Annotated in this window: 84 protein-coding genes and 1 pseudogene (2 of these 85 running past the window's edge); 39 read left to right on the plus strand and 46 right to left on the minus strand. The window is 41.7% G+C overall.

The window, feature by feature from the left end:
• Nucleotides 1-1,600: the 3' portion of an NAD(P)H-quinone oxidoreductase subunit 5 gene (locus tag RMY64_RS05165; RefSeq protein WP_322699532.1), read on the plus strand. The gene continues 503 nt to the left of window position 1, outside the view; the window shows 1,600 of its 2,103 coding nt (coding positions 504-2,103); its start codon lies beyond the left edge, outside the window; it ends in the stop codon at nucleotides 1,598-1,600.
• Nucleotides 1,601-1,640: 40 nt separating this feature from the next.
• Here the strand turns inward: RMY64_RS05165 and RMY64_RS05170 are convergent, their stop codons facing one another.
• From RMY64_RS05170 to RMY64_RS05180, 3 genes are all read right to left on the minus strand, one after another.
• Complete coding sequence (locus RMY64_RS05170) at nucleotides 1,641-4,265, minus strand: DEAD/DEAH box helicase (protein ID WP_322699478.1); 2,625 nt, start codon at nucleotides 4,263-4,265, stop codon at nucleotides 1,641-1,643.
• 72 nt (nucleotides 4,266-4,337) lie between these two features.
• On the minus strand, nucleotides 4,338-4,664 hold the full coding sequence (locus RMY64_RS05175; RefSeq protein WP_322699479.1) for a type II toxin-antitoxin system RelE/ParE family toxin: 327 nt from the start codon (nucleotides 4,662-4,664) through the stop codon (nucleotides 4,338-4,340).
• Nucleotides 4,665-4,668: 4 nt separating this feature from the next.
• Entirely contained in the window at nucleotides 4,669-4,926 is a 258-nt protein-coding gene (locus tag RMY64_RS05180; protein ID WP_322699480.1) for a hypothetical protein, read from the minus strand.
• Nucleotides 4,927-5,263: 337 nt separating this feature from the next.
• Here RMY64_RS05180 and RMY64_RS05185 point away from each other — a divergent pair, with 337 nt between their 5' ends.
• A complete protein-coding gene (locus RMY64_RS05185) occupies nucleotides 5,264-6,841 on the plus strand; it encodes an NAD(P)H-quinone oxidoreductase subunit 4 (protein ID WP_322670711.1) in 1,578 nt (525 codons plus the stop codon).
• Nucleotides 6,842-7,027: 186 nt separating this feature from the next.
• Here RMY64_RS05185 and RMY64_RS05190 read toward each other — a convergent pair.
• A pseudogene (locus RMY64_RS05190) lies at nucleotides 7,028-7,992 on the minus strand (DUF4351 domain-containing protein).
• 17 nt (nucleotides 7,993-8,009) lie between these two features.
• Nucleotides 8,010-10,610, minus strand: a complete 2,601-nt coding sequence (locus tag RMY64_RS05195; RefSeq protein WP_322699481.1) for an ATP-binding protein — start codon at nucleotides 10,608-10,610, stop codon at nucleotides 8,010-8,012.
• Between the two features lie 413 nt (nucleotides 10,611-11,023).
• Here RMY64_RS05195 and RMY64_RS05200 point away from each other — a divergent pair, with 413 nt between their 5' ends.
• From RMY64_RS05200 to RMY64_RS05210, 3 genes are all read left to right on the plus strand, one after another.
• Nucleotides 11,024-11,746, plus strand: coding sequence for a Uma2 family endonuclease (locus tag RMY64_RS05200; protein WP_322699533.1), 723 nt, complete (start codon nucleotides 11,024-11,026; stop codon nucleotides 11,744-11,746).
• Nucleotides 11,747-11,896: 150 nt separating this feature from the next.
• Nucleotides 11,897-12,619, plus strand: coding sequence for a hypothetical protein (locus RMY64_RS05205; protein WP_322699534.1), 723 nt, complete (start codon nucleotides 11,897-11,899; stop codon nucleotides 12,617-12,619).
• 122 nt (nucleotides 12,620-12,741) lie between these two features.
• The gene (locus RMY64_RS05210; protein ID WP_322687814.1) at nucleotides 12,742-12,939 is read left to right on the plus strand and encodes a DUF433 domain-containing protein; all 198 of its coding nucleotides are present in this window, start codon (nucleotides 12,742-12,744) and stop codon (nucleotides 12,937-12,939) included.
• A gap of 188 nt (nucleotides 12,940-13,127) precedes the next feature.
• On the opposite strand, the gene RMY64_RS05215 is transcribed toward RMY64_RS05210, so the two are convergent.
• The 4 genes from RMY64_RS05215 to RMY64_RS05230 form a co-directional block, all read right to left on the minus strand.
• The gene (locus tag RMY64_RS05215) at nucleotides 13,128-13,574 is read right to left on the minus strand and encodes a DUF29 domain-containing protein (protein ID WP_322699482.1); all 447 of its coding nucleotides are present in this window, start codon (nucleotides 13,572-13,574) and stop codon (nucleotides 13,128-13,130) included.
• Nucleotides 13,575-13,579: 5 nt separating this feature from the next.
• Entirely contained in the window at nucleotides 13,580-13,777 is a 198-nt protein-coding gene (locus RMY64_RS05220; protein ID WP_322670706.1) for a DUF433 domain-containing protein, read from the minus strand.
• Nucleotides 13,778-13,790: 13 nt separating this feature from the next.
• Entirely contained in the window at nucleotides 13,791-14,066 is a 276-nt protein-coding gene (locus RMY64_RS05225; protein WP_322699483.1) for a LapA family protein, read from the minus strand.
• A gap of 131 nt (nucleotides 14,067-14,197) precedes the next feature.
• On the minus strand, nucleotides 14,198-15,622 hold the full coding sequence (locus RMY64_RS05230; protein ID WP_322699484.1) for a phosphoglucomutase/phosphomannomutase family protein: 1,425 nt from the start codon (nucleotides 15,620-15,622) through the stop codon (nucleotides 14,198-14,200).
• 145 nt (nucleotides 15,623-15,767) lie between these two features.
• Here RMY64_RS05230 and RMY64_RS05235 point away from each other — a divergent pair, with 145 nt between their 5' ends.
• From RMY64_RS05235 to RMY64_RS05245, 3 genes are all read left to right on the plus strand, one after another.
• The gene (locus RMY64_RS05235) at nucleotides 15,768-16,631 is read left to right on the plus strand and encodes a PD-(D/E)XK nuclease family protein (RefSeq protein WP_322699485.1); all 864 of its coding nucleotides are present in this window, start codon (nucleotides 15,768-15,770) and stop codon (nucleotides 16,629-16,631) included.
• Nucleotides 16,632-16,724: 93 nt separating this feature from the next.
• A complete protein-coding gene (locus tag RMY64_RS05240) occupies nucleotides 16,725-17,441 on the plus strand; it encodes a hypothetical protein (RefSeq protein ID WP_322699486.1) in 717 nt (238 codons plus the stop codon).
• Nucleotides 17,442-17,505: 64 nt separating this feature from the next.
• On the plus strand, nucleotides 17,506-18,201 hold the full coding sequence (locus RMY64_RS05245; protein WP_322699487.1) for a hypothetical protein: 696 nt from the start codon (nucleotides 17,506-17,508) through the stop codon (nucleotides 18,199-18,201).
• 72 nt (nucleotides 18,202-18,273) lie between these two features.
• Here RMY64_RS05245 and RMY64_RS05250 read toward each other — a convergent pair whose 3' ends face one another.
• Complete coding sequence (locus tag RMY64_RS05250) at nucleotides 18,274-19,944, minus strand: transglutaminase family protein (protein WP_322670700.1); 1,671 nt, start codon at nucleotides 19,942-19,944, stop codon at nucleotides 18,274-18,276.
• A 439-nt stretch (nucleotides 19,945-20,383) separates the two neighbouring features.
• On the opposite strand from RMY64_RS05250, the gene RMY64_RS05255 reads away from it, so the two are divergent.
• Nucleotides 20,384-23,242: a cation-translocating P-type ATPase gene (locus RMY64_RS05255; RefSeq protein WP_322699488.1), complete on the plus strand. Its 2,859-nt coding sequence runs from the start codon at nucleotides 20,384-20,386 to the stop codon at nucleotides 23,240-23,242.
• A gap of 83 nt (nucleotides 23,243-23,325) precedes the next feature.
• On the plus strand, nucleotides 23,326-24,450 hold the full coding sequence (recF, locus tag RMY64_RS05260; RefSeq protein ID WP_322687803.1) for a DNA replication/repair protein RecF: 1,125 nt from the start codon (nucleotides 23,326-23,328) through the stop codon (nucleotides 24,448-24,450).
• A 146-nt stretch (nucleotides 24,451-24,596) separates the two neighbouring features.
• Here the strand turns inward: recF and RMY64_RS05265 are convergent, their stop codons facing one another.
• On the minus strand, nucleotides 24,597-25,058 hold the full coding sequence (locus RMY64_RS05265; RefSeq protein WP_322670697.1) for an MgtC/SapB family protein: 462 nt from the start codon (nucleotides 25,056-25,058) through the stop codon (nucleotides 24,597-24,599).
• A 670-nt stretch (nucleotides 25,059-25,728) separates the two neighbouring features.
• On the opposite strand from RMY64_RS05265, the gene RMY64_RS05270 reads away from it, so the two are divergent.
• Complete coding sequence (locus RMY64_RS05270) at nucleotides 25,729-28,080, plus strand: putative PEP-binding protein (protein ID WP_322699489.1); 2,352 nt, start codon at nucleotides 25,729-25,731, stop codon at nucleotides 28,078-28,080.
• A 40-nt stretch (nucleotides 28,081-28,120) separates the two neighbouring features.
• Here RMY64_RS05270 and RMY64_RS05275 read toward each other — a convergent pair whose 3' ends face one another.
• The 10 genes from RMY64_RS05275 to RMY64_RS05320 form a co-directional block, all read right to left on the minus strand.
• The gene (locus RMY64_RS05275) at nucleotides 28,121-28,960 is read right to left on the minus strand and encodes a hypothetical protein (protein ID WP_322699490.1); all 840 of its coding nucleotides are present in this window, start codon (nucleotides 28,958-28,960) and stop codon (nucleotides 28,121-28,123) included.
• Between the two features lie 29 nt (nucleotides 28,961-28,989).
• A complete protein-coding gene (locus RMY64_RS05280; protein WP_322670694.1) occupies nucleotides 28,990-30,162 on the minus strand; it encodes a hypothetical protein in 1,173 nt (390 codons plus the stop codon).
• Between the two features lie 228 nt (nucleotides 30,163-30,390).
• A complete protein-coding gene (locus RMY64_RS05285) occupies nucleotides 30,391-31,047 on the minus strand; it encodes a DUF1361 domain-containing protein (RefSeq protein WP_322670693.1) in 657 nt (218 codons plus the stop codon).
• 185 nt (nucleotides 31,048-31,232) lie between these two features.
• A complete protein-coding gene (locus tag RMY64_RS05290; protein ID WP_322670692.1) occupies nucleotides 31,233-31,457 on the minus strand; it encodes a hypothetical protein in 225 nt (74 codons plus the stop codon).
• Nucleotides 31,458-31,535: 78 nt separating this feature from the next.
• Entirely contained in the window at nucleotides 31,536-32,738 is a 1,203-nt protein-coding gene (locus RMY64_RS05295; protein WP_322699491.1) for a hypothetical protein, read from the minus strand.
• A 139-nt stretch (nucleotides 32,739-32,877) separates the two neighbouring features.
• On the minus strand, nucleotides 32,878-34,785 hold the full coding sequence (locus RMY64_RS05300; RefSeq protein WP_322670690.1) for an iron uptake porin: 1,908 nt from the start codon (nucleotides 34,783-34,785) through the stop codon (nucleotides 32,878-32,880).
• A gap of 231 nt (nucleotides 34,786-35,016) precedes the next feature.
• On the minus strand, nucleotides 35,017-35,493 hold the full coding sequence (locus RMY64_RS05305) for a hypothetical protein (protein ID WP_322670689.1): 477 nt from the start codon (nucleotides 35,491-35,493) through the stop codon (nucleotides 35,017-35,019).
• A 144-nt stretch (nucleotides 35,494-35,637) separates the two neighbouring features.
• Nucleotides 35,638-36,402: an ABC transporter ATP-binding protein gene (locus RMY64_RS05310; RefSeq protein WP_322685336.1), complete on the minus strand. Its 765-nt coding sequence runs from the start codon at nucleotides 36,400-36,402 to the stop codon at nucleotides 35,638-35,640.
• Nucleotides 36,403-36,494: 92 nt separating this feature from the next.
• Nucleotides 36,495-37,148 (minus strand): energy-coupling factor transporter transmembrane protein EcfT, encoded by a 654-nt coding sequence (locus tag RMY64_RS05315; RefSeq protein WP_322699492.1) that lies wholly within the window; start codon nucleotides 37,146-37,148, stop codon nucleotides 36,495-36,497.
• Nucleotides 37,141-38,064: an energy-coupling factor ABC transporter permease gene (locus RMY64_RS05320; RefSeq protein WP_322685337.1), complete on the minus strand. Its 924-nt coding sequence runs from the start codon at nucleotides 38,062-38,064 to the stop codon at nucleotides 37,141-37,143. The genes RMY64_RS05315 and RMY64_RS05320 overlap by 8 nt, the downstream gene beginning before the upstream one ends.
• 909 nt (nucleotides 38,065-38,973) lie before the next feature.
• Between RMY64_RS05320 and RMY64_RS05325 the strand changes: the two genes are divergently transcribed.
• The 3 genes from RMY64_RS05325 (at nucleotide 38,974) to RMY64_RS05335 (ending at nucleotide 44,936) form a co-directional block, all read left to right on the plus strand.
• Nucleotides 38,974-40,212: a glycosyltransferase family 2 protein gene (locus tag RMY64_RS05325; protein ID WP_322699493.1), complete on the plus strand. Its 1,239-nt coding sequence runs from the start codon at nucleotides 38,974-38,976 to the stop codon at nucleotides 40,210-40,212.
• A 102-nt stretch (nucleotides 40,213-40,314) separates the two neighbouring features.
• On the plus strand, nucleotides 40,315-42,174 hold the full coding sequence (locus RMY64_RS05330) for a glycosyltransferase (protein WP_322699494.1): 1,860 nt from the start codon (nucleotides 40,315-40,317) through the stop codon (nucleotides 42,172-42,174).
• 233 nt (nucleotides 42,175-42,407) lie between these two features.
• A complete protein-coding gene (locus RMY64_RS05335; RefSeq protein WP_322675178.1) occupies nucleotides 42,408-44,936 on the plus strand; it encodes a mannose-1-phosphate guanyltransferase in 2,529 nt (842 codons plus the stop codon).
• Nucleotides 44,937-45,410: 474 nt separating this feature from the next.
• On the opposite strand, the gene RMY64_RS05340 is transcribed toward RMY64_RS05335, so the two are convergent.
• Nucleotides 45,411-46,079, minus strand: coding sequence for an HAD family hydrolase (locus tag RMY64_RS05340; RefSeq protein WP_322675177.1), 669 nt, complete (start codon nucleotides 46,077-46,079; stop codon nucleotides 45,411-45,413).
• Between the two features lie 803 nt (nucleotides 46,080-46,882).
• Here RMY64_RS05340 and fldA point away from each other — a divergent pair.
• From fldA to RMY64_RS05360, 4 genes are all read left to right on the plus strand, one after another.
• Nucleotides 46,883-47,395, plus strand: coding sequence for a flavodoxin FldA (gene fldA, locus RMY64_RS05345; RefSeq protein WP_322699495.1), 513 nt, complete (start codon nucleotides 46,883-46,885; stop codon nucleotides 47,393-47,395).
• 67 nt (nucleotides 47,396-47,462) lie between these two features.
• Entirely contained in the window at nucleotides 47,463-48,212 is a 750-nt protein-coding gene (locus RMY64_RS05350) for an alpha/beta fold hydrolase (protein WP_322699496.1), read from the plus strand.
• A 182-nt stretch (nucleotides 48,213-48,394) separates the two neighbouring features.
• Nucleotides 48,395-48,625, plus strand: coding sequence for a DUF433 domain-containing protein (locus RMY64_RS05355; RefSeq protein WP_322685343.1), 231 nt, complete (start codon nucleotides 48,395-48,397; stop codon nucleotides 48,623-48,625).
• The gene (locus RMY64_RS05360; protein WP_322675172.1) at nucleotides 48,622-48,855 is read left to right on the plus strand and encodes a DUF5615 family PIN-like protein; all 234 of its coding nucleotides are present in this window, start codon (nucleotides 48,622-48,624) and stop codon (nucleotides 48,853-48,855) included. The genes RMY64_RS05355 and RMY64_RS05360 overlap by 4 nt, the downstream gene beginning before the upstream one ends.
• Nucleotides 48,856-48,995: 140 nt before the next feature.
• On the opposite strand, the gene RMY64_RS05365 is transcribed toward RMY64_RS05360, so the two are convergent.
• Nucleotides 48,996-50,339: an ABC transporter ATP-binding protein gene (locus tag RMY64_RS05365; protein WP_322699497.1), complete on the minus strand. Its 1,344-nt coding sequence runs from the start codon at nucleotides 50,337-50,339 to the stop codon at nucleotides 48,996-48,998.
• Nucleotides 50,340-50,641: 302 nt separating this feature from the next.
• On the opposite strand from RMY64_RS05365, the gene RMY64_RS05370 reads away from it, so the two are divergent.
• The 4 genes from RMY64_RS05370 to RMY64_RS05385 all read left to right on the plus strand — a co-directional run bounded on the left by RMY64_RS05370 (nucleotide 50,642) and on the right by RMY64_RS05385 (nucleotide 56,091).
• Nucleotides 50,642-51,898, plus strand: a complete 1,257-nt coding sequence (locus tag RMY64_RS05370) for an FAD-dependent oxidoreductase (protein ID WP_322699498.1) — start codon at nucleotides 50,642-50,644, stop codon at nucleotides 51,896-51,898.
• 417 nt (nucleotides 51,899-52,315) lie between these two features.
• Nucleotides 52,316-52,888 (plus strand): single-stranded DNA-binding protein, encoded by a 573-nt coding sequence (locus RMY64_RS05375; RefSeq protein ID WP_322699499.1) that lies wholly within the window; start codon nucleotides 52,316-52,318, stop codon nucleotides 52,886-52,888.
• A 336-nt stretch (nucleotides 52,889-53,224) separates the two neighbouring features.
• Nucleotides 53,225-53,968 carry a class I SAM-dependent methyltransferase gene (locus RMY64_RS05380; RefSeq protein WP_322675168.1) on the plus strand — a complete coding sequence of 248 codons (744 nt, stop codon included), beginning with the start codon at nucleotides 53,225-53,227 and terminating at the stop codon, nucleotides 53,966-53,968.
• Nucleotides 53,969-54,204: 236 nt separating this feature from the next.
• Nucleotides 54,205-56,091 (plus strand): ABC transporter ATP-binding protein, encoded by a 1,887-nt coding sequence (locus RMY64_RS05385; RefSeq protein ID WP_322699500.1) that lies wholly within the window; start codon nucleotides 54,205-54,207, stop codon nucleotides 56,089-56,091.
• A gap of 11 nt (nucleotides 56,092-56,102) precedes the next feature.
• Here RMY64_RS05385 and RMY64_RS05390 read toward each other — a convergent pair whose 3' ends face one another.
• Nucleotides 56,103-56,252, minus strand: coding sequence for a hypothetical protein (locus tag RMY64_RS05390; protein ID WP_322675166.1), 150 nt, complete (start codon nucleotides 56,250-56,252; stop codon nucleotides 56,103-56,105).
• A gap of 49 nt (nucleotides 56,253-56,301) precedes the next feature.
• Here RMY64_RS05390 and RMY64_RS05395 point away from each other — a divergent pair, with 49 nt between their 5' ends.
• Nucleotides 56,302-56,913: a hypothetical protein gene (locus RMY64_RS05395; RefSeq protein WP_322675165.1), complete on the plus strand. Its 612-nt coding sequence runs from the start codon at nucleotides 56,302-56,304 to the stop codon at nucleotides 56,911-56,913.
• 559 nt (nucleotides 56,914-57,472) lie between these two features.
• On the opposite strand, the gene RMY64_RS05400 is transcribed toward RMY64_RS05395, so the two are convergent.
• From RMY64_RS05400 to RMY64_RS05420, 5 genes are all read right to left on the minus strand, one after another.
• The gene (locus RMY64_RS05400) at nucleotides 57,473-59,383 is read right to left on the minus strand and encodes a hypothetical protein (protein ID WP_322699501.1); all 1,911 of its coding nucleotides are present in this window, start codon (nucleotides 59,381-59,383) and stop codon (nucleotides 57,473-57,475) included.
• A gap of 414 nt (nucleotides 59,384-59,797) precedes the next feature.
• Complete coding sequence (ureG, locus tag RMY64_RS05405; protein WP_322675163.1) at nucleotides 59,798-60,394, minus strand: urease accessory protein UreG; 597 nt, start codon at nucleotides 60,392-60,394, stop codon at nucleotides 59,798-59,800.
• A 42-nt stretch (nucleotides 60,395-60,436) separates the two neighbouring features.
• Nucleotides 60,437-61,129, minus strand: coding sequence for an urease accessory protein UreF (locus tag RMY64_RS05410; protein ID WP_322682128.1), 693 nt, complete (start codon nucleotides 61,127-61,129; stop codon nucleotides 60,437-60,439).
• The gene (ureE, locus tag RMY64_RS05415) at nucleotides 61,104-61,550 is read right to left on the minus strand and encodes an urease accessory protein UreE (protein WP_322699502.1); all 447 of its coding nucleotides are present in this window, start codon (nucleotides 61,548-61,550) and stop codon (nucleotides 61,104-61,106) included. The genes RMY64_RS05410 and ureE overlap by 26 nt, the downstream gene beginning before the upstream one ends.
• Nucleotides 61,551-61,787: 237 nt before the next feature.
• Nucleotides 61,788-63,980, minus strand: a complete 2,193-nt coding sequence (locus RMY64_RS05420; RefSeq protein WP_322699503.1) for a hypothetical protein — start codon at nucleotides 63,978-63,980, stop codon at nucleotides 61,788-61,790.
• A gap of 532 nt (nucleotides 63,981-64,512) precedes the next feature.
• Between RMY64_RS05420 and RMY64_RS05425 the strand changes: the two genes are divergently transcribed.
• Nucleotides 64,513-65,082: a Uma2 family endonuclease gene (locus tag RMY64_RS05425; protein WP_322699504.1), complete on the plus strand. Its 570-nt coding sequence runs from the start codon at nucleotides 64,513-64,515 to the stop codon at nucleotides 65,080-65,082.
• Between the two features lie 38 nt (nucleotides 65,083-65,120).
• Here the strand turns inward: RMY64_RS05425 and RMY64_RS05430 are convergent, their stop codons facing one another.
• Entirely contained in the window at nucleotides 65,121-66,908 is a 1,788-nt protein-coding gene (locus tag RMY64_RS05430; protein WP_322699505.1) for an ATP-binding protein, read from the minus strand.
• A gap of 63 nt (nucleotides 66,909-66,971) precedes the next feature.
• Nucleotides 66,972-69,617 carry a PAS domain S-box protein gene (locus RMY64_RS05435; protein WP_322699506.1) on the minus strand — a complete coding sequence of 882 codons (2,646 nt, stop codon included), beginning with the start codon at nucleotides 69,615-69,617 and terminating at the stop codon, nucleotides 66,972-66,974.
• Nucleotides 69,618-69,928: 311 nt separating this feature from the next.
• On the opposite strand from RMY64_RS05435, the gene ada reads away from it, so the two are divergent.
• From ada to RMY64_RS05450, 3 genes are all read left to right on the plus strand, one after another.
• Nucleotides 69,929-71,008 (plus strand): bifunctional DNA-binding transcriptional regulator/O6-methylguanine-DNA methyltransferase Ada, encoded by a 1,080-nt coding sequence (gene ada, locus RMY64_RS05440; RefSeq protein ID WP_322687781.1) that lies wholly within the window; start codon nucleotides 69,929-69,931, stop codon nucleotides 71,006-71,008.
• Nucleotides 70,992-71,630: a DNA-3-methyladenine glycosylase 2 family protein gene (locus tag RMY64_RS05445; RefSeq protein ID WP_322687780.1), complete on the plus strand. Its 639-nt coding sequence runs from the start codon at nucleotides 70,992-70,994 to the stop codon at nucleotides 71,628-71,630. Before ada ends, RMY64_RS05445 begins: the two co-directional genes overlap by 17 nt.
• A gap of 86 nt (nucleotides 71,631-71,716) precedes the next feature.
• On the plus strand, nucleotides 71,717-72,727 hold the full coding sequence (locus tag RMY64_RS05450) for a DMT family transporter (RefSeq protein ID WP_322699507.1): 1,011 nt from the start codon (nucleotides 71,717-71,719) through the stop codon (nucleotides 72,725-72,727).
• A gap of 187 nt (nucleotides 72,728-72,914) precedes the next feature.
• Here RMY64_RS05450 and dapF read toward each other — a convergent pair whose 3' ends face one another.
• Entirely contained in the window at nucleotides 72,915-73,754 is an 840-nt protein-coding gene (gene dapF / locus RMY64_RS05455; protein WP_322675154.1) for a diaminopimelate epimerase, read from the minus strand.
• 69 nt (nucleotides 73,755-73,823) lie between these two features.
• Here dapF and RMY64_RS05460 point away from each other — a divergent pair, with 69 nt between their 5' ends.
• Nucleotides 73,824-74,042, plus strand: a complete 219-nt coding sequence (locus RMY64_RS05460) for an Hfq-related RNA-binding protein (protein WP_322675153.1) — start codon at nucleotides 73,824-73,826, stop codon at nucleotides 74,040-74,042.
• Between the two features lie 188 nt (nucleotides 74,043-74,230).
• Here the strand turns inward: RMY64_RS05460 and RMY64_RS05465 are convergent, their stop codons facing one another.
• The 5 genes from RMY64_RS05465 to RMY64_RS05485 all read right to left on the minus strand — a co-directional run bounded on the left by RMY64_RS05465 (nucleotide 74,231) and on the right by RMY64_RS05485 (nucleotide 81,553).
• Nucleotides 74,231-76,021, minus strand: a complete 1,791-nt coding sequence (locus tag RMY64_RS05465) for a diguanylate cyclase domain-containing protein (RefSeq protein ID WP_322675152.1) — start codon at nucleotides 76,019-76,021, stop codon at nucleotides 74,231-74,233.
• Between the two features lie 783 nt (nucleotides 76,022-76,804).
• Nucleotides 76,805-79,144, minus strand: coding sequence for a cation:proton antiporter (locus RMY64_RS05470; protein WP_322675151.1), 2,340 nt, complete (start codon nucleotides 79,142-79,144; stop codon nucleotides 76,805-76,807).
• A 93-nt stretch (nucleotides 79,145-79,237) separates the two neighbouring features.
• Nucleotides 79,238-79,582, minus strand: coding sequence for a hypothetical protein (locus RMY64_RS05475; protein WP_322699508.1), 345 nt, complete (start codon nucleotides 79,580-79,582; stop codon nucleotides 79,238-79,240).
• An 87-nt stretch (nucleotides 79,583-79,669) separates the two neighbouring features.
• On the minus strand, nucleotides 79,670-80,647 hold the full coding sequence (locus RMY64_RS05480; protein ID WP_322675545.1) for an SDR family NAD(P)-dependent oxidoreductase: 978 nt from the start codon (nucleotides 80,645-80,647) through the stop codon (nucleotides 79,670-79,672).
• Between the two features lie 12 nt (nucleotides 80,648-80,659).
• On the minus strand, nucleotides 80,660-81,553 hold the full coding sequence (locus RMY64_RS05485) for a hypothetical protein (protein ID WP_322682140.1): 894 nt from the start codon (nucleotides 81,551-81,553) through the stop codon (nucleotides 80,660-80,662).
• A 580-nt stretch (nucleotides 81,554-82,133) separates the two neighbouring features.
• Between RMY64_RS05485 and RMY64_RS05490 the strand changes: the two genes are divergently transcribed.
• Nucleotides 82,134-83,102, plus strand: a complete 969-nt coding sequence (locus RMY64_RS05490) for a hypothetical protein (protein ID WP_322699509.1) — start codon at nucleotides 82,134-82,136, stop codon at nucleotides 83,100-83,102.
• Nucleotides 83,103-83,709: 607 nt separating this feature from the next.
• Nucleotides 83,710-86,295, plus strand: coding sequence for a GAF domain-containing protein (locus tag RMY64_RS05495; protein ID WP_322699510.1), 2,586 nt, complete (start codon nucleotides 83,710-83,712; stop codon nucleotides 86,293-86,295).
• A 131-nt stretch (nucleotides 86,296-86,426) separates the two neighbouring features.
• Here the strand turns inward: RMY64_RS05495 and RMY64_RS05500 are convergent, their stop codons facing one another.
• Both RMY64_RS05500 and RMY64_RS05505 read right to left on the minus strand, forming a co-directional pair.
• Nucleotides 86,427-87,533 (minus strand): response regulator, encoded by a 1,107-nt coding sequence (locus RMY64_RS05500; RefSeq protein ID WP_322675541.1) that lies wholly within the window; start codon nucleotides 87,531-87,533, stop codon nucleotides 86,427-86,429.
• A 1,510-nt stretch (nucleotides 87,534-89,043) separates the two neighbouring features.
• On the minus strand, nucleotides 89,044-89,535 hold the full coding sequence (locus RMY64_RS05505; protein ID WP_322675540.1) for a hypothetical protein: 492 nt from the start codon (nucleotides 89,533-89,535) through the stop codon (nucleotides 89,044-89,046).
• A gap of 2,275 nt (nucleotides 89,536-91,810) precedes the next feature.
• On the opposite strand from RMY64_RS05505, the gene RMY64_RS05510 reads away from it, so the two are divergent.
• The 5 genes from RMY64_RS05510 (at nucleotide 91,811) to RMY64_RS05530 (ending at nucleotide 97,994) form a co-directional block, all read left to right on the plus strand.
• Complete coding sequence (locus RMY64_RS05510; protein WP_322675538.1) at nucleotides 91,811-93,040, plus strand: sedoheptulose 7-phosphate cyclase; 1,230 nt, start codon at nucleotides 91,811-91,813, stop codon at nucleotides 93,038-93,040.
• A 4-nt stretch (nucleotides 93,041-93,044) separates the two neighbouring features.
• Nucleotides 93,045-93,878, plus strand: a complete 834-nt coding sequence (locus RMY64_RS05515) for an O-methyltransferase (RefSeq protein WP_322675537.1) — start codon at nucleotides 93,045-93,047, stop codon at nucleotides 93,876-93,878.
• Nucleotides 93,879-93,937: 59 nt separating this feature from the next.
• Complete coding sequence (locus RMY64_RS05520) at nucleotides 93,938-95,335, plus strand: ATP-grasp domain-containing protein (RefSeq protein WP_322699511.1); 1,398 nt, start codon at nucleotides 93,938-93,940, stop codon at nucleotides 95,333-95,335.
• Between the two features lie 307 nt (nucleotides 95,336-95,642).
• Nucleotides 95,643-96,695, plus strand: coding sequence for a D-alanine--D-alanine ligase (locus RMY64_RS05525; RefSeq protein ID WP_322699512.1), 1,053 nt, complete (start codon nucleotides 95,643-95,645; stop codon nucleotides 96,693-96,695).
• Between the two features lie 387 nt (nucleotides 96,696-97,082).
• A complete protein-coding gene (locus tag RMY64_RS05530; protein WP_322699513.1) occupies nucleotides 97,083-97,994 on the plus strand; it encodes a beta-1,6-N-acetylglucosaminyltransferase in 912 nt (303 codons plus the stop codon).
• A 411-nt stretch (nucleotides 97,995-98,405) separates the two neighbouring features.
• On the opposite strand, the gene RMY64_RS05535 is transcribed toward RMY64_RS05530, so the two are convergent.
• Both RMY64_RS05535 and RMY64_RS05540 read right to left on the minus strand, forming a co-directional pair.
• Nucleotides 98,406-99,209 carry a phytanoyl-CoA dioxygenase family protein gene (locus RMY64_RS05535; protein WP_322699514.1) on the minus strand — a complete coding sequence of 268 codons (804 nt, stop codon included), beginning with the start codon at nucleotides 99,207-99,209 and terminating at the stop codon, nucleotides 98,406-98,408.
• Between the two features lie 200 nt (nucleotides 99,210-99,409).
• The gene (locus RMY64_RS05540) at nucleotides 99,410-100,855 is read right to left on the minus strand and encodes an MFS transporter (RefSeq protein ID WP_322699515.1); all 1,446 of its coding nucleotides are present in this window, start codon (nucleotides 100,853-100,855) and stop codon (nucleotides 99,410-99,412) included.
• A gap of 94 nt (nucleotides 100,856-100,949) precedes the next feature.
• Here RMY64_RS05540 and RMY64_RS05545 point away from each other — a divergent pair, with 94 nt between their 5' ends.
• From RMY64_RS05545 to RMY64_RS05560, 4 genes are all read left to right on the plus strand, one after another.
• The gene (locus RMY64_RS05545) at nucleotides 100,950-101,906 is read left to right on the plus strand and encodes an ABC transporter substrate-binding protein (RefSeq protein WP_322699516.1); all 957 of its coding nucleotides are present in this window, start codon (nucleotides 100,950-100,952) and stop codon (nucleotides 101,904-101,906) included.
• 493 nt (nucleotides 101,907-102,399) lie between these two features.
• Nucleotides 102,400-103,986: a sugar ABC transporter ATP-binding protein gene (locus RMY64_RS05550; RefSeq protein ID WP_322699517.1), complete on the plus strand. Its 1,587-nt coding sequence runs from the start codon at nucleotides 102,400-102,402 to the stop codon at nucleotides 103,984-103,986.
• The gene (locus RMY64_RS05555; protein ID WP_322699518.1) at nucleotides 103,967-104,914 is read left to right on the plus strand and encodes an ABC transporter permease; all 948 of its coding nucleotides are present in this window, start codon (nucleotides 103,967-103,969) and stop codon (nucleotides 104,912-104,914) included. Before RMY64_RS05550 ends, RMY64_RS05555 begins: the two co-directional genes overlap by 20 nt.
• 6 nt (nucleotides 104,915-104,920) lie before the next feature.
• Complete coding sequence (locus RMY64_RS05560) at nucleotides 104,921-105,892, plus strand: ABC transporter permease (protein ID WP_322699519.1); 972 nt, start codon at nucleotides 104,921-104,923, stop codon at nucleotides 105,890-105,892.
• 107 nt (nucleotides 105,893-105,999) lie between these two features.
• On the opposite strand, the gene RMY64_RS05565 is transcribed toward RMY64_RS05560, so the two are convergent.
• The 5 genes from RMY64_RS05565 to RMY64_RS05585 all read right to left on the minus strand — a co-directional run.
• Entirely contained in the window at nucleotides 106,000-109,122 is a 3,123-nt protein-coding gene (locus tag RMY64_RS05565; RefSeq protein ID WP_322699520.1) for an efflux RND transporter permease subunit, read from the minus strand.
• Between the two features lie 210 nt (nucleotides 109,123-109,332).
• Entirely contained in the window at nucleotides 109,333-112,455 is a 3,123-nt protein-coding gene (locus RMY64_RS05570; RefSeq protein WP_322699521.1) for an efflux RND transporter permease subunit, read from the minus strand.
• Nucleotides 112,452-113,975, minus strand: a complete 1,524-nt coding sequence (locus tag RMY64_RS05575; RefSeq protein ID WP_322699522.1) for an efflux RND transporter periplasmic adaptor subunit — start codon at nucleotides 113,973-113,975, stop codon at nucleotides 112,452-112,454. Before RMY64_RS05575 ends, RMY64_RS05570 begins: the two co-directional genes overlap by 4 nt.
• Before the next feature lie 249 nt (nucleotides 113,976-114,224).
• Nucleotides 114,225-115,211, minus strand: a complete 987-nt coding sequence (locus RMY64_RS05580; RefSeq protein ID WP_322699523.1) for an RNA polymerase sigma factor, RpoD/SigA family — start codon at nucleotides 115,209-115,211, stop codon at nucleotides 114,225-114,227.
• A 20-nt stretch (nucleotides 115,212-115,231) separates the two neighbouring features.
• Nucleotides 115,232-115,343: the 3' portion of a hypothetical protein gene (locus RMY64_RS05585; protein ID WP_322699524.1), read on the minus strand. It continues 797 nt past the right edge of the window; 112 of the gene's 909 nt are visible here — the last part of the coding sequence; its start codon lies off the right edge, out of view; the stop codon is at nucleotides 115,232-115,234.

Here is a 115,343-nt window from a genome sequence, read left to right on the forward strand (position 1 = left end):
CAAGTCAGCAGCAGATGCCGCACAAAAAGCGTTTGTAACCAACCGCGTGGGCGACTTTGGTCTATTACTCGGCATTTTGGGGCTGTTCTGGGCAACAGGGAGCTTTGATTTTAATATCATGGGCGATCGCCTCGCCCAACTTGTCGAATCAGGTTCTATCAGCAATTTTCTCGCTGTCCTGTTTGCGATTTTAGTTTTCTTAGGCCCAGTTGCAAAATCAGCCCAATTCCCCCTCCACGTCTGGCTACCAGATGCGATGGAAGGCCCCACCCCCATTTCTGCCTTGATTCACGCGGCAACAATGGTGGCGGCTGGTGTTTTCCTGATTGCCCGGATGTACCCAGTATTTGAAGACGTTCCAGCCGCAATGAATGTCATTGCCTTTACTGGGGCGTTTACGGCGTTTTTGGGGGCAACCATTGCCATTACCCAAAACGACATCAAAAAGGGCTTGGCTTATTCCACCATTTCCCAACTTGGTTACATGGTGATGGCAATGGGAATAGGTTCCTACAGTGCTGGACTATTCCACCTGATGACCCACGCCTATTTCAAAGCGATGCTGTTCTTGGGTTCAGGTTCAGTAATTCACGGTATGGAAGGTGTCGTTGGACACGACCCCGCCTTAGCGCAAGATATGCGCTTGATGGGTGGACTGCGGAAGTATATGCCGATCACGGCAACTACCTTTTTGATTGGTTGCTTGGCAATTTCTGGTATTCCACCCTTTGCTGGTTTCTGGTCAAAAGATGAAATTTTAGGGAAGGCTTTTGAGGCTAACCCACTCCTCTGGTTTATCGGCTGGCTAACTGCCGGGATTACTGCTTTTTACATGTTTAGAATGTATTTCTCGACATTTGAAGGCAAATTCCGGGGTACTGACGAGAAAATCAAGGAAAAACTTAAAAAAGCTGCGTCGACAATTGTCCTGGAATTAGAGTCAGAAGAACCAGTCCCGAATTTTGGGCCTGGGGCAATGAAAAAAGGAGAATTGGCGGCAACTAGTCAGCATCATGATTCCCATGACTCCCACGGGCATCACAGCGACTCTCCCCACGAATCGCCGTGGACAATGACGCTGCCGTTGGCACTGTTGGCTGTGCCTTCGATTTTGATTGGTTTGGTGGGAACTCCCTACGCCAATTATTTTGAAGAGTTTATCTTTCCTCCTAGCGAAACTCTCTCTGAAGTTATAGAAAAGGCTGGCGAGTTCAATCCGACGGAATTCTACATCATGGCGGGTGCCTCAGTCGGAATTTCTTTGATTGCGATTACCCTGGCTTCGCTGATGTATTTGAGCCGTAAAATTGATCCGGCTGCGATCGCTGCTAAAATCCAACCACTTTACGAGTTATCCCTCAACAAGTGGTACTTTGATGACATTTACCATCGGGTTTTTGTCCTCGGCTTGCGTCGCGTAGCCAGACAAGTTATGGAAGTTGACTTCCGCGTTGTAGATGGTGCTGTTAACCTCACAGGCTTTTTCACCCTTGTTAGCGGTGAAGGTCTGAAGTACCTAGAAAACGGTCGCGCTCAATTCTATGCCTTGATTGTGTTTGGGGCGGTTTTGGGCTTAGTGATTGTCTTTGGTGTTACCTAATTTTAATCGGGGTGGGCGATCGTCCACCCCTACTTCTTAACTATCCAATAATTGGGAGATTAGCTAATTTATGATCGCGTAAATTTTTTGCTAAGGATGCTGGGTCAAGACCATTATCTTGATAAGCTTGCATAGCACGTTTTCTCCATTCCAAGTTAGCTTCACCAGGAAAACTACGTTTTAGCTCATGTACTACAGTAATTGCTTTTTCAGCCCAGGTTTGAAAATCCTGCTGATTCCAATAACACAAATCTTGTGTATGAGGCTTTGCACCATTTGTAATACTTTTACAAGGTGTAACCACAACAGGTATGATTTCTGAATCTTGGCGAAGTGATGAAATATTCTGTTTAATCCAGTTAGGGTGTAAAGTTGCTTGTTTAACTTTGTTTGCTCCTAATGAATTTCCATGATTATCGGTTGAATGGTCTTCAAATACAATACAAAAGTCATCATAAGCAATCCACCACGGATCTGGATCAGCATCTCCGTTTGAATTTCGAGCTTCATAACCCAATAAACGCCCTAATCTTTCATGCCCATTTTCAAAGGCTTTGGAGTCTTCCTGAGTATCTTTCACTCTCTGGAGATTCTCAAGAATTGCTTTTACCTCTGCTTCAAACTTTTTCTCGTTGAAATTGCCATATAGTGACAATTGTGATTCTAGTGCTTCAATTACAGAAGTCAGTCTCAATTTATCAGCTTGATTTTCTTGATTTTCTTCTAAATTCAACCTAGAGAGTTGATACAGCCAACTAACTCCTTCAGTAGTAGAAGCAGCACGCTTAAAGAAATTCCGTGCTACTCCTTCCATAGAAGCTACACCACGTTTTGCCGCTATCCAGGCTGCACTTCCAGCAAGGTAGTACCAAAAGGCTCTATATCCTTTAACATCATCTCCACTAAGCGAACTTAATACAGAACTACATTCTTGAACTGCCTGTTCAAAATTGCCACTCCAAAGTGCGTTTTGATATCTAACTTCATGAGCAACAGATGCCTGTAATTTTTCTATACCTGGAAGTTGAGATTGTTCTAATTTCTCTCTCAAATCTATAATATCCTTCTCTGCTCCATTCCATTCTTCTTTATGTGTTATAAAAATTTGCAAATTCTCAATAAATTCTGATGATTTAATATCTTTAGATTGCTCAATTCCATACTCTATCTCAGCTTGAATTTCTGGATGTAAAAACTTTCTTTTATTCTTATCTACTAAAAAACTATTCAATTCTTCTCCAAGCACTACTACTGCGGAATAATCGTTATCTGCTCTTGTACAACGACCAACTGCCTGAACAATTCTAGTTAATACACGATCATTAAAAAGAATATTTGCTGGCATTCGCGTCACAAGAAATTTTTCTTGTAGATTTGTTGCTTTTTGCATTCCTTTTACTATTAATAGACGACATTCATCACCTCCCAAATCAATCCCATCATATCGGTTTGCAACTATAGCTACTGCTTTTGATTCAGATATAAAAGTTTGCTTTGACTTCTCGATTTCCCTAGCATTGAATATTTTATAACTAGTTGCTGTAGATATCTGTGTTGCAAGTTTATTTTCAGTAGGATCATCTGGGACAAGGACGAGTGTTCTTGGTGTTTCTTTGATCATATCTATAGCTAGCTTGAGTGCAGCTTCTTCATTAAGTGATCTTTCTGGAAAAAAGAAAAAGCGACGACCAATGCCCTGTTGATCCCATCCATCTGGAACTGGTAAACGAACTATTTTTTCTGTACCTGCAAGTCTTTCTAATTCTCCTCCTTCTCCTAATGTAGCAGACATATATATGCGTTGTTTAGGAGTAGAAAATGGTTGATGAGTACGAGTAGGTGGTAAAATAGGACGAATTAATATAAAGTTATAGCTGCTGTATATATGGCATGAAAATAAGTGATTTTTGATAACAGACCAAGAATACTTTAAATCCTTTATATCATTGATATGTGTATCTAGTATTGTAGTTATTTCTTCAAGTCTTTCATACATGGACGGAGTAGGTATCTTTTGAACCCATTGGAGATCTCCTAAATCAGGAGAAGAGTTAGACATCAACCTAGAGTAGTTTGGATCGAGAACAATCTTACCCATAACCGCAACTAAAACTTTAAAAAGAGTGCTGTGTTTGGGATTATTGCGCTCAATTGAAAGAGACCAATATTTTGCTATATAATTTTCGGCAGCATGGGCATCATCAAGAATTATTATGTCGGCGTTATTAAAGAAAGGATTTGCGTTAAATAAACCACTATAAGTAGTGACAGCAATAGTTTCTGCATTAGTATACTCAGCTTTGATAGTAGGGGAATATTCAGCCTGTCTACCTGTAAAAGCATTTGCTTTTATCCCAAAAATAGTTGATGATTGCTCAACAACCTGATTCACAAGCTGAACAGTAGGGCATAGATAGACTACTTTTTCATTAAAACGGCAACGCCGCCATTCTGCAATCAAAAGCCCGACTCCTGTCTTACCACTACCTGTTGGAAGTTGTAAAGCAACATCTGGTAGATTAAGAGTTTCTGGCTGACAGTATTTTCTAAGTATGTCAGCTTGGTGAGAAATCAAACCTTGGGATTTTTTATTTTTAATATCTCGGAAAAGTGCTTCAGGTGTTTCGGCAGAGGTGTGAGAATGACTAACTTTTTTGAGTGCCATGTCTTTGAGATGCTAAGTATCTGGTGATCACACTGTTGTAACATAAACGAAATGCTCCCAGAATATGATTTTTTATGTCTTTTTAATTGCATCTTCAATCTCTTCTAAGCTCACATCCGCCTGATCCGATTTTGCATAAATGAGTAGAAGTAAGACGCATTCAGGTGAGACAACTTGATAAATCACCCGATATCCACCACTTTTACCTGTCGGGATATCACTGTTTTTTGCTCGAACTTTAAAAACGGTCAAGTCTATCCCAGAGATTTGATCGCCGATAAAATTTCCAGCCTGTAGCTGATCGATAATGGGTTCAATGTCAACTTGAATTTGCCGATAGCGTTTAGTCAGAGTTTTGAGACGGCGTTTGAAGGGAGATGTAAAGCGAACTTCTGCCATAAATCTAGGCTTCGATATCGTCCCAAAGCTCTGAAACTGGGAAAGTTTGTCCTACAGCTGCTTGTCGCACGGACTCTTGCAAATCGGCTAATATTTGTGCTTTTGGCTCTTGTTCATCAATCCAAGCTAAACCACTGCCGTTATCAGAATTTATGGAACTTATAAGCTGTTGCCAAAGTTCTATAGGGACGAGTACATCTGTTGTTTCTCCATCTACGTTAGTGAGATAACGAATTTGACTTTTAATTTGTGCCATTATCATTATGGTTATTTCTCCTTTGATGCTTTTTTGTACCAAATCGCTTTTTTCAACAACCGCCAAACACCATCGTGTATTTTTAGCGATAGATTGGACTAGGCGATCGCACCTCTAAAATTCTAATTTACCAACTTTTTTAGGGTAAATTTTTGACTTGACAGGGAGTATCACAACACACATCCCGCACCCGCAACTGTCAAAAAAGACTCCCAAGAGAAAAAATAGGGGATTGCCAATTTAATTAAATCAACCTAACGAGGAAGACGAAATCCTCAAAAAGCTGTTACTTAATAACTAGTGACTTTTTGCCAAACATGATTTTGATAGCAGACGAATTGTGATGAATACAGCTAATTTTCCGTGGCTGACGACGATTATTCTGTTGCCGATAGCCGCTTCACTACTGATTCCCATCATCCCGGATAAAGAAGGCAAAACAGTGCGCTGGTACTCCCTCATCGTAGGGCTGATCGATTTTGCATTAATTGTTTATGCTTTTTATACTGGGTATGATTTCTCCAATCCAGATTTGCAGTTGGTCGAGAGTTACGCCTGGGTACCCCAACTAGATTTGAATTGGTCAGTAGGGGCAGATGGCTTATCCATGCCCCTAATTATTTTGACTGGATTCATTACCACGCTGGCGATTTTAGCAGCTTGGCCTGTCACCTTCAAGCCGAAGCTATTTTACTTCTTGATGTTGGCGATGTATGGCGGTCAGATTGCCGTGTTCGCTGTCCAGGATATGCTGTTATTTTTCCTGGTGTGGGAACTGGAACTAGTACCGATATACTTTCTGCTGTCGATTTGGGGAGGCAAAAGACGGCAGTATGCAGCGACTAAATTTATTTTATACACCGCAGGCGGTTCGCTGTTTATTTTGCTATCTGCCCTGACAATGGGATTTTACGGCGATACGGTGACATTTGACATGCGATCGCTCGCCTTAAAAGACTTCGCCCTCAATTTCCAACTTGCCGTCTATGCTGGCTTCCTGATTGCCTACGCCGTCAAGTTGCCGATTATTCCCTTGCACACTTGGCTACCTGATGCCCACGGTGAAGCAACAGCGCCCGTACACATGTTATTGGCAGGTATTCTTTTGAAAATGGGCGGCTACGCCTTAGTTCGGATGAATGCCCAAATGCTCCCCGATGCCCACGCTTATTTTGCACCAGTGTTCGTGGTTTTGGGGGTAGTTAATATCATCTACGCTGCTTTAACATCCTTTGCCCAGCGCAACCTGAAGCGAAAAATTGCCTACTCCTCAATTTCCCACATGGGCTTTGTGATGATTGGTATTGCCTCCTTCACCGATTTGGGATTGAGTGGGGCAGTATTACAAATGGTTTCTCACGGGTTAATTGGGGCGAGTTTGTTCTTCCTGGTTGGCGCAACTTACGATCGCACACACACCCTGATGTTGGATGAAATGGGCGGTGTTGCGAAGAGAATGCCGAAGATTTTCGCCATGTTCACTACCTGTTCGATGGCTTCTTTAGCACTGCCAGGGATGAGCGGTTTCGTGGCAGAATTAATGGTATTTGTAGGCTTTGCTACTAGCGATGCTTATAGCTCTACTTTCAAAGTTATCGTGGTGTTCTTGATGGCAGTGGGAGTAATTTTAACTCCGATTTATCTGCTGTCGATGTTGCGAGAAATTTTCTACGGTAAAGAGAACGAGGAATTAGTTTCTCATCAAGCTTTGATAGATGCCGAACCCCGCGAAGTTTTTATCATTGCTTGTTTGTTAATTCCAATTATTGGTATTGGTTTCTATCCAAAATTGCTGACTCAGATGTATGACGCTACAACTGTACAACTGACGGCAAGATTGCGTGATTCCGTGCCGACATTAGCACAGCAAAAAGACGATGCACTAAAGGTTTCTTTGAGTGCGCCTCAAATTGGTAATTAAGTTGCGATCGCTAGTTTAGTTTAAATATTGATTACTTTTAGGGCGGGTTTTGTACCTGCCCTTTTTGTTACTAACTCGAAATGTTCGATTCGGTAAAATAAAAAATAACCCATCGAACTGAGTTAAAAAAACTTTGTATTGCTAAATAATGAAATGTATTTTTTACAACTCTCATAAAAATAGATTTTAAGCTGATTGATTTGTTTGCAACCAGTTAAGCAAATCTTCCATAGCAGTAAAATCCAACAAAGCTTCGCCAAGGGTTTCTAATTGATTTAAAGAAAGAGATTTGATGCGCTCTTGTAATTGTGGTGATAATTCTCCCACTCGTCTTTGTACTAACCTTAAAATAAGCTGTTGTTCACCTTCTTGTTTTCCGCGCTCGTAGCCGATGCGCTCGCCTGTAGTTACATATCTCATAGTTCGCTCCTGCTCAAATTGTTTAAACTCTTCCCAAAACTGATTTTCCAATGCCTTTGGTAATATCATAACCCAATCGATAAATCGATACAGATTGCGAATATCCTGCTCTCCTAAGCCCAAATCATATAGCCTACGAATTAAACTAAACTTCCATATTTTGCGTTGTTCGGGTGATGAGCGCGTCTGCTGCGTTTTCAAATGCGCCATGACGACAGTTGCAAATGGATTGTCGCTATTTTCTAACTCATGAAAACGGTTTTCGTAATCCAAAAGTTTAATACTACCAAATTCAAAAGTTAAGCGAGTATTGGGATAATTGTAGCTGTAATTGCTTGGTCGCCATTCGCGGTTTGGATCGCAAAGAATAGCAAGGCTTATTGCTGGCCGATCGAAGCGGTCAAATATGCGAAAGTTGTAGGTAAACATCCGCTTGGCAAAGTTATCTTCTTTTTGTCCCTGAATTTCCACATGGATTAATAACCATAGTTCTTCCCCTTGGGTTTGCCAAACTTTGACTAATTGATCGGCATATCTCTTACCCTGTTCAGCTTCACGAGCTATTTGTTGAATTCTTTATCTAAAAATTCATAGGGACGTTCCCAATCAATTAATGCAGAAGTTTCTGGAAAAAAGAAATGCATTGCTTGGGGAAAATAAGCTTCTATAATTTCTTTCCAAGGGCTATCAAAATCACCGCGTAGGCGCAACCCGTCGTAGACATCGCTCATATTAGTCATGTCATTTTTCAAATTATGGATAGACTAGGAGTACTTGCAGTTGCTAGTTTAGAACTGTGCTTAATCGGAATCTCAACCCAAAATTCTGCTCCCTGTCCAGGTTCGGAAATACACCAAATAGCTCCGTTGTGTTTTTCTGTGACTATCTGAGCGCTAATTGCTAATCCTAATCCGGTACCTTTACCTGCGGCTTTTGTAGTAAAGAAAGGGTCAAATAATCGTTGCTTAACTGCTTCGGTCATGCCAGGGCCATTATCTGCAATTTTTACAGCTATCCGATCTAAGTTGCGTAACTGAGTACGAATTACAATTTGGCTGGGTTTAGTTTCTATATCCTCCAGAGTTCGCTTACTGTTATAACTATCCAGGGCATCAATGGCATTACCAATCAGATTCATAAATACCTGATTTAATTGTCCGGCATAGCATTCTACTAAGGGAATATCACCATATTCCTTGACTATTTCAATTCCGGCATTTCCAGACGTTTGTTTGAAGCGATTTTGTAAAATCAGTAGTGTGCTATCAATACCTTCGTGAATGTTGACAGGCTTCATATCTGCTTCGTCAAGTCGAGAAAAATTCCGCAAGGATAGAACTATTTCACGAATGCGATTAGCTCCCATTTTCATTGAAATTAGTATTTTAGGTAGATCCTCAACCATAAAGTCAAGGTCGATCGCTTCGATATGAGCTTGTACTTCAGGTGTTGAATGAGCATTAGACTGTTGATAAAGTTCTACTAGTTCCAACAAACCCAGTGTATATTCACTTACATGGGTCAAATTGCCGTAGATAAAGTTAACTGGGTTATTGATTTCGTGAGCAACTCCAGCCACTAATTGACCTAAACTCGACATTTTTTCGGTCTGAATCAGTTGGGCTTGGGTTTCTTTGAGATTGTGCAAAACTTGGTTGAGTTGTTCTGCCTGAATAGTGGCAGCAGCAGTAGCAGCGCGGCTTTGATTATATAATTGGGCTTGGTCAATAGCGATCGCTAACTGGTCAGCCACGCCTCGAATAATTTCTACCTCATCATCACTCCAGGGGCGAAGCTCTCTACTATGTTCGCAGACAATCACACCCAAGTGACCCGACTGAGTTTGAACTGAAACTGTTAGTAGAGACTTAAAACCCAATGTCACAAGTAAATTCCGACTCTTGAAATCAAGCCATGAATCTGTCGCAATGTCATCAAAGCAAAGCAAATTCCCTTGCATAACAGCCTCACTTATGGCTTCCACATTCTGGATAGGAGAACAGCCTAAAGGTTCTGTTAAATCGGGAGCGCAAGCTTGCTGACTCAGTTCCAAGCTAGTAGATTCATCTTCTTGATGACACCAAAAAAATTGGCATCGATCGATTTGGAGCAGTTCCCGAACTTCAACTACTACTGTACTCAAAATTGTATTTAGATCCAGCGAGTTGCGAATTTGACTAGATAGACGAGTTTTAAGAATTTTCTCCCGTTCAACTAGCTTTCGCAATTCAACTTCAGATTGCCTTAACTCTAGCTGGACAATATTACGATTGACACTAGCTCTTGCTAGTAGCCAAGAACCAATGCCAATTAATCCTACTAACCCAGCATATAGTAGTAGCAATTGATTCAAAAATCGGTTTGATTTGGTTGTCAACGTCTCTGGCGATACCCGCGAGACAATTTTCCAGTGATAGGATTTAGGATCGATTTGATTTTGGCTTGGCGCAAAAGCTTGTCCTGCTCCCGTACTAGACTTTTGCCCTTCGACAAGTGGGTAAACTGTGGTAAAAGTGAACATTCCCTCAGCAGTTTGGAATTGTCCCGATTCTTGTTGAGAAATCTGCTGCCATGCTTGGGGAAAAGCTCTGCCAAAAGTGCAGTTTTTGCAATCGGGAAACATAAATCCCCATTCATCTTCAGGCTTCGCTCCTTTTAACCAGTAGCCATCGGCATTCAGTAGCATTCCCTGGCTAGAGGTGCTAGTGAAAGCTCGATCAAAATTGTCCAGCAGTTTTGCGCCGAAATAATTTAACACCACAATGCCTCGTTTCTGCCCACGGCGATCAAAAACGGGAGTGCCAAAGCGGATCATTGGCTTCAAGGGTTGTTCAACCTGACCTCGTTCGATGTTGAGGTCAAGGGGAGAGACAAATACTTGTCCTTGATTCAGCCGCAAAGTGTCATTAAACCAGTAGCGTTTGGCTTGAACTTGCAATTTTTCTTCGGGGACAATCGCTGGTTCACCCTGGTTAAAGTTGACTCTGACAATTTCTTTACCCGATCGATCCAAAAAGCGAATTTGGTCGTAGAGTTTTTTATATCCAGAAAATAATAAGAATTCTTGAGAAAGTGCCTGTCGTTGCCCATCCACTCCGTCTAAAATTCTTTCTAGCTCGTTTTGTTTAGAGATAACCATCAAATCTGAAACAACCGAGTGAAAGTCTCCACTGATTACTTTAGTTTGTAAATCTACCTTACGGAGTTCATTTGTTTTGAGCAGAACTTGCTCGATTTGTACCTGTTGATAATAGATAGTCCCAATAACAACCCCAACTAAAGCTGACAATGGCAAAAAAACCGTTAGGAAGTTTTTGATTAAAACTCGTGAATGGATCTGTGGTGACATATTTGATACTTGGGTACAACTCAAAAATTGGGCTGAAAATTAGCTAATTTCCAACTACGCCACGTTTTCTGAGTCAAGGTTGAGAGAAGACTTTTTCTCCTGGTAGATATAGGTAATCAGCCCAGCTACCAAATTCACCATGAAATTGCATACTCTGCGACTTCTGGAATGTTCTAGTTGAACAAAGTTTCGCCCTTTTTTGCTATTGTCAGTTAGACACTCTGAGAATCAGTACCGAAAAACCACGAGTTTGATGTAAAGATTTTACACTTATAAGTATTTTGCTACTGAGAAAAGCAACATCAGGTGATGTCTACGCTAAAAATGGTTTTTCTTTATTGTGCTGCGATCGCACATTACACATCAATAGATTACGTACAATCTACCTAGAATCAGATTTGGCAAAACCGCTCATGTTAAACTACAATCCACTGCATTGTTTGCCATCTTCCGAAGAACTACCCGATTCAGATGATACTGCTGTGGATAATGAACTCCAAAATTTAATTCCCGGCTTGCTGAAAACGACACTAGCTTTGGTTTGGTGCGATCGCTGGGATTGGTTTTTTGGTGTTGATATGGGTATTTATTATCACCCAGATAAACCAGCTATTGTCCCTGATGGGTTTCTCAGCTTAGGAGTTAAACGCTTCGTTGATGAAGATTTACGCCTAAGTTATGTGCTGTGGGAAGAAAAGCAACTGCCAATTTTAGCGCTAGAAGTTGTTTCTCAAATATATCGAGAAGAATATAACATCAAGAAAGAATTTTATGCCAAAGATTTAGGAATTTTGTATTACGTTGTGTATAGTCCCCTGCGGCGTAAAAAGTCGCCTTTGGAAGTGTATTGCTTAGTCGATGGGGAATATATCTTAATGTCAGGAAATCCCGTTTGGCTACCAGAAATTGGTTTAGCAATTGGGCGAGAACGGGGAATTTATCAAGGTATAGTACGGGAGTGGTTGTACTGGTATGACGAAGAAGGGCAAAGATTGCTGACACCAGAAGAACGCATTAGGGAAGCGGAAGAACGCACAGCTTTTGAAGAACAGCGACGGGTGGAAGCAGAGCAAAAAGTGAAAATGTTAATTGAAAGGTTGAATGCACTTGGCGTCGATCCAGAAACTTTGTTATAGATTCACCAGATTTTGTAATTTTTGCTGTCTTAATGTTAATTAGCTTCCTGGCTAGGGAATTATATCTATAAAGTAACTCATTGCTTGACGGTACAAATCGTAAAAGCTGATTGCCTCAATAAATATATTTACCAAAACCTACATCAAAATATGGAAGTTAAATTAGGATTTGGAGCAGTCCCAAAACCTCAATATGTCTTTGTCAGCAAAGAATCCGATCACTGTTGGTATATGCTTGCTGAAGATGAAAAACGCATCCCAATTTATGAAAGAGCCTTGACTGGGGTAATTACAGGGATAGAAGTTAATAAAAAGGTTGAAAATACATTTGGAGAAGTTATCAGAACAGATTTAAATGTTTTGGCAGATAAACCTTATATTATCCGCTCAGGAAGTGACACCTATTTTTGTAAAGGTTTATTGCTGTCTTTAGATATTCTTACTTTTGAACAACTGCGTCATCCACTTACTATTACCGTTAGTCCTGGAGATAAAAAAGTAGTATTCTGTAATATTTACGATCCAGTAAATTATCGCTCTATAGGTGTTAGTTGGGATGGACATAAGGAATTAGATTGGCAAGCTTTAGGACAAAGAGTAAGTTTAAAAATTAATAAAATTCACAATTTCAATCAAGATAAAAATCAATCTCAATCACAAGAAAGTGACAATATAAAAACAGTTGAATCCCGTGATGTTTTTATAGCTAAAACTGACACATATTTAGCCCAACTAAATTGGACTCCACAGCAGGGAAGGGATTATTTGCACCAGAAATATGGCAAGCGATCGCGCCTACAACTTACTGATACAGAAATTCTGGACTTCATTGATTACCTGAAGCTACAACTAACCCAAAACTGCTCAACTTAAGTGCTGTTATGTGAACTTGGGATAATTGCGATTGCCCTTTTGCTACACCCAGATGCTAGGCTGGAATAATTGCGATCGCAGAATTAGAGTTAAATAAAAGTACCCAATATTAAAATACTTGCATGAACTCAAGGGTTGATTTGTTGACTCGCATTACTCAAACTCCTGGTCAGTGTGGTGGTCGTCCTTGTATTCGAGGCATGAGGATTCGTGTGAGTGATATTTTAGAAATGCTGGCTGAGAATGTCAGTGTTTCTGAGATTTTAGAGGATTTTCCCGATCTCGATCTCGAAGATATCCAAGCCTGTCTATTGCTTTAATTTTCATCGCCAATCATCTCTACAAGATTGCGAATAATATTTTAGTGTCTGGCTGAGTGCGATCGCTCTGCCACAAGTTTATAAAAAAGCCTGACAACGCAGGCTTTTTTCATATAGTGTGAGGTTTACAGGGCTTATTATTTCATACATAGCGATCGCCACTACCTACACAGTTACAAATAAAGTTATCAAATATTATCGCTTGCTTCCGGTAGCCAGTCTTCATCCAACACTAACTCTAAAGAATATGGGCACTCTTCTGGAAACACGGATACAACTATCCCCGTTTGCTTGGCTGCTTGGCGACGTGCCCTTTGATAACTTTCCTCAAGTTGCTCTGTAGGATAGCTTTTAAGACTAGGACTATCTTCTATCGCTAACTCAATTTGGGTACGAGAATCAGTGATAGAATCGAGCCAACTATCTGAGCGACGCTGGGGTTGATATTGCCACTTCAGCAGATGCAAAAGTAAGCGAGTTAGTTGACTGGCAATACTCCGCCGTTCACTTTTGCCCAAGCCTTCAACCTCTTCAATCAGATGTTCTACATCAACCTCATGCCAGTGATGCGATCGCAATAGTTGGGCTGTCTGTTCAATCCACAAGTTAAAATCTGCTTTATAAGTTGCACTCATAGCCGTTATCGATCGGTTGCATAGCTTAGGCAAGCCAAAATATCCTCTTGTGTCAAATAAGGAAAGTCATCAAGCACTTCCTCGTAGGTCATCCCAGAGGCAAGATAAGATAAAACATCGTATACAGTAATTCGCATTCCTCGAATACAAGGCTTACCACCTCGTTTTCCTGGTTCGATTGTAATAATGTTTTGGTACTGCACTAAGCTTCAAACCTCAAAAATCTTCATCGTCAACAAAAAATTCCGCATCGTCTTCCAATCGAGAATTACCCTGCCTAATACCAGCAAGTCCCCACAAAGGTTGCAGCAGTGCCATACCAATTAACCCGACAACGGCACTAAAAGCTAGCACTAAACCCATTGGTATCTGAATCGATTGGAATGTTAAGAATTTTAACGATACAGGTGTGGCATTTTGGACTGAAATAATTGCGATCGCAATTACCCAAACCGCTACAACTAGAGATGTCAAAAAAGGCGCGATTTTCATACTTTGATCTAAATGAGAAGTTAGGAGTTATATTTTGCTCGAAATTAAAAATGAGGAGTTAAGAATTGTTAATTTACAACTCTTAACTCCTAATTCATAACTCTTAACTTTTAATTCCTAACTCTGACAAATTAAACTGCTACTGCCTCTAGTTTAGCAATGGCACTCTCTAACTCTTGGGCGATTTGGGTGAGTTTTTCGGGAGTGTTGGTTTCTAGGTAGACGCGTACTAGTGGTTCTGTACCGGAAGGACGCAGTAAAACCCAGCTACCTTCTTCTAAATACAGCTTAATACCGTCTTTACGCCCCACTTCCTTGACTTTAATGCCAGCTACTTCTGTAGGTGGATTTTTAGTAAAGGAATCGATGACGGCGATTTTGTGTGCCTCTGTGAGGTGCAAGTCTAGGCGGTTGTTGTAAAGTGGGCCATCGGCTTCAGCGATCGCTTCTTTAACAAGTTGACTGAGCGGTTTGCCTTCATAGGCGATCGCTTCTGCCACCAGCATATCGGCTAATACCCCGTCTTTTTCGGGAATATGCCCAATAACACTCAAACCACCTGATTCCTCTCCACCGATTAACACCGCAGTTTCGCGCATTTTTTCGCCGATATATTTAAAACCAACTGCTGTTTCGTAAATTTGCAGCCCATTTTTAGCAGCGAAATTATCCAGCAAGTGGGTTGTCGCGACAGTACGGACTATAGCGCCCGTTTTACCTTTGTTTTTGATTAAATGACGTGCTAAAAGCAGCAGCACAGTATTCGGAGTAAGGACGTTTCCTTGTTCATCAACGATACCAAAGCGATCGCTATCTCCATCCGTTGCCAAGCCCAAATCAGCTCGATCTCGAACTACTGCTTCCACTAACTCAACTAATTGTTCTCCTTTGGGTTCAGGCATTCCACCGCCAAATAAAACATCTCTCCAATCGTGGAAACTTTCTAATTGAACGCCACTATGTTGCAAAACTTCATCTAAATAGCCGCGAGAGGTAGAATACAAAGCATCGTACTTTACCTTTAAATTAGCGCTTTTGATCTTTTCTACATCAAGTAGAGTGTAGATAAATTGTAGGTAATCAGGTTTCGGATCGAAAATGGAAATTGAACCTGATGGGTTGCTCCCAGGCAACTCATCCGATGCACCTTCTATATTTGCCACAATAGTATCAGTAATCTCTGGAGTGGCAGGCCCAGCATAATCGGGTATATATTTAATTCCACAGTAAGGTGCTGGATTATGGCTAGCAGTAAACATTAACGCCCCAGCGGAATTTAGGTGACGGGCATTGTAGGCAATTACTGGTGTGGGGCAATCCCGATCGGTAATTTTTACAGTCCAACCCAAGTCTGCTAATACTTGAGCCGCTGTTTGGGCAAACTGGTCAGCTAAAAAGCGAGTATCGTAGGCAATAAGTACTGGTCTATCTTTTGTATAGGCTGTTTCTAAGTAAGTGGCGATTGCCCTTGTTACTTTTCTCACATTGGGGAAAGTAAAGTCATCGGCAATAATCCCTCGCCATCCATCGGTACCAAATTTTATCTTGCTAGACATTTTTGCCACTTGCTCCGGTACATTATCAGTACTATAAAAGCTTCCCGCAAAGCGTGTGTAGCAGCAAGTATCCTCCGAAGTTCTTTTCTAAGCAAGCCTTAGCTTAAACTTCTCCCACCGTATTTTCTCTCACTGTTTCTGAGCAATGTCAACCCCCGATCGACCTTTTGCCAGTTATCACCTTTGGTCTCTAGTTGCCCCAGCGACTGGGCAAGAACGCTGGCATTGCCAGATGAGACGGGGGTTTATCAAAGCACGGCAACACGAACCACAAGTCAAGGCGCTTTTAACGCAAGCCACTGCGCCCCAGCGTATTGGCATACTGGCTCAAAAAGGCGTTTATGAGTTTCATCATCACAGGCATCTGTTGAAGCAAGCAGATGGTGTAGAAAGAGTTGCCCAGCTACTTAAATTAGGCAACTCAAGCGTTCAAGTCCAGCAACGCGTACTGCAAATTTTGCAAAAATATCACGATTCGCCGTTGCTTTTGGATAAAGATATTATCCAATTAACACCGGGTGATGAAGGCTTTCCGAAACCGATAGTAGTTGAACAAGAAGATTATTGCTTTCGCTTATACGCGGCTATGGACTGCGTTTTTATTGAATCTGATAGCACTATACATATTTTGGATTTCAAAACTGGTAAGTCCGCTTTTGACAAACGACAGGCATTAGTTTACTTATTAGCTGCTCGTTATCTTTACCCTGGGCAAGAAGCTGTTGCATCATTTTATAATTTAGAAATATGTAAAAAGTCAGAGTTAATTAGTATTAATAGTAGTGAATTAGAATCCTTAAAATTTGAGTTAGCGAATATTGCCCACAAGCACCAGCACGATTTGCAAAAATATCAGGAAGAAACAACTAATTTTAGTAAAATATTCCCTCCTAATCCTGGTTCTCACTGTCGCTTTTGCCCATTTAACTCTATCTGTGAGTTTGCTGATTTTAAGCAGCATCAATCATATCCATTACCTAGTTTAAGAAGTGTAAGAGTTAATAGCTAATTAGTTTATTTACCTTGATTCCATTTGCAAAAAACTTTAATAAATACTCGTATTTTTACTGGACTGATTTTCTTCTCCTATCAGACAACCTAGATGTCAAATACATCGATTTTTATCTTTGGTTGTAAGGAGTTAGGATTAGTGCGATTAACCACAAATAAATCCGTATTTAGATTAGTAGGAATTTTGACATTTCTTTTACTTATCATTTTTAAAGGGATTTTATCTCAACCTGTTTATGCATTGCTGTCGTCTCTAGACGCTTGTGCTGTTCAACCTGAATGTGCTGCTGCTGGCTCAGAATTAGCTCCTACTGCTAAGGCTACAATTAGCACAACAAAAACTCAAAATGAGCAGGTTCCAAATAAAGCTCAGGAGAGATATTGTTCTTTTTATCCACTTAATTTAGTTTGTGGCCCACAAGGTCAATCTTCAGTTCTTTATAATTACAAATTTCATCAAACAGTACATTACAGAAAGTCTGGTTCTCCTGACAAATTTGTAACTCATCACTTTCGGAGTTGGCGACCTGCGCCAGGGGCAATTAGAAGTTTAGCTCAACCTCCAGGTATTGAATTTGGTGGTGGTTATCCTCCATCTGGTGATTATGTAACCTGGATTCATTTAAATGATGGAGATGGTAATAATCAAACTCGCGGAGTTGTTTATGAATACTCAACTGGCGACACCATGACATGGGATGATTATGCAAATTACTCTAACAATAATATTGAGGGAGAATGGATTAGCGATGTGGTTCGTGCTGATATACTACCAGATAATTCATCCCTTCAAAATAGGAAAGATTGACCTTAATAAGAGCACGATGTGGTTATTCAATTACTAAATCTTCATCAAATTAGAGGTTGCTGGCATGAATGAGCTTTCTACACTTCTCCAAAAGATTAAAGAAAATCCAGTTATGTACATAGACAAGCCATCAATTACTTGTCTTGATTCATTCTTAAATGGGTATATAGATAGTCTAATTGAACTAGGATTTACTACAATAGGCTCTTGTGGAATGGAAGGGTTTCAAGAGTGGATACAAGAAAGAGCAAAAACTAATGTGAGTCGGTCTTGGGCTGGGATAATTCTCTCTTGCTGTGGAAGTGAACGAGCGGCTTTTAATAGATTTTTTGAAGAATTTGAGCAGTTCTTAAAGCAGAAAAATAATTCAAAAATTAAAGAAATTGAAGGCATTTCAAGGCTTAGTGAGGATATGAGGTTTCCTCGGTTTGATATTTACAAGGAGATTCCAAGTAATATAAAGAAAAGACCAGGAATGTTTTTAGGCAGAAATTCAATTACTAGACTTGATATGCTTCTGCGAGGATATAGTCTGGCTCGAAGAGAAGTTGGCGTACCTCCAACTGAGCCAGAAAAAGAATTTGAAGGTTTTCAATCATGGATTGAAGAAAAATATGGAATTAACTCAGGTCAGTCATGGTCTAAAATAATTCTTTTCTATTCTGTAGACGAGCATGAGGCACTACAGAAATTTTTTGAATTGTTTGAAGAATACTTGAATAGGAATAAGAGTTTAGAAGTAGACGAAATTTGCGGTTAAACAGAGAGTTTTAAGGTGCGTTAGCCTACGGCATAACACACCCTACTCACTTTCTCGTAGTCTTTCTCGAATTCAAAAGTCCGGTAATTCTTTAAGAATTGTGAACCGGATATGATTAATCGCTAAATCGCCAATGGGGATATCTTCTTTGGTTAGCCGTTCACCTTTGCTTGTCACAGTTTCAAAGGTGATGCCTTTGCCAATTTCAATGTGATACCAGCATAAGCCCATAAAAAATCGCGTTGGATAAGGGCCACCTTCACCGATATCATCAGGATTTGATTCCATTGGCAACCAACCAAAATTGGGGACGTAGAATTCTAGCCAAACATGATTAAAATCAGGTTGTAGCGGTACTCCTACGAAGTCACTATGGGGAGGACATTTATACCTGCCTACGGTGCGGCAGGGAATGCCATTTAAACGGGATAAAGCAAGTAAAACGCCGACATATTCACCACAAGAACCAACACCCCGCTCTAAAACTGTATCTGGCGTGTCAATGTAAGGTTTAATACCGTAGGATAACTCATCATAAACGTAGTTGCGGATGCTGTGCATTTTGCGCAGCACATTGGTTTCAGAACCAATCGCTTCTCTGGCGGCACGGCGAACAATTGTAGTATCCATTGCTAAATCGTCGTCGTCCACTAGGTAGCGTGTTTCTAATTCTGAAGATAATTTAGGTATATTCTCTACATCTCTGGGTGTAATACGATACTTAATGCCGCGAACTTCCAAAAGTGCTTTCCAGCCAAATATATGCCGTTCTCCTGGGGCAAGAGAATCAAATTTAAAGACTGCTACGCGTTGCCCCTGTACTACTTCTTCGGTGAAGGGTATACCAATGGCTTCAACGTGTTTGACCTTTTGACGCTCAGTTTCGGATGGTAAGGCGATGCGCCATTCGACATCGGGTAAATAAACCTCGTCTAAGGGTGCAATTTCCTCAGCATAAGACATTTCAATCAGATAGCCATTAGAGAGGGCGTAACGCTTATCTGGATCGTAATGATAATACAAAGGGTGAATAAAAGTGCGATCGCGGAATGTTAGCTCATGACTCGGATCGGCATTGGGGTTATCCCGGATATAAGGCTCCTCTGAGGCGTAGGCGACGTAAATACTTTCTTTGCCTGTTTCGTCATTTTTATGGAGCGCTATGCCTGTAGGACATTCAAAGGGTGTCAAAACGCTGAATTGCAACTCTCCTGTGGCTCTGTCCATCGCGTAAACTGATTGTTCGGTGCGATCGCAAATCCATAGCATTTCTTGGTTGACTGCCAAATTCTCTATCCCAACTCCAGGGGCATAAAATTTAGTAATCTCTTTTCGGGTTTGGCGGTCAAAAACCAGAATGTAGCCCAGCCTTTGGCAACTTACATAAACTGTTGTTTCCCAAACAGCAACGCCATCAGCTGCATAAGGCAATGTTACAAAATGTTCCAGATCCAAAGCATTCAGCTTGCACAAATAAACACTATTTTCTCGGCTTACCCACAGCGTATCGTCCCACACCGCTAGACCAGTGACATCGGTAAATTCTTCAACTTGATGGGGATTGAGAATTTTGCTGTTGTCAGAGGTGGGATCGATTTCTAGTAGATGCCCTTTAATACTGTCAATGGCAATCAGTCTATCTTTAATGAAAGTAATGCCACACAGGGTAGCAGCAGTAAGCGGCCGAATTGTTCTTTGCCCAAACATCTGGCTAACGGTCAAAGTGGGGAGTGCAAAACTCATAAAACCTTATGGTAAGTGTAAAAAACCCTCACCTTTAGGTAGGGGAGGAAACATGACTCAACGGTTTTAGCGTGGTAACACCAATTGCTTGAGATGGAAAAATCCCAGTCGAGCAATGGTTCCCCCGATTGGGGCGGATGAAGAGTGCTGAGTTAAAAGACTACCCACAATGGGCGTTGCTCGAACCCAAGTACATCAATTAATGGTTCTCGATCGCCACGTTTACAGCGAGGTACTAATAATTATCGGTACAATGTGTTCCGAAAAACTCTTTCGTGAGAAATAATACTATCTGAAAATAGGAGGAATTTACAAATATTAAGAATTACAGATACACTCATACAACTGGGCGATCGCCTTAATGTAACTTTAAAAGATGGAATTCCTGCCATCACTAAATTATGATCGAATTTTGTAACCATTTGCTGTGACCTACACGATGTCTGCTAATTCTCTGCCTGAAGGTGCCGCCGTTTGGCATAGTTTAGAAGTTGATAAAGCGCTAGACCTGCTTGATAGTAATGCAGACAGCGGCTTAACACCCCAAGAAACTCAACAGAGATTGCAAAAATACGGCCCCAACGAACTTGAAGAAACTGCGGGCCGTAGTGCTTGGGAAATTCTGCTGGATCAGTTCAAGAACATTATGTTGTTGATGCTGATTGGCGTGGCTTTGATTTCTGGGTTTTTAGACCTAATGGCTTTGCGATCGGGCAGTTTGAAGCCTGGTGAAGTGCCATTTAAAGATACGATCGCTATCTTAGCAATTGTTATCCTCAATGGCATACTTGGCTACGTCCAAGAAAGCCGCGCTGAAAAAGCCTTGGCAGCCTTGAAAAAAATGACCTCTCCCTTAGTGCGCGTCATCCGTGACACCAGACTGGTGGAGATAGCAGCCAAGGAACTAGTTCCAGGGGATGTCATGCTGCTGGAAGCTGGGATGCAGATAGCCGCAGATGGACGCTTGATCGAACAGTCTAATTTACAAGTGCGTGAGTCGGCATTGACTGGTGAAGCCGAGGCGGTGAATAAACAGGCATCACTAAAATTGCCGGAGGAAACATCATTAGGCGATCGCCTCAATGTCGTGTATCAAGGAACTGAAGTAGTCCAAGGACGTGCCAAGGTTCTGGTGACTAACACCGGCATGACTACAGAACTAGGCAAAATTGCCACCATGTTGCAGGCGGTGGAAAGTGAACCCACGCCTTTACAGCAGCGGATGACTCAACTGGGTAATGTCCTAGTTACAGGTTCTTTAATTCTGGTGGCGATCGTCGTCGTTGGCGGTGTATTCAGGGACGGAGGTTTTAAAAATATTCAAGAACTCTTGGAAGTTTCCTTGAGTATGGCGGTTGCTGTAGTGCCAGAAGGTTTACCAGCTGTAATTACCGTCACCTTGGCACTGGGAACCCAACGAATGGTACGCCAAAATGCCTTGATTCGCAAATTGCCGGCAGTGGAAACGTTGGGTTCTGTAACTACCATCTGTTCTGATAAAACTGGCACCCTGACTCAAAATAAAATGGTGGTGCAATCGATTTCCACCAATAACAAAACTTTTCGCGTCACCGGCGAAGGTTATGCTCCCACAGGGGACTTCCAGTTAAACGGTCAAAAAATTTCCTTAGAGGAATCTCCAGAAATTTCCGCGTTATCAGTCGCCTGTGCTATTTGTAATGACTCCGTATTGCAAAAAGAACAAGGTGAATGGGCAATTTTGGGAGATCCGACAGAGGGGGCATTACTCACCCTGGCGGGAAAAGCGGGAATTGAAAAAGACCAGTGGAACAGTAAGTTACCTCGCGTAGCGGAGTTTCCCTTTTCCTCAGAACGAAAGCGGATGAGCGCGATCGCTCAGGTGGAGAGAGTCGCCACAGGTGAAGCATTTTCGAGAGGTGTTGACCCAGCGATCGCCGGTTTTCTCCAATCAGAACCTTATTTAATGTTTACCAAAGGTTCTCCAGAATTAATCTTGGCACGTTGCACTCAGATTCATTTGGGTAATGACACGGGTACTGTAACCGAAGCACAACGCCAGAAAATTTTGGCAGAAAATGACCTGATGGCGAGCAAAGGTCTCCGAGTGCTAGGTTTTGCCTACAAACCTTTGTTAGAGATTCCACCGTCAGGTTCAGACGAGACATCCGAACAAGGCTTAGTATGGCTGGGATTGGTGGGAATGCTAGATGCGCCACGCCCAGAAGTCAGAGCAGCCGTGCAAGAGTGTCGAGAAGCAGGTATTCGCCCAGTGATGATTACTGGCGACCACCAATTAACAGCAAGAGCGATCGCCACCGATTTAGGAATTGCCCAAGAAGGCGATAGGGTACTTACAGGTCAAGAATTGCAACGGATGACTGACCAGGAATTAGAGCAAAACGTTGACTTGGTAAGTATCTATGCCAGAGTTTCCCCTGAACACAAACTGCGAATTGTCCAAGCACTGCAACGCCGGGGTCGATTTGTAGCGATGACAGGTGATGGTGTCAACGATGCCCCAGCCCTCAAACAAGCCGACATCGGTATTGCAATGGGTATTACTGGCACTGATGTCAGTAAAGAAGCGAGTGACATGGTATTACTTGATGATAACTTCGCTACCATTGTCAGCGCCACCAAGGAAGGTAGAGTTGTTTATACCAACATCCGCCGCTTTATTAAATACATCTTGGGCAGTAACATTGGTGAAGTTCTCACAATTGCAGCCGCCCCCTTAATCGGCTTGGGAGGCGTTCCCCTAACTCCCTTACAAATTTTGTGGATGAACTTGGTGACAGATGGTTTGCCAGCCTTAGCATTAGCTGTGGAACCTCCAGAACCGGATGTGATGCAACGTCCGCCTTTTAGTCCCCGTGAAAGTATTTTCGCTAGGGGATTGGGTTCTTATATGATTCGCATTGGCATCATCTTTGCCATTATCAGCATTGCCTTAATGTGGTGGGCTTATCAACATAGTCATGCCCCAGGCTATCAAGGCGATCGCGATACTTGGAAAACAATGGTATTTACCAGCTTGTGTATTGCCCAAATGGGTCATGCGATCGCCATTCGCTCCAACAACCGACTGACCATTGAGATGAATCCCTTCTCAAATATCTTTGTACTAGCGGCTGTTATCGTCACCACGATTTTGCAGTTGATGCTAGTTTATGTCCCACCCCTGCGAGATTTCTTTGGTACTCATTACCTGAATATGCAAGAATTGGGGGTTTGTATTGGCTTCAGCGCCTTAATGTTCGTGTGGATTGAAGCGGAGAAGATATTCTTGCGGATTATGGGCAAGAAGGCCGTTTGAAAAAGAAATTTTAGATTTTAGATTTTAGATTTTAGATTTATCTTCAATCCAAAATCTAAAATTTAAAATCCAAAATTGAACTTATGTACCTAAAAACTCTAAACCTCCGACAATTTCGCAATTATCAAGACCAAAAGGTTGAGTTTACTGCTGCCAAAACAATTTTGGTAGGTAATAACGCTCAGGGAAAGTCGAATTTGTTGGAGGCGGTGGAGTTGCTGGCGACATTGCGATCGCACCGAATCACCCGCGATCGCGATTTAGTTCAAGAAGGAGAAGCCATAGCCCAAATTAATGCCACCCTTGAGCGACAAACAGGTGTTAGCGACCTGACCTTGACCTTGCGCCGCAATGGTCGCCGTAGCGTTGCTCTCAATGGCGAATCTATCCGCCGTCAAATGGATTTTCTTGGCGTTCTCAATGCAGTCCAATTTTCCAGTTTGGATTTAGACTTAGTACGCGGCGGCCCGGAAGGTCGCCGCAACTGGTTAGATACACTATTAATTCAACTCGAACCAGTTTATGCTCACATTTTGCAGCAGTATAACCATGTGTTACGCCAGCGCAATGCGTTTTTAAAACGCCATGTAGAGACGTTGGATGCAACATCTTTACAATCAGAACTAGCGCTGTGGGATGCACAGTTAGCTACTACAGGAACTAGGGTAATTAGACGACGCGATCGCGCTATCCAAAGATTAGCCCCCATTGCTACCACCTGGCACGGCAGTATCAGCGGCAGTACAGAAGTTCTCCAAATCAAGTACGTGCCGAATATTCCTTTAGAGGATAACCAACCAGAAGAAGTGCAGCAAGCTTTTTTAGCAAAAATTCAGCAGCGATCTGTAGCTGAAATGCACCAAGGCACGACTCTTGTCGGCCCCCATCGAGATGAAATAGAATTAACGATTAACCAGACACCCGCTCGTCAATACGGTTCTCAAGGTCAGCAACGAACGCTGGTTTTAGCTTTAAAATTAGCCGAATTACAATTAATTGAAGAAGTCGTCAAAGAGCCACCATTACTATTACTAGATGATGTTCTTGCCGAACTAGATTTATCCCGCCAAAATCAATTGCTTGATGCCATTCAAGACCGCTTTCAAACCTTGATTACTACTACTCATTTGGGTTCTTTTGATTCCCAATGGTTGAAATCTTCACAAATCCTTCTTGTGAAGGCAGGAGAAATAATGCAACATCAATAATTATAAAAATCATATTTATAGTAATTTGTAATTCGTATGATTATCTGGTATTCCCTTATTCATATTTTCAGATAAAGGTAAATTAGGAAGCTCAATAACTCTATATTTCTTAAGCATATTTTTTATTAAAAATAATAGATAGCTAATTATTGATTTCGTTTTTCAAACCTTTTAAAAACGTTGAGAACTAAAAAAGTCAGCATAGCGCCGATTAATCCTAACTGCCACAAACCACAGCCAGCAGTAATTCCCAATGCAGAAGAAACCCAAATAGCCGCTGCTGAGGTGAGTCCGTGAATTTCAAGTTGCTGTGACTCTTGGGAAGATTGACGCACAATTTCTCCAGCACCGAGAAATCCTACACCAGCTGCAATCCCTTGAATCACACGGCTAAGTGCATCAGGACTAGATTGCAGTCCTCCTGTTTGCATGATTATTAAAGTAAATAAGGCTGAACCTAAACTCACCAGTATATGAGTTCTTAAACCAGCTGGTTTGCGTCTAATTTGACGTTCTAAGCCGATGATTGCTCCAATAAGCAATGCTATACATAGCCGGAAGCTGATATTCAGCCAATCATCAGTTGCAAGGTAGTAAGTGTTTGACAATGTTTAGTCTGATATGGAGAATTTTATATTCTAAGTTAAATTGTAATATTTTTCTAAAAAAGTCCAAAACTATTCTAATGTTTTATTAATGGAGTTTAATCCAATGGGTATAGTGCAATAACCTATCTCATATTTGGATTCTATCAATTCAGTAATGGTTTTGAAACTGAGAATTAATATTTTCCATTATTAGGATTATTTTTCAATAAGATATTGTTCTGGTCAATGAATGGAGATTTGCATTATTAGATTGTGGCAACGATCGTAATTTGGGCAAACTAGATGAATTTTAAGTTTATTAAATAGTTTTTTGGCTATTTAAAATGACTTAGCTAGAGAATTATACCTTAAATTGTTAGATTAACCCATACACTCAACAATTAAATATGATAAGGGTATGTATAAGTAGAGCAAATCAGCTATACAGCGTATTTCAAATTACTGAAGTACACAACGATTCGTCTCAAAGCCAGCTATCAAGCCTGTTTTACTTCTAACTCCTTAATTCTGAATTCTCCTCTATCCTGCTTCAAAACCCGTAACTTTGTAATTTATCCAAAAGAAAACTGCTGTAAGTCCTGAGTACTTTTTATTCAGAAGTCAGTGGATTAACCTGATAACATACCAAAAAGAAATGGCTGTGGCTACAAATAGACAACTAACAAATTGAGTGAATAAACTCTACTGGCTAGATCAAATTAAACTACAAGACCGTGCCAAAGTAGGTGACAAAGCCTTTTACTTGAGCAAAATTATCCAGCGTGGCTATCCGGTGATGCCTGGTTTTGTAGTTTCGGCAGAAATTTTGCGGCAATTTCTCGAAAATCTCAATAGTTCAGAATCATTAATAGCTGACTTACCCTATTCTTCGCTACACCTGGATGTCACTAATTGGCGGCAACTTCAGCAGGTGGCTAGTCGCTTGCGCCAAGAAATTCTAACTGCGACTGTAACCCAGGAGTGGGTGAGTACAATTTTCCAAGCAGCTAGAGAATGGCAAACTAGCTGTTTAATTCTTCGACCTTCTTTGACAGTATCAACTGCTACTCCAGGTATAAACAACAATATATCGGGTTTACTGGAGTCAGTATTTTGCCAGTGCGAACCGGAAGCGATCGCTTTGGCTCTAAAACGAACCTGGAGTCAAATATTTCGGGCCCGGAGTCTATTATATTGGCAGCACTCAGGAATTAATCTGCAACAAATTAATCTCGCAGTTTTGGTGCAACCTGTTGAAAATGCGATCGCCAGTGGCTCGCTCACAACCAATGCCTCTGGATGGGAAATTGAAGCTACTTTGGGATTAGGAATTGCGATCGCTCTTGGCGAAATACAGCCAGATATTTACTACATTCAACCAGAAACTGGGGCTGTACTTGAGCAACAACTGGGCAATAAAATGCTGGCTTATGGTGTTGATGATGCAGCATCTAAAATTTTTTTGCGGCTCGTGCCGAACTCAGGGTTAACACCAGATCGCACCTGTCTGATTACTTATTTAATTCCACAAGCCCAACAAAAACAGTACTCTTTACAAGAAGAATACTTACAACAAATAATTACTCTGGGAACTCAACTGGTAAGTGAACTAGGTAAAACTTTTACCATTAAATGGACTCTCGCTGGGCAAACTACATCTGGTAAGCTCTACATCACACAAGTTAATACTTCGCAATCTATGATTCCCCACTCACACTTGATTCGGGGACTAGCAGCAGCCGGAGGACGGGTTGTAGCCACTGCCCTAGTAATTATTAATTCGCAACAGAAACCCGAACAACTACCGAAGGGAGTAATTTTAGTAGTTCCAACGATTACACCTGATTGGTTGCCATTATTGCAACAAGTTGGTGGTATTATCACTGAACAAGGGGGATTAACCAGTCACGCGGCAATTCTAGCTAGAGAATTAGGTATCACAGCAGTAGTAAACGCAACATCTGCCACAACTTTAATCCAAACTGGCGAACGATTGCTGCTTGATGGCGACAGAGGAGAAATTTATCGCATCAAAGCAGACTCAAAGGAAGAGATGGACAAAGGAAAAGAAGAAAATCTTCTTACCTCCGATCGCCCCAACTCGAAAGCGCCTCATTCTGCTGTTACGTCTCATCTACCTATGATTGCTACCCAATTGCTGGTTAACTTGAGTCAGTCCGCTTTAATAGAACAAGTGCAAAATTTGCCTGTGGATGGAGTGGGATTGTTACGTTCCGAATTGATGGTACTAAATATATTGAACGGGCAACATCCTAATAGTTGGATTTTAAGCGGGCGTCAGGCAGAATTGTTAGAGCTATGGTCTGAGCAGATTATGCAATTTGCTCGTGCCTTTGCCCCAAGACCAGTTTTTTATCGTTCTTTAGATTGGCGAGCGCAGGATTTACCATCATTGAGTGATAGTTTAGAATCTTCGCCACAATCGATGTTAGGTGAACGCGGCACCTTTAGCTATTTACGAAATCCCGCAGTCTTTGACCTAGAATTGAAAGCTTTGGCAAGCGTACAACAAGCTGGTTACACCAATGTAAACCTGCTGTTGCCTTTTGTGCGGACTGTAGAAGAATTTATTTTTTGCCGTCGCAAAGTTGAGCAAGCTTTTTTAACCGAAGTGGCGCAGTTTCAATTGTGGATGATGGCAGAAGTGCCAAGTGTCTTGTTTTTATTACCAGAATATGTAAAAGCAGGTGTGGCCGGAATTTCTATTGGTACAAATGACTTGACCCAATTATTGCTAGGAGTGGATCGAGAACAAGGACAGCTAGCAAAAGTATTTAATGAACGTCATCCAGCAGTTATGAGTGCGATCGCTCAACTGATCCAAATGGCTCAAAGTGCTGGTATCCCTTGTTCAATCTGCGGTCAAGCACCAGCCCTCTATCCAGAAATCATCGATAAGTTAGTGGAATGGGGTATTACTTCCATTTCCGTTGAACCGGAAGCAGTCGAGCGAACATATCAAGCGATCGCTCGTGCTGAACAACGTCTAATTTTAGCAGCAGCACGCCGAAAACTTAATTAATTAGGAGTTAGGAGTTAGGAATTAATTGCTCACTGCTAATTTATTTGATGTAGGCAGTTTCGCGCAAAAACTTTCGTAAATCGGCAAAGAATTTGGTGCGATCGCTTTTTTTATAAGCTTGTTGCACTTGCTTCCAACCATCCTGTCCTTGACCCAGCAGATATTTATCTGCCAGATAAGCTGCTAAAAAGCCCTTGCCATCATCGCCTTGTTGCTGTGCCTGGATATAAGTTTGCCATAGCTCTGAGGCATGATTGAAGATTAATTTGGGATAGCTACGAGTCACATCGACCATTTTACCTTGGCGATAACGCCAAATTTGCAGAGGGTAGGCAGAAGCAGCATAAGCTGTAAAAGCATAGGCAAAGCGATCGTCTCGACTGTCAAACTCTGGTAATCCATCTTTGTCTAAATCTTTGAGTTGATAGCCACCATTGCCCCATTCATGACGAATCTTAATATACTTTTGAGATTTGCTGTCGTAACGATAAATCAATGAATAAGTACAACAGTGCGCTCCACCTGTAAAGAAATCGGCAATTATTTCTGGTTCTTTGTTACCGTCCAAGTCTCGCACTGGTAAGTTGTTTTCTTGTCCAGATATATTCCCCACAGGTCTGTCATATTCATCTTCTTGCGGCAGTTTTTGATCCAAAACAGTTTTACCCGCCCGGATAATTTTCAACCGGATATTTTTATACTGATATTCCTCTGGTTTTTCGTAAGATATTTCTGCCCGCACATTGCCTGATTGCCCAGTTATTGTTTCTGCTATTGCCGTCTGGGTAAATATAGCCGTTGCACTTAAAACAGCTAAACCGATTAGAGATTGACTGATAAAGGAGCGAATAGTAATCATCGTTGGTGTTGTATATAGCACATTCAACTTTATACAACACCATCAAAATGTCAATATCGGTAAATTGCCGCAACGGCTGTGCTATACGGAATCTCTTCAAAGGGAACAGCGTAAACCGTGCCGCCATTTAATAAGGTATGAGCAGCAACAAAATCCAACAAATCCTCATCACCAGCTTCTTTTTCTGGGTGCAAATAAACCGTTTCTGAGGTTGGATCGAATAAACCCCACTGTTGCTGACCAACTGCAACTAGTAATGAATCCACGCGTTGGTAATAAGCCGCTGAGATAACTTCTTGGAGGTTGTTAGATGCTTTACCAGTATCACCACCAAACAGTTCGTGAAATTGCTCCAAAACTGCTTGCTGTGACTTTTGGAAATCAGCCTCGACAATCGGCCAAGCTTGGTCATGTAACTCTTGGGCGCTGAGAATTTCTGGATTCCCGGTGATAGCTTCATCCATCAAATGCTGGTAAGTATTTGCCTGTCTATATACAGGCAAGAGATATTCTACCCCAGCCAGCACCAAAGGCGCTTTTTGCAATTTCAGTTTCTCGTATAATGCGCGATCGACAATTTGAAAGAATTGGAGGATGTCTTCTTGGCGTCTATCCCTGTCAGGGCTTCCCTGTCCGTGAAACGTACCTGGTTGCGAAAAAGTATTGGAGGTTCCCCCTTTTGATGTTGCGATGCGAAACTGACCTTCTTTAGCAGTATCGTCTCTTTGCAGAGCTTCATCTACACTTTTAGGGAGATTTTCTACTTCTACCTCTTTGACACTGTAGCGTGTTCCTTCAAAGAACCTAACATCTTGTTGGCTCAAAGCCAGGATATAGAAGCGACCATTGCCATTTAAAATTGGCAGCAGTGGCTTGATGTGAAAGCGGTCTGTAACTACGACCAACTCTTGAAAATCAATTGGTAGGGGATAATAACGAAAAATATTTTCAGAAATAAAAATCGCCAGCCCTTGCTCTCCCATTTGCTCCCAGAACTCTTGGGTATCAATTTCCTGGGATTTTTCCAACAATGCGATCGCTTCTTCCTGTTCCAAACCCGCATCAATTAAACGAGCCTCTGCTTCCCTGACCAAATTTTTAAAGCGAATTGGGTCTTGTCGCACTTCTGGCCCGGCTGGGTGCGTTGGCATATAAATTGAAACACAATTTCCTTTTGGCTGTTCTATTAATGTCTTGATTTCCTCTTTCGAGATTAATTGCATATTATATCCCTCCTATCAACATGACTAGATACATCAGACCAGACCATCAATATTTAACGATCTGATACGACGTTATTCTCAGGTGATGGCGTTGAAGTTCAACCATTTGTTTCTGAGTTTATTTCACCTCAAGGAGGGTTTTATTGCATCTTTCTTTTGATAGGCAATATTCATCAAGGGAATTACTAATTAAAATCCCAAAATTAAAAGCCAAAATTCCCACATAGATCAAATGTTTGGCGTATTAGAGTTTGTGCGTCCTGAGTTTATCCCTATTCTGCTATTTGATTGGCTAAGACCTAAAGTTACTCGTTTCATAATCCAGTACAAACCTGCAAGTACCACAAAGGTGATAGCAATAATCACCAGGGGTTGTTTTCCCAGAATTTCTTCTACTCCTTTGGTAAGTACAGCATCGGGTTGAGTAATAAAATCCCAACTGTTGAAACGCAAAAATCGCCCCCAATAAACACCAACAGCACAGAGAAAATGTGTAATTGTCTCAACGCGCCAAATCCATTGGCTCTTACCAATACGATGTAAATAGTGACCCCAATTAATTAACGATATTACATAAGCTTCAAATCCACTTAAAATTACTAGCAAATACAGAGGAATAAGTACTAAAGTAATCATCCACACCGATTGAATCGTGCGAATATCATCTATCAAGTGAATTACATCGGTCAACAAATATGGTGCATTTGGTAAGAAAGCATAGAAAACTAAGAATCCTAGCCACCAAAGCCAAGTGCCGCCGCGCCTCATGCGAAATAGCCAGACACTCAAAGCCAAAGGTATAAAAGCCAGAAATAAATTCCAAGTCATCCAACTCATATTAATTCGCAAGACCTGCACAACTCTGGCTATCAATTCTTCTTTCATAGGTGCTTACTCGGAAGATGTTTGATTGATGTAGATTTACTTTGTAGTGTTAGTGTTAACCTTATCGATTAAGTTTTTGTAGCCTCCAAAAAAATTAATTTTCTCCAACATCAGACAATATTTTTGTGTTAGTTAGAGGTAAATGCATACTGATATATGTCCAAAACTTAGAGTTTTTGTGTATTTTATGCTGGAGGATGAAATTTATCAATCAATCGGCTTAAGTCTACTAGTATAGCCAGAAAATCATCAGGGTAAAAGATACCACCGAAAGGTAGTCTGAGCAACAAAAACGCCGCGAATATATGATGGTGGGCTTTTTTAATTGCAATGTATGCCTCTGTGCTAACTATTATATTGATTTCATTTTGCCCTGCTAGAGTTCCAGAAGCATTCAGAATTTTTGTCAAGTTAGCCTTTGGTTAGGGGCGGACGAGACGCCCACCCCACAAGAAGTAGTTGGATATTTTTGATTGAAAAGTCCCTAACTAACGCAGTAGCACTCGACTACGAGGGCCGATCGCTTGTTTTGGTAAAGTGGGCATTGTACAACTCTTGGCAGAATCTTGCGAACAAGCGGCTTGAACAAGGGTTGCAGGGTTGACAACTACTTGATTTACCTCTAAGGAATTACCGTTACTCAATTCCATATTAGGTGTAGTAGAAATTGATGGTGAATTCGACCCAGATGTGTACGTTGTAGGTGTCGAGGAAGCGCCACTATCAACTATTGGTGTAACAGTAAATGTGTTACCGCCATCAACCATTGGCGAAACAGTGAATGTGTTTCCACCATTAACTACAGGTGTAGGGGCGATCGCACTACCACCACTAACTACAGGTGTAGGAGCGATCGCACTTCCATCGATTACTGATGGAGGAATGGGTGTACTACCACTGCTAATTACTGGCGGGGGAGTGGGTGTGCTACCACTGCTAATTACTGGTGGGGGAGTGGGTGTACTACTACCGTTACCAGTAGTTGGTGTAGGAGTTATGAGAGTTGCAGTTGCAGGTACTTTGATTTGTATTCTTGCCAGGGGTGCGTTAGTCATTTCCAAAGATGTCACCTTTGGCGAACCTGGGAGATCGGATTTGAAATCAAAGACTGTGGGGGTGGCGCTACCATTGCGATCGCTATATCGCACTCCATATCCACTCACTTCAAAAGTGCCCTGATACTGGTTTCCAGTGTTTGGATCGGTGACAGTACCAGTGTATAAGGCTTTTGTGAGATTAAATTCATCCTGAACTACTCCTTGAAATGTGGTTCCTGCCAATTGTCCTTGGTATTTATAGGGTGTCAACTCACCGCCAGAGAGAATCGGCGAAGTGAGAACGCCATTAAAGGAGACAATCGGAATGCCTTTAAAGTCAACAAAATAATGCAGACTACCATCAGAGCGTGTTTGTACCTGCACATAGTCTGACTTGTATATAGGAACATAATTAGGATTGTTCTTAGTACCTAAGTTCCGCGAGTAAGTTCCCGTGTCGTCTGTATCAATGCGAGTAGTGCTTTGATTGAAATTGGGATTATTTCTCGGAAGTTGGATAGTACCCGATAATGTACCAGTGCTTTGAATTGTGATTTGAGCCGAAGCATTTGTTCCACTTAAACCGATGAAGACTGCGGCTAAACTGCTGCTAACAAGAAAACAACCCAAATGAACTGATGAATTTAATTTCATGAAAAACTTGCTCCTTTAATCACGTATCAAATAAAACACGCACGAGTTTTCCTTGCTCTCATAAGGTAATGAAAGCATCTAATACTGAATTAATCGGTAGTAGAACAGCGTATTTTATTACATCTACATCAGTACAAACTTAAAACCGGAAACTTGCTCTTAATGTCCCAACGATTAATGCATCGTTAGCGGCATTGTGATCGGGATTGAAAATAACGAATAAGCCTGGAGTCAAGGCGATATTGTCGCTCAGTTGGGCGCGGTAAAAAACTTCTACGTGAATTGATGTGTCACTACGTCCACCTGCTGTCCCCCCATCAGAAAAGTTGGGAAAATTGAAGCCGTCGGGTAAAGTACTGGAAGTAATTTTGGGCGGTTGTCCAACGAGAACGCCCCCTAAATTCCCAGGACGCAACAAATTAGGAAAAGCCGCGAACACCATCCAGTTAGTAGTTTCTACACTTCCAGAAAGGTTAGATGGCTTGGAAGAAGTAAAGCCGCCCCAACCGCCCAAATGTAAGTTAGGGTTAATTCGCCAAGCAACGGTAGCACCAATTGCTTGAGTATCGAAAGCTGTAGGATTTGCAAAAGGTGAAATCAGTTGCGAATCGCCAATACCACCTCCCAATAAGCCATCTGGGGAGTGGGAATAAAGATAATGTACGCCGACATCGATGTTATTTGTGGGTGCTAAACTTAACTGAGCGCCAGCAGTATATCTACCACCAAATAGTCCGCCCTGCTTGGTGTCGCCAGGAAAATTGGGTATTTCGGCACTATAAACGCCTTGCAAACTAATGCGATCGCTAATCTGCCAGTCAAAGCCTATACCACCACTGCCGTTACCAATACTTAAAATCGGGTTCCGCTGACCAAATAGAGAAATTGCACCATCGCTAGAACCTTCTAAAGGGCTAATACCGCGAAAGGTGTTGATTGGATTGACTCCCGCCGTACCGACGACAATTCCCAAGTTATGCGAGGCGAGAAATCGATAAGATAAGTCACTAACAACTAGATTGTTGTCTGTATTTGACTCAAATCCCAACCGCCCCATATTGGTAGATAACAACGATGCATTAGAACCCAAATTACCCGCAGACAACCCTGTTAACAGCAAATCTCGCCCTGTAAATGAAGTTGCTAAGGTTAGTTGGGCGCTACTTGTGAAAGTCAGATTGGTTTTTCCCTGGCGTTCAGGTACTCCATCTCTCGGAAATAAATCGACATCGGGGCTATTGGTTCCCTGGACGCTAAAAATTGCTTGACCAAATAACCTAGTAGTTGTGGAAAACCGATTTCCTTGTAATTCACTAGTCTGCTTTTCCACAACCTCGATACGCTGCTGTAATTGCTGCAACTCTGCTTTGAATTCGCCTTGCAATCTTTGCAGCAAGATTAAATCTTCATTATTAACAGTATTTATTTTATTGTTAGCGTAGGCGTAGCCCGCACTTCGGCTGCGCTCAGTGACCACCGCAGGCATCGCATCGTTAATCTTCTCCAAACAAGCATTTAAACCAGCCGCAAATTCATAACGGCTGATACTGCGATTTCCCAGATAAGTCCCATCCGGGTATCCCGCAATGCAGCCATAGCGTTCTACTAAAGACTGCAAAGCACCAAAAGCCCAGTCGGAGGGTTGCACGTCTTGGAGTTGCGATACTGAGGTAACTTGAGACATTGGGTTGTCTGAGTCTGGAGGATGAGAAGATGGGGAAAATTCTTCTGTACTTACCTGGTTCTGTACAACTTCTGTTACAGGTTGAGTATCTTTTAATTTAGGTAAGTTAGGTGAACTGATAAGTTGAATTTTGTCTCTACTTTTTCTAAGTATATTCTCGTACTTATTTTTTATTGCTGACGAGGTGGTTATATCTGGTTGCACGAATTCAGGTGGTGTAATTTCAGCAGGTGAGACAACTTGAGATAAATTATCCTGTGTTGACTGCTGCACCGGGTTTTCTGGCAGAATTACGGACTTTTCTGGTAAATTTACCGCAGATATTGGCACTGTTGTCAGCACACTCGCCATCAGTAGACTCATATCACTCCTGGTATTTCATTTGACTTGCACCAATACTTCTTTTGACAGATAAAGTTGGTGTATATCAGGAAATTTTTTGGAAAAAAAGTGATAAAAGTTACCCTGTATCGGAGTGTCAAGGGAAAGCAGGGGAGTAGAGGGGCAGAGGAGCAAGAGAGTAGGAGGAAATTCAAAAATGCCCAATGCCCAATGCCCAATGCCCAATGCCCAATGCCCAATGCCCCAGATAGATTATTCTGGCTCGCTACAATACTTATTCATCTGATTCACTAATGTATCTGACTGTTTGCCAAGAGTTGTAGCTGTTGTCAGTGCTGAATCAATTTCGGCTCTAGCCTTTTGGATTTTTTCTCTGCCAGATTCTGAGGCTTGTGCTGTCTTGGTTGCACCAAGCGCTTTACCTGCTTTGGCGATCGCTTGACTAAGATTTTGAAAAATTTTCACAAAACTGCTTTGAAATTCTTTCAGCTTCGGATCTGTTAGCTTCAGTTCTCCAATGGATTTAGTTACAAAGTCTAAATCTTTAGATAGCTGTATGCTAGTTATCACTTGCGTTCCTTTATTTTTATCAATTAGAGAAGTTCCAGCATTCACAACTCGAATTAGTCGCTGACACTGAGAAACTTTATTGTCACTGCAACTAGCAACTAACAAAGCAATACTTAGGCTCACAGGAGCAAGAACAGTATATTTACGTAAAACAGACATTAACACCCCAACAGCAATAAAACCCACAATATAGTATCCAATATTACGGGTAAATGAGAGGATTGGGCAGAGGGGCAAGGAGGAAAAACTTACTGTAATTTCTCGCCTGCTCCCCTGCCCAATGCCCAATGCCCAATGCCCAAATCACCAATCTATCGGCAAACCCAACTGGTCTAAAGTAGCACCATCTTGTAACAGTGCTTGAATATCGCTGTCTATTTGAATACGACCACCAGACAGTACCAAAGCGCGTTGAGTGACTCTGCCTAACCAATTTAGATCGTGGGAAGCAATTAAAATTGCTTGCACAGGTAACTTTAATAATACTTGCCCCAAATGACGACGCCATGCTGGATCGAGACCGTTAGTTGGCTCATCCAAAATTAGAATTGTTGGTTCTAGGGCTAAAATTGAGGCTAGGGCGGCTAGGCGTCTTTGTCCACCAGAAAGTTCGTGGGCGGAACGATTGGCGTAAGCTTCTAGACCAAAATTAGCTAATAACTGCCTAGCGCGATCGCTAGCCTCTGCTGCTTTGATTCCATAGTTACGTGGCCCAAAGGTAATATCTTCTAAGATAGTCGGCATAAATAGTTGGTCGTTGGCATCTTGGAAGCTAAAGCCAATTTGACGACGCACTTGGGGTAAAGTTTGTGGTTCTACGGGAATGCCATTAATGGTAATTTTCCCAGATTGCGGTTGTTTTAAGCCGATTAAGTTCTCCAACAAGGTACTTTTTCCAGAACCTGTTGCTCCCATCAATGCAACGCGATCGCCTTTGTTCAAGGTAAAAGATATTTCCTGTAATACTGGCTCCTGGTGGGAATATGCATACACCAGGTTCTTAACCTCGACTACGGCTGCATGGGGATTATCGGTTGATAATTGAGGATTAGAAGTTAATGATTTCAAAATTTACAAACTCAATATGTAAGGGAGTAGAGACGCGATTAATCGCGTTTTAGTGAGAGACGCGATTAGTCGCGTCTGTACTAACGAGTGGGTTAAATCTTGTAAGAAGTTAGAGTTACACTAGCAGCGATCGCCCAAGCTAGTAATAAGGCAAAACGTTCTTTTGGTCTAAGGGTAGAATCTATGGGTAATTGTCCGTTGTAACCACGAGCTACCATTGCCGCATAGACTCGCTCTGCTCGATCTAGACTGCGGAGATACAAAGCTCCAATCATGGCTGCACTGGCATAGCGCAACCATCCTGTAGTTCCATTCAAACCGCGTAGTTGGGCGCTGCGCCGCATTCGCGTTACTTCTGAGAGCAAAATTTCCATATATTGCCCAGCTAATAACAAGTTTTCCTTTAAAGGTGCTGGTACTGGTAATGTTTTCAGGGCAATGCCGAAACTGTGGGGCGGTAAGGTTAACAAAAAACTATTCATCGTCACCAGACAAACCAGCGAACGAACTAGCAAAAAACTGGCTCGTTCCCATCCCAAGGGCAATGCTAGCAATGACAAAAAAATCAATTCTGTGCCGAGTAATCCTCCCAATTGGCGAATTGGTACGCGCAAGAAGCAAGCCCATAAAAGTGCGATCGCGCCATATACACTTAGTCCATACCAGGCATGATGCTTTAATAAAGCTGCTCCCACCACGATCGCTAGAGACAGTTGTAAGCGTAGCGGTAAGGAAAGTTTAAGCATTATTCGGTTTCACTACCTTGGCAATTCCAAAGGCAACAGCAAAGCAAACCGCAGCTCCCACCAGTCCAGCAATACTAGTGCCAATTGGCCCCAAACCCTCAATTCCATAGTCAGCTAAGGGAGTCGGCACAATTATCCGTACTTTCTCGGCTAAGTTAATGAAGCCAGTGTTTTCGGCAACTTTCTCCAGACCATCGGGCCATGCTGAGGCAAAGAGTGACAGGACTCCCGCAATCAAGAAAATGGTGACAATAGGCACCGACCAGCCACGAAACTCGTGCTGTTCGCCTGGTAACAAATCTGGTCGAGCGGTGGCCAGATAAGTCAGCACACCCCCAGTAATCATTCCTTCGCCAATACCAATCAAAATATGCACACCAGTCATGGCTGGTAAAACTATCGCTACCGGTGCAGTTCCAGAGAGGGCTAATTCAATGGCACAAGCGATCGCAGCTACCACTACACTCACACCAGCGGCGATCCCAGCAGCCAAGGGTAAGCGCCCTTTAGACCCTCCAAACAGCCGTTGCAAGGTTTCGGTTAAAACCCAGCCAACCCAAACCCCAACTACTGCCATGTTAAAAATGTTTGCTCCCAAGGCTGTAATGCCACCATCAGCAAATAACACGGCTTGAATAATTAAAACTGTGGCAAGACACAACGTTCCAGCCCAAGGACTGCCCAAAACGATCGCAGCTAAGGTTCCCCCTAACAAGTGACCACTAGTACCTCCTGCTACTGGAAAATTGATCATCTGGGCAGCAAAAATAAAGGCGGTGGTTAATCCCAGTATCGGGGCACGACGAATACCAAAAGCCTCTTGCGATCGCCCGAAGGCAACAAATAACGCTGCCACACTCGCTAAACCAGTAGCCCCGGCCACTGGAATAGAAACAAATCCATCAGGAATATGCATGATCTACCCTGTATTTTTAGAGGTTCATTTATTCAAAACAAGCAATAAAACTACGCCATCATTTTAATAACAAACAAAATTTTTCTCTTTTTTGCAATGCCCTACCGGGGGATTTTACAATGTTACTTTTGACATATTTTCAATCGAGTCTCTACTAAATACTATACTTATTTAGTAACATATTAATTTTTGTTAAACTGATTTTTTATATTGCTAAACGTTGACAGAATGGGACTGTACTTATCTCGTCTCATTTTGTCGATCAAATTACTCCGAAAAAGAGATCGTAAATAAAATTTAACTACCTCTTACCTTATGGAGTAGTTCGTTTTTTCAAAAATAAAACAGGAATTTATAGCTATTCTTACATTTAAGAAATAGCTATAACTACTTCTCCAAAAGATGTTTTGATTTTTTGGTTTTGTAGTGTTTAATTAATTCCTTATTGCATCAAAAAATAAGTTTTTATGGGTGGAACGAGCTTATGTAATCAACATTCGCACTTTATTTTTACCTTGATGTAAAAACAATAATGTATAAGCACATTAACCAAATTTCCGATACTCCATACTAAATTAATATTTCCTGTAGTCTCATTAAAAAATTATAAAAATATGCTGAATAAACTGTATATTTGCTGACTTAGTTTACTTAAAAGTACATTAGGCTTTGCTAAAAATACGTAATTCTTCGTATAATATCATAAAAATAAGGGGTAAGATGTAAAATTTAGATGAATTTAGGAAAATACTAGAAATCAAAGTGCGGAAATTACTAAACTTTCAGGGCAACTAACTGTAACAAAAGGATTCCTCAACTTTTGAGTAACTAGGTTCAATCAATAAAGTCACCAGATGTTTGATTCTATTTTCCACGGACTTTACACACCCTCGTTTTGCAATTTGGAATATGAAAACAAACTCATCGAACTCGTTGTTAACAGTATCAACCGGCCCGCTAAAGATTTCAGAGTTGCCCCCCAACCCCGTGGATACAGATGATAATTCTATTCATCTTTCTCTAGTAATTCCTACTTATAAAGAGCGTGACAATATTAAGAATGTAGTCAGCATATTGAGTAAATTACTGGATGAATCTATCGCAGGAAAGTATGAACTAATAGTGGTAGATGATGATAGCCCAGACCGAACCTGGGAGATAGCGCAATCTTTAACGACAGAATACCCCCAGTTGCGAGTGATGCGACGCCAACAGGAACGGGGGCTATCCTCAGCAGTGATTCGTGGATGGCAAGCAGCGACAGGCAGTGTGTTGGGAGTGATTGATGGAGATTTGCAGCATCCACCAGAGGTACTAATACAACTGTTGCATAATATTGAACAGGGAGCAGATTTGGCAGTAGCTAGCCGTCATGTAGAAGGAGGCGGTGTTAGTAGCTGGAGTGTTGTTAGGCGTTTCTTGTCTCGTGGCGCTCAGTTGTTAGGCTTGGTAATTTTACCGGGGGTATTGGGCAGAGTTACTGATCCGATGAGTGGTTATTTTATGGTGCGTCGGAGTGCGATCGCAGGTGTAACACTCAATCCAGTTGGATATAAAATTCTCCTAGAAGTAATTGGCCGGGGAAAAGTAGACCAAGTTGCCGAAGTTGGGTATGTATTTTGCGAACGCAAAGAGGGCGAGAGTAAGGTGACATGGAAGCAATATATAGATTACATCCACCATTTAGTGCGATTGCGGCTTTCCACAGGTAAAGTAGGACGATTGCAAAGAAAAGTCAATTTTCCCATCGGTCGATTTGTCCGTTTTGGGTTTGTTGGCTTTAGTGGTGTGTTTGTGGATTTAACGGTGTTTCACTTGCTGCGTACTGTAATTCATTTAGGTTTAACCCGCAGTACGATTCTTTCGGCCGGAGTGGCAATCGTAAATAATTTCCTATGGAATGATATATGGACTTTTAGTGATATTTCTCAGAGGCAACGTGCTTCGCATCAGCGTTTCAAGCGATTCTTGAAGTTCAGTGCGGTCTGTTTGGCAGGAGTTATATTACAAGCTTTAATAATTAACTTTCTCTATAATATCTTGGAAATAAATCAGTATTTAGCTAAGTTGATCGCGATCGCAGTTGCTACCATTTGGAATTTCTGGGTTAATTTGAAACTTAGCTGGCGCGTCACAGACGTGAAATAATCACAACGAGGGATTTGAGCTTTAGATTTTTGTTTTTAGATTTTAGAACGAACTTAAATCTCAAACGTCAAATCTACAAATCCATGACTGTGAGGCCCAGCAATGAGAGTTCTTTTCCAAGGTGCATTTTATTTTTACAAACAAATTATCTCGTTGCTACCTGCATCTGCTATACATTTCCTGCCTTTGGCAGATAAAAACTCTGGCTCACAACGCAAGCATTGGCATGATTGGCATCGCCTTCCTCCTTTCTGGGTTCATCTCTTGGCGATCTTAATATGGTTGATTGTCGGCATCAGCTTGCGCCTAATCAACTTGACTGCAAAGCCTCCTTGGACTGATGAGTTTGCCACCTTGGTGTTTAGCTTGGGGAATACTTTTATATCAGTTCCCCTCGATCGAGCGATCGCACCTGATATCCTATTACAACCACTGCAACTAAACCCAGCTGCAACTATTGGTGATGTCATTCATAACTTAGCGACACAAGATAATCATCCACCACTGTATTTTGTGCTGGCTTACCTGTGGATGAAGTTATTTAACAGCGATGGAGGATTAATATCGCTATTTGGTGCGCGATTGCTACCAGCGATATTCGGTGCTGCCTCCATTCCGTGTGTTTACGTATTAGGTAGAGTAGCGTTTCGTTCGTCATTAGTGGGACACTTGACTGCTGCGATGATGGCAGTATCACCTTATGGCGTATTTTTAGCACAAGAAGCGCGTCATTACACTTTGGCAATCTTATGGGTAATTGGTTCCCTCACCTGCTTAGTAATTGCCACACGTCATATTCAAAACCGCACATCTTTACCTATATGGGTAGCACTTTTCTGGATAGGAATTAATGCTTTAGGTATTGCTACTCATTATTTTTTCAGCATTACCCTTTGCACAGAAGTCGTAGTTTTGATTTTTCTGGCTTGGCTTCAATTGCAAAATAGCAGCAAATTTTCTCTTTTCTTCTCTCCTCCTTGGCGGCGCATCTATGCCGTTGTCATAGGTACTTGTGTAGCGGGTTTAATTTGGATACCAACCTTGTTAGAGAATGAAAATCGTGGTGCTTTGACCGAGTGGATTCGAGGTTCGCGCGTTGGACTAGATTGGTTAAGCCCAATTTTTCAAGCTTTAGGAACATTGATTGCCATGATTTCCCTATTACCAGTTGAATCTTCTCAAGCTTTGATTGTGATTCCTTCTGGAATAGTGATGCTGACTTTCTTTATTTGGGCAGTACCAATTTTGCTGCGTGGGATTAAAATTCAACTACAGCACCCAGAAAGCCGGATGATGATTCAGGTACTTGCTGGAGTCGTTATCAGTGCGATCGCAATATTCTTTATCTTTACGTACTTTTTGGGTATTGACCTCACCAGAGGTGCTAGATATAACTTTGTTTACTTTCCTGCGATCGTGGTTTTACTAGGTGCAAGTCTCGCAGTTTGTTGGCATCCTCCCCAGATGGAAACAGAGCCAGGGAAAAATGGGATAACAAGCATAGGGAAATGGGGAATAAACGGGAAAAAAGCCGTAATATTAATTTGGTTAATGGGATTTTTCAGTGCAGTTACAGTAGTTTGCAATCTCGGCTATCAAAAATATTATCGTCCTGACCTGTTTGTGCAACTAATTCAACAAACATCCCCAAAACCAGTACTGATTGCCACCACCCACAAAACTTATGTACACACTGGGGAAATGATGGGAGTCGCGAGGGAGATTAAACGTGCAAATTCACTCCAAAATCCCCTGTTTCTCCTTGCTCATCAAGATCGAGATCCGAATGCTTCCACCATTGCTCTGGAAAATACTTTAAAAAAATTACCACGACCTTTTGACTTGTGGCTGGTAAACTTTCACGCACCCGTAGCAGAAACCGTGAAAACATGTGTTATATCTGATACTCAATCTTTGCCACCCGTAGACGGCTACGAATATGAACTTTATCATTGCCAATAAGCTGGGGACTGGGGACTGGGGACTGGGGACTGGGGGGATGAGAAAGATAACAGGGAGAAATATTGAACAAGTTTCTCCCCAATGCCCAATCCCCAATCCCCAATCCCCAATCTATATGCATCTTGTGGAAGTTCCTCAAATCTCAATATCCATAGGAGACTAGAGAAAGAAAAACAAAATATATCTGACACGTTTTTCAAATAGCGAAAGCTGTAACTAGTTAAGGAGGATTTATGCGTGCAGTACTGATGGCGGGGGGTTCGGGAACGCGGCTTCGCCCGTTGACTTGCGATCTGCCAAAACCGATGGTGCCGATTCTAAATCGACCAATTGCCGAACATATTATCAATCTCCTCAAACGACATCAAATTACAGAAGTTATTGCAACATTGCATTATTTACCTGATGTCTTGCGAGACTATTTTCAAGATGGCAGCGATTTTGGCGTTCAGATGACTTATGCTGTCGAAGAAGACCAACCTTTGGGTACAGCAGGCTGTGTAAAAAACATTGCCGAACTTCTTGATGAAACCTTTTTAGTGATTAGCGGGGATAGCATAACAGATTTTGACCTGACGGGGGCGATCGCATATCACAAACAAAAACAGTCAAAAGCTACTTTGATTTTAACCAGGGTTCCCAACCCGATTGAATTTGGAGTGGTGATTACTGATGAGGAAGCCCGGATTCGGCGATTTTTAGAAAAACCCTCTAGTAGTGAAATTTTTTCTGATACCGTCAACACTGGTACTTATATTCTCGAACCAGAAGTTTTGGAATATTTGCCAGCAAACGTTGAATGTGACTTTTCTAAAGACTTATTCCCCTTACTGCTAGCAAAAGATGAGCCAATGTATGGTTACATTGCTCAAGGTTACTGGTGTGATGTCGGTCACTTAGATGCCTATCGTGAGGCTCAGTATGACGCGTTAGATCGAAAAGTCCAGTTGGATTTTGCCTATAAAGAAGTTTCTCATGAATTATGGGTAGGTCAAAATACTTACATCGATCGCACGGCTGTGATTGAAACCCCGGCTGTGATTGGTGACAATTGCCGTATTGGGGCAAGAGTACAGATTGAGGCAGGAACCGTAATTGGGGATAATGTCACTATTGGCGCTGATGCTAATCTCAAACGTCCCATCGTGTGGAATGGGGCATTTATTGGCGATGAAGCACATCTTTCTGCCTGTGTAATTTCCCGTGGCACTCGTGTAGACCGCCGCGCCCATGTATTAGAAGCTGCTGTTGTAGGTTCGCTTTCTACGGTAGGAGAAGAAGCCCAAATTAGCCCTGGTGTGCGCGTTTGGCCCAGTAAAAAGATTGAGTCAGGAGCAGTTTTAAACATTAACTTAATTTGGGGGAACACTGCCCAACGAAATTTATTCGGTCAACGTGGTGTTCAAGGATTAGCTAATATCGACATTACTCCAGAATTTGCCGTGAAATTGGGAGCTGCTTACGGTTCTACTTTGAAACCTGGTTCTAAAGTAACGGTTTCCCGCGACCAGCGTAATGTCTCTCGGATGGTGACGCGATCGCTGATTGCAGGTTTAATGTCGGTAGGTGTTGACATTCAAAACCTTGATGCTACAGCTATCCCCATCGCCCGTACAGTTATACCCACAATGTCGGTAGCTGGTGGTATCCACGTCCGGGTACACCCCGATCGCCCTGACTACATTTTGATTGAATTCATGGATGCCAAGGGCATTAATATCACCAAAGCCCTGGAAAAGAAAATTGAAGGGGCTTACTTTAAGGAAGATATGCGGCGGGCGCTAATTCATGAAATTGGCGATGTATCTTACCCCAGCCAAGTCATGGAGCGCTACTGCACTGCTTTTGAGAAACTATTGCATGTTCATACACTCCGCAACAGTCGGGCAAAAGTGGTGATTGACTATGTTTATGCAGTATCAGGGGCAGTTTTACCCCAAATGTTGGATAAATTTGGCGCTGATGCAGTGGTATTGAATGCCAGTGTCAATAAAACGGCAATGTCAATCACCGATCGCGAAGGATTGCTGACTCAGTTAGGCCATGTAGTGGAGGCATTAAAAGCTAACTTTGGTGTGCAAGTATCCGCTAATGGAGAACAGCTAATTTTAGTTGATGAATCCGGCTACCCAATTCGCGGGGAAATGTTAACAGCATTGATGGTAGACATGATATTAACTGCTAACCCCAGAGGAACAGTAGTTGTACCAGTTCATGCTTCTAGTGCTATTGAACAAGTCGCCCGTCGCCATGATGGTAGAGTGATTCGCACTAAAGCCAACCCTACAGCTTTAATGGAGGCTTGCCAGAAAAACCCGAATGTGGTATTGGGAGGTAGTGGAGATACTGGTTTTATTTTCCCGCAACTGCATCCGGGATTTGATTCCATGTTTTGCATTGCCAAGATAATTGAGATGTTGACTATCCAGGAGCGATCGCTTGCTGCGGCGCGGTCAGAATTGCCTCGTGTAATTCACAAAAGTTATACAGTCCGTTGCCCGTGGACAGCTAAGGGTGCTTTAATGCGTTACTTGGTAGAAACTCACCCAGCCCAAAATCTAGAATTAATTGATGGAGTGAAAATTTGTCAACCCTACGATGACAGTTGGCTGTTAGTTTTACCAGATGCCAGCGAACCACTGGTGCATTTGTATGCAAATAGCAACGATCGCGAATGGGTAGATGAGACTGTGAGAAACTACCGCACCCGTGTTCAGACTTTTGTGGAAAGACAACAAGAATATCAACCCGCCGAAGTGTAATTCGTAATACTTCGGCTACGCTCAGTACAAGTTCGTAATTCGTAATTGAATTCTTTAATTACGAACTACGAATTATCTTGACCACCCGCCCATTCGTCACAAATTAAGGCTGTAAGGTAGTTGTCAAAAGATTTTGAGAAGGCGTTCGGAAGAAAAATTGGTCGGAGCCTCGTTGTTTTTCCGTTACAAAATAATGCCTCTAAAGTTGAACTGTCCACTATCCAAATTCGAGAAATTTAGTTAGAGTAAACTGAATACTTTCAGGTATTGGTCGTTTATTTCTACATTTGGGCGTATTGACAAAATACACTTATTTTTAAAATGTGACTCATCAGACTCTAGGCGATTACCTAAGCTAAAAAAGTCGTCAACAATATATCCTAAATTTTCAGAAAATTGGACAGTATAAGAATGAATAAGGTGATTGTCCTGGGTTCAGTAAACCTTAAGTGATATCCCACAAAAACTTTAAAATCACTTCCACAATTTCAATAAAATCGGCAATTGATACATATCCTCAAAAACTAGCTTTGCTCCTGCGGCAATCAAAGCATCGTGATGCGAAGAATTGCCTTGATTACTTCGTGGAGTATAACCAAATACCTGCATTCGGGCGGCAGATGCTGCTTGCACCCCCGTTACCGAGTCCTCGATTACCAAACAATTTTCTGGAGTCTTACCCATTTGGCTAGCCGCATACAGATACACATCAGGAAAGGGCTTAGGGCGTTCAACATGATGAGAGCTATATAGCTTGCCATCAAATTGATGCAACAATCCCGTTAATTGTAAAACGAATTGAATATGCCGAGGACTGCTGTTCGATGCTACACATCTTGGCAATGTAATCTGTTCTAAAACGGCAGCAATTCCCTCAGTTGCTTGGAGTTCTTGTTGCAATGCAGCGATTTCTCGTTCCTTACAGCGTTCAAGCAATTTAGCAGGAACTGGTTTTCCGTAGGTTTTCTTAATAATCTCCAAACAAGTTGCCAATGACTTCCCCATAAATTGTTGGGTGACTTCTTCATAGGTGATTGTCAATCCACCTTCAGTTAATGTTTCGGCAAAAATACGATTCACTATCGGTTCACTATTTACCAACACACCATCGCAATCAAAAATGATCAATTCCAAATTTGTCATAGCTTAACGAACAGTTACTTTTTTCAGTAATTGTAATCTAGACAAGTTCAACAAGTCGTGCGTACACATCTTTTGCACAGGAGTGCTTTGATAGCGTTCCCGAATAAATCCCTCCCATCACCCGCGCAAACACTGACTACACGAATGATTCCCGGTAAAGATGCATCCAAGCTATGAGAAATATATTCCCGAACAATTTGCAGTCGCTGCTGCAATGTTGGTGTTCACTATTGTAGAGATCGTGCCATTCAAACCAGTCTTTTGGCATAAGGGGCAATTTCCGTTTGATTTAAACTATCTTCTTGCAGAGTGCGTTATTCACTCTTAATATAAAAATACGGTAACTTGATTGAGTTACCGTATTTAAAGCAGCCAAAGGACAAGATCGCATAACTTCTGCAAGATCGAGTCTTGTATCGCTTTTAGTCTAAACTCTTTTGTTCAGGCGTTCATCTCAATACTCCTATTCGAGTCAGTGCGAAGTTTTTGACCAATTAAGGTATGAGAATTCTTGCTGCCTCGTCTAGTTTTCGGTTTGTTTCCTGAAATACTTAACAAAAGTTTACCCATCTAAATGAAAAAGACTCTCAATTATTCTGGTAGTATATCTTCAGAGTTATTGAGACTAATACTCATTAAGCGGGTCATGTATTTCAGCTATTTGCAAACTTTCTGAAAAGATAACGCTTTTGACTTGCGTGGCTGTTCAAACACTGGAGTAGATGCCTTGATGGGCAGATTAACCAACCTCTCAGGGCGACTTTTCAGCAGAGCACACAACTATTTATTTTTCAGGTGTCAATATGTCAAAAAAAATTGGTTTGTTTTACGGGACTCAAACTGGTAACACTGAATCTGATGCTGAAAAAATTCGGGATGAGTTTGGTGGTGATGTTGTAACATTACATCCCATTTATGAGGCGGATAGTAGCACTTTTGATGAATATGACTTGCTGATTATTGGCTCTCCTACTTGGGATATTGGTCAACTTCAGAGCGATTGGGAAGGCTTTTTCTCCGATCTAGATGAAATAGATTTTAGTGGAAAGCTAGTTGCCTATTTTGGTGATGGAGACCAATATGGTTATGCCGATAACTTCCAAGATGCAATTGGAATTCTGGAAGAAAAGATTTCCCAACGGGGCGGCAAAACTGTTGGTTACTGGTCAACCGAGGGATATGATTTTGAGAATTCTAGAGCTTTGAGAAATGGCAAGTTTGTCGGATTGGCACTTGATGAAGGTAGTCAATCTGATTTAACAGACGAGCGAATTAAAACTTGGGTTGCTCAGTTAAAGAAAGAATTTGGTTTGTAGAGATTTAGGGCGTACAGCTAGCTGTGCGCCTTTATTGCAATTGATAATTTAGAAGTTATAGGTATTTATGTCTGATTCATTTGATGTTTTATGGTTAAGTGCCAGTCCTGTTTTGCAGCGTTTTGATAAACCATTACTTGAATATTTATCTAGTTATATAAATATTGCTCAGTGGGAATATCAGCAAACTAAAGATGAAGCCAGTTCCATAGATCAAGCTGTAGATTTACTGTATGAATTTTTGGAATGCCGCGGCCCCGTGCATTTAGCAGGACATGCTATGGGTGGTGCGATCGCCTTAACCTTTGCGCGGCGATTTCCGCAAAAAGTGCGATCGCTCACTCTGCTAGCTGTAGCTGCTCAACCTGCAAACAATTGGCAGGCTCACTATTACTTTCAACGACAACTTTTTAGCATCAGCCGTGAACTAATTCTAGCAAGTACCGTTCGCAGTCTATTTGGCAATCAACCACCTCATACCACTAAAAAGTTAGTAGCTGCCTTAGATAAAGATTTAGAACAATCTCCCACGTCACACTCTTTATTTAAGTTGGTTTATTTACCCAAAGGTGGAGTTTCTATGCCAATGATGGTATGTGGTAGCAAGAGCGATCCGGTAGTCAACTCAACTGTATTGCATGACTGGTTAAATTGGTTCAAGCCAGAAGATAAACTCTGGGAATACCCAGAAGGGTATCATTTTTTTCACTATTTTTATCCTCAACAGGTTGGCGAACAAATTTTGAGTTTTTGGCAAAGTCACCATCCGCATTTACTAGAAGCATCTGCACTATCTTTTAGCACTTCTATAAATTAGTAACTTTGAGGTGCGATGTCTGACGAAAAGCCTTACGGCTACACACCGATGAAATTTGGGGTGTAATGGGGTGTGTAGCTTGCCGCCGTAGGCATCGCTACTTTACAGTTGAAAGCACTTTTTTACCAATTCGATCGCACTTGTGAAAGTTAAAATGCTCAATATAATACTCTACAAAAATTATGCAAAATCTCACTAGAATTACTCGCAATCCTGAAGTGATGGGTGGCAAACCCTGTATTCGGGGAATGCGTATTACTGTTGGTACCATCGTCGGGTTAATAGCATCTGGACACAGTAATAGCGACATCCTCAAGGCATATCCCTACCTCGAAGAAGCCGACATCTATGAGGCACTTGCCTACGCTGCATGGCGGGCTGAAGAGATTGAAGTCCCTCTTAGAAGTGCATGAAAATTTCGATTGATATGAACCTTTCTCCTGATTGGGTTGCGGTTTTTGAGAGGTACAATATCTCCGCTGTCCACTGGTCTACAGTTGGCGATCCCCGCGAGAAAGATTCAATAATTATGCAGTGGGCAAGAACTAATGAATATATCGTCTTTACTCACGATTTAGACTTCGGTTCCTTACTAGCTGCCACAGGTGCCGATACTCCCAGTGTTATTCAGGTTCGTACCTAGGATGTTTTGCCGAATAGTATTGAAAATCTAGTTATTTCAGCCGTGAATCAGTTTGAGTCTTCACTAGAAATAGGCGCATTGGTCACTGTTGACCAAGCTCAATCTAGGGTGCGTATTCTACCAATTAGGCGCGGATAGTATTAGGGAAATATTGCTAACTCGGTTTCTGGATCAAAAAAGTGAATTTTCTCTGGGGTTAGCGATAACCAAAGTTGCTCACCAGGTTGTACAAATCGGTCTGGTGGTATTCGCACTTGTAGGTAATTCGCTGTAGTACTAGGTTTAGATCCTGGTTCGGCAATCTTAACAGCGAGAAAGGAATCATTGCCGAGATTCTCTACCAAATCTACTTGCACTGGTAGATTTTTGGTTGCAGGCATACTCAAGTTAAAGTGTTCTGGACGGATGCCTAAAATTAGAGTTTTCCCATCATATTTTTGTAAAGCTTTTCCCCAAACTTCTGGGAGGGTGAAACGAAACTGGGAACGAGTAATCAACTGCGGGGCATGAAATTCTACAGGAATAAAATTCATCGGTGGTGAACCAATGAATTCTGCTACAAAAAGATTGGCTGGGCGGTTGTAAAGTTCTAAGGGAGAAGCAACTTGCTGAATTTTACCCTCAGACATAATCGCAATACGATCGCCCATTGTCATAGCTTCTGTTTGATCGTGGGTAACGTAAATTGTTGTTGTCCCCAATTGGCGCTGCAATTTGACAATTTGAGCGCGGGTTTCTGCCCGTAGTTTGGCATCTAAGTTAGAAAGCGGTTCATCCATTAAGAATACTTGGGGGTCACGTGCGATCGCTCTTCCCAATGCAACCCGTTGTCTTTGTCCCCCAGATAGTTGTTTGGGTAAGCGATTCAACAATGTTTCGATTTGCAACAGTTGAGCAACACTACGCACCTGTTCATCCACCGCCCGTTCTTTGTCAGAAGTGTAGCGCAATCCTTTAGGTAACTTTCTGGTCGCTCCTACAAAAAGATTTTCCGCCCACGTCCGAAAATAAGGAGACGAGGAAGTATCTCCTCTGCTCCCCTGCTCCTCGGTCACTGAGCGTAGCCGAAGTGCTGCTCCCCTGCTTTCCCTGCGGCGTAACCCAAAAGCGATGTTGTCATACACCGTCATGTGAGGATAAAGGGCGTAATTTTGAAACACCATTGCGATGTCGCGTTCTTTGGGTGGTAAGTCATTGATCAAGCGATCGCCTATCCAGATATTACCGCCAGTCATCGTTTCTAACCCGGCTATTAACCGCAGCAAGGTACTTTTACCACATCCAGAAGGCCCTACCAGCACCATAAACTCGCCATCTGCGATCGTCAGGTTAATCCGTCGCAAGACATTGACACTTTCCGCCCGCTCTTGGGCTACATCGATTTTTTCCCCAGGCGTGAGAGGAGATTGGGTTTGTGAGGTAACACTTTCCCCTTTACGCGAGGAAAAACTTTTATAAACGTTTTCTAAAATAACTTGGGACACAACTAATTATTGTCATTGGGGATTGGGCATTGGGCATGGGGGAGCCACTGCGGTCTTGGGGTCTCCCCCTTCGGGTTCGCGAGTTCCTCTTTGTTGAAACAACAAGACCGGACTCGCTCACCAAGTGGAGCAAGTGGCGTCATTGGGCATTGGATTTGGACTAATGACTAATGACTAATGACCAATGACAGTTTAGCGCCCATCATAATACACCTTCAGGGTAAATACGAAAAGTTAAAAAAACAGCTTGCATTATCAAAAGCAAACTATCCTGAATTTTAGGGCTATCAAGAGGTGTTGTGATGACTACCGATGTACCTAAAAATCTTTCTCAAGACCCAAGTATTAATCCTGTCCATGACATTGTAGACGTACAAACTACAGATTGTTGCATTGTGGGTGGAGGGCCAGCAGGAGCAGTATTGGGGCTGTTGTTAGCGCGTCAAGGCATTTCGGTGATGCTGCTGGAAGCACACAAAGACTTCGATCGCGACTTTCGCGGCGATACAATTCATCCATCGGTGATGGAAATTATGGAGGAATTGGGATTAAGCGATCGCTTGTTAGAACTTCCCCATACCAAAATGCGCCAAATTAGTATTCAAACTCCTCAAGATACTCTCACATTCGCAGATTTTAGCCATCTGAAAACCCATTATCCCTACATTACAATGCTTCCCCAGGTAAAATTCTTGGAGTTCATCACCCAAGAAGCACAAAAATATCCTAATTTCCATCTAGTAATGGGTGCGAATGTGCAGGAATTAATTAGTGAAAATGAAGTAATTCAAGGTGTCCGCTATCGAGGAGGCGGTGGTTGGCATGAAATTCGCGCAATACTGACAGTGGGTGCAGACGGTCGCCACTCACGTTTACGCCACTTGGGTGAGTTTGAATCAATCGAAACTTCGCCGCCAATGGATGTCCTCTGGTTTCGCCTACCGCGTCAGCCAGAAGACCCTGAAGGGGGAATGGGGCGCTTTGGTCAAGGTAAGCTAATCGCCATGCTTGACCGTGGTGATGAGTGGCAAGTTGCCGATGTCATCCTCAAGGGAGGCTATCAACAACTAAGGGCTGCGGGTTTGGAGGAATTAAAAAAATCGGTTGTGGAAGTAGTACCAGAATTCCAGCAACGCATTCAAAATTTACATGACTGGTCACAAGTAGCTTTTCTTTCAGTAGAGTCCAGCCGCGTCAAACGCTGGTATCGTCCAGGACTATTACTCATTGGTGATGCAGCTCATATAATGTCCCCTGTGGGTGGAGTTGGGATTAACTACGCGATTCAAGATGCTGTCGTTGCAGCGAATGTACTCAGCAAACCGCTCAAGAACCGACAAGTACAACTTAGCGACCTAGCAAAAGTACAACGTCAACGCGAATTGCCCACACGCATTATTCAGGCGTTTCAAACTTTTATCCAAAAGCGGGTATTGGCCCCGGTTATCACCTCAAATCGCACCTTTGTACCACCTGGGTTTTTGCGCTTACCCATCTTGCGCGACCTTCCAGCCAGGTTGATTGCCTTGGGTGTTTTTCCAGTTCACATCAAGGCTTAATGTTTGCCAAGAATTTTTTCTATTTGATCAATGGGTGGTACAATTATACTACTCCATGCAGAATTCAATGCTCATTTAGTCAAGCGAAGGTGGCGGGCGGCATACACAATGCTGTTCAAAGCGATCGCTTGGCTTTTATGCTAGAAATGACTAAAAAGAATTCAGCACCCAGGTAGTCGTCGAGCGTAGCCGAAATGAGTCATAAGTCAGAATTGATAAGGATTTTAGTATGATTGATATATTCATTCATCAAGTGTTCTTCTGACTCTTGAATTCTATTCTCAAAATAAATGTAGAAAAGTTGTTCAAACATTATTAAAAAATGCAAAAAATTAAACCTATCTAGATATTAATTGGCACTACATAGAAAAACCTCTCTTTTTCAATCAGTACTTTTTGCAGTCAGGAGTAATTTTAATGAACAGCTGCGTTTTGATGGCAGAAATTATTAACGAACCGCAACTCCGCTACACAGCCGATAATCTGGGAGTTACGGAAATGCTGGTGCAGTTTCCCAATTCCCAGAAACCAGAAGATCCGCCAGCCACCCTGAAAGTTGTCGGCTGGGGGAATTTAGCGACAGAAATTCAGCAAAATTACCACCAAGGCGATCGCGTCATCTTGGTAGGACGTTTAACTATGAATACTGTCGATCGTCAAGAAGGTTTTAAAGAAAAACGCGCTGAATTGACAGTACAACAAATTCAATCTGTTGGAGGTAGTTTTAATACCGATCCATTACCCTCAACAAACGTAACTCCATCATTTACTGAAACTGCTCCTCGACAACCATCAGCATCTCGTCCAGCACAGAAAGAGGTTCCCAGTTACGAGTCACCACGTCCAGCACCTACTCCAGCGACAAATCCTGTTGGCGTTGCTCCCCAAACGAAAACTTACGAACCCGTACCCCAATCCACAAATTATGAGCGAACTACTTATCCAGCAGTGAAAGAGGAAGAACCAGATCCAGATGATATTCCGTTCTAAAGTTGGTAGTTGAGCGTGTATTCAATTTACTAACTAACATTAGATTAGATAATTTCTACAAATAGCCATCCTTGAAGATGTGCTATTTTTTTGTCTGCGTTGACGCTTTGGGTTTTGTCGTGAGGCATCGCTGATAATAATTCTGCATTTATCTGGTTCTGCTAACGACACAAAAATTACATGAGAAATTCTGATGGTATTTCCAACAAAATCAACACCCTAGCTAGATCGTACACAAGAGTACTTGGTGTGAAGGCAGGGTTAGGGTTACTGGCAGCTATGTATAATTGAAAACTCTCACAATAAAACACTAGCGCTTTGTTAACCGTAAATTATATGAGTAACTTTATTAGCAGTTCAGTTGAAGCTTTGGATAACCTGGCTGTAACTTGGGAACGCTTGATTCCCAAACGCATGGCTAACGATTCGGCTAGTCGCAAGATCGTGGAGCTACATCTTGGACGCTACGAAACTGCAACTAAGTATGTCTTGGGAAAAAGAGTTCTAGATATAGCATGTGGCAGTGGATATGGTAGCCAAATGCTTCGTGTGGCAGGCGCAAGCAGTGTAGTTGGAGTTGATATATGCTCCCAGATTGTGGAATATGCTAATAAACACTACCAAATACCCGGAATAGAGTTCATTTGCGCTGATGCAGAGCAATTTGAGTGTTCAGAGCCTTTTGACGTTGTTATCTCCTTTGAGACGATAGAACATTTAAAAAATCCGACCTATTTTTTAAGACAACTCAGTAATTATTTAACTAGCAATGGTATATTGATGATGTCTGTACCACTAGGTGAAACGCGTCATTTTGATCCATACCACCTTCATGCTTTCACTCACGAGCAAATATTTACGCTTCTGGAAACAACAGGTTTTTGTGTAGATTATTACCGTTGTGACCAGTGTTTTTTGACTCGTAGTGAGTTGCTTTACTGGAGACAACTATACTCAGAATCCAGCCCATCGTTTTGGGAATTGTTGTTTACTCGAAAGGGATGGCAGATCGTACACGACCTTGTGCTTCAGGGTGGTTTTGATGCTCCTCAACTGTTGGTTATTGCTTATAAAGTATAGATAAAGTCTCGAACTTCGGCAGATAATGGCTAACTGTAAGTTGTACTTGTGAACGATCGCGAGCAGTTCTACATCGCAAATGTATGTATATTGTGGAAGTATGTGATGTCAATTGTGGTTAAAGTTTTAGCAGTGAACACTGCCGAGGAGTATAAAAACCAAATTTACGCACATAATAGATCAAAACTATTGTTAAAATCCAAATAATTTTAAGTTAAGATTCATACCCAACTCCTATGAGAGAAACTGTCCTAGAGGTTCGCAATCTCCAAGTTGAATTTCCCGGTGATGGCAACACTGTCAGAGCTTTGGATGGTATTTCCTTTACGCTGCATCGAGGTGAAACTCTAGGAATAGTAGGAGAATCGGGAAGTGGTAAATCGGTGACAGCCTTAGCTGTGATGGGTTTGTTGCAAACTCCTGGCATAGTGAGTGGCGGTGAAATCTGGTTTCGTCCGCAGGAAAATGGCAACCCCATCGATTTGGTAACATTGCCTCCTGAGCAAATGCAGTTACACCGGGGTGGCGACATCGCCATGATTTTTCAAGAACCGATGAGTTCGCTTAATCCGGTTTATAACATTGGGTTTCAGCTAACAGAAGCGATTATGCGGCATCAAAATGTGTCAGCAGCCCAAGCACGACAAATTGCGATCGCAGGTCTGCAAGAGGTTAAACTTCTACCTAGCGATGAGGAGATCCAGCAGCAGTATATCGAAACTTGGCACCAAACCAACGCCAAATTATCTAAACCAGATGGGCCAAAGTTGGCACAGTTGGTTAAAGAACATAAAGAAGCCATGCTGGAACGCTATCCTCATGAACTTTCTGGAGGTCAGTTGCAACGGGTAATGATTGCAATGGCAATTTCTTGCAACCCATTAATCTTAATTGCCGATGAACCAACCACAGCTTTGGATGTGACGGTGCAAGCGACTATTTTGGAGTTAATGCGAGAATTACAGCAAAGCCGTGATATGGCAATGATTTTCATCACCCACGATTTGGGGCTAATTTCAGAAATTGCTGACCAAGTAGCGGTAATGTATAGAGGTAAAGTTGTCGAATCTGGTACTTCTCGGCAAATTTTCAGTAGTCCCAAGCATCCATATACTAAAGGTTTGATAGCTTGTCGCCCCACACTCAACCGCCGTCCCCAAAAATTACTCACTGTTTCCGACTACATGAGTGCAGAAGAGACGCTAACCGGACAAGTAGTAATTCAGCCGAAAGAACCCGCACAACCCACAGAAGTTACTAAAGAAGAGATTGCTGCAAGATTGGCAAACTTTAATGAATTGGAACCCCTGCTGCAAATCCGCAACCTGAAAGTTAGTTTTCCAGTGCGTGGGGTGTTCGGTAGTATAAAAAGTTATAATATGGCAGTTAATGGCGTTTCTTTTGATGTTAAACCAGGAGAAACACTAGGTTTGGTGGGAGAATCTGGTTGCGGTAAAACGACCCTTGGCAGAACCTTGCTGCGCTTAATTGAACCGATGAGTGGTCAGATTATCTTTGAGAAACAAGATATTACTAGTCTCAAAGGAGAACGGTTGCAAAAACTGCGGCGGGAAATGCAAATAGTCTTCCAAAATCCTTTTAGTTCCCTCGATCCCCGAATGAAGGTTGGGGACGCGGTAATGGAACCTTTGTTAATTCACGCTGTTGGGAAGACAAAACAACAACGACGCCAGCGAGTAGTCGAACTTTTAGAACGAGTAGGGTTGAGTGCAGATGCGATTAACCGCTATCCTCATCAGTTTTCTGGCGGTCAACGCCAACGGATTTGCATAGCTCGTTCTTTGGCGTTAAATCCTAAGTTTATCATCTGCGATGAGTCAGTTTCAGCGCTAGATGTTTCAGTACAAGCGCAGGTATTAAATCTTCTAAAAGAGTTACAGTCAGACTTTCAGCTTACTTATATCTTTATTTCTCACGATTTAAGTGTAGTGAAATTTATGAGCGATCGCATTTTAGTCATGAATCGCGGTCAAATTGTTGAAGAAGGGACAGCCGAAAGCATCTACCAAGAACCTAAAGAGGAATACACGCAAAAATTAATTGCTGCGATTCCTACTGGTAGTGCTGAACGGGTGCGAAATCGTCATCTACGGGCTTTGTAGAGTATATATTACTAAAGCTGGTTGGTGTAGTTATTTACAGACTGGCTACCGTGATTCACTGCATAACGAATCGCACCTACTCCAAGATGTGCTGTTGAAACCCCTACCCTAGACACAAAAGCTTGGGGAGTTACTACCCGGAACTTTTTTTGATAAATCACCTTCCCATCTTAATATAAATATTATTTTTCAACTCATAGAATAAAAACTATGAAATTTTTCAATGTGGATTTTGGTTTAGTCCAGACTCCCCTGATTCTGGCATTTGTAATGTTTGCACTGAACATACCAGTACACGCCCAAAAACAGTATAACTTACCAGAAAAAGAGGATTATAAACACAGCTTAAGTGTCAGAACTCAATGTTTTCAGGATTTACAAAGAGATATCTCTGCGGAGAGAGTTGCACGATTGTGCCGTAACTCAACCCGTTATACAAGCCAGTGCTTTCAGGAATTAAGAAATTCTACCTCTTTGGAACACGCTGAAAAACTATGCCGTATAGCAACACCTTATACCAGTCAATGCTTCCAGGATTTGCGGAATGTGACATCAACGGAACAGGCAACACGGCTCTGTAATTTTGCTCTAGAGGATACAAATCAATGTTTTCGAGTTTTGAACCAACAGATGTCAACAAACAGAGCAGAACAGGAATGTTTACCTCCTCTTACTTCCGTTTTACAGGCTTGTGTAGATTCCCTGACTTTTGATGCTCAAGGACATCCTACTGGTATTTCGGAAACGGTAGCAGCGATTAATTGTCAAGAAACTTTACTATTGAGATTTCCCCGTTCCAACAGTGATTGGAACAGAGACTAGAATATTCGACGACACATCTAGTTCAAAAGGTTTGCAAGGTGCGACCTTTTGAACAATACATTTTAAATACTATTTCGTTTCCCAAAGGTGCGACGATACAAAGCCAGCTTGTAAAGGCAATACGCTTGGGTTAAGAGGTTGTTTGAAAAGTGTTTCGCTGTAATTATGGACACTTTTAGATCCCCCCTAACCCCCCTTAAAAAGGGGGGAACCGGAATTAAAGTCTCCCTTTATAAGGGAGATTTAGAGGGATCTAAAACTTTTGATACCGAAAAGAGGACTTTTCAAACATCCTCTAAGCCAATTTATCTATTAACGGTAGGCTGTTATTGAGCGGTGGAGGCTTCGGGAGCAGGGGGAGAGAAAAAAGTTTAACTGAACTGTATTGCTTGCAAAGGCAAATTATATCAAATCCGGCTGATTGCACATAGTTTCAATCAAGTAACAGAATGGGTTGTAACTTATTTTTAGTGTGGTTGTTCAACTGGATTTGATATGATTAGTTTCTGCAAACTTATCTGAACCTTATTGTGTTAGGTTTATTGGCCGATTGTTGTGGTTACAAACAGCTTTTTGGTAACACTCCATTATTTCTATCTGGATGATCTCGATAGTATTCAACCTGACACTTTAAATTAGGGAAGTCTTTGTAATTTAAAGGTTTGTCCCTGTCTGATGGATAGAGCAAACCCATTCCCATCGCTGTCGGTGTAATGAAGGAGTTAGTCAAGAGCAGACTCTCGTGAAGAACCTTTTTAGGACCTTTTTTCCAACTAAACAAATCGCCCAACACCGGCACATCACCAAAAATTCCCTTCCACACCGTGCCGATAATAGGTACGTAAGCACGTCCCCCATTTAATGTACTTTGGTTAGAGAATGTTGAAAGAGCGAAAAAATCCACGGCTTTGGTGTAAACATTAGTTGTCACCTCTTGTTTACCGATACGTGATAGTGGGTCTTGTGATCTGTTCTGTTCTGTACCACTAACTAATGGATCAACGATAGTTAAATTGATTTTGAGTTCAGCAGAATTCATATTTCGTAACACATTAGGAATTACCGTCAATGAAACCCCAGTTTTCAGCTCACGAAATACAGCGTTTTGCTCTTGGAGGGCAGCAACTAGGCCAATAACCTGCGCCACAGGCAGAGAGCCAACTGATGGCTTTATGGGAGTTGCCGATATTGATGACGGTATTGCTGGAACAAAATTGTCAACCTGCCCTGTGAGATTTTGAGCCTTTGTGAGCAAATCTGAAAGCTTCAACGGTGGAGTCACATCGAAGGCACTAATCGAATCCGAACTCACCACCGTTTCTATCCCACTCAGACTAGATACACTAGTTCTTCCCACCTGTGCATATTCTACGTCCTTATATTCACTCACAATATCTTGGATTTTGTGCAAAGTAGGGATAACAAAAAAATCTTCTATATCTTGGTTTAATGCATCAACAGTATCTTGTAAACGATTATTAAAGACATCGGCTGATTGTTGCAGATCGTAAGGGTTAAACTGATCTGGTTCATTAATAAAATGGGCATACTGTAGCGCAAAATCAAGTATTGTAGCGCGACTTACCTGGGCGTACTCGTCTTCAGAATCTGTTTTCCAGTAGTCTTTAAATTCTGTCTCCCAACAGCCTTTAGGGAAGGAATAGGCATTTTTTGTATCCTTCTGACCTCTGCACATTGGCTTCAGACCACGAAGAGAAAAAACCCTTTCGAGTGGCTGTCTTCCTTGCTCTTTTAAGGCATCTAAATAGTCTTTATAGCGGGGATCATCTTGAACAAACTTCGTAAGTTTATTAGCTATTTTTTTGGTATTATCGCTATTTCTAGTTTGTGCAGCCACCAAGCGTAAAACTATATCCGTCAGAGATAGAGGGCGATTTTTAGTCAAGGCTGATTTATACCCTAGATTATCAATAAGTAGTTTTTTGAACTCAGGATCAAAGTCCTTTTCATATATCTGATCTCTTGCGTATTCCTCAACTCGAGCATACGTTTCTCGCACTAACTGTTGAGTTTGATTAATTTCCTGGCGTACTTTCGACATTACTTTAGCTAATTCCTCGGGATTATTGCTGGAAATCTGGATTCCCCACATCTCCATCGTGATACCGGGACGGGGAAGATCAATTCCAGCAATCAATCGGTACGCAGAGTTTCTTGCTTCTTTTGAACCATAGAGAATGATATCATTATCAGTACTGTCAGTAGATGTATCTATTATGAGATCCCAATTTTCTTTTTCGTTCACTTTATTTAGAAGTTGCCTTAAAGCGTCTGTATTACGAACGTAATATAACTTTATCCTTTGACTTCCTCTACCTTCTGTATTTTCTGCCATTGGCATTGTTTTATTAAGAAAAGTAGTAGGTTTTTGAGCTTGAGCAGACAAATCACCTCCAAGTACAGCAATAGCACCCAGACTCAGCAAAAAAGAAAGTTGGCGGTTATACATATTTACCCTTCTTAGTCAATACTCTCAATAGATACATCTAGCCTTTTCAAGGTGAGCATCTGTACTATCAAAGTTTTTACGGCATTTCAGGCATCATCTGGAATTGAACAAAGAGATTATATATTCAACTCAAAATTTTTGGACTGGAAATTAAGCGATGCCTACGGCGGGCTACGCCTACGCAATGCCAAAATACCAAAAATGGCTTAAAACACCATTTATTTCATAGTACAAAAGTTCACCTTGAAAGGGCTAATAGATACATCTAATTGTACAGTGTGTAAGTCCTAAGTTTTTGACGTTTCCATCTGACGATAAGACGGCGGTATTTACGTTGATACCAAGCAAAACCAGGTATAGAAAAATAGAGAAGCGAAGCATTTTTGCTCAATTATGACTCCTGCTCATTTTTTTTCAACAGATATTTGTGCAAACAAAGTTAATTACATCTGCAAGTCCAGATTGAGTTTTCAAATTAGTAAAAATAAAAGGTTTATCACCGCGCATTTTTTTAGCATCTCGTTCCATCACACTTAAATCTGCACCAACATAGGGTGCAAGGTCAGTTTTGTTAATCACCAACAAATCAGATTTAGTAATACCGGGGCCACCCTTGCGAGGAATTTTATCACCAGCCGCAACATCGATGACGTAAATCGTTAAATCCACCAATTCGGGACTAAAGGTAGCAGCTAAATTATCACCGCCACTTTCCAAAAAGACCAAATCCAAATTGATAAAACGTTCTTCTAACTGTTCAATTGCCGCCAAATTCATCGAAGCATCTTCGCGGATGGCAGTGTGAGGGCAACCACCAGTTTCTACACCCAAAATGCGATCGCTTGCCAACGCCTGAGAACGTACTAAAAACTGAGCATCCTCCTGAGTATAAATATCATTCGTCACCACCGCAATCTGATACTGCTCACGCAAGCCCTTGCACAAAGCATCAACTAATGCCGTCTTCCCCGAACCCACTGGCCCAGCAACCCCCACTCTAAATGCATTCATAACTCCTCACTCCTGTACAGACAAAGATTTTTCGCGTCTCTCCTAACTCCTAAACAACCTTGTATACTGCGTTTCATGCTGCATACTCGCTAGCGACAAACCCCAACTACAACAGGCGAGTTGATCGTCCTCTAATGCGAGAATTTCTAACGCCGCAACGCTAAATAATGGTTGCAAATCTAGTAATAACTGCTGTCCTGCTGTTTGTCCAAGGGGGATAAGTTTCACGCCAGCAGTAATCAAATTACTTGCCCAACTATGCAGATATCCAAGTAATCCGGCTTTGATACTGATTTGCCAATGGGCAATGGCAATGCCAAAAGCGATCGCATAATTGCAAGGATTCCCGACAGCATTAGCAATAGGTATAATCTGCGGTTCTAGTTTACCAAGTAATTGGATCAGCGATCGCCCCATTTGCCAACTAGAGGCGCGTAATTCTTCTGTTTCCCTAGCTGCGGATAACCACAGATTCCAACGGTATAGCGATTCAATATCACCCATTTTTGCAGCTTGCTGCGATCGTACCATCACCGCCGCTTCTAGCCGAATTGCCCCGTAGAGTAACTCTGCTTTTAGCCAATCTTTGAGATGTAACTGGTTAGCGATCGTACCATTTTCCACCAGGATTTCCAAGCCTTCAGAATAGCTATATGCTCCCACAGGTAAAGCGGGGCTAGCCAGCTGCAAAATACTCAAAAGATGACTATCAATGAGCATGATGGTGTTGTCCATAAGCTCCTAATTCTGGCTGAAACGGTAAAATTTCCTCTTTAACTTCTAACCCCAGTTGTTCCAACATCGTGTGTAAAACAGAATCTGAAGACAAGCGTAAATAAGTTGAGGTAATTTCTACAGGTACATGGCGATTTCCCAGATGGTATGCCGCCCGTAGTAATAAAAGTGGTGTTTGGGCAAAAGCAGTCAGCACTAGTTCTGGTTTGGCAGTAATTCTGATTAAACTGCTATCGGTTTCTTCTTGCAGAATGTCGCCATCGTGTAAGACAGTTCCTCTGGGTAGATGTAAAAACACAAGTTTACCATCTTCTGTTTCAAAGCGATGACGACTGCGGGTGCGTTCTTCTGCTGTTAGCGCCAGAGTAAAAGTGACTGCGGTATCGCGATTAGGTGGTTTAAGTTGGTTAAATGTCAGCATAAAAGTTTTGTCTGAACTTCCGCTTTTTATTAGACATCTCCAGAAATTAATTAAATATGCATTATCCAGAACCTTTATAGAGACGTAGCAATGCTACGTCTCTACATTCATTTTTGGAGATGTCTATTATGATTCTAGTGTGAACACCAATTAGCACCTTCCCATTTCCTCTCACCTGTAACCCTTTGAGTGATGCTCGTACTCCTGCTCTTAACTATCCACAGGAGAAGCAAGTTGTTAATCTTCTGGTGTACGGTCTGTGGAATCTGGCTTATTCCATTTGTGCCACAGTTGTTTAATGTTTTGAATGTTCTCTTCTATTTTTATTGCCTCCCAACCTTCTTTAATAGCTTCCTTCTCTTTATCAGTTAACCTCCAGGATAAAGGCGGACGATACTGATCATCTTTATAAAATTTAGATACTGCATTTTCAGATTTTGAGGGGAAGAAAATGGGAAAGTATTGGATATCTACCTTGTTCTTCGAGTTCTCCCATTTTTTGACCAGCAAATCTGCTTCCTTTGCATTTCGAGACGCCAAAACCGGATCGCGTACCTTGAACATTGCCAGTAATGGCCCTAAAGTCGCCATAAACCAGCCTCCATTCCCCTGCACGTTTTTGATTGAAGCAGATTCGGGGGGAAGAGGAAAAGGATTGATTTGCAATATCAGGACTCGTTTTAGCTTTAAATTATTTTTAGGATCTGACCATTCATTAAGGTGTTCATCCAGCCATTCAGCTGCCGTTACAAAGCCAGAGTTATCGAAATAGCCCCCATCAGCAACGTGATAATTCAGCTGATTTGGGATATCTACCCTGTTGCTGCGACAGATAGGAGAGACATAGGGAAAAGTTGCTGATAGTCTTGCAGCCGTTACAACATTCATATCATAGTCTTTAAAAAGAGTATTAAAGTCTATATACTTTTTCTCAGGAGCCTCCCCAAATGTTACTGGAGTCATCAGAAACCGCCAGCCATTTTCGACTAAAGTGGCATTAAATACAGGAATAGGAATTTCGCCATCAAAAATCTGTTTTCGCCAGGTTCCAAAGGTTTTTGTTTTGTTCGTATCCTTCATTTCCCCCTGCCAGTCTATCTCAACTGCTCTACCACGATCGCACTCTGGACTAACAAGAAATGGAAATCCGATGAATCGCCATAAGTCTAAATAAACCAGACCCCAACCAACGGCATCTAAACTATCTTTAGTAGCAGCATAAAAACTATCTGTTACTTTGGTTTTGGTTTTGTTAGATATTTCCGTTTCTTTCTCTTCTAAAAAACCATCTTTATTAAAGTTATCTAGATAGTACATTGTCCCTACTGAACCGCCTGAGACTGCACTAATCAAGCCAATTGCTTTGGTAAATGAGTTTCCTAACAATTCCTGAAGACCACTTAACACTTGCACTGTCCATCCTGCTGCTTGAATTCCGCCACCACTAGCACAAATAATTACTAAAGTTCGTTCTCCCTCTTGATGTTGAAGACGCTTATCTAGGATTTTATGGAAGTTATTTGAATCGCTATCAACTTTTTTATTGTCTTCCTTTTTCTTAAATTCATTGACTTGAAACCAGTGATCTACATCAAATGCAACATAACTAACTACTGAAAAACTAATAAAGATAACTAGTACAGGAATACGGAAGTAATCAAAATAGAATGTTGCACCTCCATAGAAAAGTGTCACCATCGATATGATCAGTAGCACATACAGGAGTGCAGGTGCTTCAGGTCGCTCTCTTTTTGATTTTGGCTTAAAAAGCAAACCAACCGTAATATAGATAACTACTCCAATTATCAAATAAGCGATCGCTGTCAGATGCCCAGTACTCAATTCACCATCAGGATTAATATAGCCTAATGCATCATGTTTGGTTATGAAAGAAAAGATATCAACAAGTGTCTTTTTTAAAAAAGCATTTGAGCTTAACCATTGCCTGATAAAACTAACAAAAAATAGTAGCCCAATGCCCAATCCTGCACCTACAAATGTTCCCCACAGTCTGTCTTCATTCTTCAGCTTCTCTTTGGACAGGTCAATTGCAATAATGCAAATGTATAAACTTAAGGCAATAGCTATTCCATATTGCCAAAATTCAGAAATTTCTATTGTTGGTGGTACATCAAAGCGATCTGGTGCGTTATCCAAAATGATAGCTGCAACTGAAATTACTGACGTTCCTGCTCCAATTGCGCTCATAATTATGACTGCTAGTTGCCACTTGGTGCGAAGTACAAATAGATTCCTCAACATGGCTGGCAGCCAATCCTTGGCAAGTTTAGGAAGAAGCAGAAGGAATAAACCCATCAAAATAGGCAGGCGCAGGAAAAAAAGATATTTCCAGACCCAGACAGCATCGCAACTTAGTAGCCATGTTGCTAGAACTGCCAGCACCGCCAAAAACCAGATAATTTTTTTCATATTTAAACCTCAACTTATTGGACCTCTTGCAAAAGTCAGTTTTTACATGTCGCTGACTACTTATCATGCTTTTGTTTACCATTTATGCAAGAGGTCTATTGTTGTTTTGTAACTAGATTCTAAACTTTGTGATTATTTTTTCAGTGAGAAAATATAAGTTACTTTTTTTAATATTCACAGGTACCTGTTGTTTAACTATATTAATAACCTACTCCTGATTGCCCTGTTGGTGAGAAAAAGTGAGTATTTTCTGAAAATAATTGTAAATTTTGCGTAGTGTTATCATTAAAACTTAAAAGTAATTAATATATTTTTATAATCTACGCAATATGGACAATATCTCAATGATGTGAAATCTGTAGTTTTTTGGGAAAGTTGGTTAGAATACACCTACACAGTAATTGCGAATAAGTTAAGTTCTGAACACGACTACATAAAACAAATTGGTTCCCAGTTGTAAGCCGTCGACATAAACACCTTTCAATTAGATAAAATCAAACAAACAAAGGCAACGAGCCAAACGGGGACAATCATGAATCAAGCCGTTGAGGGAGTACGCTGGACAATTCACGATTTAGAGGTTCTACCCGAAAATGAGTGGACGCGCTATGAAATTATTAATGGAGAACTCTTTGTGACTCGCACTCCTCACCGCCGTCATCAACAAGTTTGTGGCAAAATATTCCGACAACTCGATGTTTGGTCAGATTCGAGTGGTTTAGGGGAAACAATTGTGGCTCCAGGTGTGATTTTTTCGCAAGCAGATAGTGTTATACCGGATGTAGTTTGGGTAAGTCGAGAACGACTGGTGCAAATTGAAGATGAAGCAGGACATTTGACAGGCGCACCAGAGTTAGTAATAGAGGTTTTATCCCCAGGTAAACAAAACGAACTTCGAGACAAGGAAGCAAAACTGAAACTTTATTCAGTTCAAGGCGTGCGTGAGTATTGGATTGTCGATCGCTTCACTAAACAAGTTGAAGTTTATCGGCGAGAAAAAGCACAGTTGGTTTTAGTTGCTACTTTATTAGGCGATGATGAAATAACATCGCCACTTTTACCCGGATTTTGTTGTTCTATTCGTTTCTTTTTTCCTGAATAATAACAAATTTAAAAAAATATTTTTGGTAACAAAAAGGTTTAATTAGCAACTTCATGCTGTGAGCTACTAATTGGTAAGGTAAACCAAAATGTTGCCCCTGCATTCAATGCACTGTTCACACCAATTTCGCCACCGTGAGCATGGATAATTTGCTTACATAAATACAACCCTAATCCCAAACTTACAGAATTGCCGATACTTGTACCCCGAAAGTAAAGGTCAAAAAGCCGATCGCTTTGTTGTTGACTAATTCCCACGCCGTTATCACTAACAGTACAATAAATCATGTCATCCTGACGGGTAGCATTGATTGTCAAAAGCAATTCAGGGGGATTATGTTTCAAAGCATTGACAATTAAGTTAGAAAAAACTCGCCATAGTTGCGTAGGGTCGGCATTTACTAATGGCAAATCTGCGGACACCAAATTTGTCAGCTTGGCTTGATTTTGCTCTAGCAATGGCTCTAAATCTGCGATCGCAGCTTCGACAACTGCCAGTAATTGTACGGCTTGACGTTGTAAAACAATACCTTGCACCTCACTGATGTGAGTTTCCATCAACGAATTAATTAATTTCAGTTGGCGATCGCAACTTTGAATCATTCGCTCTAAAATTGAGCGGGAAATCGTAATATTTTCCTCTGAACGGGCCAGCAAATTCTTCAACACCATTAAAGTACCTAGTACTGGGTTGCGTAAGTCGTGGGAAACTGCATGGAAAAACACTCGTAGTTCTTCTTCAGTTTGCTTGCGCTGGGTAATGTCTTCAATCAAACCTTCGTAATAAAGCAGTTTTCCTTGTTCATCACGGACTGTATAGGCTTTTTCGGAAATCCAGACAATACTCCCGTCTTGACGATAAATTTGGGACTCGAAATCGGAAACGCTGCCATACTTTTCCATCAGGCGCACAAATTCTGCTCGGCGGTTTGGGTCAACGTACAATTGTTCAATATCAGTAAAATTTGCTGTCACGTCGTCTACTAAAGAGTAGCCATAAATCCTCGCTAAAGCAGGATTTGCCGTAATGTAACGTCCATCGGGACTGCTTTGAAAAATCCCTTCAACAGCGTTTTCAAAAATACTGCGATATTTAGCTTCGGCAACTTTGAGTTTTTGGTAGGCAGATTCTAGTTCTTGGCGGGCGAAAAATTCCGAACGTTGCAGGCGATCGTACAGATAAACACCGATATCACATATAGTACAAAACCAGAAGATATATAAAATGAACGTTACATTATATATTTCTGGGTGGTCGGGGATTGGTGTTTTTAGCCCAAGTACTGTATTCACACCGAAATAGTAAATCAGCACACTCACTTGAGTCAGCAAGTGAAGAATCCAGCAAACAGGCATCAACACAGCTTGGCTCAAGAACAACAGCGACCAGCCGATGGTATCGGGTAGTGCGAAACCTCTGATGGTTGCAAACAACTGCGACGCTAAACTAAGTGACCAAGAAGACCCCAAAAATAATAAATCTGGACGATGACGACCTAATTTAGTTTTATGTAAAGCAAAGCAAATAATTATACTTGCAAGCATTGCAACATTAATTACCAGGCGTTGAGTTCTAAGTACTTCTGGCAGCGGCTGCAACTCTGCAAATGGAAAAAACAGGCCGTAAATATCTCGCAAAGTAAAAGACAACAGACAAATCAGCGCCAGCCATAACCATAAACGTAATCTTTGCCACAAAAAACGGTTACGCCAAACTCTGTAAAGAGTAACGATTTCATCAGTTGTTGGTGCAAAAAAGGTTTTTCTCCACCACCTTTGCACTGTTGTCAATGGAGTAGCCAATAGCATCCGAGCAACTTTGCCCATATCTTGAGGGTGTTTCCTTTACTCAACATTGCCATAAATAACACCCTCTCATTTTTTGGTGATTTATGGGCGATTTGTTGCGGATGAAGTTGCTAAAGGTAGTGTAAACCAGAAAGTTAACCCACGCTTGCGGTTATTTATAACTCCGATTTCGCCGCCATGCGCCTTAATAACTTTCCGACAAAGATACATTTTTAAACCAATGCTTGTAGAGCAGCAATCTTGAGGATCGCGGACATGCAGATCGAAGAGGCGATCGCACTCTACTTTACTCATTCCCACACCGTCATCTTGAATCTGAGTGCGAATCATTCCCCCTTCAACGGTGGCGCTCAGGGTAAAATTTAATCCTGGCGGATTATTTTGCAAGCTATGTGCGATCAAATTTACCACAACTTTCTGCAATCGAATCTCATCTGCCATGACTAACGGTAAGTCTGCCCGAACCAAGTTCTTCAGAGTCGCTTGATTTTGTGTCAGCATGGGTTCCAACTGAGCAAATGTACTTCCCAGTAAGGTGCTAAATTGCACTGGTTCGAGTTTGATCTCAATCCCCTGTTTTTCACAGGAATTAATTTCTAGCAATGAGTTAATCATTGTTAGTTGGCGATCGTTGCCCTGAATCATTCGCTCGATGATTGAGCGAGATATTGGGATTGGGGATTGGGAATTGGGCATTGGGCATTGGGCAAGGTTATTTTCATTGTCCCCTTGTCCTCCTTGTCCCTTTGTCCCCTTGTCTCCCTGCCCCCTGCTCCCCTGCTCCCCTGCTCCCCTGCTCCCCTGCCCTTGATTTAACAAATTCTTTAACACCATCAAGTTACCCATCACGGAAGTTCGTAAATCGTGGGCAACTGTGTGCAAAACTACATCTTTGACACGATGCAAATTTTCAACTTCTTGCATTTTCTGCTGCAACTGTGCTGTCCGTTCTTGGACTTGGTATTCTAAATTAGTGTTGAGTTCTGCTAGCTTTTGGCATATCTGACTTTGTTGAATCGCGATCGCTAGCTGTTCTGACATCTGCTGTAACAAATCAATTTCTATGGGCTGCCAATGACGCGGCCCTGAGCATTGATTGGCAATTAACGCCCCAAATAATTCATTGCCTAGCATAATTGGTACAGCCAAGCTAGCCTTCGTTTGGAATTTTTGACAGTGTGCTTTTACTTTGGGAGATGCTGATATTTGCGTTACGTCTTCAACCACACGCACACGATTATCTTTTAATAAGTTTCTTAATTCTTGTAGATAAGCTTCATCTTTAGTAGACCAACCTGAAACTGATGGATATTTAGGATCTACTGATTCAGCAAGAGTTTTGACTCCTAAATTAGCATTATTTAAACCAATGAAAACTCGATCTGCTTGCAGAAATTGCCTGACTTCCGTCACGGTGGTTTGAAGAATTTCCTCTAATTTCAGCGAAGATCGAATTCGCACTAGGGTTTCTGCCAACAAGCGATCGCGTTGGGCACAAAAGCGTAATTGTGCTTCTACTTGTTTGCGTTCTGTAATGTCATGATGCACTGCTAAAATGGCAGGAATACCATTCAAATCAATGACTTCGGCTGACAGCAGCGTTGTAATTATCTCGCCAGATTTTTTCCGAAAATCAATTTCTAAGTTACGAGCAACTCCCGTGCTTTGCAACTCTTGCACTAAGTTTAGGCGATCGCGATCGTGTACCCAAAGATTTAATTCAAAAGAAGTTTTACCAATTGCCTCATCTCGCCCATAACCGGAAAGATTCACAAAACTGTCGTTAACTTCGATAAAGCGTCCTTCTTGCAGCGTGCTAATGGTAATTGAATCGGGGCTGCAACTAAAAGCTTTCGCAAATTTTTGGGCAAGATTTTGTAAAGCGACTTCCCCTTGTTTGCGATCTGTGATGTCTCGGACAATTGCTAGTACTTCATCTGTACCACTAACTACCAACCGCGCCTCATAATCTCTGTTTCCCAAAGATGTTGGTAGTTGATATTCACAAGTTTGCAAAATTCCCGAATCTAAAGTTTTAGCGATCGCTACTTGGCTAATAGCTGCAACATCACTCGGCAATAACTCTTGCAGATTTTTTCCAACTATTTCTTCTCTCGAAAGAGTGATATTTGCACCCTCACTTTTTAAATCTAGATACTCGCCATCGCGGCTGATGCGAAACATCAAATCGGGGATAGCATCCAAAACTGCTTTATATCGTGCCTCACTCTCAAGCAATTTTTCTTGGGCTTGTTTTCGATCTGTAATATCCATAACCAAGCCATGCCAAAGAAAATCACCTGTTGCTTGTAATTCTGGTTGTAAAGTACCTTGAATCCATTTAAGTTTGCCACTAGGCGTAATAATCCGACTTTCCCAATGCCAAGGTGTAAGAGTAGTACGACAAACAGCAATAGATTCTGTAAAAGCTTTTATATCTTGTGGATAAATCAGTTTGCATAACACCTGAAAGTCTGGCTGTATAGCCTCTGGTTCTAATTCATACAAATATTTACAACCAGAACTAATATAAGGAATAAATACAGAACCATCCTGCCGTTGCAGAATTTGGAAAATCATTCCCGGTAAATTGGCAGCAATTGTTTCCAGCAGGGGGATCTTCTCTGGTAGAAAATCTGGTTTCTGCGATGATTTTACAATTTCATCCACTCTTAGACCCTTTGATATATAAGCAATTGGCATAATATTCAAGGTAATCATAGCCATTGTAAAAGTTTTTTAGCTGTCAGCACGTAGGCGTAGCCCGTCGTAGACATCGCTAAGAGCAAAAAAGTGGCTATACTTTCAGCGTAGTTCTGGATGCTGCGATCGCATTCACCCAATCGGGTGAACCATTTGTCAAAAAGCGAATGACTTTAGGAGTGCTGACAGAATACCCTGAGATAATCAACTTCGATCGCAACAATCAGATAGAAAGTAGTTGAACGATACATTTAATCTAGTTTTACCTAAAGGCAAAAACTAATCATGGGCAATCCAAAGTCGGGGTACTTTGCAATAGATTTGAGGAGCGATGAATGCAATTACAACAGACACAACTTTTAGAAGAAACACTATGGGAAGCAGTTCTCAATCGAGACTCCGCTTTTGAAGGTAAGTTTTTTTACGGTGTTCGCTCTACAGGCATTTATTGCCGACCTATTTGCCCTAGTCGCAGACCGAATCGGAATCAAGTTTGTTTTTTTCAGTCGGTACAAGATGCTGAAATTGCAGGTTTTCGACCTTGTAAGCGCTGTCAACCACAATCTGAAATAGTTCCAAATACAGCCAAAATCTTAGCAGTATGTCGATATATTGAAGCACAAGTCGATCGCATACCAACCCTATCGGAATTATCCTCTCAGGTAGAAATGAGTCCTAGTTACCTACAAAGAATATTCAAGCAGATAATTGGTGTATCGCCTTTTCAATATGCAGATGCGCTGCGTAGCCAGCGATTGAAACAGCGTCTTCAGTCGGGGGAAGAAATTGCTGATGCAGTTTACGATACTGGGTATGGTTCAAGTAGTCAACTGTATGAGAAAGCACCTAAACAATTAGGAATGACACCAAAAATTTACCAACAAGCTGGAAAAACAATCAACATTGTTTATGCGATCGCTCCATGTTCGCTAGGATATTTGCTGGTGGCAACAACAGAGAAGGGTATCTGTGCCGTTAAACTAGGTGATGAAGCAGACAAGCTTGAACACATTTTGAACCAGGAATTTTACCAAGCGCAGATCGTGCGTGACGATCGCACACACAAGGAATGGATACAAGCAATCCTCGACTTCATTGCAGGAGGTGAAACAAATCTTGATTTACCACTTGATGTTCGTGGGACAGCATTTCAGAAACAGGTTTGGCAAGCATTACAAAAAATTCCCTATGGCGAAACCCGCACTTACACTGATATCGCCCGTAATCTTGCCAAGCCCCAAGCAGTCCGCGCTGTAGGTAATGCTTGTGGGGCTAATCCGATCGCGCTAATTGTACCGTGTCATCGGGTGCTGCGGAGTGATGGCAGTCTTGGGGGTTATCACTGGGGAATTGAGCGCAAACAAAAACTGCTTACACAAGAATCGAAATTTCTCAAAGATGACTCAAACACCTGAACTAGAATCGTTGACAGAAGAAAGTCTTACCCGTGGTTTAATGGTGCTTGCCAAACTCGATCGCGATTTGGCTCGGATTTTAGAAACACTGGGGCCTCCACCGATGTGGAAAAGAGAAGCGGGTTTTACAACACTTCTGTGCATCATTCTGGAACAACAAGTTTCTGTAGCGGCTGCAAAGGCTATATTTACCAGATTATGTGGGGTTGTTGTCACTCTGACACCAGAAAATTTTCTGATATTGGATGATGTTCAATTAAGAGCGATTGGATTCAGTCGGCAAAAAATTTTATACTGTCGTGGGTTGGCGAATGCTATTGCAACTGGTCAGCTTGACCTCAGCAAGCTCGAAAGAATGGACGAAAATACGATCAGAACTGAGTTAAAGCGTCTCAAAGGTATCGGAGACTGGACAGTTGATATTTATTTGCTCATGGCGCTGCAACGTCCTGATGTCTTTCCTAAAGGCGATTTAGCGATCGCAATTGCTCTACAAAAACTCAAAAACTTGGCGACGCGTCCAACACCAGTGCAACTAGAAGCAATGACACAGCACTGGCGACCGTGGCGAGCAGTTGCGGCAAGACTTCTATGGCATTATTACCTGAATAATCCCAAATAATTGCTCACTTCTCTAACCAGACGCTGCGCGAACCCAGAAGCGTCTCGTAGAGATAGATGGCAGTTCGTATAATAAATATAAACTAAATGGCAGAAAATCAATTAAGCCTAACACCAGAAAATGATAAAACTTCAAAAATCCTGCCGATAATCATAGTAATAATTGCATTATTAGCTTTATCTTCAACAGCAATATTTATTAAAGTCGCTGTTAGAGAAATGAGCGCTGTTGCTACATTATTTAATCGCTTATGGATAGCGACTATTATCTTTGGATTATGGAGTGGAATTAACCAAGTACGAACTCAAATTACAGATGATAAACCTGTATTACCACAGCCTTATCCAACCAAAGAGATAGCGCTTTTAATCGCAGTGGGTCTAGTTCATGTATTAGGTCGATTATCTTGGACTTGGGCGTTAACTCAGACTGGTGCTGCGAATGCTAATGCGTTAGGTAGCCTCAATCCGCTATTTACTACTTTAGGAGGATGGCTATTTTTTAATCAAATTTTTGGGCGCAAATTTATCATCGGTCTAATCTTAGCTATAATCGGTGCGATCGCAGTCGGATTTGAAGATTTATTGCGTTCTAATAATAATATTACAGGTGATGCTGTTGCCCTCATATCATCGATATTTTATGCAGCAAACTTTTTACTTATCGAGCAGATCGGCAATAAGTTTTCAACTATCACCATCCTAGTGTGGCGCTGTGCGATCGCAACTTCATTGATGATACCAGTAGTGCTAATCTTGGAAAAACAAGTTTTCCCAGTTACTTTGTCGGGGTGGTTAGTAGTATTTGCACTAGCTGCTATTTGCGAAGCCTTGGGTCATGGGCTAATTGTATACAGCCTCAAAAATTTTTCATCAGGATTTATTTCTTTACTTTTACTACTCAATCCAGTGATTGTTGCGATTCTTGCTTGGATACTTTTCTCGGAAAACTTGAGTATTTTTAACTTGTTAGGATTGGCTCTAATTTTAGGGGGTATATATCTTGCAATTTCTAATAAAGAAGCTGTGCAATCTAAAATTAATCCCCAGATCCAATCTCCAGCAGAAATAGATTCATCCGCCAGTTCCCCAAAATAATACCAATTTGAAAAAATAATGCGACAAATAGACTATATTGTAGAGACGCGATGAATCGCGTCTTTACCCAAGGATGTGTTGCAATCATTAATTGAATTGCGATAAGAAACGATGGCACAGCCCGCCACAGACATCGCTGCAAGGCTTCTATGGCACTACTACTTGAGTAATGCCAATAGTAAGTCGGTTATAGTTTACCAGTGAATACCTTCTCAGCCGGGCCTGTCATGTAAACTCGTTGGTCGATTTCTGACCATTCAATTTGCAAGGGGCCACCTGGTAATTCTACAGTGGCGGCGCGATCGCATTTCCCAGTTAACACTCCAGCTACTAAAGAAGCACAAGCACCAGTCCCGCAAGCTAAGGTAATCCCAGCACCCCGTTCCCACACCCGCATTTTCAAATAGTCACGGCGTACCACTTGAATAAATTCCGTATTTATGCGTTGGGGAAAAACTGGGTGATGCTCAAATTTTGGGCCGATGGTTTCTAACTCAATTGCTGCAACATCTTCCACAAAGGTAATGCAGTGCGGATTTCCCATATTTACACAGGTGACATCCCAAGTTTGCCCCGCCACCTCTAAGGGCACAGAAATAACTTTTTGTTGGGCGGGTGCGAGAGTGGTAGGAATTTCGCTAGCGAGTAACCTGGGTAAACCCATATCTACTTTAACTTGACCATCAGATAAAAGTTGGGGAGTCATTACACCACCCAAAGTATGAATGCGATATGAGTCTTGATTTCGGGATTCGCCTTCTAAATCTGCCAAAAAGCCAGCTAAACAGCGAATGCCATTACCACACATTTCTGGTTCAGAACCATCAGAATTAAAAATCCGCATGGTGTAGTCAGTGCCGTTTTCTCCAGGTAGGGCAAAAATTACACCATCAGCACCGATACCAAAGTGGCGATCGCACAACTCGATGGCTTGCTCTGGAGTCACTACAGGCACTGATGACGAGCGATTGTCAATCAAAATAAAGTCGTTGCCTAGACCATGATACTTAGTAAATTCGATTGCCATTTCTTCAAGGATGAATTATCAAGGATTAGTTACTCTTTATTTTGCCTTGTAGGTTCATCTTTACTAAAAATGCTTACCGAATTTGACACCACTTTACCCAGTATTAGACAAGTCCAAAACCTGATTAAACAAACAACGCCAGTAGAGTTAAAGCTGCTGACTGGTGATGTACTCACAGGAAAAGTTTTATGGCAAGATCCACAGTGTATCTCTCTTGCTGATGAAAACAGCCAGCAAACCACCGTTTGGAAACAAGCGATCGCCTACATCAAGCCGAAAGTGAGTTAGGAGTGAGGCAAAAACACCACAACCTATCGCTTTATCATTTGCTTCACTCGGATTAAAAATTCAAGCCCACGGCTTAAGCCGTGGGCTTGGAATAAAGATGCCTTGCACCTCGCATCTCGAAGCAATTCTTTATTTATTGTGGGCTTGTATTCCATAATTAAAGTTGTGTATTTTTAATTATTTCATCACTAGACCCAGGTTTTTGCAGCACAAACCCACCGATTGCGTCCTTGTTCTTTAGCTTTGTATAAAGCTTTGTCGGCGGCATTAATTAAATCTTGAGATGAAGTTTTATCTGTTGGTTTCTGAATTGCAACACCTAAACTGACGGTCACAAAATATTGAAAATTATTCTTCTTTTTATGGGGAATTTTTAATTCTTGAATAGATTTTTGAATCAACTTAGTTACTTTAATCGCACCTGATTCGTTCGTATTTGGCAAAATTACAACAAATTCTTCACCACCATAACGAGCTAGTAGATCGGTAGGACGCTTTAATACAGATTGTGCTGCACGAGCAACTTGTATTAAGCATTCATCCCCAGCTAGATGTCCATAAGAATCGTTATAATCCTTAAAATAGTCAATATCAAATATAATTAAAGATAAATAATTTTCATTTAGTATTAGTCGATCCCATTCTCGATCTAAAAACTGATCGAAACAATGACGATTGGCGATTTGGGTTAGAGCATCTAGTTTACTAAGTTTTTCTAGCTGAGAATTTGCTATTTCTAAAGCATTGTTTGCTTGAGCAAGTTGATTAGCTTGAGAGCGGAATTGCTCTAATAATTCAGAATGTTCTAAAGCTACATTAAACTGAGCAGCTAACTGGTGGATAAATTGAATTTCCGACTTTTTCCATTCGCGCGGAAAATGGCACTGATGAACGCATAGTAATCCCCATAAAGTTTTTCCTTTCATTAAAGGTGCAACAATTTGTGCCTTGATTTGAAATTGTTCTAACAGTTGAATGTGGCAATCTTTTAGCCCAGCTTGATAAATATCTGATACTACCTGTATACGCCCTTGGTGATAAGCAACTGCATATTTTTCACCAAAACAATTATCCTTTACCTTGATGGCGATCGTAGAATCGTAGTCAGGCAATACATTCTCGGAGACAAATTCACCAGAGGTATAGTTCGATCCCAGATCAAATCGAAAGATACTGACGCGATCGCTACGGAGAGCCTTACGAATTTCTCGTACAGTAGTCTTAAATAAAATGTCTATATTCAGAGATTCACGAATTTCAGCAACTAAATTAAACAGAATATCCTGCTGCTGATTTGCTTTATACAGTTCTGCTGCTTTTTGTTCTGCTTGAGCTAAAAATTCTGCTTGTTTAACTGCAAATCCTAACTGCGTCGCAATCTGAGACAAAAACTGAATTTCTAATTGTTTCCATTCATGTGGCTGTGAGTGCTGATAAGCAGCAAGCACTCCCCACAGTTTTTTTCCCACAAAAATTGATGCAGTTGCATAAGCTCGAATATGGAACTGTTGTAAAATTTCTAAATGGCATTGAGATAAGCCTGCTGCGTAAACATCTGAAACAACTAAAGTTTCGTTATTACGATACCGTCCACCTTGATTTTCTTGTAGATAAGAGTCATTCCAAACTGTATTTTTTCCTAATGTATCTACATCATCCCATCCAGTCTCTGCAAACTCAAAGTCGCTAACAAATTCTCCACCCCAGTTTTCATAGAAACGATAAACGGCAATCCGTTCGACTCGGAGTAACTTGCAAGTTTCCTTTGTGGTTGTACGAAAAATTGTTTCTAACTCAAGAGAAGCTCGAATTTTACTAATAACTCGGTAAAGCGCCCTTTCTTGCTCTTCTAGCTGCTGAATTTGAACTTGTTTATCATGGAGTTGAGTTTCTAAATTACTAACACTAGGCTGTCCTAAAAGCTTACAGAGTAAATTAGCAGATGCTCTAGTAATAATACGTAAACTTGTGTACAACATTATAAGTATAATTTCAGGAATTTTTTTAAAATGAAAAGATACAGCTACAACGATGTAAAAACGTAGTTTTTCTTAGTTTATAACCATTATCGCGTAATAAAGTTTTGCGATCGCTTCTCTTCATCTGACTTTTGTCATTAAGTCTTAAAAAGCTTTATCACAAATAATTTGGGATAAAGTACTGTAAATACAGTACAGTAAATATCATTATCGCCAAAGTATCTGATAACTGAAAATATGAGATAAAAAAGTATTGTAAAGACAGAATAAATTTGTAAAAAATAAAACTCAGTTCTTAGATAGATTCAGTTAAGGACTTCCAAATAAAAAAATACTCACTCAAAAAACTGGCGAAAAAACTCTCTCCTCCTTATTCCTCTGTGTTCTCTGTGTCTGGAGTGGTTCGTTTATTTGAATAATTTATTTCTTGGAAGTTCCTTCTCAAACAAGGTAATCAAATTCAATAGACCAAAAACTTCTGCGATTGACAAAAATCAAGCAGATGACCCCATTAAATACTTTTCTGCAAAAGAGAATCAAAATTTAACGTGAGTTCGACAAGCCCTTTTTTGACCTCTCCCCCAACTCCTCTTGGACACCCAGAAAAGAGCCAAAACCCTAATTTATCGTTGCTCCCTTTCCCTGTGGGAGGGAGAGGTTCATCGAACTCACGTAAATTTAGAGCAGTCAATCAATTTTGGATTTTGGATTTTGGATTTTGGATTGACCCGAACCACGAGGGTGTGGGGCAAGCCGAATTTTAAATTTGCGGAGTCTTAAAGTTCAATCAGTCACTCTATCGGCAGGTAAAAAGTCTTTGAGCGCTTCTGCTTCACCAGCTTTCACCACTGGGATAGACAGGGGTACTGAATTTGCGATCGCAAATAACTGTTGTAGTTGACTCAAACCTGTCAAGCCGCCACATAACAATACTTGGTCACCGACTTGCAAATCCATGCCGCCATCAGGATAGCGGATAAACTTACCATCTCGCCGGATCGCTTGTACTTGGACTCCATATTGCTTGCCGATATCTAAATCTGCAAGGGTTTTACCTAGTGTTGGCGCGTCTGCATTGACTGTAACCCACTGACAAGCACTATTTTCTCCGGGAACAGCCACTTGTCCCTTAGCGAATTCTGCCAAAGCTGCCAGTTCTTCATCAGCTCCCACCACCAATAAGCGATCGCCTTCTGCCAATTTGGTTTGATTTTTGGGATAATCGATTTCTTCGCCGTTAGCGCGGCGAATCGCCATCAAACTCACTCCTGTTAAATAGCGCATATCTGCTTCTTCTATGCTCATGCCAATTAAGGGCGAATTCGATGGCAGAGGATACCAGCGCTGATTTAAATCGCGGGTGGCTTGGCGCAAATCACGAGCAACTTCAGTTGCAGAGCGCTCTGGGCGCAAATCTAAATAATGATCGTTGCGGATTTGCTGCATTTCTCGTTGGACTACAGGCGGCGACAACAAGCCTAAGCCAGTCAATAAATAGGTTGCCATTTCTAAGCTGGCTTCAAACTCTGGTTGCACAACTTCCCTGGCTCCCAATTGATACAGCACCTCAATATTTTTATCCTGGGTAGCACGGACAACCAAATCTAATTCTGGGCGCAATTCTAAAGCGCGTTTCAAGCAAAGACGAGTACTTATGGGATCTGGGAGTGCGATCGCCATTCCTTTGGCATGATTCACCCCGGCAGTTTCCAAAACGTGTAAACTAACGCAATTACCATAGACATAAGACACCCCAGCCTCGCGCAACTGCTGAATTCTCCTCTCCGATTGGTCGATTACTAGCACAGGTAGGTCGTGTTGCTGCAACAACTTCACCAAATTCTTGCCGACTCGCCCATAACCACAGACTACTACATGGTCTTTGAGAGGCAAATCTTCCGACACATCCTGCACCTCATCTTCTTCTAAGTACGGTTTTAACCAAGGCATTGATTCGGCAAAGTTAAATAAAAATGGCACTAGCCGCAGTACAAAAGGAGTCAGCATCAGAGTGACTGCGGTAGTTCCCAAAATTAATAAGTATATTTGTCGAGACACCAGCCCCAAAGACTGCCCTTCACTAGCGAGAACAAAAGAAAATTCCCCAATTTGCGCCAATCCCAAACCGGCGATTATGGCTGTTTTCAAAGGATAGCGGAACAGTTTCACTAAGGGCGTAATAATCAAAAATTTACCGACGAAAACTATTGCCACTAATACCAAAATTAATTCCAGGTTGTTCCACAAAAACACTGGGTCAATTAACATCCCAATGGCGGCAAAAAACAAACTGGCAAAGATATCTCGCAGTGGTTCGACATAAGTCAGGGTTTGGTCGGCGTACTCTACCTCAGAAATCATCAAACCCGCGACAAATGCCCCCATTTCAATGGATAGTCCCAAATGCTCTGTCAACAGGGCAATGCCTAAACACAGGGCTACAACCCCTAATAAAAATAGTTCTTTACTTTCGGTACGGGCTAGCAGTTGCAACAAAGGCGGTATCAGCCAAATCCCCACAGCTACAGCCCCAGCAGCAAATAAAGCAATCGAACCTAACGCTGTTAGGACAGCAATGCCAATAGTTTCTGCTGGTTGGTTGAGGGCTGGTAAGACTGCTAACATTAGTCCTAGTGCCAAGTCCTGAACAACTAAAATTCCCAGCATCACTTGCCCGTGGGGCGTTTCTGTTTCGTTACGCTCCATCAAGCACTTAAGGACAACGGCTGTGGAAGACAGGGACAGAATACACCCCAAAAACATCCCCTTCGCAGGTAAGGCTCCCCAGGCTCCACTTAACCCGCAGACTAAAACTGTCACCAAAATCGTCAAAGCAATCTGGAGTCCACCTCCACCAAGAGCGATCGCTTTTACCTTCTTGAGTTCCGCAAAGGAAAATTCCACACCCAAGGCGAATAACAAAAAGGCGACCCCGAACTGTGCCAAAGTCTCTACTTGAATCAGTTCTTTAATCAATCCCAGTCCCGTTGGCCCAATGACTATCCCCCCAATGAGATACCCCAGCAGCACGGGTTGTCGTAAAAGTGCCGCTAATAGTCCGCCACAGGCTGCAACGCCTAGAACTAAAACTAAATCAACAATTAACCGAAAATCTTCTTGCACCAGTTTTAAAAGAACTATTAAGACCTATTAATTCAGAATACAAAGTTTTACGATCTCAAACAGCTTGTTTGCTGAAGGGGTGGCAAAATTTGCTTATCTTAAAAGGGGCAGACAGTAGGTGAGCAGAAAGGATACATCAAGGTTTTTGCAGGTATTTTGATTCACGAGTATCAAAGGTGGATTCATCCAGTTCAAATACTCGTTAACGGAGATAAAAGGTGGATTCATCCAGTTCAAATACTCGTTAACGGAGATAAAAGGTGGATTCATCCAGTTCAAATACTCGTCAACGGAGATAAAAGGTGGATTCATCCGGTTCAAATACTCGTCAACGGAGATAAAAGGTGGATTCATCCAGTTCAAATACTCGTTAACGGAGTTCAAAGGTGGATTCATCCAGTTCAAATACTCGTTAACGGAGTAAAAAGGTGGATTCATCCAGTTCAAATACTCATGCACGAGTATCAAAGACTTATTGTTGCATTATTTAAGACGCATCTCTTCTGGCTCCATGCCCAATGCTCCTTAAATTTTAGGCGAACCGAGGGCATTCAATAATAGTAGCGACCACGGCACTTTAATATCGGGTATGAGCCATAAGTACTTTCTCAGTACAGGCAATGCAACAGGCAGTACAAAACGCAGAGAGCGTAATGATGCGGGCTGATGCCCATTTTCATCTACAAGATTATATTTCTTAGCCAGTTCGGCAACAATCTGCACGCGTCCTGTACGGCGGATAACATTTGGCTCACCAGCAAGTGCAGCGATCGCTCGTCCAGTAAATAAGGGAGTTTCCCAGTTGTAGCGATCGCTTAAAAATGAGGTTTTCAGGTCAGTAGCATTTGTTTGATTCATTTGGGAAGCAAAACTAGAAAAAAGCTCAGTACCAACAATACCCGGCCAAATAGAAACAGAAGTGACGTTATGGGGTTCTAACTCAACAGCCATATTAGCAGCTAGGCGATCGCAAGCTGCTTTGCCAACACCATAAACTGTATTAAACAGATAAAACATACTACCCCACGAGGAAATAGTACAAATTAATCCAGAGTTACGCTTAGTCATCATCCGAGCGGCAAAAACACTTGCAACATAGTGGCTGCGAAGACCAACATTGTTGCTAGCATCCCAAAGACTTGGTTCAGAATCCCAAAAAGGCTGTCCTTGAGCGTCTTTTAATGCCTGAACTCCTGAGTAAGCATTATTTACCAGTAAATCGAGTTGTCCATTCTGCTCATCTTGAATGCGATCGAAAAGCAAACGCACCTGCTCATCCTCGCTGTGGTCTACTTGGACGGGAATGCATACACCACCGACTTCCTCAATGGCTGATTTCGTTTCACTAAGACTTCCTGAAACCCCCTCACTGGAAGAGTTGTTGAGGCTGCGACCCGTGACGTATACAGTTGCACCTGCTTCACCAAGACCAATGGCAATTCCTCTACCAATTCCCCGCGTCGCACCTGTTACCAAAGCCACTTTACCTTCAAGGTGTTTCATGAGCGCTCATTTCTAATTTTTTAGCGTTAAATATTGATTATTACAATATTCTTTCGTCGCTGTGACTGAAACAACTTCTACTTCTATCGGTTTTTCTTTAGTTCCGTCGATCAGAAATTCACTAGCTCCTTCACGAGGTTTTTTCGGATTTCCCCAATCATAGGTGTAACCTAAACCCGTCCAAGGATAATGTTCTTGACTAGCAACGGCATAAGAAGTTGTGTATATCTCTTGCAAAATCGGATAACTAGCAGAAATCGGGATTTTAAAAACATTACAACTAGAATCATTAATTTCTGGATCGACACATGGTCTACTTAAATCTTCAGCTTTCACCCACATTTCGACAAAATGCGTCTTATTGGAATTTCTATTTAAAATTAAGCCTAAATACTGCTGTAACCTTAGAGAAAGCATAATATTACCGGGAATATTTATACCGATCCCCTTACAATTTTGACAAAATTCCTTAACTTGAGGAACGGCTGTTAACCAAGTCCTTGCTTCTATACTTTTTTTTGTACCTACTTTCCAATCCTCTATTGGGTTTTTGACATATTTCCAACTCGCCATCAAATATTCAATTTTGCCGTTATTTTCTCTCCACTTTACTTGAGGATTAGTTTTTGACAATGACCAAAGATTTTTTATGACTTTATCTTCACTCGGTCTTTTTGCATCCTCAATCGCTGCATCTAACTGCCTTTTCAGCGCGTTATAACTTTCTGGTTTATTTTTCTCCAAATACTCATTGACATTTGGATTAGTTTCTAATTGCGCTACTAAATTCTTTCTGAGGTTTGATGTACTCTGTATGGGAATTTCTCTAGCTAGCAAACTGGAAGATCCGACTGCCAAAAATGCACCTGTCAAGCCTAAAAATACTTGAGTCTTTAATTTTTTCATTAAAATAATCCTGTGGATTGATAACAATAGTGTGAATGTTCCATCCCATGTAAATATGGGTCAACTCAAAGATTGAATCTGATTTTATATTTATGTTTGGCTGAGATAATATTGTGCTTAATATTTTTAATTAACTCTAGTTGTAGAAAAATGAATATTTATGAGCTAGTAGTACTCTGTCAAGAGTAAATTGATGGATAAGCAAGTTGCTAGTAGGGAATAAAGTCTTTAGAGGCTATTTATAAAGTAAATCTAAAGGTGGTGACTTAAGGGTAATGGCAAAAATAGGATACTTTGAACACAGTGTATATACTTAGTATGCATTGGCTTGAAAAGCTTATTCTATCGACCTTAGGGCCTCTCATTCTTAACTATTCCCTAAGATAGATTTTTTCCTCGTAAAGCGTAATAAACAATTTAGGATTTGTATTAAAGCAGATAGGGATTTTAACCAAATGGGTCGTCATTAGACTCAATGTATTTGCATGAACATCACTTTTGATAACTGGAGTAAACTTTTTCTTGTTCTCAATGTTTTCAATTAAATGAAAAAATATCTAAATAATTAAAAATTAACGTTATGTCCAATACACCTAAGAAACCAGATCCGAATTCTTCTAATACACCAGATCCAAATTCTTCTAATACACCAGACCCAAATTCTTCTAATACACCAAACCCAAACTCTTCTAATACACCAGATCCAAATTCTTCGGAGCAAAATAATATTATTTATCACTTATTTAATAGTATATTTCCTAATTCTCCTTATTTTAAGTTTATAAATAATACATTTTTTGCACATTTTTTAAGTAATCACCCTTTTATTGCCAATTCATTAATATTTTTGATTATATTTTTAACGGGTGGAAATTTATATCAAAAACTTATAATTAATAAAATTTCCGATTCTACTTACCAAAATAAAATATGTCAAGAGACGATAAAACTGATAGAAGAAGAATTAGAAACCAATAACAAATCAGGTACTGTAACTGTTTCTTATAAAGCATTCGAGGATAATAAGAATGTGAGCTTGTTACCATTTATTTGTGAATACTCAATAGAAGATGAAAAGAAAAATATATCTAAAAGGGACATTTATTTGAGATATACGCCTGTGTTTAGTGAATACATTAATGAAGAGTATATTAAGAAAAGTGCTGGCAAAAAAATGGAAATGAACGAAGTATGTAAGCACAGTACTATAGTAGTACAGATGCAAAAATATGCTAAAGATAACTCTCTTTTTGACAAGAGTAAAGGAGATACTATAAAACCAGGAAGGGCTGAGATTTTAACAAATAAACCACATGCTTATCCAGTACATCGATGGGTTTGTCATTTTTCGGTTTCAAAAAAAACCAAAGAAGTTAAACCTTCTCTAGGAGGTGGTAACGATTATATGATAGACCTCAACTTAGAACCATATTGCCGAATCAAAGCTTCTGAAGATAATAATAAGTTTACAGTACCTCACTATCGTGATTATGATAATCCTTATTCTTTCTATTGTACAAATCCTTTTTCGAGTACTGATTCTGAATGATTTTATGTAAACAAGGGAGCGACTAGACCAAAAAAAACGATGCAAAAATGTGCTTTTATATGTTTAGTTTTTATTAGGAAATAAGATGCGTTTCCTCTGGTAGTCGGACACAGGCATCACAACAGACAAATAAAGTGGTTTATTAGCGCCGACCTGTACTAGTATTTTTTACTCAACACTTCTTTTCCCAGCTGATATATCTGCGACAAGAAGCGATCGCACTCGATCTGAAAAATTTTGCGTATAATTACTTAAAAATTGCAGCAATTTTCAGATAAATCGACTATATCTTACGGATACAGCAATGCTCATTAGTCTGTTTCTGGAAAATATTATGAGGCTACACTAACAATCTCTCGCCTGTGGAAAATATTGTTTTCTCGTTTATATGAGGGGTCTAACCCCCTATTGATCGCGGTGGGAAGGGGTTTTGGTCAAGCCATGCTTGTTGGTAATCAACTTGAGCGTTTATTCACAGGATGACGCTGGCTAAACAAGCGATTAAACTATGGATAATGTCAAGCAATTGTTGCTTTTAACACCACTTACATAAATTTAATCTCATTGTTAAATCTAAAACCTCATTCTGTTAGATAAAATACCAGTTATGTCAGCGTATCAAAGAAGTTATGGGGAAACCACCGATTTGATTATTGGTGGTAACAACCAAGAAAACCTCGAATTAACAGCAAATTCTGCTCCTGTGGGTGCTCTTGCCACAAGACAAGGAACTTTTTCTACGTTTCTTGCTCCCCTGACTCAAGATACTTTTAAACAGGTCGTTAAGGATGTCGAGCAAAAATTACAGATTGTCCATCAAACCCTATCAATGCTGGATTCGCATGGGTTTGAAACCATTTTGCAAGAAATGTTGCATTCGATTACCTTGAAAACCGGAGAATTACTGGGGGCAGACCGAACGACAATATTTTTATTGGATGAAGAAAAACAAGAACTTTGGTCAATTCTAGCTGAGGGCGAGGGCGGTCGCTCTTTAGAAATTCGCATTCCCGCAAATAAAGGCATTGGTGGTGAAGTCGCCACTTTTAAAGAAGTTATCAATATTCCCTTTGATTTTTATAACGATCCGCGATCGCATTTTGCCCAAGAACAAGAAAAGAGAACTGGCTATCGCACCTACACCATGCTAGCTTTGCCACTCTTAAATGAACATGGGCAATTAGTTGCAGTAGTGCAATTACTGAATAAATTAAAATCTAAGAATCATTATGATGCTCCACTTGCAGAGCGCATTGATACCAAAGGTTTTACCCGTGCTGACGAACAATTATTTCAAGAATTTGCTCCTTCGATTTGTCTGATTTTAGAGTCCTCGCGCTCTTTTTATGTAGCTACTCAAAAACAAAGAGCAGTAGCGGCGCTAATGAAGGCAATCAAGTCCCTCTCTCAAAGCAGTCTTGACTTAGAAGACACCCTAAAGCGGGTGATGGATGAAGCCAAGGAACTGATGAATGCCGATCGCAGTACACTATGGTTAATAGACCGCGATCGTGATGAATTGTGGACGAAAATCACTCAGGATGATGGTTCAACCAAAGAGTTACGAGTCCCTGTAGGTAAAGGCTTTGCTGGGATAGTCGCGGCTTCTGGCAAAAAGTTAAATATTGGCTTTGATTTGTACTACGATCCTGACTCAGAGACAGCCCAAAAACTAGACCAGCAAAATGGCTATCGCACCTGTAGCTTGCTTTGTATGCCAGTATTTAATGCCGATCAACAACTGATTGGTGTTACCCAACTCGTAAATAAAAAGAAATCCGGGGATTTTCCCCCTTATAATCCAGCTGATTGGCCCAAAGCTCCCGACTGCTTCCAAGCTAGCTTTGACCGCAACGATGAAGAGTTCATGGAAGCTTTTAATATTCAAGCGGGAGTCGCGCTGCAAAATGCTCAGTTATTTGCCACAGTCAAGCAACAAGAACAAATGCAACGAGATATTCTGCGTAGTCTTTCCAATGGCGTGGTTTCCACTGATAAAACTGGGTTAATTATCGCCGCCAATGAAAGCGCCCAACGTTTGCTAGGACTGGGAGTAGATGACCGTTTAGAAGGTAAATTAGTTACTGACGCGATCGGCATCAAAGAAGGCGACTTTAGCAAGTGGTATCAGGATGCTTTACATGCAGTTGACTTAAAAGGCCGTCAGCAATATTACCCCGATCGCACACTTATCGGCACTGGTACAGAACAACATAGTATCAATTTATCGATTAACACAATAGCCGATGCTAGCGACCAAGAGCAAGTCCGGGGGGCGCTGGTGGTGATGGAAGACATCAGTGATGAAAAGCGGCTCAAAAGTACAATGTACCGCTACATGACCCAGGAATTAGCCGAAGAATTGCTGAAATTAGATGACGCTAAACTAGGAGGCGATCGCAAAGAAGTTTCGATTTTATTTTCCGATATTCGCGGCTACACCACATTAACAGAAAACTTGGAAGCAGAAGAAGTGGTGAGTATGCTCAATGAATATTTTGAATCAATGGTGGAGGCAGTTTTTAAACATAAAGGCACTCTTGACAAATATATTGGCGATGCCATCATGGCTGTATTTGGTTCTCCTCTACCATTAGAAGAACACGCTTGGATGGCAGTACAAACATCCTTAGAAATGCGCGATCGCCTACACGAATTTAATCAACGTCGCCATATAGATAATAAGCCTAGAATTAAAATCGGTATTGGCATCAACTCAGATACCGTGATTAGTGGGAATATTGGCTCTAGTAAACGGATGGAATTTACCGCCATTGGTGATGGCGTTAATCTTGGCTCACGATTAGAAAGTGTTAGTAAACAGTATGGTTGCGATATTATTATTAGCCATAACACTTTTAAACCTTGCCAAGATAATATTTGGGCTAGGGAACTAGATTACATTCGTGTTAAGGGTAGAAACGAACCAGTAGCCATATACGAATTACTGGGTTTGCGTTCCAATCCAATTGAAAGCGAAAAATTGCAAGTGATTGAGCATTATCACAAAGGACGCGAATATTACCTCAAACGCGATTTTAACCGTGCTAGAGCTGAATTTGCCCTAGTTTTGGCAGCAGACAGCCAGGACAAAGCTGCTATGTTGCATCTGTTGCGTTGTCAGCATTGGTTACAATCACCCCCAACAGAATCAGATTGGGATGAAGGAGTCTGGACATTTCAGGAAAAATAACTCCACCGACTTTTCGATTAGGGCTTGTAACTAATACCAATTTTAAAGAAGATATAGATTAACTGATTATTTGTCTTAAATATCTAAAATAATAGGCATGTTTAAATGGAGTGAGTTGCTATATTAGTAAATTAAACAATATGTTGAAAAATAACTTTTAGTAAATCTCCTTGTTTAAAAGGCTTAGTTAAATAGCCTGATGCTCTCACCATTTTAGCTTTAGCTCTATCTAGAAATCCTACTTTTTCTGACACCATAATCACAGGTGTATTTTTAAAATATGAGTGTTTACGCAGCAAAGAGCAGAGTTCATATCCATCGAGATTAGGCATGGATATATCCAACAAAATTATGTCGGGTTTTATACGGATAATCTGCATTAGAGCCTTTAAAGAATCAGTGACTCCGATAACAGAAAAGGTTTGCTCATCTAAATAACTTTTAATAGCATTCAATACCGTAGGACTGTCATCAATACACAAGATTGTGTAAATTTTTCTGTCAGCAGGCGGTTGGATAATTTGCTGACCTCTGTATTCATTAGTATTAATCGAGTAGGCTGCTGGTTTAAAGCTGTGTATTTTAGGCAATTTTGGCGTAGTTTTGGCTTTAGATTGTAGTTCATTTATTTGGAAAAATTGTGAGGTATGTGATTGATAACTTGATGATGTTTGACGATAAACCGCTTCTCTTTCAGAGACGCTAACGCGAACATTTTGGGGCGTTAAACATCGTTCAACTAATAAACGAACATTTAAATGACAAAACTTTGGCATATCATCCAGAAAACTCTCAGGAATAAATTCATAACTTCCCTCCTCTAAATTCAGAAATGACTCTAGAACTTCTAGCGCTAATTGCTCTATCAACATTGCTGCTTGAGAAGAACTGATATATTTCTGATTGACTAACCAACAAATAGCCAGATAATCTGGGTTCGGTATTGCCTGATTTTCAATACCAGTTTCAAATATCGCCCGCAACTGATCTTTGATTCCGTCAGGGAGAGTAGAAATTTGCTGACTCAAACGTTGCAAATTTCTGTAAAGCGGCTCAAACATTTTCTCTGAGTAGCTGGCATAAATTAGTTTCCCCTCATCTACATATATTGACCAAGAGCCTGATGTGCTAAACACCTGTAAACAACCAGTAACCGACTTACCAGTGATTTTTTTCAACAAAGTTAGGGGCTGGAGCTTTTGGAAAAATCTGTATCTACTAATCGGAAGTGTCTTCATTGCGATCGCTCTGAAATAAAATTAACATTTGCAGGCAAAATTAGTGAATTACCTTTTCGGAATTCAGCGTGACTTTGTTGAAAGCACTATTCAGATAAATATAGCGGTCATATTTGAGTTAGTACAGAGATTCCACACCCCCCAACTCTTAATTCACCAATCTCTGTTAAGCTATAATCCACAACTTACAACTAAACCAATTAATGCTACTGACCAATAGCAAAATTGCCCGACTAGTTGCCAGGATATAGTATTTCAAAAATTAGATTGGTTTTCTGTATCTTTAGCTAATCTAGCCAATCTAACAGTAACTCAAGTGCCACACAAAGACCATTGGCTCTCGCCCATCAGTCACAAAAGTATCATTGTTATCCGTATTTTGTAGCCTAAAATTATAGATACTTGAATTCTCTTGCAAAAGTGTTTTGTCCCTAATCCTAAAGTCTGGAGCGACCAAAATTTACTGTGATGTAAAGGTAAATGTTTCTCTATCAAGACTTATAAGCATTAATTCCGCGCTGACGAAGTATGTTTTTATATCCGTGACGAAAGTCGTTGGGTACTTTTCAAGAAGTTTATTCTTGAGGGCAACTTCACAATCAAAAAAGTATTATTCAAAACTAAGCATTCCAAAAGCTCAATATCTTACTTAAGTTTGTGATTGTAGAGCAATTAGTCTTGGGATTTGGCAAAATTATCGCTTGCACAACAATAATGGTAAACCTCCGCCCAAGAATGATGCTGATAATTGCCGCCATGATGGTGTGTGGTGAGATGCGCAGGCGACTAAATCAGCAGAAGGGAATCTCTTCATAAGTACTGGAAACGGGTTTTAATGTTGTGTGAACCTAAATACTCACCCTGCACAAATTGGAGTGATAAATTCAAGAACTTACAGGGAAATTCTTGATTAGTAGTAGATACCTTGCAAAATAGCTGTTTTCAGCTAGATGGTAGATAACAAGTAACATACTCACTAAAACTTAGATTACTATAATTTCCAAAAAAAATTAGCAGAAATATATAAACTTCATGATAATCAGTAAAGTAAACATGAAAACTAATTGATATCATTTTCCAGAAAATTGTTATAAATATTTATTTGTTAAAATGTCCGGGAAAGCTGAAAATGTATAGTAAAAGATAATTATATGTTTGCTTATTGAATCACACTTATAAAAAACTGAATTATTTTATATAGGATTCATGTTTTATTTTTGAAAAAAACTCAGTACAGCTTTATTCCTTCTTCCCAGTCCCCAGTCCCTAGTCCCTACGATTAATTCAGAAATCCAATCAGATTGCTATAGCAGCAATTTACCCGAAAAATCCTAAGTTTGAAAAATCACAAATATAAATACAAAATTGTACGCTTAGGCATAGTCTGTCGTAAACATCACATTCATCAACCCATAAGATATATGTAGCGAAAAGACGCAAAGGAATTCTTTGCGTCTTTAGCGTGAGATTTATAAGTGGACATTCTCACCGTTATACTTTCTCCATCTACTTAAAATTGCTCCCGCCAGCACCAGCTTAAAAGTGTACCACCAGCTATCAACTTCACTACTTCTAGCAGCCAATAACTACCGTGTAGTAAATTCATTGTCGATGGAATAGCAGCAGCAGCTTCAAATAGGTTGAGTTGAACTCCTATAGCGCACATCTGCGGAGTTAAGAAATAGGTGTCAAGCACAGCGATAGTCAACAGCAGCACAGATAAAACAATACTGCCAATACTCCAGTGATATCGGGTTTTGCTCAAAGCTAGTGCCCCAGTCAGGACTACAGCAGCTGATAATAATTCCATCCGATTGAAGTTCCAAAAAATCGCATAGCCTGCTGTCGTAAAACCAGCTTGACTCATCATCCCAGAAAGATAAAGGCTAGGCATAATTACCCAGTCCAAAACTAAACTAGCACTGAGCCAAAAGCCCAAGGTCAATACGATCGCGGTTTGCCAAATTGGTCGTTTGAATTCAATGTTAGAAATAGCAGTCATAAAATAATTGCGTGTGTTGTATTTCTTTAGTTTCTAACTTCACAAGCAATTTGACAACTAATATCAACTAACCTTTACAAAGCGATCGCTCTTAACATTCTGAAGTTAATACCAAGATTTTTTAACCTAAGTTAATAAATCTTAAGATTTTATAAAAAGCAATTTAAATAGATTTTTTCTGCGAGAAATACTCAAGCATAACCCTTGAGCAACTCTTTAGAATCCATAACTCAATACGCTTGGGTTAAGAGTTATTTATGTATAGGTTGCCCTTTAATTATGAACTCAATCCCAATATTTATAAATACTTAACTTTTTATTGTAAAGTAACTAAGCGATCGCACTCACTCATTCCCTCCTTTGACAGCGATCTAAGACAACAGTAACATTGTCATTTTTGAACGCAGATATGATATAAAAACAGCCTGTGTTCCACAATATCTTAGAGGGTGTTTATAAATAAAAAATAAAGAGCACCGCAGTCATTCCCCAGAACACTTATTTTGTTCATATGCTTAAGAATTATTTTGTAAACACCCTCTTAGACTACGCCACTTGCGATCGCATATCGTGGCAATATTTTACTATCTATGTGAATTAGTGTACTGTTGAGTTCATTCGGGAAATCGCGAGCTTTTACCCGTGAATCTGCCTGCAAATGTGAAACATTAGACCTATGAGCAAAAGTTTTTTTGCACTCTTGCGGGAAAAATGACTCATCTTTATTGGGGAAAGTGAAAATAACAAATCTTTCCCCCTTTCCCCCGCCCCTTTTCCCGACAATGCCAAGAAGTTTATTGTATGTACGTGCATCTATAATCGGCAAAAGCGACGGATTTCGAGCAACATCACCCATAATTACAGCAGTTTTTATGTATTTGAACCACACCTGTCGTAAGGGTGCAAGGACTTACGCCCTTACCGCGTGGTCTATTTACCTGAAAATAGCTGTAAATTCACCAGATGTCTATTATATCAAGTCCGGTTAATTACTTATGATTACCGCATCTGTGCAAAAATCCCAAAAGCCTCTTTCCCCCAGCAAGAACTGCGATCTAAATGATAAGTCTTTAGTCGGACACGATATTAGATATAGATTTTGATAATATATTCTTGTATAAAGTATCTATCTTGAGACATATTTTTTGTAGATATTTGGTTATCCAGTACACTTCGCATGGTGGATTGACTTAAATATATTTACAGATGTTATGATTTGTATTAATGTAATGTAATGATTTGTGTTGTACTTTTCAGTTACCAATTAGTAAATTAATTGTTGGTTTAAGCTGAAAAGGCTTAATTTAGGGCTAAGAAGGCAATTTCAGCAAACTTAGAAACCTTTAATACACACAAGTATTCCTTAAAAAAGTTAAGCTTTTGTTACAAGGAACTCAGATACATTTAAATTCAGAATTTTCGGGAGTTGCTAAAGAAAGTATGCTGATTATTGAGTATTAATTTTACCCATCAAAGAGGTATTGTGCTGACATTTTGAATAGAATGCAGTAAGTCATCTTTGTTTTTAGCCATTTTATGGTTTGAGACTTGCAAAAAAACAGCGAGATGAGGTTTAATCATTTCTGTCATATCAAATGTCAGCCTAGAGATAGACAATGATAAACAATATGAGTAGTTTACTAAGATATGAGTTTTGCAAGGTCTAGCGATCGCAAGGTTGTTAGAGACAAATATAGTGGAGTTAATAAAAATTCAGGTAAACTTACTAAAAGTCCACTGTTATTATGAAGCAAATAGAATGTAGCGAGTTTAGTAATATAAGGTTTGAGACTAATGCTAATAAATAGCGAACTAACGATTAATCAGGGTTCTAATCTCAAATTGAAGCTTGGAAATCGACGATACAATCAGTTGTCTAGACTAGAATTTTTGCGGAATGGTACAGTTGGAAAGCCACTATATTTACATGTAGTGGAATAAATCTGAATTCAGATGAATTTCCCAAATTTCAAGTCAACAATCCACAGCAGAAGCAGGCAAGTATTGTGCGAATATACCGCTAGTAGGGCTAGTTGACTTGTTTGAGGTTATGCCGAATTAAAGGTTAACCCATCTACAGAATTTACTCAAATGAATGATGTTGTTTAAAAACATTGCCAGTCAGTAATAAACGTTAGCTTTTTATTAAAAGCTAATTTTTTCCTGTCTTTTATCTGAAAGGGTAAAAAGCATACTTGTTTGCTGGCATACATTAGGGTAAATCGCAACTATTACCGAAATCTCACAACTTTTTAATTGGAATAAGGGCAACACAATGAATAAGGTACAAGCATCATTTGAAGCTACCGAAACTGCGTTTCACGTGCAAGGTTACGAAAAAATCGATTTTAGTCTTGTCTATGTGAACGGTGCATTTGATATTGAAAACCGAGAAATTGCAGATAGCTACGCCAAATTTGGTCGCTGTCTGATTGTAATTGATGCCAATGTTCATGAACTTTATGGCGATCAAATCAAGTCATATTTTAGACACTATGACATTGAACTGACAGTATTTCCGATCATCATTACAGAACCGGCTAAAACCCTGGCAACCTTTGAAAAAATTATTGACGCTTTTTCGGACTTTGGCTTAGTTCGTAAAGAACCAGTCTTAGTCGTTGGTGGTGGTCTAATTACTGATGTGGCTGGGTATGCTTGCGCTTCTTACCGTCGCAAGAGCAACTATATTCGCATTCCTACCACATTGATTGGTTTAATCGATGCAGGTGTAGCAATTAAGGTAGCAGTTAATCATCGTAAAGAAAAAAATCGCTTGGGAGCATATCATGCACCTTTGAAAGTGATTCTGGATTTCTCATTCTTAAAAACCTTGCCAACTGCTCAAGTTCGCAATGGGATGGCAGAGTTGGTGAAAATTGCGGTAGTTTCTAACTTGGAAGTCTTTGAACTGCTATACGAATATGGCGAAGAACTGCTTTCCACTCACTTTGGACATGTGAATGCAACACCTGAAATTAAAGAGATTGCCCATAAAGTCAACTATGAAGCAATCAAAACTATGTTGGAGTTAGAGACTCCTAACTTGCATGAAATAGACCTCGATCGCGTCATTGCCTACGGTCACACTTGGAGTCCTACCCTAGAATTAGCACCTCAGATACCTCTATATCATGGTCATGCGGTCAATATAGATATGGCTTTGTCTGCAACCATTGCAGCACAACGCGGCTATATCTCCACAGAAGAGCGCGATCGCATCCTAGACTTGATGAGTCGTATCGGTTTATCACTCGATCATCCTCTTTTAGATGGGGATTTGCTCTGGTATGCAACTCAGTCTATAAGCTTGACACGAGATGGCAAACAACGCGCAGCCATGCCTCGTCCGATTGGTGAGTGCTTCTTTGCCAACGATCTAACTCGTGAAGAACTTGATGCTGCCCTAGCTGAACACAAACGTCTTTGTGCTAAATACCCTCGTGGCGGAGAAGGGGTTGACGCATACATTGAAAGTCAAAAAGGCAAGCTAGTAGGGGTGTGAAGATATGACGAGTGTTTTAGGGCGAGAAACAGCTAGACCGATAACGCCACACAGTATCTTAGTAGCCCAGCTACAGCAAACCCTCAAATTAGCAGAAGAGAAGAACATTCCTGTAGAGATATTAGATTCTTTGCGGCAGGGAGTTCAATTAGCGACGGGTTTAGATCCCTACTTGGATGATTACACCACCCCGGAATCGAGCGCATTAACAGCATTAGCGCAAAAAACAAGCATTGAAGACTGGAGCAAACGCTTCAGTGATGGTGAAACAGTGCGTCAACTAGAGCAAGAAATGCTCTCAGGACATCTGGAAGGACAGACATTGAAAATGTTTGTTCATATTACCAAAGCAAAGCGCATTCTAGAAGTAGGAATGTTCACAGGGTATTCAGCTTTAGCAATGGCAGAAGCATTACCAAGTGATGGGCAACTTATCGGTTGCGAAGTAGATGCTTATGTTGCTGAATTTGCTCAAGCTTGCTTTAGTGAGTCTCCCCACGGCGACAAAATTGTTGTAGAAGTAGCACCTGCTCTAGAAACACTCCACAAGCTGGCTGCTAGAAAAGAAGTATTCGATCTGATCTTCATTGATGCAGATAAAAAAGAGTATGTAGATTACTTCCAGATCATTTTGGATAGTAACTTACTGACTCTCGACGGTTTAATCTGTGTGGATAACACTTTGTTGCAGGGACAAGTTTACCTACCACCCGAACAACGCACCGCCAACGGTGAAGCGATCGCTCAGTTCAACCGCGTTGTCGCCGCCGATCCTCGTGTAGAACAAGTTCTATTACCCATCCGAGATGGTATAACGCTAATTAGACGCGTGGTGTAACAAAGTTTGTAGAGACGTTGCATTGCAACGTCTCTACAATAAACACAAAGGAAAGACTTATGGCACAATCAATTTCTTTATCTCTGCCTGAATCTCCAACATCATCAACAGGTGTTAGGGTAAAGGTAGTAGCTCTATTCAAAACTCTTGGTACTCTGACATTATTACTAATAGCCTTGCCGTTCAATGCGTTGATAGTATTGATATCTTTGCTGTGGGGCATTGTGCAATCGCCATTTACGAAAAAAGCGATCGTAGCTGCTCATCCTCAGACTATCTTGGTAAGTGGAGCCAAGATGACTAAAGCATTGCAACTTGCCCGTTCTTTCCATGCCGCAGGACACAGAGTTATTTTGATTGAAGGTCACAAATACTGGTTGTCTGGTCATAGATTCTCAAAAGCGGTAAGTCGTTTTTATACAGTTCCGGCTCCGCAATCAGACCCAGAAGGCTATATCCAGGCGCTAGTAGAAATCGTCAAGCAAGAAAAGGTTGACGTTTATGTACCTGTATGCAGTCCTGTCGCTAGCTATTACGACTCTTTAGCAAAACCTGTATTATCAGAATACTGCGAAGTTTTCCACTTCGATCCAGATATAACCAAAATGTTGGATGATAAATTTGCCTTTACCGATCGGGCGCGATCGCTTGGCTTATCTGTCCCCAAATCGTTTAAAATTACAGATCCTCAACAAGTTATTAATTTCGATTTTAGTCAAGAAACCCGCAAATATATTCTAAAAAGTATTGATTACGACTCCGTTCGCCGCTTAAATTTAACCAAACTTCCCTGCGACACTCCAGAAGAGACAGCAGCCTTTGTCAACAGTTTACCCATCAGTCCAGAAAAACCTTGGATTATGCAAGAGTTTATTCCGGGTATTGAGCTATGCACACATAGTACAGTGCGGGATGGGGAATTAAGATTGCATTGCTGTTCAAACTCTTCTGCTTTTCAAATCAACTATGAAAACGTCGAAAATCCCCAAATTCGTCAATGGGTGCAACACTTCGTCAAGAGTTTGGCACTGACTGGACAAGTTTCTTTCGACTTTATCCAAGCTGAAGACGGTACAGTTTACGCCATTGAATGCAATCCTCGTACCCATTCGGCAATTACAATGTTCTACAATCACCCCGGTGTTGCAGACGCCTATCTTGGTAAAACTCCCCTAGCTGCACCTCTGGAACCTTTAGCAAGTAGCAAGCCGACTTACTTCTTATATCACGAAATCTGGCGACTAACTGGTATTCGTTCTTGGAAACAACTGCAAACATCGGTTAATACTTTAGTGCGGGGCACTGATGCTATTTACAGTCTTGATGACCCTATACCATTTTTGACTTTGCATCATTGGCAGATTCCCTTACTTTTACTGAAGAATCTGCAACAACTCAAAGGCTGGGTAAAAATAGATTTTAACATTGGCAAACTGGTGGAATTAGGTGGCGATTAAATAATTTGTAAATTAAAGAAGAATTCAGTACATCATAGCCCCCTCCTCGCTTGCCTACAGTGTACACACAAGTTTGAAATAGCTGATTAACCAGGGTTTTACCCCACCCTAACCCTCCCCTTGGAAAGGGGAGGGAACTAGATTTCTTTTTTCCCCCCTTTCCAAGGGGGGATTAAGGGGGGTAAATCCAGGGTTTGGGCTTCATTACCAAGATGTGTCTACAACCGTAGCGAGGGGGTGGGGTTCTTATAGCCCACTCAACTAAGAACCGCTATATAAATTCTAACAATACATAGGAAGATGAATCATGCCAGTACTTCGTATCCTTCATTTAGTTGGGTCTGCATACAATAATTTTTACTGTGATTTGTCACGCCTTTATGCCCAAGACTGTCTCGCAGCAATGGCAGAGCGATCGCAATATGATTTTCAAATTGCATACATCACACCCGATCGCCAATGGCGATTTCCTCCTTCCCTCAGCTCTAAAGATATTGCTGACACCAAACCGATGACTCTGGCTGATGCTATACAGTTTCTAACAGCACAAAACATTGACCTCGTGTTACCACAAATGTTTTGTATCCCTGGAATGACTGAATACCGCGCTTTATTCGACTTGCTGGAGATTCCTTACATTGGCAATACTCCAGATATCATGGCAATAACAGCGCACAAAGGCAGAACTAAAGCAATTGTTGAAGCCGCAGGGGTAAGAGTGCCTCGTGGAGAACTGCTTCGCCAAGGAGACACGCCGACAATTACACCTCCTGCGATCGTTAAACCCGTAAGTTCCGATAACTCTTTAGGGATGGATTTAGTCAAAGAAGCTACCGACTATGATGCTGCCCTGAAAAAAGCATTTGAATATTCAGATGAGGTGATCGTAGAAGAATTTATTGAACTCGGTCGAGAAGTCAGATGTGGCATTATTGTCAGAGATGGGGAACTAGTAAATTTACCCCTTGAAGAGTATCTGTTAGACCCCCATTCCAAACCCATCCGCAACCATGCTGAAAAACTCAAACAAACGGACGATGGCAACTTGGGTTTTGCTGCTAAAGATAATAAAAAGTCTTGGATTGTAGACCCTAACGATCCAATTACCCAAAAGGTTCAACAAGTAGCTAAGAAGTGTCATCAGGCTTTGGGTTGTCGCCACTACAGTTTATTTGACTTCCGCATCGACCCAGAGGGAGAACCTTGGTTCTTAGAAGCCGGGTTGTATTGTTCTTTTGCCCCTAAAAGTGTGATTTCCTCTATGGCGAAAGCAGCCGGAATTCCTTTAGATGAGTTATTAATCGCAGCTATCAATGAAACCTTGGGCAGTAATCAAAAAGTGTTGCAGAATTGCTCGTGATTTCTTGCTATAGGTTTTCCTGCTTGTAGTGGGTTGGAGAGCGATCGCAGCATTAATCAGCGATCGCTCTCCTATCGCTATTTGAATGCAGCTAGACTAAACCCTTATTCAACTACTAACAAATGTTTATAGCATTTCCTAATCACATGAGGTACATCAGAGCAAGCTCCTCGCTTGTTGGGAGGGGTTACTAAGCTGTTAAGCATATAAGAAAGCACATTCAGATCGCAGGGGGGCAGGGAGCAAGGGAGAAGATTTGCAGCTTTTATTACCATGAAAATGGTGCAATTTAAATGACGATTAGCTTATACCTCACTCAACCGAGAAACTATTATTCACAGAAACATACATATTTTAAAATATTTTCAATATACACAACTTAAGCAAATGTCTAATTCTCCCAGCAATCCTATAGGTTTTATTTTACTAACTCATACAAAACCTCTACAAATTTACAGACTAATAAATAAGTTAAATAGTATGTTTAACTATCCTCTAATTGTGTGTCACCATGATTTTTCCAAATGTGATTTATCTGTAGATACCCTGTCAAAAAATGTTTTATTAGTACGCCCTCATCTACAAACAAAGTGGGCAGATTTTACTTTAGTAGAAGCCACAATACAAGCACTTCAATTAATGTATGAAGTTCCAAATCCACCGGATTGGTTTGTATTACTCAGTGGCGCAGACTATCCCATTAAAACTGCAAAGCAAATATTGGACGAACTAGCCTCAAGTCAATATGATGCCTATATTCAATACGAGCAAATCACATATAAAACTTATAAATCTGATCTAAAACCGAATATGTTGTGGCTGAAAAATTCTTATCAACGATACTGTACAAAATCATTTTCTTTTCATTACTCAAAAACATATCTGGCACATCTGAATCTAGAAATATGCTTTGAACATCCACTATTGACAAAACCATTCCTTCCTTTTTCAAAACAACTTGCTTGTTTCAGTGGAAGTCAATGGTTTTGTGCCAATAGTAAAGCTGCTAAATACATTATCGATTTTCACAGTAAGAAAAATGCCTTAACCTTGTACTACAGTAAGCTTAAGTATACAGATGAGTCGTATTTTCAAACTGTACTTGCTAATGCATCTCATCTGAAGCTGCAAAACGACCGACGACGCTACATTGATTGGTCAGATGGAGGTTGTCATCCCAAGACATTGCTTATGGAAGACTTGCCAAATTTACTTGCATCATCTGCTCACTTTGCTCGGAAATTTGACATTGATATAGATAGTAACATTCTTGATGAACTTGATAAGATTACATCCTAGCGATTACATATTTTGAGGGTTTGTAGTAAGCATTTTCGTGTTGAAAAAATAAGGACTATAGTCCTTATCCCTCTTTTGTCACTCTGGGGAAATAAAAATTGGAGCTAAATGATGAAACCTAGATTTAGTGGGAAGATTAGCGATCGCAAGCTAATAGAAATTTTCAAACAAGCTCTACAATTAAAATCCTATCTGGGCAAGGGTTACAAATTATTCTCTGCCGAAAGTGACAAAAGAGGGATTACCCTTCGAGTTCGTTAATCGCTCGTAGGGAAACTCCCTGGTTTAGGAGACGCTTTGGGTTAGCGTCTCTGAAAGAGAAGCCTCTCCCTTTGGGAGAAGATCGCGCGAACTTACTACGAACTTGCTTCTCGATCAATTTAAACTTGACACAGTAGTAGCAATTTCCAACTAGCGATGCAGTTCAACTCTAGGAAATATATCGCAGTCTATCGGCTCACCAGGTTTTTTGGTTTTGAATGAATTCAATTCTGGTAAATCAATTTCTTCAACAGGTCTGAAAGGCCATGCTTTCGGGCGGTGATAGTAAGTAACATCATCGCCAGTCCAATTGGTAACTACTGCACGTCGTTGTGTAGAAGATATGTTGGTTACTGAATGATGAATTGTCAGAAAATGATGAACCAAGCAATCTCCAGGCTCCATATCCCAAGACAAAATTTCGCGAGGTTCTGGCTCTACAAACCAGGAGGGGTTTGATCCTTCACGTAACTCTTTGCCCCATTGATGAGAGGCTTTGATATACTCTAATCGACCATTTTCTTGGTTGGCACTATCTAAAGCCAGCCAAATTTTACAACACTGCCAGCCTTGTATAGGCCAGTAAGGTAGGTCGTTATGCCACCCAACACGGCTGTTTGTTTTCGGCTTTTTAACAAAGAAACCGTCGGTCAAAAAGTTCAGTTTTTCTGATTTCAAGACTTGAGCGGCGAGGGATGCTAGCGGAGATTCAAAAGCCAAAGCACGGAAATCAGCATCGGTGAGCCATAAGCTACTGGTATGTTCCACATGACCTTCTGGTCTGGGAATACCCTTAACTTCTAAAGGGCCGGGGATTAATACATTCTTATCAACGGCTGTTCGCATCCGTTCTACCCAGATGTCATCCAAAACATTTTTGACGCAGATAACGCCGTCTCGCTCGAAAGCTTCAACTTGTTGGGTGGTGATTTTTGATCTGTCTACCTTAAGCATTACGAAAAAACGAATAAAGTCAGATTTATGTAATAACAGATTTCTAGAATCTGCTTTACTGACATTAACTTAGTCACTAAGTTATAAATCTTTATCACTGTAAAGTAAAGATAGAAGTTAGCAGTTCTTCCTATAGGCGGATAAATCTCCAAGTTGAGTACAACTTTTTGTGTTCATATCCGCAACAAAGAGATTTCATCCTAACTACCTAAGTCTTTTTTAACAATGAGTGGCACAAGTGAAGCTAATCGTAATACACCAGATACAATAAATACTTCTGCTATGCCAAAAGACCCAGCAAATTGAGCGATGAAGCCACCGATAGTTGCTCCTAAAGCACCACTTGCCCCAGCAACAGCTGCTGCGATCGCAAAATATATAGACTGATTTTTCACTGGTGCAATCTCTATCTGAAGATTGTTGTTACACAAGTCAACTCCTCCCCAATTAGCTCCAATAAAAATGTGTAACAGCGGCAACCATAGCCAAAGATCGAGAGGACTAGAACCCATCTTCAGCCACAGCCAAGGTATAACTGCAATGAGAATTCCATTAGAAATTAGAATCGGACGATTGCCTATTTTATCTGCTAATCTACCCCAGACGATCAGCATTAGCATGTGTGCTCCTGCTCGCAGACTGTTGTAGAAAGTTACCCAACTCACATCCAAGTTCAGTGTGTCTAGCAAGTAGAGGTTAAAAAACGGGGCACTTAGATTAACAGCAAATGTCCATGAGCCGAAATAAAGTAGAAACACCAAAAAATTAGAGTTTTTCCAAATGCTGCTATCTATCTGATTTTGAGGAGTTGACATTTGCGGCAGAGAGATTGGTTCAGATATCTCAGCAGGTTCATTTGGTGCTAAGTCCGACTGAATCTCACTGGTTTGAGATGAGTTAGCATAATAAGTATTTTGTAGTTGAGGGTTTATATCAACCTGAAAATACTGACACCCCAAGCTCACAATTCCAAAGATAATGCCTAAAAACAAAACCACCCCATAACCTTGAATAGCTCCCCCGTACCAATGTGATACGGCTAGACCAGCTATTGGCAAACCGACCAACTCGGTTAAGTTAGCAAGGCTATTGCGTAGCCCGAAATATCTACCTCGTAATTGCCGTGGGACTAACATTGCCATCCAACTCAACCAAGATGCGGCTCCTAATCCTCCTAAAAAATTGCTGCATACGAGAATCAAAAGCGACAATATCACTAATTGGTTGGAATTAAGCCCTCCCCAACTAAAGCTAACAATGCCAATTACTAAAATCAGCCATAGTAGCCGACCAATCCCATGAGTGCGAAGCGAATACTGAAAACGGCTAGTGCTGCGTTCAGACAAATAAGCACCCATCGGCTGAAAGAGATTTACCAACATGGGGATAGAACTCACCATGCCAAATACCACTGGACTGGCATCTAACTCCACCAAGAAATTACCTAGCAAAATTGCGCCAGTACCAATAGAGAAAAGTGCTGCGAAAACACCATCGATAGTAGAAGCACTCAAACTGGTGCGAACAGCATCTTTAGGAATACGAGGGCTGAGTGTTGAGCTAGGAGAGAGTGTTGGGGATGGTGAAGCAATCTGAGCAATTTCTATAGAAAGAGGCGCACCTGTTTCAATTTGAGAAGAATCCATAAATCTAGTATTTAAGAAAATAATTAGGATTTACGCATCATACACATGTACTATACTAAGTTTAGGCTTTTGAGCTGTAGATATCGGAGCTTATATGCCAAAGTTATTGGTATTTAGCGCCTACGTTGTGATTATTGTTTCGGCTTTCTCGCTGTCTGGCTGTATACGCGAAAAAACAAAAAAAATTGTCGGATTTTCGCAAACGGAAAACATTGGGCCGTGGCGCATTGCCGAAACCAACAGCATTAAGGAGGAGGCCGCCAAGCGTCAGAAAACTTATGATTTTCTGATGACAGATGCTCAGGGACAGACATCGAAGCAATTTGCCGACATTGAGGATCTAATCGCACGACAAGTTGATGTGATATTTCTTGCTCCACGCGAGTATGAAGGTCTTACGCCCGCCCTCGAAGCAGCGAGAGCAGCAAAAATACCGGTTTTTCTCATCGACCGTGAAGCGGCAGGAAGACCAGGCGAACATTTCGTCAGCTTTCTTGGGTCGGATTTTATCGCCCAAGGTCGCCGCGTTGGTGAATGGTTAGCCCAGGCGACTAACGGTAAGGCATCCATCGTGGAACTCACAGGAACAGCGGGTTCATCGGTTGCAATCGATCGGGCTAAGGGATTTCGTAATGCGATCGCTAGTTATCCCAACATGAAAATCATCGCCACGCAGACGGCGGATTTTTCGCGAGCTGCGGCAGTGCGGGTCATGGAAAACATCATCCAGGCCAAAGGTTCCGACATTACCGCAGTGTATGCTCACAACGACGAAATGGCATTGGGTGCCATCCAGGCTCTCAAATCCGCAGGTATGAAGCCTGGTAAGGATGTAATGGTCGGTTCAATCGATGGTCAAAAAACTGCACTTGAGGCGATAATTCGTGGTGAGCTTGGTGTTAGTGTCGAGTCGAACCCGCGTTTTGGCCCGCTTGTTTTCGCCACGATGGAAAAGTATTTTGCTGGCAAGAAAATTCCTCCTCGGATTATTCTCAAAGACAGACTCTTCGACGTGACCAACGCCAAGGATTTCGTCGATGAAGCATACTAATAGCAATTCTCCTTGCAGGAGAGAGGCTTTAAATTCTCCCCCTTCCTTGGTAAGGAAGCAGGGTGGTTTCATACGAAAAAAGAAAAATACATAAGTCTTGATTTATCGTTTTGTGGCGTGGTTTTTACCCCTCTCCAAACCTCCCTCCGCTTCGGGGAGAGGCTTTGAAACCCTGTTTTAGGGATTACCAAGAAATAAATTATCCAATCTTGTGAGGTGGGCGTCTCGCCCGCCCAAGGCTTGGGGCGGACAAGATGTCCACCCCACAAAAAAAATTGTATGTTTTTTTATTTGGAAGTACCTCAACACGACTTTCAAGAACCTCAAAACGACTTTGAAGTACTTTAACCGAGCAGTATTGGTTCTGACCCTAAAATAGAAAAAAGATAACCTGGAATTTTCCTGAGCCTCCACAATGGACAAAAAATATTACTATAGTGCGAAGTGAAGGATCTCCACTATCGGCAATTAAGACAAAAACTAGGTAAAGCCGATGAATCAGGCGACTAGAAATGTCCTGTGCATGACGGGTATAAAAAAAAGTTTTTCCGGCGTGCCAGCGCTCTGGGGTGTGGATTTTGAACTGAAGGCAGACGAGATTCATGCACTGGTTGGAGAGAATGGCGCTGGCAAATCGACGCTGATCAAGATTATGACGGGGGCTTACCGACGGGATTCGGGTGTTATAGAGTACGACCAGAAACCCGTGGCATTTCAGAACCCGACCGAAGCGCAGGCGGCAGGCATTGTAGCTGTCTACCAAGAGATCCAACTCGTGGATTTGAGAACTGTTGCTGAGAATATTTTTCTGGGCAGGGAGCCGCATCGCTTCGGCATCATTGATAGACGGGTGATGAATATTAAGGCTGCCGATATCCTGGAGCGCCTGGGGTTGTATATCGACCCGCACTCAGTGGTTGGTTCGCTGAATATTGCCCATCGCCAGATGGTAGCGATCGCCCGCGCTATATCCTTTGGGGCGCGGGTGCTGATCCTTGATGAACCCACGAGTTCACTGACGGAAACTGAAGTTTCTGTGCTTTTTGATGTCATGCGGCGGCTAAAGTCGCAAGGGACATCTATCGTCTACGTCAGCCACCGTTTTGAAGAACTTTATGCCGTGTGCGATCGCGTGACGGTACTGCGTGATGGGCGCAATATCGTGACGCGATCGCTCTCTTCGCTGACTCGTCTGGAACTCGTTTGTTTTATGCTAGGTCGTAAACCCGAAGAGGTGAGCAAAGGAGTCACGGCGTTTGCAGGACACTCGCAAAACACGCTAAATCGGCCAGTGCTACTCCAAGCGGAAGCTCTCAAATATAAAAAACGGCTCAATGGTGTTTCCATTAAAATGCGGCATGGCGAAATCGTCGGGATTGCAGGTTTGCTCGGCTCTGGTCGTAGTGAAACAGTGCGTGCCCTATTCGGGGCTGAACCTTTTGAAAGTGGAACTGTAAAACTCGAAGGTAGTCTTTTATCTCTGCGCGATCCTCATGATGCGATCGCTGCTGGAATCGCTTTCCTTTCCGAGGATCGCAAGGCAGACGGGATCATCCCTGAGCTTTCGGTGCGCGAAAACCTCACGCTTGCTGCCCTGCCGAACCTGACGCGATGGGGCATCGTTTCCAGAAAACAACAGAACAAGCTTGTAGAGCGTTTCATGCAGCGTCTTGATATCAAAGCCGCCAGCGCCGAGCAGAAGATCCACGAACTATCGGGCGGTAATCAACAGAAGGTGCTTCTGGCACGATGGCTGTGCAAGAATACAAAACTTCTTCTCCTCGATGAGCCAACTCGTGGTATTGATGTTGGTGCAAAGCGCGAGATCCAGCAGCTAATCGCCGAACTAGCACAGCAAGGGCTGGGAGTTCTGATGATTTCCTCGGAAGTGGAAGAATTAGTTGAAGGTTCGCAACGTGTCGTCGTCCTGCGTGACGGGCAGTCAATCGCGGAACTGGGCGGCGAGCAGAAGAATATCAAGGCAATTCTGCACGCAATGGCGGAAGGCGCAGATTGTCAGGAAGTCGTCGGTGGACAATCCCAAACAGAGCAAAACCCAAATGAAGAGCAAGAAGCCTGATCTGGGTTGGGGAACCCTGTGGAACCCAAACTTAGGTGCATTTGCGGCACTTTTAATTCTCTATGTTGCAAACGCCATCTTCACTCCGCGTTTTGCAACAATTAGCAACACATTAAATATGTTGCTCCAAGTATCGACGACAATGTTGGTTGCCGTTGGTATGACCTTTGTCATTGCCTCCCGTGGCATCGACTTGACGGTTGGCTCTACTATGGCATTGGTTTCAGTCATTGTCGCATTGCTGATTAAGTATGGGATGACTGTTGCCATCTTGTTCGCTTTCAGCGCTGCTCTATTGGTTGGTTCGATCAATGGCTTTCTGATCTCACGTCTGAAACTTGATGCCTTGATCGTCACGTTGGCGGCTCTGATCTTATGGCGTGGAATTGCTCAGGTTATCGGGGACGGTAAGCTCGTTCCTTTCGTCAATCCGACATTTGAAGCGCTGGGAAAGGGCTATCTCGGTTCTATACCAATTCAAGTTGTCATTGCGGCAGTAGCGATCGCGGCAGCTTTCTTCTGTATCCGCTCTACACTTTTCGGCCGTCATATCGTCGCAGTTGGCGGCAACGAGGAGGCTGCACGGCTTGCGGGTATCCGTGCGGAGCGCGTGAAATATATAGTCTATATAATTAGCGCCCTGCTTGCTGGGGTTGCCGGACTTGTGGAGACAGCGAGGCTGGGCATGGGCGATCCGAGCAAAGTCGGTGTCAACGCGGAATTTGATGCGATCGCCGCCGTTGTTGTTGGCGGTACGCCCTTCTCCGGTGGACGGGCAAATATCCTCGGCACTGTTGTCGGAGCATTGCTCATGCAGGTGATTTCCACAAGTTTCAATATGCTGCTGATTCCCTTTACCTGGTCATTGGTTTTGAAATCCGTAATCATTCTTTTCGCCATTTTTTTGCAGCGTCCGAGGGAGGTTTAAGGCGTTATGGCTGCTACAAGGTCTTTTGCGCTTACAAGTTTGCGGCGTTTTGCCAAGCTCCTCACCTCCCAGGGCGTGCTACTCATACTCCTTAGTTTGGCTGTTTTCGCATCTTTTCGTTATGAAACCTTCCTGACACCTGTTAATCTCATGAACATCATGCGACAGAATAGTATGCTGGCGATCGTGGCGCTAGGTATGACTGTCGTCATCTTGAGTGGAGGAATCGATCTGTCTGTGGGTTCCCTGGTTGCTTTAGGCGGTGTTGTTACAGCAATGCTTGCCGAACAAGGAAGCTTCGTGGCGATCGCCGCTGGCATTGCTAGCACCACCTTGCTCGGTGTAGTCAATGGTCTTCTTGTATCGCGTGCGCGGCTTCAGCCGTTCGTTGTTACCTTATTCACTGCTAGCGCTGCACGCGGTCTGGCGTTGAGCATCACCGAGGAAAAGTCCATTGCCGTATCATCGACAGCATCGGGATTTATTTGGCTGGGTAGGGGATTCATTGGTTGGGTTCCTGTACCTGTGCTGATAGTTGCACTCTTATATTTTGCAGCTTGGTTTATGCTGCACAGAAGCCGATTAGGTTTGCACATATTTGCTATTGGCAACAACGAGGAGGCTTCTCGGCTCATGGGCGTGAACCCAAACCAAGTAAAGCTGGCAGTTTACACATTTAGCGGGTTGCTTTCAGGGCTTGCTGGTATTATTCTCGCAGGCCGTCTAGGGGCGGGTCAGCCTGTCGCTGCCTTTGGCTGGGAGACGGATGCGATCGCCGCCACCGTTATGGGAGGAACGTTTCTCGCAGGGGGTCAAGGAAGCGTGTTTCCGACGCTAGTCGGTGTACTTTTACTAGGAATGATGTACAATCTTTTAAATCTTGAGGGAACCATTACTCCTTGGTGGCAACTCGTACTTCGTGGGGCCTTCTTACTTTTGGTCGTGCTTTTTCAGCAGCGTATTGTGCAGAGAAGCTGAGTTTATTGAAACGGAAGTTGTAGTTGTTCAGAGTTTCTGACTTTGTTCAATGGTTATTGACTCTAAGCGATCGCTTTACTCATGCTTGATTTTACTAAAAACTATCATTAACTTTTAACTGCTGGCAGATGTTTTTTTTCAGTTTTCCTACTCTGCATACTCAGCTTTTTCCGCCATGTCTCCATATAAATGTAAAACACTGGAGTCAGATAGAGAGTTAATATCTGAGAAAACACCAATCCACCAACGATCGCAATCCCTAAAGGACGACGCGCTTCTGAACCTACTCCTGTGCCCAAAGCAATGGGAAGTGTGCCAATTAAAGCTGCCATTGTCGTCATCATAATCGGACGGAAGCGAATCAAACAAGCGGCATAGATGGCATCAAAGGAATTTTTACCTTCCTTTCGCTGGGATTCAATGGCAAAATCCACCAGCATAATCCCGTTTTTCTTGACGATGCCCACTAACAGGATAATGCCGATGAAAGAGTAAAGATTTAAATCAACCTGGAAAATTAGCAGCGTCAATAATGCGCCAAAACCCGCCGAAGGCAGACCGGAAAGAATGGTGATTGGGTGAATGAAATCCTCATAGAGGATACCGAGAATCAGATAGATGACTACAATAGACACCAACAACAGCACGCCTAAATCGTTGAAGGACTGTTGAAAAGTCTGGGCTGAACCCTGAAAGCTGGGGGTAATTGTTGAGGGTAATAGCTCACTGGCTGCTTGCTTGATAGCATCTGTAGCCTGACTTAGAGACGTTCCTGGGAGCGTGTCAAAAGAGATAGTTGCAGAGGGGAGTTGAGCAACGTGAGTAACCGTGAGCGGCCCGACACTCTGGGTAATATTAGCGATCGCACTTAAGGGAACAAGTTTCCCAGTACTCGATTGCACATAGAGCATCGATAGGGCGCTAGGATCTCGTTGAAATTCCGGTTTTACTTCCAAGATTACATAGAATTGGTCATTTGGGGTATAAATAGTTGACACCTGGCTAGAACCATAAGCGGCGCTGAGAGTTTGTTCAACTTGTTGAGCGGTAATGCCAAGGGTTGCAGCTTTGTTGTGGTCAAATTTAACTTGGATTTGGGGAGTACTGAGTTGTAAATCGCTGTCAACGTTCTGGAGTCCTGGTAGGGTTTTGACCTTATCTACAAGTTTAGGAACGTATTGGCGCAGGTCTTGTAAATTCAAACTCTGCAATGTGAACTGATAAGTAGAATTGGTTTGTTGTCCGCCGATGGGAATAGCTGGCGGAGAACGGAGGAATGTCTTAACCCCAACTACACGTCTCAACTTAGGGGTTAACTCTTGAATGATTTGGTCAGCACTCAGTTTACGTTGAGAACGTGGCTTAAGCCGAATCGTAATTCGCCCGGAGTTCACCGAGGCATTCGGCCCACTTGCACCCACAATTGAGTCAACGGCTTCAATGTTAGGGTCTTGACGAATGATATCAACAACCTTTTGTTGGTGACGGCGCATATCATCAAAAGAAATATCTTGCGCTCCTTTGGTGTTGGCCGTCAGTTGTCCGGTGTCTTCTGTAGGAATAAATCCTTTGGGAACGATGACGAACAGATAGACGGTCATTACCAGCAGAATGCCAGAACCAATCAGTGTCATCAAGCGGTATTTTAAGACAGGCTTAAGAGTCCAATCATATCCCCGCAGCAGTAAATCAAATGCCCGTTCTGAAACTCGATACAGCCGATTTGGTCTTTGCTGATGTGAACCTAGAAAGCGACTGCATAACATTGGGGTGAGACTGAGGGAAACAAAACCCGAAACCAAAATTGCCACTGCGATCGTCACGGCAAATTCATGAAATAATTTCCCGATTATTCCACTCATGAACATAATGGGGATGAACACCGCCACTAGGGAAAGGGTCATTGACAAAATTGTGAAGCTGATTTCCCTCGATCCCTTCAATGCCGCGTTTAGGGGAGATTCGCCCATTTCTCGATAACGGACGATATTTTCCAACACCACGATCGCATCATCCACGACAAAGCCCACAGAGAGGGTCAACGCCATTAATGAGAGGTTGTCTAGGGAAAAGCCCGACAGATACATTACAGCAAAAGTGCCAATGATCGCTACAGGTAACGCCAAACTGGGAATTAGGGTAGCTGTTATGTCACGTAAAAATAAGAAAATTACCAATACAACTAGACAAACCGAGAGAACCAAGGTAAATTTCACATCATTGACAGAGGCTCGAATGGTTTGAGAGCGATCGTACATAATCCCCATTTCAATGGATTTGGGAACTTGTTCGCGGAGTGTAGGTAAAAGTTCTTGGATGGCATCAACAATTTTTACAGTATTAGCTCCCGGTTGCGGCTGTACGGCGAGAACAACAGAATGGCGATTTGTTACTTTGCGATCGCTATACAAATTCGAGACTTTGACGTTTTGTTCGCTGTCAATTACCTCTCCCAAATCTTGGAGCCGCACGGGCGCACCATTTTTGTAAGTTACAATTAGCTGGCGATAGCTGGCAGCATCGGTGAGTTGACCGTTCGCCTGAATCGTATAACTTTTGTAAGTATTAGAAAGACTACCAGTTGGCAAGTTGACATTTCCCTGTTGAATTGCAGTTTTTACCTGATTTAGACCAATTCCCCGCGATGCCAACTCTCGCGGGTCAAGCTGGACGCGGACTGCATATTGCTGTTGACCAAAAACTTGTACCTGAGCAACACCATCAATCATCGAAATTGGTTGACCAACTGTTACCTCTGCGTATTCATCAACTGTCGAGATTGGCTGTGTCTCGGAATACATATAGAGGAAGAGAATTGGCGAGACAGATGGGTTAACTTTGCGGTATGTAGGGGGGTGAGGCATTCCGGCGGGTAGCTGTCCGGCTGCGGCTGAGATGGCTGCTTGTACATCTTTGGCGGCATCTTCCACTCTGCGGCTAAAGTCAAATTGTAGGGAAATGTTGGTGCTGCCTGTGGAACTGGTGGAATTGAATGAATTGAGTCCGGCAATTTCGGTAAACTGTCTTTCGAGGGGTGCGGCGACCGAAGATGCCATTGTTTCCGGGGTAGCACCAGGGAGACTAGCGGAGACAGATATAAAAGGATATTCAACGTTGGGTAGGGCGCTGATGGGTAACAGTAGATAACTCATGAGACCGAAAATGAGGATACCCATCATTACCAAGGTGGTCATGACTGGACGACGAATGAAGAGTTCTGAAAGGTTCATGAGTTTTGTTCTCCCAGAAATGTGGTGGCGATGCGATCGCTTAGTACAGCTTTGCGTAAAATTATGGCGAATTGAGGGTTGAAATTTAAACGCAAAGGGGCGCAGAGGTAAGCGCAGAGGCACGCAGAGATTTCGCTATGAATTAATGAGATGTTGTACTTAGTCTGTGTTGTCTTTAATTTTGAGTTTTGAATTTTGAATTGTTAAATATCACGATCGCTCCCCTGTAAATGAGAACACCCGCCGAAACTTAACTTGATTGAGTTTCTTCCGCCACGATTCCATATATATATAGAACACGGGCGTTAAATACAAAGTCAATATCTGAGAAAACACCAGTCCACCCACAACTGCAATCCCTAAAGGACGGCGGGATTCTGAACCAGCCCCAAATCCGATCGCTATGGGTAAGGTTCCCATTAATGCTGCCATCGTCGTCATCATAATTGGACGGAAGCGCACTAAACAGGCTTGATAAATTGCCTCAGACGGTTTTTTCAATTCTTCTCGCTGGGCAACAATAGCAAAGTCCACCATCATGATGCCGTTTTTCTTGACGATGCCCACTAAGAGAATTATGCCAATGAAGGAGTAAACATTGAGTTCAACATGGAATAATATCAGCGTTAACAATGCCCCAAAACCGGCTGATGGCAAACCGGAAAGAATTGTAATTGGGTGAATGAAATCTTCATAGAGAATACCCAAAATCAGATAAATTACTAAGATAGCGATCGCTAACAGTAAACCCAAACTCGGCAGTGAACTTTGAAACACCTGGCTTGCGCCCTGAAAGCTGGTACTAATGCTCTTAGGAATCACTCGATCGATCAGTTCTGCAATTTTTTGGTTGGCATTTCCCAAGGACGCACCGGGAGCGAGGTTAAAGGAAATGGTGGCGGCGTTCATCCGACCGTTATGATTGACCATTAACGGGCTGACTCCCTGAGATAGTTTGGCGAATGTTTTCAGAGGAACTGCTACTCCTGTGCTGGAGTTAATGTATAAGGTCAACAGAGCATTGATATCTTGCTGATATTGGGGTGCTAATTCCAAAATCACCTGATACTCATTGGTTGCTGCATAGATGGTTGACACTTGGTAGGAACCGTAAGCACTTCTGAGGGTATTTTCGATTTGCTCGGCGGTGATCCCATAAGTTGAAGCTTTATCGCGGTCAATGTCAATTTGAATCTGGGAAGCAAACTGTAAATCGCTGTTGACATCCTGGAGTTCTGGCAAGTTCTTCATCTTCAGAACAAGTTGGGGAACATATTCCTGTAAGGGTTTGACATCAGAACTCTGAAGTGCAACCTGATAAAGTCCTGTGCTTTGTTGAGCGCCAATAGGTATCGCTGGCGGATTTTGCAAGAATACTTGGATGCCTGGAACAGTGGCGAGTTTGGTTCGTAAATTTTGCACGATTTCGTCGGCCCCTAGTTGGCGCTGCGATCGCGGTTTTAACCGAATAAACAAACTACCAGAATTGGCTGCAACTGCTGCTCCACTGCCATTAGCACTGGCTCCCGCCCCAATATTGGAGTTGACTGCATCTACATTTGGATCTTGGCGAATCAGGTTAGCAACTGTCTGTTGATGCTGGACAAGATTATCAAAGGATGCGTCCTCGGCTGCTTGGGTAATGCCTGTAATTTGTCCGGTATCTTCACTAGGAATAAAGCCCTTGGGAACTACCAGCAACAACCCAACTGTCACCGCCAAGAGAACGACAGATAAAATCATCGTGGTGCGGTGATATTTTAAAACTTTTTTCAGACTCCAATCGTACAAACCGAGGAAGCGATCGAAGACATATTCGGAAGCTTGGTATAACCGACTTTGATTAGCATGATCTACAGGACGCAGAAAACGGCTGCACAACATCGGAGTCAAAGTCAAAGACACAAAACCAGATACAAGAATTGCCACTGCGATCGTCACAGCAAATTCATGAAATAATCGCCCCAGTACTTCACTCATGAACAACATGGGGATGAAGACTGCAACTAAGGAAAGGGTCATCGATAGGATGGTAAAACCAATTTCTCTCGACCCATTCAACGCTGCTTCTAAAGGACGTTCCCCCATTTCCATGTGACGGACGATATTTTCTAGCATAACGATCGCATCATCCACTACGAAACCCACTGAAAGGGTTAACGCCATCAGCGATAGGTTATCTAGTGAGTAGTGCAGCAAATACATCACCGCAAAGGTTCCAATCAGCGAAACGGGTAATGCCAAACTGGGAATCACCGTCGCCGAGAGGTTCCGTAAAAAGATGAAAATTACTAAGATAACTAGAGCGATCGTCAAAATCAAAGTAAATCTGACATCATCTACTGAATCTCGAATTGATTGAGATGCATCATAGAGAATACCAATTTCTACTGATGCCGGAATCTGCGCTCGCAAATCCGGGAGCAATTTCTTAATCGTGTCTACGACCTGCACCGTATTGGTTCCGGGCTGTCTTTGAATGGTGAGAATAATGGCACGAGTATTATTGTACCAGCTTGCTACCTTGTCATTTTCTACACTGTCAACAATCCGACCCAGTTGATTGAGATAGATGGGCATTCCATCTTTATAAGAGACAATCAGTTGGCGATAAGCAGCCGCATCCTCAAGTTGACCGTTAGTTTGGACTGTAAAATTCTTGTGATTTCCCGAAAGACTGCCGGTAGGCAAATTGACGTTACCTTGTTGAATCGCCGTCGCCACCTGATCTAGCCCAATTTGCCGCGCTGCCAATTGTTGCGGATCGAGTTGAATTCGAGCTGCATACTTTTGGGAACCATAGACGGCTACCTGTGCTACCCCATTGATTGTAGATAGCTTTTGCGCCAGATAAGTCTCGGCATAATTATCTACCTGGGAAAGTGGCAGAGTAGGAGAGTCTAAGTAAAGGTAGAGAATCGGTTGGTCTGCGGGGTTAACTTTGCTATAGGTAGGAGGATTGGGTAAATCGTCAGCAATTTGCCCCGATGCTCCCGATATCGCCGCTTGCACATCCTGCGCCGCATCATCAATATTCCGACTCAGGTTAAATTGCAGGGTAATTTGAGTCTGTCCCAGAGTGCTAGTTGAGTTGAGCGAATCGAGTCCAGCAATACTGGAAAATTGCTTCTCTAAAGGACGGGCAACCGATGCTGCCATCGTTTCCGGGCTGGCTCCCGGTCGGGAAGCACTTACCTGAATTGTGGGATAATCCACACTTGGTAAATCGCTGATGGGCAGCAGGCGATAACTCATGAAACCGAAAATCAAAATCGCCGCCATCACCAGAGTTGTCATGATCGGGCGGCGGATAAATGGTTCTGAGAGGTTCATGATTCACCTCCGCCTGAGCTACGGGAATGATGTCTTCTTGGCTGATTTGAGTCATCACCGCCTTGGGAATTGCCGGCTGTTTTAACGCGAACTTTGCTCCCGGAAACGAGATTCGCTTGACCATCGGTGACAATTTTATCGCCTGGTTGCGGCCCTTTCTGAATCACATCTAGCCCCTGAATGCTGCTGCTAACTGTAACTGGAACATTTTCTACCGTCATGTCTGGCTTAACTATAAAGACAAACTGTCCATCGGGCCCATTCTGCACGGCTTGGGAAGGAACAACCGTTGCATTTGGTTGTTCAGTTAGCGTTAGGGTTGCGTTGACAAATTGACCGGGAAATAAGTGTCCCTGAGTGTTATCAAAGTCGCCAATTAGTTGAATTGTCCCCGTGGTATTATCAACTGTGTTATTGACAAACGTCAAAGTACCTGGTATTGAATGAGATGGATTATCGGGGAACGTTACATCTACCTTCAGCTTGCCATTCTGCATATACTTTTGTACCTGGGGCAGATTTGTTTCAGGAATGGAAAAAGCAACTTGAATCGGGCGAATTTGGGTGATGGTAACAAGTGGAGTGGTGCTGTTGGCTTGTACCACATTCCCCTGAGTCAGGAGAATATTGCCAGCGCGACCATCAATCGGCGCATAAATTTTGGCGTAAGATAATTGCACTTTGGTATTTTCTAATGCTCCTTGGTCGGAAGTGACAACAGCTTGAGCATTAGCGATCGCAGCTCGATCGCCTTGGACAACTGCACCAGCATTAGTCAGCGCCACGCGATCGCTTTTCAAAACTGCCTCAGCATTAGCGATCGCTTCTCGATCTGCTTGTAGGGTTGCTGTAGCCGATTTGCTATTGGAAACGTATTGCTGTGCTTGATCTAAACTAATCGCGCCCTTTTTATACAATGCACTATAGCGATCGCTCTGTCCCTGAGCAAATTCTGCTTGCGCTCGATCCTTGGCTAAATTCGCCTGGGCTTGTCGCACTAAGGCTTGGTCTTTGACTAAAGTGGCTCTGGCTTGGTCTATCTGACCCAAATCTCTAGTTAACGCATCTCTGGCTTGTTGTACCGAGGCTTGGTCTTTTGCTACAACACCTTGAGCTTGCTGAATTGCAGCAGCTTGCGATCGGTCATCTAGGGTAAACAAAAGTTGTCCCTTTTTTACATCTTGACCTTTCTTGAAATAAACTCCAATAATCCGTCCGCCGGCTTGGGGCGTAATCGATACTGTAGACCCCGCTTGCACATTACCGATCGCCTGCAATTGTATCGGAACCGTTTTTTGTGTCACCATTGCCACAGTTACAGGTGTAACTTGTTGCTTATTACGCCCAGATTTTTCACTTTTGTCTGACTTGGCTGCATCTGCATAGATGCTAAAAAAACCTAGTCCAGCCAGTAATAGTACGCCCAAAATTATCAAAGTAATCTTTTTCTTTTTTGGCGATCGCGGTAGCTCTGGTTGTATACTGTTTTCAGTCAAATCGTTAGAAATTTCATGGTTCATCAGAACCTCCAATGCATTTTAATTAATATTAAAAACCGTGAAATCCTTTACTACCTCAACTGCCGCCGATCCCAATTTCATTTGAGGCGGCACATCTAAATAATTCGTTTTTTCCGGTTTGCTCGATGTGCCTTGTCAAATCATGATGATTTTGTTTATTATAAATCAAACAAATCTATTTTTAAATACGTCTTAAGTAATCATATTTAAAATATTTCATTATTTTAAGGGATAATTTTTCACTTGCGTTTACTTATTATTTCTTAGCTGCCGATATAGAAGGTGGAGAGCTTGTTTTTCTATTTGTCTGACTCGTTCCCGACTAATACCCATGCGCTGACCAATCTGTTCTAGAGAAAGTTCATTTCCATCTATTAAACCAAAGTGTAAGTTTAATATTTCTTGTTGTTGTCTAGATAAACTTGACAATAAGTCTTCAAGTTCCTGATTGAGAGATTGCTCAGTAGTATAACCATTTTGAGAATATCTATAATCTTCGATTAAATCTTCTAACTTAACATCTTTTTCTGAACCAACTTGAAGATCGAGAGAGATAGTTTGACGAGCCAAAGTTAGATATTGTCGAATCTGATTAGGCTCCAAAGCAAGTGCATGAGCAATTTCCGTAGTGGTAGGAACGCGACCAAGTTTTTGAGATAACTCTCGCTGAACGCGCTTAATTTTGTTTAACTTATCATTAATGTGAATCGGTAATCTAATTGCGCGTCCTTGTTGAGCGATCGCTCTGGTAATTCCTTGACGAATCCACCAGTAAACGTAGGTTGAAAATCTGTATCCTAAAGCCGGATTGAATTTTTCAATCCCTCTTTCCAAACCCAAAGTACCTTCTTGAATTAAGTCCATCAGTTCTAAGTTCCGTCTCTGATATTGCTTGGCAATTGACACCACGAGCCGGAGATTAGACGCCATCATTTTCTGCTTGGCTTTTTTCCCTTGATTTAGCTTTTGAAGTAGTTCCTGTTCGCTTAACTGCATCCGAGCAGCCCATTCTGACAGTGTGGGGGTACGATTTAATTCAACAGTCAGTTTTTCGGATTCAGCAAGTATTTTTATCATTTGCTGAACTTGTTGGGCAAAAAAAACTTCTTGCTCTTGGGTTAACAGAGGTATCCGTCCAATTTCTTGAAGATAAACACGTACCGTATCAGTTGTAAATTGAGATGCTTTGCTTGTGTTAGTAGCTTTAGTATCTGGGAATGATGTTAAGTTACTCATTTTAAGTTAGCCTCTGCCGATTAATTGGGGTATTTTTTATTGGGGAAAAAGTGTAAATAATGACTTGATGAACCATAGAGGTTTTTATAAAAGAACCAGGTATCAAGTACTAGTTCCAAAAGAGCAATCAAT

The organism is Nostoc sp. DedQUE08 (genome assembly GCF_034530895.1).
Lineage (GTDB): Bacteria > Cyanobacteriota > Cyanobacteriia > Cyanobacteriales > Nostocaceae > Nostoc.

Excerpts from the sequence above, each read along its gene's own strand:
- RMY64_RS05170 (WP_322699478.1), bottom strand. The coding sequence starts at position 4,265 with ATGGCACTCAAAAAAGTTAGTCATTCTCACACCTCTGCCGAAACACCT.
- RMY64_RS05175 (WP_322699479.1), bottom strand. The coding sequence starts at position 4,664 with ATGGCAGAAGTTCGCTTTACATCTCCCTTCAAACGCCGTCTCAAAACT.
- RMY64_RS05180 (WP_322699480.1), bottom strand. The coding sequence starts at position 4,926 with ATGATAATGGCACAAATTAAAAGTCAAATTCGTTATCTCACTAACGTA.
- RMY64_RS05185 (WP_322670711.1), top strand. The coding sequence starts at position 5,264 with ATGAATACAGCTAATTTTCCGTGGCTGACGACGATTATTCTGTTGCCG.
- RMY64_RS05195 (WP_322699481.1), bottom strand. The coding sequence starts at position 10,610 with ATGTCACCACAGATCCATTCACGAGTTTTAATCAAAAACTTCCTAACG.
- RMY64_RS05200 (WP_322699533.1), top strand. The coding sequence starts at position 11,024 with ATGTTAAACTACAATCCACTGCATTGTTTGCCATCTTCCGAAGAACTA.
- RMY64_RS05205 (WP_322699534.1), top strand. The coding sequence starts at position 11,897 with ATGGAAGTTAAATTAGGATTTGGAGCAGTCCCAAAACCTCAATATGTC.
- RMY64_RS05210 (WP_322687814.1), top strand. The coding sequence starts at position 12,742 with ATGAACTCAAGGGTTGATTTGTTGACTCGCATTACTCAAACTCCTGGT.
- RMY64_RS05215 (WP_322699482.1), bottom strand. The coding sequence starts at position 13,574 with ATGAGTGCAACTTATAAAGCAGATTTTAACTTGTGGATTGAACAGACA.
- RMY64_RS05225 (WP_322699483.1), bottom strand. The coding sequence starts at position 14,066 with ATGAAAATCGCGCCTTTTTTGACATCTCTAGTTGTAGCGGTTTGGGTA.
- RMY64_RS05230 (WP_322699484.1), bottom strand. The coding sequence starts at position 15,622 with ATGTCTAGCAAGATAAAATTTGGTACCGATGGATGGCGAGGGATTATT.
- RMY64_RS05235 (WP_322699485.1), top strand. The coding sequence starts at position 15,768 with ATGTCAACCCCCGATCGACCTTTTGCCAGTTATCACCTTTGGTCTCTA.
- RMY64_RS05240 (WP_322699486.1), top strand. The coding sequence starts at position 16,725 with ATGTCAAATACATCGATTTTTATCTTTGGTTGTAAGGAGTTAGGATTA.
- RMY64_RS05245 (WP_322699487.1), top strand. The coding sequence starts at position 17,506 with ATGAATGAGCTTTCTACACTTCTCCAAAAGATTAAAGAAAATCCAGTT.
- RMY64_RS05250 (WP_322670700.1), bottom strand. The coding sequence starts at position 19,944 with ATGAGTTTTGCACTCCCCACTTTGACCGTTAGCCAGATGTTTGGGCAA.
- RMY64_RS05255 (WP_322699488.1), top strand. The coding sequence starts at position 20,384 with ATGTCTGCTAATTCTCTGCCTGAAGGTGCCGCCGTTTGGCATAGTTTA.
- recF (WP_322687803.1), top strand. The coding sequence starts at position 23,326 with ATGTACCTAAAAACTCTAAACCTCCGACAATTTCGCAATTATCAAGAC.
- RMY64_RS05280 (WP_322670694.1), bottom strand. The coding sequence starts at position 30,162 with ATGCAATTAATCTCGAAAGAGGAAATCAAGACATTAATAGAACAGCCA.
- RMY64_RS05285 (WP_322670693.1), bottom strand. The coding sequence starts at position 31,047 with ATGAAAGAAGAATTGATAGCCAGAGTTGTGCAGGTCTTGCGAATTAAT.
- RMY64_RS05295 (WP_322699491.1), bottom strand. The coding sequence starts at position 32,738 with ATGAAATTAAATTCATCAGTTCATTTGGGTTGTTTTCTTGTTAGCAGC.
- RMY64_RS05300 (WP_322670690.1), bottom strand. The coding sequence starts at position 34,785 with ATGAGTCTACTGATGGCGAGTGTGCTGACAACAGTGCCAATATCTGCG.
- RMY64_RS05305 (WP_322670689.1), bottom strand. The coding sequence starts at position 35,493 with ATGTCTGTTTTACGTAAATATACTGTTCTTGCTCCTGTGAGCCTAAGT.
- RMY64_RS05315 (WP_322699492.1), bottom strand. The coding sequence starts at position 37,148 with ATGCTTAAACTTTCCTTACCGCTACGCTTACAACTGTCTCTAGCGATC.
- RMY64_RS05320 (WP_322685337.1), bottom strand. The coding sequence starts at position 38,064 with ATGCATATTCCTGATGGATTTGTTTCTATTCCAGTGGCCGGGGCTACT.
- RMY64_RS05325 (WP_322699493.1), top strand. The coding sequence starts at position 38,974 with ATGAAAACAAACTCATCGAACTCGTTGTTAACAGTATCAACCGGCCCG.
- RMY64_RS05330 (WP_322699494.1), top strand. The coding sequence starts at position 40,315 with ATGAGAGTTCTTTTCCAAGGTGCATTTTATTTTTACAAACAAATTATC.
- RMY64_RS05335 (WP_322675178.1), top strand. The coding sequence starts at position 42,408 with ATGCGTGCAGTACTGATGGCGGGGGGTTCGGGAACGCGGCTTCGCCCG.
- RMY64_RS05340 (WP_322675177.1), bottom strand. The coding sequence starts at position 46,079 with ATGACAAATTTGGAATTGATCATTTTTGATTGCGATGGTGTGTTGGTA.
- fldA (WP_322699495.1), top strand. The coding sequence starts at position 46,883 with ATGTCAAAAAAAATTGGTTTGTTTTACGGGACTCAAACTGGTAACACT.
- RMY64_RS05350 (WP_322699496.1), top strand. The coding sequence starts at position 47,463 with ATGTCTGATTCATTTGATGTTTTATGGTTAAGTGCCAGTCCTGTTTTG.
- RMY64_RS05355 (WP_322685343.1), top strand. The coding sequence starts at position 48,395 with ATGCAAAATCTCACTAGAATTACTCGCAATCCTGAAGTGATGGGTGGC.
- RMY64_RS05360 (WP_322675172.1), top strand. The coding sequence starts at position 48,622 with ATGAAAATTTCGATTGATATGAACCTTTCTCCTGATTGGGTTGCGGTT.
- RMY64_RS05370 (WP_322699498.1), top strand. The coding sequence starts at position 50,642 with ATGACTACCGATGTACCTAAAAATCTTTCTCAAGACCCAAGTATTAAT.
- RMY64_RS05375 (WP_322699499.1), top strand. The coding sequence starts at position 52,316 with ATGAACAGCTGCGTTTTGATGGCAGAAATTATTAACGAACCGCAACTC.
- RMY64_RS05380 (WP_322675168.1), top strand. The coding sequence starts at position 53,225 with ATGAGTAACTTTATTAGCAGTTCAGTTGAAGCTTTGGATAACCTGGCT.
- RMY64_RS05385 (WP_322699500.1), top strand. The coding sequence starts at position 54,205 with ATGAGAGAAACTGTCCTAGAGGTTCGCAATCTCCAAGTTGAATTTCCC.
- RMY64_RS05395 (WP_322675165.1), top strand. The coding sequence starts at position 56,302 with ATGAAATTTTTCAATGTGGATTTTGGTTTAGTCCAGACTCCCCTGATT.
- RMY64_RS05400 (WP_322699501.1), bottom strand. The coding sequence starts at position 59,383 with ATGTATAACCGCCAACTTTCTTTTTTGCTGAGTCTGGGTGCTATTGCT.
- ureG (WP_322675163.1), bottom strand. The coding sequence starts at position 60,394 with ATGAATGCATTTAGAGTGGGGGTTGCTGGGCCAGTGGGTTCGGGGAAG.
- RMY64_RS05410 (WP_322682128.1), bottom strand. The coding sequence starts at position 61,129 with ATGGACAACACCATCATGCTCATTGATAGTCATCTTTTGAGTATTTTG.
- ureE (WP_322699502.1), bottom strand. The coding sequence starts at position 61,550 with ATGCTGACATTTAACCAACTTAAACCACCTAATCGCGATACCGCAGTC.
- RMY64_RS05420 (WP_322699503.1), bottom strand. The coding sequence starts at position 63,980 with ATGAAAAAAATTATCTGGTTTTTGGCGGTGCTGGCAGTTCTAGCAACA.
- RMY64_RS05425 (WP_322699504.1), top strand. The coding sequence starts at position 64,513 with ATGAATCAAGCCGTTGAGGGAGTACGCTGGACAATTCACGATTTAGAG.
- RMY64_RS05430 (WP_322699505.1), bottom strand. The coding sequence starts at position 66,908 with ATGGGCAAAGTTGCTCGGATGCTATTGGCTACTCCATTGACAACAGTG.
- RMY64_RS05435 (WP_322699506.1), bottom strand. The coding sequence starts at position 69,617 with ATGGCTATGATTACCTTGAATATTATGCCAATTGCTTATATATCAAAG.
- ada (WP_322687781.1), top strand. The coding sequence starts at position 69,929 with ATGCAATTACAACAGACACAACTTTTAGAAGAAACACTATGGGAAGCA.
- RMY64_RS05445 (WP_322687780.1), top strand. The coding sequence starts at position 70,992 with ATGACTCAAACACCTGAACTAGAATCGTTGACAGAAGAAAGTCTTACC.
- RMY64_RS05450 (WP_322699507.1), top strand. The coding sequence starts at position 71,717 with ATGGCAGAAAATCAATTAAGCCTAACACCAGAAAATGATAAAACTTCA.
- dapF (WP_322675154.1), bottom strand. The coding sequence starts at position 73,754 with ATGGCAATCGAATTTACTAAGTATCATGGTCTAGGCAACGACTTTATT.
- RMY64_RS05460 (WP_322675153.1), top strand. The coding sequence starts at position 73,824 with ATGCTTACCGAATTTGACACCACTTTACCCAGTATTAGACAAGTCCAA.
- RMY64_RS05465 (WP_322675152.1), bottom strand. The coding sequence starts at position 76,021 with ATGTTGTACACAAGTTTACGTATTATTACTAGAGCATCTGCTAATTTA.
- RMY64_RS05475 (WP_322699508.1), bottom strand. The coding sequence starts at position 79,582 with ATGAATCCACCTTTTTACTCCGTTAACGAGTATTTGAACTGGATGAAT.
- RMY64_RS05480 (WP_322675545.1), bottom strand. The coding sequence starts at position 80,647 with ATGAAACACCTTGAAGGTAAAGTGGCTTTGGTAACAGGTGCGACGCGG.
- RMY64_RS05485 (WP_322682140.1), bottom strand. The coding sequence starts at position 81,553 with ATGAAAAAATTAAAGACTCAAGTATTTTTAGGCTTGACAGGTGCATTT.
- RMY64_RS05490 (WP_322699509.1), top strand. The coding sequence starts at position 82,134 with ATGTCCAATACACCTAAGAAACCAGATCCGAATTCTTCTAATACACCA.
- RMY64_RS05495 (WP_322699510.1), top strand. The coding sequence starts at position 83,710 with ATGTCAGCGTATCAAAGAAGTTATGGGGAAACCACCGATTTGATTATT.
- RMY64_RS05500 (WP_322675541.1), bottom strand. The coding sequence starts at position 87,533 with ATGAAGACACTTCCGATTAGTAGATACAGATTTTTCCAAAAGCTCCAG.
- RMY64_RS05505 (WP_322675540.1), bottom strand. The coding sequence starts at position 89,535 with ATGACTGCTATTTCTAACATTGAATTCAAACGACCAATTTGGCAAACC.
- RMY64_RS05510 (WP_322675538.1), top strand. The coding sequence starts at position 91,811 with ATGAATAAGGTACAAGCATCATTTGAAGCTACCGAAACTGCGTTTCAC.
- RMY64_RS05515 (WP_322675537.1), top strand. The coding sequence starts at position 93,045 with ATGACGAGTGTTTTAGGGCGAGAAACAGCTAGACCGATAACGCCACAC.
- RMY64_RS05520 (WP_322699511.1), top strand. The coding sequence starts at position 93,938 with ATGGCACAATCAATTTCTTTATCTCTGCCTGAATCTCCAACATCATCA.
- RMY64_RS05525 (WP_322699512.1), top strand. The coding sequence starts at position 95,643 with ATGCCAGTACTTCGTATCCTTCATTTAGTTGGGTCTGCATACAATAAT.
- RMY64_RS05530 (WP_322699513.1), top strand. The coding sequence starts at position 97,083 with ATGTCTAATTCTCCCAGCAATCCTATAGGTTTTATTTTACTAACTCAT.
- RMY64_RS05535 (WP_322699514.1), bottom strand. The coding sequence starts at position 99,209 with ATGCTTAAGGTAGACAGATCAAAAATCACCACCCAACAAGTTGAAGCT.
- RMY64_RS05540 (WP_322699515.1), bottom strand. The coding sequence starts at position 100,855 with ATGGATTCTTCTCAAATTGAAACAGGTGCGCCTCTTTCTATAGAAATT.
- RMY64_RS05545 (WP_322699516.1), top strand. The coding sequence starts at position 100,950 with ATGCCAAAGTTATTGGTATTTAGCGCCTACGTTGTGATTATTGTTTCG.
- RMY64_RS05550 (WP_322699517.1), top strand. The coding sequence starts at position 102,400 with ATGAATCAGGCGACTAGAAATGTCCTGTGCATGACGGGTATAAAAAAA.
- RMY64_RS05555 (WP_322699518.1), top strand. The coding sequence starts at position 103,967 with ATGAAGAGCAAGAAGCCTGATCTGGGTTGGGGAACCCTGTGGAACCCA.
- RMY64_RS05560 (WP_322699519.1), top strand. The coding sequence starts at position 104,921 with ATGGCTGCTACAAGGTCTTTTGCGCTTACAAGTTTGCGGCGTTTTGCC.
- RMY64_RS05565 (WP_322699520.1), bottom strand. The coding sequence starts at position 109,122 with ATGAACCTTTCAGAACTCTTCATTCGTCGTCCAGTCATGACCACCTTG.
- RMY64_RS05570 (WP_322699521.1), bottom strand. The coding sequence starts at position 112,455 with ATGAACCTCTCAGAACCATTTATCCGCCGCCCGATCATGACAACTCTG.
- RMY64_RS05575 (WP_322699522.1), bottom strand. The coding sequence starts at position 113,975 with ATGAACCATGAAATTTCTAACGATTTGACTGAAAACAGTATACAACCA.
- RMY64_RS05580 (WP_322699523.1), bottom strand. The coding sequence starts at position 115,211 with ATGAGTAACTTAACATCATTCCCAGATACTAAAGCTACTAACACAAGC.